The sequence below is a fragment of the Rhodococcus sp. AH-ZY2 genome (assembly GCF_030916465.1).
In the GTDB taxonomy this organism is placed as follows: domain Bacteria; phylum Actinomycetota; class Actinomycetes; order Mycobacteriales; family Mycobacteriaceae; genus Rhodococcus; species Rhodococcus ruber.
Map to the genome: position 1 here is coordinate 846,871 of NZ_CP126458.1, position 114,805 is coordinate 961,675.

The 114,805-nt window shown below is 69.7% G+C and carries 102 protein-coding genes, 2 tRNA genes and 1 pseudogene (2 of these 105 running past the window's edge); 58 read left to right on the top strand and 47 right to left on the bottom strand.

The genetic code is table 11. The features are described 5' to 3' along the window. From egtC to QNA09_RS04980, 3 genes are all read left to right on the top strand, one after another. Nucleotides 1–165, top strand: partial view of an ergothioneine biosynthesis protein EgtC gene (egtC, locus tag QNA09_RS04970; protein ID WP_026137478.1) — the 3' end only. The gene continues 582 nt to the left of window position 1, outside the view; only the last 165 of its 747 coding nucleotides appear in the window; its start codon lies beyond the left edge, outside the window; its stop codon occupies nt 163–165. Continuing rightward, complete coding sequence (gene egtD, locus QNA09_RS04975) at nt 162–1,118, top strand: L-histidine N(alpha)-methyltransferase (RefSeq protein ID WP_017679505.1); 957 nt, start codon at nt 162–164, stop codon at nt 1,116–1,118. Before egtC ends, egtD begins: the two co-directional genes overlap by 4 nt. Before the next feature lie 71 nt (nt 1,119–1,189). Next, complete coding sequence (locus QNA09_RS04980) at nt 1,190–2,386, top strand: MFS transporter (RefSeq protein WP_026137479.1); 1,197 nt, start codon at nt 1,190–1,192, stop codon at nt 2,384–2,386. A 4-nt stretch (nt 2,387–2,390) separates the two neighbouring features. On the opposite strand, the gene QNA09_RS04985 is transcribed toward QNA09_RS04980, so the two are convergent. Next, nucleotides 2,391–3,620, bottom strand: a complete 1,230-nt coding sequence (locus QNA09_RS04985; RefSeq protein ID WP_119699513.1) for an MFS transporter — start codon at nt 3,618–3,620, stop codon at nt 2,391–2,393. Nucleotides 3,621–3,674: 54 nt separating this feature from the next. On the opposite strand from QNA09_RS04985, the gene QNA09_RS04990 reads away from it, so the two are divergent. Next, on the top strand, nt 3,675–4,316 hold the full coding sequence (locus QNA09_RS04990) for a class I SAM-dependent methyltransferase (RefSeq protein ID WP_010592950.1): 642 nt from the start codon (nt 3,675–3,677) through the stop codon (nt 4,314–4,316). 110 nt (nt 4,317–4,426) lie between these two features. Here the strand turns inward: QNA09_RS04990 and QNA09_RS04995 are convergent, their stop codons facing one another. The 6 genes from QNA09_RS04995 to QNA09_RS05020 form a co-directional block, all read right to left on the bottom strand. Next, on the bottom strand, nt 4,427–6,988 hold the full coding sequence (locus tag QNA09_RS04995) for a LuxR C-terminal-related transcriptional regulator (protein WP_119699514.1): 2,562 nt from the start codon (nt 6,986–6,988) through the stop codon (nt 4,427–4,429). A gap of 232 nt (nt 6,989–7,220) precedes the next feature. Continuing rightward, nucleotides 7,221–7,874, bottom strand: a complete 654-nt coding sequence (locus tag QNA09_RS05000; RefSeq protein ID WP_010592947.1) for a hypothetical protein — start codon at nt 7,872–7,874, stop codon at nt 7,221–7,223. Nucleotides 7,875–8,067: 193 nt separating this feature from the next. Next, the gene (locus tag QNA09_RS05005) at nt 8,068–8,697 is read right to left on the bottom strand and encodes a DUF2461 domain-containing protein (RefSeq protein WP_010592946.1); all 630 of its coding nucleotides are present in this window, start codon (nt 8,695–8,697) and stop codon (nt 8,068–8,070) included. Nucleotides 8,698–8,750: 53 nt separating this feature from the next. After that, a complete protein-coding gene (locus tag QNA09_RS05010) occupies nt 8,751–9,731 on the bottom strand; it encodes a ribose-phosphate diphosphokinase (RefSeq protein WP_003937863.1) in 981 nt (326 codons plus the stop codon). Next, complete coding sequence (glmU, locus tag QNA09_RS05015) at nt 9,728–11,206, bottom strand: bifunctional UDP-N-acetylglucosamine diphosphorylase/glucosamine-1-phosphate N-acetyltransferase GlmU (RefSeq protein WP_119699515.1); 1,479 nt, start codon at nt 11,204–11,206, stop codon at nt 9,728–9,730. Before glmU ends, QNA09_RS05010 begins: the two co-directional genes overlap by 4 nt. Before the next feature lie 71 nt (nt 11,207–11,277). After that, nucleotides 11,278–11,349 (bottom strand) — tRNA-Gln (locus QNA09_RS05020). A 236-nt stretch (nt 11,350–11,585) separates the two neighbouring features. Between QNA09_RS05020 and QNA09_RS05025 the strand changes: the two genes are divergently transcribed. The 6 genes from QNA09_RS05025 to QNA09_RS05050 all read left to right on the top strand — a co-directional run bounded on the left by QNA09_RS05025 (nt 11,586) and on the right by QNA09_RS05050 (nt 18,775). Next, nucleotides 11,586–12,179, top strand: a complete 594-nt coding sequence (locus QNA09_RS05025; RefSeq protein WP_010592944.1) for a TetR/AcrR family transcriptional regulator — start codon at nt 11,586–11,588, stop codon at nt 12,177–12,179. Nucleotides 12,180–12,338: 159 nt separating this feature from the next. After that, complete coding sequence (locus QNA09_RS05030) at nt 12,339–12,974, top strand: ScbR family autoregulator-binding transcription factor (protein WP_010592943.1); 636 nt, start codon at nt 12,339–12,341, stop codon at nt 12,972–12,974. 51 nt (nt 12,975–13,025) lie between these two features. Next, nucleotides 13,026–13,358 carry a helix-turn-helix domain-containing protein gene (locus QNA09_RS05035; protein WP_102030890.1) on the top strand — a complete coding sequence of 111 codons (333 nt, stop codon included), beginning with the start codon at nt 13,026–13,028 and terminating at the stop codon, nt 13,356–13,358. Nucleotides 13,359–13,369: 11 nt separating this feature from the next. After that, nucleotides 13,370–13,939: a PIN domain-containing protein gene (locus tag QNA09_RS05040; protein ID WP_010592941.1), complete on the top strand. Its 570-nt coding sequence runs from the start codon at nt 13,370–13,372 to the stop codon at nt 13,937–13,939. A 186-nt stretch (nt 13,940–14,125) separates the two neighbouring features. Beyond that, nucleotides 14,126–17,758 carry a transcription-repair coupling factor gene (gene mfd, locus QNA09_RS05045; protein WP_119699516.1) on the top strand — a complete coding sequence of 1,211 codons (3,633 nt, stop codon included), beginning with the start codon at nt 14,126–14,128 and terminating at the stop codon, nt 17,756–17,758. 129 nt (nt 17,759–17,887) lie between these two features. Beyond that, a complete protein-coding gene (locus tag QNA09_RS05050) occupies nt 17,888–18,775 on the top strand; it encodes a MazG family protein (protein WP_040274483.1) in 888 nt (295 codons plus the stop codon). Here QNA09_RS05050 and QNA09_RS05055 read toward each other — a convergent pair. After that, nucleotides 18,760–20,130 (bottom strand): glutamate-1-semialdehyde 2,1-aminomutase, encoded by a 1,371-nt coding sequence (locus tag QNA09_RS05055; protein ID WP_040274485.1) that lies wholly within the window; start codon nt 20,128–20,130, stop codon nt 18,760–18,762. The two genes, QNA09_RS05050 and QNA09_RS05055, sit on opposite strands and share 16 nt — an antisense overlap. 292 nt (nt 20,131–20,422) lie before the next feature. Between QNA09_RS05055 and QNA09_RS05060 the strand changes: the two genes are divergently transcribed. Beyond that, nucleotides 20,423–21,817, top strand: coding sequence for a polysaccharide pyruvyl transferase family protein (locus tag QNA09_RS05060; RefSeq protein WP_119699517.1), 1,395 nt, complete (start codon nt 20,423–20,425; stop codon nt 21,815–21,817). A 288-nt stretch (nt 21,818–22,105) separates the two neighbouring features. Here the strand turns inward: QNA09_RS05060 and QNA09_RS05065 are convergent, their stop codons facing one another. Beyond that, on the bottom strand, nt 22,106–22,750 hold the full coding sequence (locus tag QNA09_RS05065; protein WP_308072289.1) for a GNAT family protein: 645 nt from the start codon (nt 22,748–22,750) through the stop codon (nt 22,106–22,108). A gap of 305 nt (nt 22,751–23,055) precedes the next feature. On the opposite strand from QNA09_RS05065, the gene QNA09_RS05070 reads away from it, so the two are divergent. From QNA09_RS05070 to QNA09_RS05090, 5 genes are read left to right on the top strand one after another with little or no spacing between them, the layout of a single operon-like run. After that, on the top strand, nt 23,056–24,444 hold the full coding sequence (locus QNA09_RS05070) for a hypothetical protein (protein ID WP_048771915.1): 1,389 nt from the start codon (nt 23,056–23,058) through the stop codon (nt 24,442–24,444). Continuing rightward, nucleotides 24,441–25,937, top strand: coding sequence for an O-antigen ligase (locus QNA09_RS05075; RefSeq protein ID WP_040274490.1), 1,497 nt, complete (start codon nt 24,441–24,443; stop codon nt 25,935–25,937). Before QNA09_RS05070 ends, QNA09_RS05075 begins: the two co-directional genes overlap by 4 nt. Continuing rightward, the gene (locus QNA09_RS05080; RefSeq protein ID WP_230831637.1) at nt 25,934–27,001 is read left to right on the top strand and encodes a glycosyltransferase family 4 protein; all 1,068 of its coding nucleotides are present in this window, start codon (nt 25,934–25,936) and stop codon (nt 26,999–27,001) included. Before QNA09_RS05075 ends, QNA09_RS05080 begins: the two co-directional genes overlap by 4 nt. Then, nucleotides 26,998–29,271, top strand: a complete 2,274-nt coding sequence (locus QNA09_RS05085) for a glycosyltransferase (protein WP_202637509.1) — start codon at nt 26,998–27,000, stop codon at nt 29,269–29,271. Before QNA09_RS05080 ends, QNA09_RS05085 begins: the two co-directional genes overlap by 4 nt. Continuing rightward, nucleotides 29,268–30,485: a glycosyltransferase family 4 protein gene (locus QNA09_RS05090; protein WP_040274496.1), complete on the top strand. Its 1,218-nt coding sequence runs from the start codon at nt 29,268–29,270 to the stop codon at nt 30,483–30,485. The genes QNA09_RS05085 and QNA09_RS05090 overlap by 4 nt, the downstream gene beginning before the upstream one ends. Before the next feature lies 1 nt (nt 30,486). Here QNA09_RS05090 and QNA09_RS05095 read toward each other — a convergent pair whose 3' ends face one another. Then, nucleotides 30,487–31,809, bottom strand: coding sequence for a putative glycoside hydrolase (locus QNA09_RS05095; RefSeq protein ID WP_268965347.1), 1,323 nt, complete (start codon nt 31,807–31,809; stop codon nt 30,487–30,489). Between the two features lie 151 nt (nt 31,810–31,960). Here QNA09_RS05095 and QNA09_RS05100 point away from each other — a divergent pair, with 151 nt between their 5' ends. The 5 genes from QNA09_RS05100 (at nt 31,961) to QNA09_RS05120 (ending at nt 38,636) form a co-directional block, all read left to right on the top strand. Continuing rightward, entirely contained in the window at nt 31,961–34,078 is a 2,118-nt protein-coding gene (locus QNA09_RS05100; RefSeq protein WP_230831639.1) for an alginate lyase family protein, read from the top strand. A gap of 64 nt (nt 34,079–34,142) precedes the next feature. Beyond that, nucleotides 34,143–35,507 (top strand): nucleotide sugar dehydrogenase, encoded by a 1,365-nt coding sequence (locus QNA09_RS05105; protein ID WP_230831641.1) that lies wholly within the window; start codon nt 34,143–34,145, stop codon nt 35,505–35,507. 2 nt (nt 35,508–35,509) lie between these two features. Further along, complete coding sequence (locus tag QNA09_RS05110) at nt 35,510–36,541, top strand: glycosyltransferase family 2 protein (RefSeq protein WP_040274503.1); 1,032 nt, start codon at nt 35,510–35,512, stop codon at nt 36,539–36,541. Nucleotides 36,542–36,543: 2 nt separating this feature from the next. Then, complete coding sequence (locus QNA09_RS05115) at nt 36,544–38,082, top strand: oligosaccharide flippase family protein (RefSeq protein WP_279635742.1); 1,539 nt, start codon at nt 36,544–36,546, stop codon at nt 38,080–38,082. Continuing rightward, a complete protein-coding gene (locus tag QNA09_RS05120) occupies nt 38,067–38,636 on the top strand; it encodes a YdcF family protein (protein WP_082061347.1) in 570 nt (189 codons plus the stop codon). Before QNA09_RS05115 ends, QNA09_RS05120 begins: the two co-directional genes overlap by 16 nt. Here the strand turns inward: QNA09_RS05120 and QNA09_RS05125 are convergent. Beyond that, entirely contained in the window at nt 38,603–39,733 is a 1,131-nt protein-coding gene (locus QNA09_RS05125) for a class I SAM-dependent methyltransferase (RefSeq protein ID WP_040274509.1), read from the bottom strand. The genes QNA09_RS05120 and QNA09_RS05125 overlap by 34 nt on opposite strands. Before the next feature lie 71 nt (nt 39,734–39,804). Here QNA09_RS05125 and rfbC point away from each other — a divergent pair, with 71 nt between their 5' ends. Beyond that, the gene (rfbC, locus tag QNA09_RS05130) at nt 39,805–40,359 is read left to right on the top strand and encodes a dTDP-4-dehydrorhamnose 3,5-epimerase (protein WP_119699519.1); all 555 of its coding nucleotides are present in this window, start codon (nt 39,805–39,807) and stop codon (nt 40,357–40,359) included. A 20-nt stretch (nt 40,360–40,379) separates the two neighbouring features. On the opposite strand, the gene QNA09_RS05135 is transcribed toward rfbC, so the two are convergent. Genes QNA09_RS05135 through QNA09_RS05150 form a run of 4 tightly spaced genes read right to left on the bottom strand, consistent with a single transcriptional unit; the run spans nt 40,380 to nt 44,119 of the window. Further along, nucleotides 40,380–41,420 (bottom strand): NAD(P)-dependent oxidoreductase, encoded by a 1,041-nt coding sequence (locus QNA09_RS05135; protein ID WP_040274511.1) that lies wholly within the window; start codon nt 41,418–41,420, stop codon nt 40,380–40,382. A gap of 10 nt (nt 41,421–41,430) precedes the next feature. Further along, the gene (locus QNA09_RS05140; protein ID WP_003935119.1) at nt 41,431–42,075 is read right to left on the bottom strand and encodes a PIG-L deacetylase family protein; all 645 of its coding nucleotides are present in this window, start codon (nt 42,073–42,075) and stop codon (nt 41,431–41,433) included. Continuing rightward, on the bottom strand, nt 42,072–42,866 hold the full coding sequence (locus tag QNA09_RS05145; RefSeq protein WP_003935118.1) for a hypothetical protein: 795 nt from the start codon (nt 42,864–42,866) through the stop codon (nt 42,072–42,074). The genes QNA09_RS05140 and QNA09_RS05145 overlap by 4 nt, the downstream gene beginning before the upstream one ends. Then, nucleotides 42,863–44,119 (bottom strand): class I SAM-dependent methyltransferase, encoded by a 1,257-nt coding sequence (locus QNA09_RS05150; protein ID WP_119699520.1) that lies wholly within the window; start codon nt 44,117–44,119, stop codon nt 42,863–42,865. The genes QNA09_RS05145 and QNA09_RS05150 overlap by 4 nt, the downstream gene beginning before the upstream one ends. 246 nt (nt 44,120–44,365) lie before the next feature. Here QNA09_RS05150 and QNA09_RS05155 point away from each other — a divergent pair, with 246 nt between their 5' ends. From QNA09_RS05155 to QNA09_RS05180, 6 genes are all read left to right on the top strand, one after another. Beyond that, nucleotides 44,366–44,827 (top strand): effector binding domain-containing protein, encoded by a 462-nt coding sequence (locus QNA09_RS05155; protein ID WP_119699521.1) that lies wholly within the window; start codon nt 44,366–44,368, stop codon nt 44,825–44,827. Beyond that, nucleotides 44,824–45,249: a hypothetical protein gene (locus QNA09_RS05160; protein WP_119699522.1), complete on the top strand. Its 426-nt coding sequence runs from the start codon at nt 44,824–44,826 to the stop codon at nt 45,247–45,249. Before QNA09_RS05155 ends, QNA09_RS05160 begins: the two co-directional genes overlap by 4 nt. Nucleotides 45,250–45,756: 507 nt before the next feature. Continuing rightward, complete coding sequence (locus QNA09_RS05165; protein WP_308072290.1) at nt 45,757–46,146, top strand: hypothetical protein; 390 nt, start codon at nt 45,757–45,759, stop codon at nt 46,144–46,146. Then, on the top strand, nt 46,143–48,275 hold the full coding sequence (locus QNA09_RS05170; protein ID WP_119699524.1) for an Rv1355c family protein: 2,133 nt from the start codon (nt 46,143–46,145) through the stop codon (nt 48,273–48,275). The genes QNA09_RS05165 and QNA09_RS05170 overlap by 4 nt, the downstream gene beginning before the upstream one ends. Before the next feature lie 44 nt (nt 48,276–48,319). Continuing rightward, nucleotides 48,320–50,176 carry a bifunctional diguanylate cyclase/phosphodiesterase gene (locus QNA09_RS05175; RefSeq protein WP_119699525.1) on the top strand — a complete coding sequence of 619 codons (1,857 nt, stop codon included), beginning with the start codon at nt 48,320–48,322 and terminating at the stop codon, nt 50,174–50,176. A 260-nt stretch (nt 50,177–50,436) separates the two neighbouring features. Next, nucleotides 50,437–51,810: a sugar transferase gene (locus tag QNA09_RS05180; protein WP_119699526.1), complete on the top strand. Its 1,374-nt coding sequence runs from the start codon at nt 50,437–50,439 to the stop codon at nt 51,808–51,810. Between the two features lie 33 nt (nt 51,811–51,843). On the opposite strand, the gene efeB is transcribed toward QNA09_RS05180, so the two are convergent. The 3 genes from efeB to efeU are packed head-to-tail and all read right to left on the bottom strand — an operon-like array spanning nt 51,844 to nt 55,153. After that, nucleotides 51,844–53,109 carry an iron uptake transporter deferrochelatase/peroxidase subunit gene (gene efeB, locus QNA09_RS05185; protein ID WP_119699527.1) on the bottom strand — a complete coding sequence of 422 codons (1,266 nt, stop codon included), beginning with the start codon at nt 53,107–53,109 and terminating at the stop codon, nt 51,844–51,846. Beyond that, nucleotides 53,106–54,245: an iron uptake system protein EfeO gene (gene efeO / locus QNA09_RS05190; protein ID WP_119699528.1), complete on the bottom strand. Its 1,140-nt coding sequence runs from the start codon at nt 54,243–54,245 to the stop codon at nt 53,106–53,108. Before efeO ends, efeB begins: the two co-directional genes overlap by 4 nt. A 29-nt stretch (nt 54,246–54,274) precedes the next feature. Continuing rightward, on the bottom strand, nt 54,275–55,153 hold the full coding sequence (gene efeU / locus QNA09_RS05195) for an iron uptake transporter permease EfeU (protein ID WP_119699529.1): 879 nt from the start codon (nt 55,151–55,153) through the stop codon (nt 54,275–54,277). Nucleotides 55,154–55,292: 139 nt separating this feature from the next. On the opposite strand from efeU, the gene QNA09_RS05200 reads away from it, so the two are divergent. The 8 genes from QNA09_RS05200 to QNA09_RS05235 all read left to right on the top strand — a co-directional run bounded on the left by QNA09_RS05200 (nt 55,293) and on the right by QNA09_RS05235 (nt 61,172). Continuing rightward, nucleotides 55,293–56,054 carry a lytic transglycosylase domain-containing protein gene (locus QNA09_RS05200; protein ID WP_119700280.1) on the top strand — a complete coding sequence of 254 codons (762 nt, stop codon included), beginning with the start codon at nt 55,293–55,295 and terminating at the stop codon, nt 56,052–56,054. 152 nt (nt 56,055–56,206) lie between these two features. Then, a complete protein-coding gene (gene eno / locus QNA09_RS05205; protein ID WP_017679539.1) occupies nt 56,207–57,493 on the top strand; it encodes a phosphopyruvate hydratase in 1,287 nt (428 codons plus the stop codon). Between the two features lie 10 nt (nt 57,494–57,503). Continuing rightward, nucleotides 57,504–58,166 (top strand): septum formation initiator family protein, encoded by a 663-nt coding sequence (locus QNA09_RS05210; protein ID WP_010592909.1) that lies wholly within the window; start codon nt 57,504–57,506, stop codon nt 58,164–58,166. Beyond that, nucleotides 58,163–58,690, top strand: coding sequence for a DUF501 domain-containing protein (locus tag QNA09_RS05215; protein WP_010592908.1), 528 nt, complete (start codon nt 58,163–58,165; stop codon nt 58,688–58,690). Before QNA09_RS05210 ends, QNA09_RS05215 begins: the two co-directional genes overlap by 4 nt. After that, entirely contained in the window at nt 58,687–59,643 is a 957-nt protein-coding gene (locus QNA09_RS05220; protein ID WP_010592907.1) for a Ppx/GppA phosphatase family protein, read from the top strand. Before QNA09_RS05215 ends, QNA09_RS05220 begins: the two co-directional genes overlap by 4 nt. Before the next feature lie 126 nt (nt 59,644–59,769). Continuing rightward, a tRNA-Leu gene (locus QNA09_RS05225) sits at nt 59,770–59,846 on the top strand. 130 nt (nt 59,847–59,976) lie between these two features. Continuing rightward, nucleotides 59,977–60,819, top strand: coding sequence for a hypothetical protein (locus QNA09_RS05230; protein WP_248957469.1), 843 nt, complete (start codon nt 59,977–59,979; stop codon nt 60,817–60,819). A gap of 182 nt (nt 60,820–61,001) precedes the next feature. Continuing rightward, complete coding sequence (locus tag QNA09_RS05235; protein WP_162919285.1) at nt 61,002–61,172, top strand: hypothetical protein; 171 nt, start codon at nt 61,002–61,004, stop codon at nt 61,170–61,172. A gap of 31 nt (nt 61,173–61,203) precedes the next feature. On the opposite strand, the gene QNA09_RS05240 is transcribed toward QNA09_RS05235, so the two are convergent. The 5 genes and pseudogenes from QNA09_RS05240 to QNA09_RS05260 all read right to left on the bottom strand — a co-directional run bounded on the left by QNA09_RS05240 (nt 61,204) and on the right by QNA09_RS05260 (nt 63,315). Beyond that, the gene (locus tag QNA09_RS05240; RefSeq protein WP_234420170.1) at nt 61,204–61,365 is read right to left on the bottom strand and encodes a hypothetical protein; all 162 of its coding nucleotides are present in this window, start codon (nt 61,363–61,365) and stop codon (nt 61,204–61,206) included. A 132-nt stretch (nt 61,366–61,497) separates the two neighbouring features. Beyond that, nucleotides 61,498–61,650, bottom strand: coding sequence for a hypothetical protein (locus tag QNA09_RS05245; protein WP_156525151.1), 153 nt, complete (start codon nt 61,648–61,650; stop codon nt 61,498–61,500). A gap of 54 nt (nt 61,651–61,704) precedes the next feature. Then, nucleotides 61,705–62,134, bottom strand: a pseudogene (locus tag QNA09_RS05250) (glutathione-dependent formaldehyde dehydrogenase); the annotation flags it as partial. 4 nt (nt 62,135–62,138) lie between these two features. Then, entirely contained in the window at nt 62,139–62,840 is a 702-nt protein-coding gene (locus QNA09_RS05255) for a type 1 glutamine amidotransferase domain-containing protein (protein ID WP_119699531.1), read from the bottom strand. Between the two features lie 331 nt (nt 62,841–63,171). After that, a complete protein-coding gene (locus tag QNA09_RS05260; RefSeq protein ID WP_017680289.1) occupies nt 63,172–63,315 on the bottom strand; it encodes a hypothetical protein in 144 nt (47 codons plus the stop codon). Between the two features lie 359 nt (nt 63,316–63,674). On the opposite strand from QNA09_RS05260, the gene QNA09_RS05265 reads away from it, so the two are divergent. Then, on the top strand, nt 63,675–65,171 hold the full coding sequence (locus tag QNA09_RS05265) for a DUF4389 domain-containing protein (RefSeq protein ID WP_119699532.1): 1,497 nt from the start codon (nt 63,675–63,677) through the stop codon (nt 65,169–65,171). A gap of 72 nt (nt 65,172–65,243) precedes the next feature. Here QNA09_RS05265 and QNA09_RS05270 read toward each other — a convergent pair whose 3' ends face one another. Next, entirely contained in the window at nt 65,244–65,441 is a 198-nt protein-coding gene (locus QNA09_RS05270) for a CsbD family protein (RefSeq protein ID WP_003935098.1), read from the bottom strand. 110 nt (nt 65,442–65,551) lie between these two features. Between QNA09_RS05270 and QNA09_RS05275 the strand changes: the two genes are divergently transcribed. Further along, nucleotides 65,552–65,743: a hypothetical protein gene (locus tag QNA09_RS05275; RefSeq protein ID WP_010592900.1), complete on the top strand. Its 192-nt coding sequence runs from the start codon at nt 65,552–65,554 to the stop codon at nt 65,741–65,743. Between the two features lie 31 nt (nt 65,744–65,774). Here QNA09_RS05275 and QNA09_RS05280 read toward each other — a convergent pair whose 3' ends face one another. Both QNA09_RS05280 and QNA09_RS05285 read right to left on the bottom strand, forming a co-directional pair. Continuing rightward, nucleotides 65,775–66,791, bottom strand: coding sequence for a magnesium transporter CorA family protein (locus tag QNA09_RS05280; RefSeq protein ID WP_048771887.1), 1,017 nt, complete (start codon nt 66,789–66,791; stop codon nt 65,775–65,777). A 44-nt stretch (nt 66,792–66,835) separates the two neighbouring features. Further along, nucleotides 66,836–70,330: a serine/threonine-protein kinase gene (locus QNA09_RS05285; RefSeq protein ID WP_119699533.1), complete on the bottom strand. Its 3,495-nt coding sequence runs from the start codon at nt 70,328–70,330 to the stop codon at nt 66,836–66,838. Between the two features lie 161 nt (nt 70,331–70,491). On the opposite strand from QNA09_RS05285, the gene QNA09_RS05290 reads away from it, so the two are divergent. The 3 genes from QNA09_RS05290 (at nt 70,492) to QNA09_RS05300 (ending at nt 72,937) form a co-directional block, all read left to right on the top strand. After that, a complete protein-coding gene (locus tag QNA09_RS05290) occupies nt 70,492–70,851 on the top strand; it encodes a hypothetical protein (protein ID WP_119699534.1) in 360 nt (119 codons plus the stop codon). Beyond that, nucleotides 70,845–71,990, top strand: a complete 1,146-nt coding sequence (locus tag QNA09_RS05295) for a class I SAM-dependent methyltransferase (protein WP_059174839.1) — start codon at nt 70,845–70,847, stop codon at nt 71,988–71,990. The genes QNA09_RS05290 and QNA09_RS05295 overlap by 7 nt, the downstream gene beginning before the upstream one ends. 95 nt (nt 71,991–72,085) lie before the next feature. Further along, nucleotides 72,086–72,937 carry a Bax inhibitor-1/YccA family protein gene (locus QNA09_RS05300; RefSeq protein WP_202637511.1) on the top strand — a complete coding sequence of 284 codons (852 nt, stop codon included), beginning with the start codon at nt 72,086–72,088 and terminating at the stop codon, nt 72,935–72,937. Here QNA09_RS05300 and QNA09_RS05305 read toward each other — a convergent pair. Next, on the bottom strand, nt 72,934–73,896 hold the full coding sequence (locus QNA09_RS05305; protein ID WP_040274553.1) for an SGNH/GDSL hydrolase family protein: 963 nt from the start codon (nt 73,894–73,896) through the stop codon (nt 72,934–72,936). The two genes, QNA09_RS05300 and QNA09_RS05305, sit on opposite strands and share 4 nt — an antisense overlap. Nucleotides 73,897–74,029: 133 nt before the next feature. Here QNA09_RS05305 and QNA09_RS05310 point away from each other — a divergent pair, with 133 nt between their 5' ends. The 3 genes from QNA09_RS05310 to QNA09_RS05320 all read left to right on the top strand — a co-directional run bounded on the left by QNA09_RS05310 (nt 74,030) and on the right by QNA09_RS05320 (nt 78,237). Continuing rightward, entirely contained in the window at nt 74,030–75,415 is a 1,386-nt protein-coding gene (locus tag QNA09_RS05310; protein WP_040274555.1) for a cystathionine beta-synthase, read from the top strand. 71 nt (nt 75,416–75,486) lie between these two features. After that, nucleotides 75,487–76,641, top strand: a complete 1,155-nt coding sequence (locus QNA09_RS05315) for a cystathionine gamma-synthase (RefSeq protein WP_040274557.1) — start codon at nt 75,487–75,489, stop codon at nt 76,639–76,641. A gap of 198 nt (nt 76,642–76,839) precedes the next feature. After that, nucleotides 76,840–78,237 carry a bifunctional lytic transglycosylase/C40 family peptidase gene (locus tag QNA09_RS05320; RefSeq protein ID WP_026137643.1) on the top strand — a complete coding sequence of 466 codons (1,398 nt, stop codon included), beginning with the start codon at nt 76,840–76,842 and terminating at the stop codon, nt 78,235–78,237. A gap of 87 nt (nt 78,238–78,324) precedes the next feature. On the opposite strand, the gene greA is transcribed toward QNA09_RS05320, so the two are convergent. Then, nucleotides 78,325–78,819 carry a transcription elongation factor GreA gene (gene greA / locus QNA09_RS05325; protein ID WP_003935085.1) on the bottom strand — a complete coding sequence of 165 codons (495 nt, stop codon included), beginning with the start codon at nt 78,817–78,819 and terminating at the stop codon, nt 78,325–78,327. Between the two features lie 223 nt (nt 78,820–79,042). Further along, nucleotides 79,043–79,474 (bottom strand): DUF4307 domain-containing protein, encoded by a 432-nt coding sequence (locus QNA09_RS05330; RefSeq protein WP_017680284.1) that lies wholly within the window; start codon nt 79,472–79,474, stop codon nt 79,043–79,045. A gap of 154 nt (nt 79,475–79,628) precedes the next feature. On the opposite strand from QNA09_RS05330, the gene mca reads away from it, so the two are divergent. Genes mca through QNA09_RS05345 form a run of 3 tightly spaced genes read left to right on the top strand, consistent with a single transcriptional unit; the run spans nt 79,629 to nt 82,817 of the window. Next, nucleotides 79,629–80,507 carry a mycothiol conjugate amidase Mca gene (gene mca, locus QNA09_RS05335; RefSeq protein WP_026137642.1) on the top strand — a complete coding sequence of 293 codons (879 nt, stop codon included), beginning with the start codon at nt 79,629–79,631 and terminating at the stop codon, nt 80,505–80,507. Then, the gene (locus tag QNA09_RS05340) at nt 80,504–80,779 is read left to right on the top strand and encodes a hypothetical protein (protein ID WP_006940388.1); all 276 of its coding nucleotides are present in this window, start codon (nt 80,504–80,506) and stop codon (nt 80,777–80,779) included. The genes mca and QNA09_RS05340 overlap by 4 nt, the downstream gene beginning before the upstream one ends. Before the next feature lie 10 nt (nt 80,780–80,789). Then, complete coding sequence (locus QNA09_RS05345; RefSeq protein ID WP_048771873.1) at nt 80,790–82,817, top strand: thioredoxin domain-containing protein; 2,028 nt, start codon at nt 80,790–80,792, stop codon at nt 82,815–82,817. Between the two features lie 12 nt (nt 82,818–82,829). Here QNA09_RS05345 and QNA09_RS05350 read toward each other — a convergent pair whose 3' ends face one another. Together QNA09_RS05350 and QNA09_RS05355 are read right to left on the bottom strand one after the other, a co-directional pair. After that, nucleotides 82,830–83,744 (bottom strand): mechanosensitive ion channel family protein, encoded by a 915-nt coding sequence (locus tag QNA09_RS05350; protein WP_119699536.1) that lies wholly within the window; start codon nt 83,742–83,744, stop codon nt 82,830–82,832. Between the two features lie 62 nt (nt 83,745–83,806). Continuing rightward, nucleotides 83,807–84,475 (bottom strand): hemolysin III family protein, encoded by a 669-nt coding sequence (locus QNA09_RS05355; protein WP_119699537.1) that lies wholly within the window; start codon nt 84,473–84,475, stop codon nt 83,807–83,809. 159 nt (nt 84,476–84,634) lie between these two features. Here QNA09_RS05355 and QNA09_RS05360 point away from each other — a divergent pair, with 159 nt between their 5' ends. Continuing rightward, the gene (locus QNA09_RS05360; RefSeq protein WP_010592881.1) at nt 84,635–85,402 is read left to right on the top strand and encodes an isoprenyl transferase; all 768 of its coding nucleotides are present in this window, start codon (nt 84,635–84,637) and stop codon (nt 85,400–85,402) included. A 61-nt stretch (nt 85,403–85,463) separates the two neighbouring features. On the opposite strand, the gene coaA is transcribed toward QNA09_RS05360, so the two are convergent. Continuing rightward, nucleotides 85,464–86,396, bottom strand: a complete 933-nt coding sequence (gene coaA / locus QNA09_RS05365; RefSeq protein ID WP_003935077.1) for a type I pantothenate kinase — start codon at nt 86,394–86,396, stop codon at nt 85,464–85,466. Between the two features lie 172 nt (nt 86,397–86,568). Between coaA and QNA09_RS05370 the strand changes: the two genes are divergently transcribed. The 3 genes from QNA09_RS05370 to QNA09_RS05380 all read left to right on the top strand — a co-directional run bounded on the left by QNA09_RS05370 (nt 86,569) and on the right by QNA09_RS05380 (nt 90,787). Continuing rightward, nucleotides 86,569–87,771 carry a hypothetical protein gene (locus QNA09_RS05370; protein WP_010592880.1) on the top strand — a complete coding sequence of 401 codons (1,203 nt, stop codon included), beginning with the start codon at nt 86,569–86,571 and terminating at the stop codon, nt 87,769–87,771. A gap of 98 nt (nt 87,772–87,869) precedes the next feature. Further along, the gene (gene glyA, locus QNA09_RS05375) at nt 87,870–89,165 is read left to right on the top strand and encodes a serine hydroxymethyltransferase (protein ID WP_010592879.1); all 1,296 of its coding nucleotides are present in this window, start codon (nt 87,870–87,872) and stop codon (nt 89,163–89,165) included. A gap of 266 nt (nt 89,166–89,431) precedes the next feature. Beyond that, on the top strand, nt 89,432–90,787 hold the full coding sequence (locus QNA09_RS05380; RefSeq protein WP_172603586.1) for a PhoH family protein: 1,356 nt from the start codon (nt 89,432–89,434) through the stop codon (nt 90,785–90,787). A gap of 102 nt (nt 90,788–90,889) precedes the next feature. Here QNA09_RS05380 and QNA09_RS05385 read toward each other — a convergent pair whose 3' ends face one another. From QNA09_RS05385 to QNA09_RS05395, 3 genes are read right to left on the bottom strand one after another with little or no spacing between them, the layout of a single operon-like run. After that, nucleotides 90,890–91,300, bottom strand: a complete 411-nt coding sequence (locus tag QNA09_RS05385) for a carboxymuconolactone decarboxylase family protein (RefSeq protein ID WP_010592877.1) — start codon at nt 91,298–91,300, stop codon at nt 90,890–90,892. Nucleotides 91,301–91,352: 52 nt separating this feature from the next. Then, a complete protein-coding gene (locus QNA09_RS05390) occupies nt 91,353–91,778 on the bottom strand; it encodes a limonene-1,2-epoxide hydrolase family protein (RefSeq protein WP_010592876.1) in 426 nt (141 codons plus the stop codon). Continuing rightward, nucleotides 91,775–93,388, bottom strand: a complete 1,614-nt coding sequence (locus QNA09_RS05395) for a serine hydrolase (protein WP_064066188.1) — start codon at nt 93,386–93,388, stop codon at nt 91,775–91,777. The genes QNA09_RS05390 and QNA09_RS05395 overlap by 4 nt, the downstream gene beginning before the upstream one ends. 254 nt (nt 93,389–93,642) lie before the next feature. On the opposite strand from QNA09_RS05395, the gene QNA09_RS05400 reads away from it, so the two are divergent. Continuing rightward, a complete protein-coding gene (locus QNA09_RS05400; RefSeq protein WP_010592874.1) occupies nt 93,643–94,230 on the top strand; it encodes an LGFP repeat-containing protein in 588 nt (195 codons plus the stop codon). A gap of 19 nt (nt 94,231–94,249) precedes the next feature. On the opposite strand, the gene QNA09_RS05405 is transcribed toward QNA09_RS05400, so the two are convergent. From QNA09_RS05405 to QNA09_RS05415, 3 genes are read right to left on the bottom strand one after another with little or no spacing between them, the layout of a single operon-like run. Next, on the bottom strand, nt 94,250–95,233 hold the full coding sequence (locus QNA09_RS05405; protein ID WP_010592873.1) for an NADPH:quinone oxidoreductase family protein: 984 nt from the start codon (nt 95,231–95,233) through the stop codon (nt 94,250–94,252). Between the two features lie 39 nt (nt 95,234–95,272). Continuing rightward, entirely contained in the window at nt 95,273–96,070 is a 798-nt protein-coding gene (locus tag QNA09_RS05410) for an SDR family oxidoreductase (protein ID WP_308072291.1), read from the bottom strand. Between the two features lie 2 nt (nt 96,071–96,072). After that, nucleotides 96,073–97,323: an acyl-CoA dehydrogenase family protein gene (locus tag QNA09_RS05415; RefSeq protein ID WP_010592870.1), complete on the bottom strand. Its 1,251-nt coding sequence runs from the start codon at nt 97,321–97,323 to the stop codon at nt 96,073–96,075. A 169-nt stretch (nt 97,324–97,492) separates the two neighbouring features. Here QNA09_RS05415 and QNA09_RS05420 point away from each other — a divergent pair, with 169 nt between their 5' ends. Further along, entirely contained in the window at nt 97,493–97,969 is a 477-nt protein-coding gene (locus QNA09_RS05420) for a MaoC family dehydratase (RefSeq protein WP_010592869.1), read from the top strand. 66 nt (nt 97,970–98,035) lie between these two features. On the opposite strand, the gene QNA09_RS05425 is transcribed toward QNA09_RS05420, so the two are convergent. Next, nucleotides 98,036–99,403, bottom strand: coding sequence for an MFS transporter (locus QNA09_RS05425; protein WP_010592868.1), 1,368 nt, complete (start codon nt 99,401–99,403; stop codon nt 98,036–98,038). Between the two features lie 165 nt (nt 99,404–99,568). On the opposite strand from QNA09_RS05425, the gene QNA09_RS05430 reads away from it, so the two are divergent. After that, nucleotides 99,569–101,086 carry an AMP-binding protein gene (locus QNA09_RS05430; RefSeq protein ID WP_017680273.1) on the top strand — a complete coding sequence of 506 codons (1,518 nt, stop codon included), beginning with the start codon at nt 99,569–99,571 and terminating at the stop codon, nt 101,084–101,086. A gap of 53 nt (nt 101,087–101,139) precedes the next feature. Here the strand turns inward: QNA09_RS05430 and QNA09_RS05435 are convergent, their stop codons facing one another. The 3 genes from QNA09_RS05435 to glpX all read right to left on the bottom strand — a co-directional run bounded on the left by QNA09_RS05435 (nt 101,140) and on the right by glpX (nt 104,731). Beyond that, nucleotides 101,140–102,114, bottom strand: a complete 975-nt coding sequence (locus tag QNA09_RS05435) for a phosphotriesterase (RefSeq protein ID WP_048771863.1) — start codon at nt 102,112–102,114, stop codon at nt 101,140–101,142. A gap of 85 nt (nt 102,115–102,199) precedes the next feature. After that, nucleotides 102,200–103,609 (bottom strand): class II fumarate hydratase, encoded by a 1,410-nt coding sequence (locus QNA09_RS05440; protein WP_017680271.1) that lies wholly within the window; start codon nt 103,607–103,609, stop codon nt 102,200–102,202. A gap of 84 nt (nt 103,610–103,693) precedes the next feature. Next, the gene (gene glpX / locus QNA09_RS05445; RefSeq protein ID WP_010592864.1) at nt 103,694–104,731 is read right to left on the bottom strand and encodes a class II fructose-bisphosphatase; all 1,038 of its coding nucleotides are present in this window, start codon (nt 104,729–104,731) and stop codon (nt 103,694–103,696) included. Nucleotides 104,732–104,909: 178 nt separating this feature from the next. On the opposite strand from glpX, the gene QNA09_RS05450 reads away from it, so the two are divergent. Beyond that, nucleotides 104,910–105,479, top strand: a complete 570-nt coding sequence (locus QNA09_RS05450) for a DUF4245 domain-containing protein (RefSeq protein WP_082170354.1) — start codon at nt 104,910–104,912, stop codon at nt 105,477–105,479. 58 nt (nt 105,480–105,537) lie between these two features. On the opposite strand, the gene QNA09_RS05455 is transcribed toward QNA09_RS05450, so the two are convergent. From QNA09_RS05455 to QNA09_RS05465, 3 genes are read right to left on the bottom strand one after another with little or no spacing between them, the layout of a single operon-like run. After that, the gene (locus tag QNA09_RS05455) at nt 105,538–105,798 is read right to left on the bottom strand and encodes an exodeoxyribonuclease VII small subunit (protein WP_010592861.1); all 261 of its coding nucleotides are present in this window, start codon (nt 105,796–105,798) and stop codon (nt 105,538–105,540) included. A gap of 10 nt (nt 105,799–105,808) precedes the next feature. Next, on the bottom strand, nt 105,809–107,056 hold the full coding sequence (gene xseA / locus QNA09_RS05460; RefSeq protein WP_040275280.1) for an exodeoxyribonuclease VII large subunit: 1,248 nt from the start codon (nt 107,054–107,056) through the stop codon (nt 105,809–105,811). Continuing rightward, complete coding sequence (locus QNA09_RS05465; protein WP_010592859.1) at nt 107,053–107,808, bottom strand: lipid droplet-associated protein; 756 nt, start codon at nt 107,806–107,808, stop codon at nt 107,053–107,055. Before QNA09_RS05465 ends, xseA begins: the two co-directional genes overlap by 4 nt. A gap of 79 nt (nt 107,809–107,887) precedes the next feature. Here QNA09_RS05465 and QNA09_RS05470 point away from each other — a divergent pair, with 79 nt between their 5' ends. Continuing rightward, nucleotides 107,888–108,889, top strand: a complete 1,002-nt coding sequence (locus QNA09_RS05470) for a 4-hydroxy-3-methylbut-2-enyl diphosphate reductase (RefSeq protein WP_010592858.1) — start codon at nt 107,888–107,890, stop codon at nt 108,887–108,889. A gap of 30 nt (nt 108,890–108,919) precedes the next feature. On the opposite strand, the gene QNA09_RS05475 is transcribed toward QNA09_RS05470, so the two are convergent. Then, the gene (locus tag QNA09_RS05475) at nt 108,920–109,870 is read right to left on the bottom strand and encodes a DUF6542 domain-containing protein (protein WP_017680267.1); all 951 of its coding nucleotides are present in this window, start codon (nt 109,868–109,870) and stop codon (nt 108,920–108,922) included. A 53-nt stretch (nt 109,871–109,923) separates the two neighbouring features. Then, complete coding sequence (locus QNA09_RS05480) at nt 109,924–111,087, bottom strand: DNA recombination protein RmuC (protein WP_026137639.1); 1,164 nt, start codon at nt 111,085–111,087, stop codon at nt 109,924–109,926. Nucleotides 111,088–111,171: 84 nt separating this feature from the next. Here QNA09_RS05480 and QNA09_RS05485 point away from each other — a divergent pair, with 84 nt between their 5' ends. Together QNA09_RS05485 and QNA09_RS05490 are read left to right on the top strand one after the other, a co-directional pair. Beyond that, a complete protein-coding gene (locus QNA09_RS05485) occupies nt 111,172–112,347 on the top strand; it encodes an exonuclease SbcCD subunit D C-terminal domain-containing protein (RefSeq protein ID WP_010592855.1) in 1,176 nt (391 codons plus the stop codon). Continuing rightward, nucleotides 112,344–114,805: the 5' portion of an SMC family ATPase gene (locus tag QNA09_RS05490; protein ID WP_308072293.1), read on the top strand. Its footprint extends 514 nt past the window's final position; the window shows 2,462 of its 2,976 coding nt (coding positions 1–2,462); it begins with the start codon at nt 112,344–112,346; the stop codon falls past the right edge of the window. Before QNA09_RS05485 ends, QNA09_RS05490 begins: the two co-directional genes overlap by 4 nt.

Consider the following 114,805-nt stretch of genomic DNA (forward strand, 5'->3'; position numbering starts at 1 on the left):
GCCTGGTACCACTCGCTGTGGACCCTCGTCGACGAGGACGTCGCCGTGGTGTCCTCGGAACCGTACGACGACGATCCGCGCTGGCGCCAGGTGCCGGACCGGCACCTGGTCAGCGCCCGACCGGGGCACCTCATCGTGTCCCCCATGGAGGTGGCCGTCTCATGACGGTGGACGTGTACCTGACGCCGGAGCAACTCGACGAGTCGCTGCGGGCCGACGCGCGCCGCGGGCTGACGTCGTCGCCGAAGTGGCTCTCGCCGACGTGGCTCTACGACGAGCGCGGCGGCGAGCTGTTCGATCAGATCACCCGGCTGCCGGAGTACTATCCCACCCGCACCGAACGGTCTCTGCTGCAACAACATTCGTCGGAGCTCGCCGACGAGGCGCGGCCCGAGATGCTCGTCGAGCTCGGATCGGGATCCTCGGAGAAGACGGAGATCCTGCTCGACGCGCTGCGACCGTACATCCATACGTACGTACCGCAGGACGTCTCCGAGGTCGCCCTGCAGTCCGCGGTGACCCGGCTCTCCGTCGAATACCCGGACCTGACCGTGCGGGGCGTCGTCGGCGACTTCACCGGATCGCTCACGCATCTGCCCGGCGGCGGACGCCGCCTGATCGCATTCCTCGGCGGCACCATCGGCAACCTGGCGCCCACCGAGCGCGCCGCGTTCCTCACCGACCTCGCCGCGGTGCTCGAGCCGGGGGAGTGGCTACTGCTCGGAATCGGCCTCGTCACCGATCCCGACGTGCTCGTGCCGGCCTACGACGACGCCGCCGGGGTCACCGCGGAGTTCGACCGCAACGTGCTGAACGTGCTCAATGCCCGGCTCGGCGCGGACTTCGAACCCGGGAAGTTCCGGCACGTCGCGGTGTGGGACCCGATCAACGAGTGGATCGAGATGCGACTCGAGGCCACCGAGCCCATGACGGTCCGGATTCCCGGCCTCGACCTCGAGATCGCGTTCGAGGAGGGCGAGCATCTGCGCACCGAGATCTCCGCCAAGTTCCGGCTCGACGGCATGGGCCGCGAACTGACCGAGGCCGGGTTCGTCGTACGGCGCGAGTGGATCGATCCCGACGGCCGGTTCGCGCTGATCGGCGCGAGCCGCAGCTGACCCGCGCGGTCCCGGCCGCCGACGCGACGCCGGTTGGACAGCGCGGTCCCGGCCGCGCGAGGCTGGCAGACGTGACGTCCCCGCGACCCGTGCTGACCACCCCCGTCCTGCTGTTGATGGCGGCGGCCACCGGCCTGTGCGTGGGCGGCAACTACTTCAACCAGCCGCTGCTCGACTCGATCGCCGTCGCCCTGGGCACCTCCCACTCCGCCGCCGCGGCCACCGTCACCGTCGCCCAGGTCTCCTACGGCCTCGGGCTGCTGTTCCTGGTGCCGCTCGGCGACATGTTCGACAAGCGCCGCCTCACGGTGGGGCTCATGCTCGCCGCCGCGGCCGGCCAGGCGCTGAGCGGTTTCGCTCCGACCATCGCGGTGCTGGCCGTCGGCACGGCGATCGCGGGATTGTTCTCGGTGGCCGCGCAGGTGCTGGTGCCGTTCGCCGCCACCCTGGCCGAACCGGAGCGCAGTGGGCAGGCCGTCGGGACGGTGATGAGCGGCCTGGTGCTCGGCATCCTGCTCGCCCGCAGCGTCGCCGGGCTGCTCGCCGGCCTCGGCGGGTGGGCCACCGTCTACCGGGTGAGCGCCGCCGTGATGGTCCTCGTCGCGCTCGCCCTGTGGCGAGCGCTGCCGACGTCGCGCCCTGCCGAGCGCATCGGCTACGGGACCACCCTGCGTTCGCTCGGCACCCTCGTGCGCACCCAGCCGCGGCTGCGGACCCGGTCGGTGCTCGGCGTCCTGTCCTTCGCATCCGTGAGCGCCCTGTTCTCCACGATGGCGTTCCTGCTGTCCGGCGAACCCTACGGATTCGACGAGGTGCAGATCGGGCTGGTGGGCCTGGCCGGGGTCGCCGGCGCGGTGATGGCCAACCTCACCGGCCGCCTCGCCGACCGTGGCCTCGCGCAGCTCGCCTCCGGCGCCGGCGCGGCGGTGCTCGTCGTGTCCTGGGCCGCGCTGGCGGCCGGAGCGCACTCGCTGGCGTGGTTCCTGATCGGGATGGTCGCGGTCGACCTGGCACTGCAGGCCGTCCACATCAGCAACCAGAGCATCGTCTACGCGCTGGCGCCCGCGGCCCGCTCCCGCATCAACGCGGTGTACATGACGACGTACTTCATCGGTGCCGCGGCCGGTTCGGCGCTCGGCGCGCTCGCGTGGACGAGCGCCGGCTGGACCGGGGTGTGCCTGTTCGGTGTCGCGGCGGCCGCCGCGACCGCCCTGGTGTGGCTGGTGGATCTGCGGGTGGCGCGACGAGCGGTCGCGGTGCCGGCCTGACCCGCTAGCGGAGGGCGGGCTGCGCGGCGGACCGTCGCGCGAGGACCGGAAGGATCACCAGCGACACCGCCGCACCGGTCAGCGCCAGCGCCGGGAACCCCGCCGCCGCGACGACCAGACCCGAACCCAGACCGCCGCCCGCCCCCGCCAGCGCGACGAACAGGTCCGCGGTGCCTTGCGTGGCCGCGCGGGACTCGAGCGGCACCGCATCGGTGACGAGCGCGGTGCCGCTCACCAGGCCCAGGCTCCACCCGAAACCGAGCAGGCCCAGCGCGAACGCGAGGGCGGGCACCGAATGCGGCGGGGCCAGCGCCGCCGACACCCCGGAGGCCAGCAGGACGAGTCCCGCGGCGGCCGCGACCCGGTAGGGCCCGACCCGGTCCACGAGCATCCCCGCGATCGGGGACGGCAGGAACATCGCCGCGACGTGGATCGCGATGACCACGCCCGTCGCCCCGACGTCGTGCCCGTGGTCGCGCATGTGGATCGGCGTCATCGTCATCACCGCCACCATCACGAGCTGTGTCACGATCATCACCACCACCCCGGCGGTCACCGCGGGCGACCACTGCCGGGCCACGGCCGGCCGCTCGCCGTCCGGCGCCGGCTCCGCGGCCGCCGCGCGGCTGCGGGCGAGCAGGAGCGGATCCGGACGCAGCAGGACCCACAGGACGACCGCGGCGAGCCCGTAGGCGACGCCGGAGAGCACGAACGGCCCGGACAGCCGGGGAATGCCCCAGGATTCGGCGGCGTCGCCCATGACGGCGGTCAGGTTCGGGCCGACCACCGCCCCGAGCGTCGTCGCCAGCAGCACCGTGCTCACCGCGCGCCCCCGGCGCTCCGGAGCGGCCAGGTCGGCGCCGGCGTAGCGCGCCTGCAGGCTCGTCGCGGTGCCCGCTCCGTAGACGAACAGGGCCGCGAACAGCAGCACCGCGGTGTCGAGCGCCGCGGCGGCCACCACACCCGCGCTGCCGAGCGCGCCGGTGGCGTACCCGAACGTCAGCCCGCCACGGCGCCCGGCGCGCTGCGAGATCCGCCCCACGGCGACGGCCGCCGCCGCCGACCCGATCGTGAACAGGGCGCTGGGCACCCCGGCGAGACTCGTGCTGCCCAGCATGTCCTGCGCGAGGAGCGCGCCGACGGTCACGCCGGCCGCCAGGCCCGCGCCGCTGAGAATCTGCGCGGCCACCAGTACGGTCAGGACGCGGCGCTGTTCCGGGATCGGTTCGGTCACAGCCGGGACGGTACGCCGGTACCGTCGGCGGTGACACTTCGGTGAGGAGACACAGTGACCGATTCGGAGCAGGTCGAGAACGAGAACGCCCGCGTCTCGCGGATCTTCGACGAGATGTCGAAGAACTACGACCGCGGCATGAGCCTGGTCGAGCGGTTGATACTCGGCCCCGCCCGGCACTGGGCGGCCGCGCAGGCGCGCGGCCGCGTCGTCGAACTCGCCGTCGGCACGGGCCTCAACCTGCCGCTCTACGGACCCGAGGTCGAACACGTCGTCGGCGTCGACATCTCGCCGAGGATGCTCGACCTCGCCCGGACGAAGGCCGCCGCCGACCCGCGCGTCGAACTGCGCGAGGGCGACGTGCAGGCCCTCGACCTGCCCGACGCGAGCGCGGACACCGTGCTCTCGACCTTCACGTTCTGCACCGTGCCCGACCCGGCCCGCGCCGCGGCCCAGGCGTACCGCGTGCTCGTCCCCGGGGGCCGGATCGTGCTCGCCGAGCACGGGCCGTCGACGAACCGGGTGCTGCGTGCCCTGCAGCGGGGCATCGAGCCGCTCAGCATCCGCTTCGGCGCCGACCACCTGCTCCGCGACCCGGCGCCCTATCTCACCGAGGCCGGGTTCGTCGTCGACGACGTGCACCGCACCGGGCGGATGGGCATCGTGTTCCGGGTGCTCGCCCACAAGCCGGCCTGACCTTCCCCGGAGCCGAGCGCCTGTGCCGTTGCGTCGGTCCGAGCGGGTGAGCGATACCTCCGCTCGGGTCGGGCGGGCGGCGGCGAGACCTACCGCCCGTGGGGGCGGGGCTAGAGATCGCTGGTGACGGGCAGCAGCCGCAGCTCGCGCGCGCGGGTGATCGCCTCGACCCGTGTGTGAACCCCGAGCTTGCGATAGATGCTGCGCAGCTGCGTCTTGACCGTGTTCGGAGAGACGAACAGGAGGCGGGCGATCTCGCTCTGCGGGCATCCCTCGGCCAGTAGCGCGAGCACCTCCCTCTCCCGCGGGGACAGCTCGACCCGTGCGACCTCGTCCGGGAACACCGCCCCGACGGGACCGCCGGGCACCGCAATCCCGCTGCGCTCTTCGAGTTCGCGCCGGTGCCGGTCCGGCACGGTGGTGAACGCGCGCCGATTGCCCAGCGCCTGCCCCAGGGCGCAGGCGCGCTCCCAGCACACGGCCGCGGCCCCCGGATTGCCCAGGTCGAGCTGGGCGGCGGCCTCGAGCAGCAGCGCCTCGAGGTGGGCCCGCGGGAAGCCGCAGTCCGGCCAGGACACCCGCGCGAGCTTCTTGACGGCCCGGCCGGGATTCCCGCCGAGCAGATCCACCCGAGCGTCCGGCACGACGAGGATCGGGTGGTGCCGGGGCTCGAGATCTGCCACGGCGCGCGCCAGGTTGCCGTTGCCGAGAGCCAGGTGCAGGTCGATCTCCGTCGCGGTGAGCAGCGTTCGGGAGAACGCGCCGTCGCCGTGCCGATGGGCGTGGCCGGCGACGGTGTGGTGCAACCACGTCAGACCCGCGTACGCCTCGACGGTGAGCAGCGCGTGCTGGGCGTGGGCGTAGGCGACGAATCCCCACAGCTCCTCCCGGTCGCTGGGCGCGCCGAGCAGGTCGATCATCGCCTCGGCCGCGTCGACGTCGAGGGCGTCGAGATGGGTCAGGGCAGTGGCGACCCGGCCGCCGACCTTGACGAGTTCGCCGAAGAGCCCGTCGGACGGTTCCGCCGTCGCCTCCCGGGCGAGCCACCGGCGGGCACGCGGCACGTCGCCGACCAGTGCCCAGTTCAGCGCCGAACTGCCGGCGGCGTTCTGGACGATGTACGGGGTGCCCGCGGCGACGCCGCCCCGGTAGGCCGATTCGAACTGCCGGTTGGATTCGGCGAGATCCGCGGCGAGCTGGAAGGTGATCGCCCACTGGACGCGCAGCAGCGGCAACTGCGGGGTGATGTTGTCCGGCTGGTGCGCGAGCATGCTCTGCACCAGGGGTTCGAGCCGCCGCGTGCACGCGGCACCCTGGACGTAGTCGCCGGCGACCCGCAGCGCGAGCGACTGCACGGTCGCCAGGTGCAGGACGTTCGCGGCGTCCGGCCCGGCGCCGAGTGCGTGCAGTTCGTCGGGCTCGCCGGGGAGCGAGGCCCGCAGGATGGGATGGTCGGCGAGCATCTGCACGAACAGTGCCCGCCCGGCGAGCACGGCCGGGTAGTCCTGCAGAAAGTCCTCGGGAATCGTCCGCAGCACGAGAATGAGTTCCTCGAGATGCTCGGCGACCATCTGGCCCCAGCTGCGTTCGACGATGCCCGCGGCCATCGCCCAGTTGCGGGCCTCGGCCGCATACGTCGCGGCCGGCGCCGGCCGGCCCGCGTCCCGATGGCGGCGCGCGAGCACGGTCATCAGCTCGTCGACCCGCCCGGGTTCCTCCTGCCGGGCCTGGTCGAGCACCGCGAGCCGCAGGGCCGACGGCCACGCCCACGTCCGGGTCTCGGCTGCCTCGTCGACGACGAGCAGGCCCCGCGCTTCGAGCCGGTCGAGAAGTCCGGCCGCGTCCGACCGGCCGGTGAGCTCGGCGGCGAGTTCCGCGTCGAGAGCACGGGCGGCGACCACGCGCAGCGCGAACGCGCGCTCCTCGGCGGTCAGCGTGTCGAGCAGAACCGATGCGGACCCGGCGATGGCGACGGCCAGTTCGGGCGACGGCCGGCCCTCCTGGTCGACCGGTGCGCCCCGGTGCAGCCGCGCGACGTTCAGCGCACCCGAGATCAACTGCGGCAACCCGCCCAGCGCGCGGCAGAGGTCGCCGTACTCGTCGGCCGCGAGCTCCACCCCGGCGGCGCGGAAGAACTCCGCGGTCTCGCGCGGCGTGAACCGCAGATCGTGGGCGGAGACGAACGTGCAGTCCACGCCGGCCGTGGCTACGGCCGCCGATGCGGCGCTGCCCCGTACGCAGACGGCGACGTCGACGGACGGGCAGCGGTCGAGCAGGTGCCGGATCGCCGGCAGCAGGTCGTCGAGCGCGGTGGCGGGGAGCCCGTCCAGGACGAGCAGGGACGGCGCCGGGCGGGATCGGAGGACCTCGGCGAGCTGTTCGGCCGGGTCACCGGGCGCGACGTGTTCGCCCAGCACCGTGCAGACGTCGGACCAGATGCGGTCCGGTGCCGCGTCGTCCGCCACCGGCACCCACGCGATGTCGCGTTCGGGTGCGCCGCCCCGGTGCAGCCACGTGGCCAGGAGCGTGCTCTTGCCGAATCCGCCCGGTGCGTGGACCACCGTGAGCGCGGACCCGCGGTCGAGCATGTCGAACAGGCGGGCGCGGGGCACGGCGGTGGCCAGCGTCCGCCACGTCGGTACCCCGGTACGGACGGCGCCGGGGACACTCACGGCAACTCCTCTCGCTCGGTCTGTCGACGCACGCCGGCATGTGCGGTCTCCACCGTTGTCCCCGGTGTCCCCGACAGACCCCTCGGCACGGGCAGACTACCCGGTCTCTTCCGGACCGAGGAGAGGGATGTCCGGTTTGCGTAGTCCGACCAGGCGTTACAGACGACGAGGGGAGGTTGTCGACTGCGGCACCGGACGGTGCCGCGACAACCTCCCCTGGGGGCGAGAGCTCCTACCTCGTCGCGCTGAGCCGCGCCTTCTCCAGGGCGGCCAGGGTGCGCAGGATGGTGGCCTTCTGCTTCTCGAGGTCGCCGCGGCGGGCGCGGGCGGCGAGGCCGGACTGCTCGGCGACGAGCGCGAGCTGCGCATCGATCGCGGAGAGCTGATCGAGCAGCGCGAGGGCGCGGTTCTGGATCTCGTCGACGTCGACGCCGCCGGTGCGTACCGGCGCCGGTTCGGCGGCGCGCTGCGACGGGCGCACCGAGGGCGTGCGCGGGGTGGCGGGCCGGCGCACGGTCTCGGCGACGACGGCGGCGGCGCGGGGACGCAGAGCCTTGCGCACGAGGGCGGGATCGGGTTGTTCGGCGAGCCGGATGTCGTTGAGGACGCGGCGCGAGTCGCGGGCGGCCTTGCGGTGCTCGTACTCCTCCTCGTCGTCCGACTGCAGTGTGCCGCCGATGGGGCGCAGACCGTACATGCCGACGAACTTGCGGGCCTCGTCGATGATGGATTCGTGCGTGCGGCAAGTGCCGCAACGGGGTTCGTTACGGAACGGCTCGACGGACTCGGTGTCGCCGCACCAGACGCAGGCTCCGGGTTTCCACCGTCGGACGGTCTCGAGTTTCGCGTTTTCGGTGGGGGCCTCGAGGGTTCGCGCGTCGATCACGAGGAGCCACCTTAAGTGAAGACCGGTGGGGTCCGCTCGGGTGGGTCCGGCGCGACCTGCGACTGAAGGTGTCGGCGTGACGAAGATCATGCCGACGGCAGGTGTACGGGCGGCAAACTCTTGTGCCACAGCACTTTCCGTACCGATCGGTACGGCACCGAAACCCCCGGATCGTCCGCGATGCGAACGCTTTTCAGGTGGCGGTGGCGGCGGTCAGCCACTCCACGAGGGGCCGGACGTCGCGCCAGGCGGAGCGCACCTCGTCGAGGGTGCGCGGGGTGTCGATCCACTCGGGCGAGGGGTGTGCCCGCGCGGCGGTGAGGGACTTGTGCCGCAGCAGGTCGAGTCGGGGGTGGTCCTCGGCGACACCGCGCGGACGGGTCTTCAGCCGTTCGCCACCGATCTCGTACCCGGCCCGGTGCAGCCGCCGGACGAGCGGTTCGAGTCGCGGTCCGCGGCGCGAATCGTCCACGGCGGCACGGTATGCGGCGACCTGGTCGGACGAGCCCCGGTAGAAGCCGCCGGCGACCCGCAGCCCGGCCGCGTCGATCTGCACGTAGAAGCCGACGCCGGGCCCGGTCTGCACGAAGCCGCCCTGATGGGTCTTGTACGGCGACTTGTCCGTGCTGAAGCGCACGTCGCGGTGCGGGCGGAACGCCTTGCCCGCTCCGAACTCCGGTTCGAGCTCCGCGAGCAGCGCAAGCATCGGGCCGCGCACGCAGTCGTCGTAGACGGCCTTGTGCGCGGCCCAGAACGGCTTGCTGTTGTCCGCCTCGAGATCCTCGTAGAAGTCGAGGGCGGCAACGGGGAAGCCGGTGAACATGCCGGGTGTCCTTTCGGTCCGGTGACGGTCCGAAAGTACACCGCCTCCCGCGGCTACGCGGAACCGTTGAACAGCGACGTCACCGAGCCGTTCTCGAACACCTCCTGGATGGTGCGCGCGAGCAGCGGTGCGATCGACAGGACGGTGAGCGTCGGGAAACGCTTCTCGTCGTCGATCGGCAGCGTGTTGGTGACGATGACCTCCTTGGCGCCGCACGACGCCAGGCGCTCGGAGGCCGGATGCGAGAGCACACCGTGGGTGGCGGCGATGACGACGTCGCCCGCGCCGGCCTCCTTCAGGATCTTCACGGCGCCGGCGATCGTGCCGCCGGTGTCGATCATGTCGTCGATGAGGATGCAGGTGCGGCCCTCGACCTCGCCGACGACACGGTTGGACTTGACCTGGTTCGGCACGAGCGGGTCGCGGGTCTTGTGGATGAACGCCAGCGGGGCACCGCCGAGGGTGTCGGCCCACTTCTCGGCGACGCGGACGCGACCGGAGTCGGGGGAGACCACGGCGATGTTCTCGACGCCGTACTTGTCGCGGATGTACTCGGCGAGCTGGCCCTGGGCGTGCATGTGGTCGACGGGGCCGTCGAAGAAGCCCTGGATCTGGTCGGTGTGCAGGTCGACGGTGATGATGCGGTCCGCGCCGGCGGTCTTGAGCAGATCGGCGATCAGGCGAGCGGAGATGGGCTCACGGCCGCGGTGCTTCTTGTCCTGGCGGGCATAGGGGTAGAACGGCAGAACGGCGGTGATGCGCTTGGCCGATCCTCGCTTGAGCGCGTCGATCATGATGAGCTGTTCCATCACCCACTGGTTGAGCGGGAACGGGTGACTCTGCAGCACGAACGCGTCGGAGCCGCGGACGGACTCCTCGAACCGCACGAAGATCTCGCCGTTGGCGAAGTCCCGCGCGGTCTGCGGGGTGACCTGGACGTCGAGCTCCTTCGCCACCTGCTCCGCCAGCTCGGGGTGGGCCCGGCCGGAGAAGAGCATCAAGTTCTTCTGGTTGTCGATCCAATTGGAGGTCACTGGTCCTGGCCGTCCTTTTGCCGTTCGATCTCTTGCTGCTGCCGTGCTGCAGTCGCTGCCTCGGCCGCGGGGGTCCCGGGGCGGTTCCGCTGGACCCAGCCTTCAATATTGCGCTGTGGCGCACCCGACACCGCAAGCGCCCCCGGTGGAACGTTGCGGCGCAGGACCGTGCCGGCGCCGGTGTAGGCGCCGTCGCCGACCGTCACGGGCGCCACGAACATGGTGTCCGATCCGGTCCGGACGTGGGATCCGACGACCGTGTGCGACTTGTGCACGCCGTCGTAGTTGACGAACACGCTCGAAGCCCCGATGTTCGAGTGCTCGCCGATGGTGGCGTCGCCGACGTAGGTCAGGTGCGGCACCTTCGAATGCGGCCCGATCTCGGCGTTCTTCGTCTCCACGAAGGTGCCGATCTTGCCGGATTCGCCGAGGTCGGTGCCCGGACGCAGGTAGGCGAACGGACCGACGGTCGCCCCCTCGCCGATCACGGAGTCCGAACCGTGGGTGCGCACCACCGACGCTCCGGCACCGACCCGCACGTTCGTCAGCGTGGTGTCCGGGCCGATCACCGCGTCCTCGCCGACCACGGTCCGGCCGTGCAGCTGCACCCCGGGGAGCAGGGTCACGTCCCGGGCGAGGACGACGTCCACGTCCACCCAGGTGCTGGCCGGGTCGACGACGGTCACGCCCGCGCGCATCCAGTGCTCGAGGGTGCGCCGGTTCAGCTGCGCCGCGAGCGCGGCGAGCTGCACCCGGTCGTTCGCGCCCGCGACCTTCGTCGCGTCGGCGAGCTGGGCGGCGAACACCGCCCGGCCGTCCTGCCGCGCGATCGTGACCACGTCCGTCAGGTACAGCTCGCCCTGGGCGTTGTGGGCCCGCAGCCGGGTCAGTGCGCCGCGGAGGAACTCGGCGTCGAAGGCGTAGATGCCGGCGTTGACCTCGTCGATGGCGGCCTGTTCGGCGTCGGCGTCGGCCTCCTCGACGATCTCGCGGATCTCGCCGTGGCCGTTCCGGACGATGCGGCCGTACCCGGTGGGATCGTCGGCGAGGAACGTCAGGACGGTCACCGCGGACTGCATCGGCTCGGCGAGGTGCTCGGCTTCGAGCGCCTCGAGGGTGTGGCCGTCGAGCAGCGGGACGTCGGCGTTGGTGACGACGACCACGCCGGAGAAGTCGCCGGGCAGGGCGTCGAGCCCGCACTGCACCGCATGCCCGGTGCCGAGCTGCCGGTCCTGGACCGCGATCGACACCTTGCGGTCGAGCGTCTCGGCGATGTCGGCGGTCGCGGCGGACACCCGCTCGCGCTCGTGCCCGACGACCACCACGAGGTGGTCCGGGTCCAGCTCCGCGGCCGCGTGCAGCGAATGGGCGAGCATCGTGCGGCCCCCGAGGGTGTGCAGCACCTTCGGGGTCTTGGACCGCATTCGCGTACCCGCTCCGGCCGCCAGGACGACAACTGCGGTCTGCACTTGCATGAAGCTCCCTCGACGTTCGACATGCGCAGGTTCGGCACCGGCAGGGGAGCTCACGGGCCCCGACTGCCCTGCTCCGCCGCCAGGACTCGAACCTGAACTATCTGAACCAAAATCAGAGGTGCTGCCGATTACACCACGGCGGACTGCCGCATTCCCGGCGCCGACGCCCCGGTCATGCGTCTGTGATCCTCGCATGCCGCCACGCCCGGAGTCGAACGCGGGGCCGGGCGCGTCGTCGTCCCGGATAGGCTGAGCGCAACCCGCCGCGCGTCGTCCCCGGGGTTTTCCGGTGGCCCCGGGGTCCGGCCGGGTGCCGGAAAGGATGTACTACGTGTCGAAACCGTCGCAGAACCACGCCGACCGCAGCCCGCGGGTCCGGATGACGGGCACCCAGCGCCGGGAACAGCTCATCGAGATCGGCCGGGCGATCTTCGCCGAGCGCGGCTACGAGGCGGCGTCGATCGAGGAGATCGCCCATCGGGCCCAGGTCTCCAAGCCGGTGGTCTACGAGCACTTCGGTGGCAAGGAGGGGCTGTACGCCGTCGTCGTGGACCGGGAGATGTCGACCCTGATGTCGATGATCAGCGCGAGCCTGACGCAGAACCGCTCGCGCGTCCGGGTCGAGCGGGTGGCGCTGGCCCTGCTCACCTACGTCGAGGAACGCACCGACGGCTTCCGCATCCTCGTGCGGGACTCCCCGGTCACCGCGGAGGAGGGCACGTACTCGTCCCTGCTGAACGAGGCGGTGCGGCAGGTGGCGCACATCCTCGCCGGCGACTTCTCCCGCCGCGGCTTCGACCCGGACCTGGCTCCGCTCTACGCGCAGGCACTGGTGGGCATGGTCGCGACGGCCGCGACCTGGTGGCTGGACGAGCGCAGCCCGTCGAAGGAGGTCGTGGCCGCCCACCTGGTGAACCTGTGCTGGAACGGACTTACGCACCTCGAGGCGGACCCGCAGCTCGGGACCTCCTGAGCCGGTGGCGCAGTCCCCCGATCGTCCCTCTACCAGGTGGTATCGTTGCCCAGCCGACTCGAGAAGGGATGCCAGGTGATCGCGGTGATCAACCGAGCGGCGATCGGCGCCGATCGCCCGGATCGTCTCCTGCGTACGAGCCCGTCCGGGAGGCCGTGAATGGCTCGGCAGGTCCGCGCGGAAGTCACCCGCGAATCCGTGGTCCGCGGTGCCGCGGAGATCTTCATGAACCTCGGCTACGCGAACGCCAGCCTCAACGAGATCATCCAGGAGTCCGGCGTCACCAAAGGTGCGTTGTACTTCCACTTCGCGTCCAAGGAAGAGCTCGCCCGCGGCGTCGTCGACGCGGGCTTCGCGCGTCTCGCCGAGGCCGCGGTGACGACCATCAACGACCGCACCCCGGCCCTCGAGACACTGATCGAGCTGTCCGTCCTCACCGTCGACCTGTCCCGGAACGATCCGGTCGTCCGGGCGATGTTCCGCCTGGCCGTGGAGATCGGGGACTACCGGGGGACCGGCGACCGCCTGTTCGACACCTGGCTGGCGACGATGCGCGACCTCGCGAAGCGCGCCCTGGCCGAAGGTGACCTGAACGAGGACGTGGACCCCGACATGGTCGGTCTGTTCCTCCTGCAGGTGCTCACCGGGGTACGCATGGTCGCGGCGGCGCTCGACTGTCGTGAGGCCCTCGTCGAATACCTCGAGAACGCGTGGGGACTGATGCTGCCGGCCCTGGTCCCGCCCGCCAAGGCCGAGTACTTCAAGCAGTTCGCCTCGCGCCGGCTCCGGGTCTGATCCCGGAGGCAATCGTTGCGCCGGCCGCCCTCGCCTGACACGATCGCCGCCGTGACCCTGGGACCCTTCGACGCGGCTGCGGCCTGCGTGGCACTCGCCCGCACCCTCGACGAGTCCGGAGCCGACGCCGCGGTGACCATCGTCCCGGTGCCCGCGCTGCTGACCACCGCACAGGCGGCGGACGTGCTCGGTGTCGGCCGGGCGTACGTGGCCCGTCTCGTCGACGACGGCACCCTGCCCTCCCGGTTCCACGGCCTGCACCGTCGCATCCGCCGCGCCGACGTCCTCGCCTGTGCCGCCCGGAGGGCCGAAGCCCGGAGCCGGGCCCTGGACGCCGTCGCCGACCTGAGCCGACGCGACGGCCTGTACGACGACGACTTCTAGGGGGAACGATCGTGCCGATCCGGGCGGTACTCGACGCGCCGGCACTGACGCCGCCGCGCGTGCGCGACGTGCTGCTCGCCCTCGCCGAGGACGCGCTGTACCGGCCCTACTGGAGCGACGGCATCGTCGCCGAGGTGGAGCGGAGGCTGCCGGCGCACATGTCGCGCCCGGCGCGGGACTTCCTGTTCTCCGAACTCGACACGGCCTTCCCCGAGGCACGGGTGAGCTGGCCCGCCACGGTGCTGCGCGAGGTGCCGTACGTCAGCGATCCCCGCGACGCGCACCTGACGGCGGTGGCGCTGTTCGCACAGGCCGACGTCGTCGTCACCACGGACGCCGGTCTCGCGCGCTCGCTCGAGCGGTCCGGGGTCGAGCCACAGACACCCGACGCCTTCGTCGCGTACGTCCTCGACGCCGATCCCCGGCGGGCCGTGCGTGTGCTGCACCAGATGGCGCGACGGCGATGGCTCGGGCCCGGCGAGGAGCTCGCCGACGCCGCTCTGCGGTCGCGGCTGGCCGCGTGGGCGCGCGCAGCGCTCGGCGACAACAGCGCCGACCTACTGGCAGCGGACCCGCCCTGAACCGTCCCGCCCGCGGCTGTGTTGCCGTGCCGCCCGCGGCTGTGTTGCCGTGCCGCCCGCGGCTGTGTTGCCGTGCCGCCCGCGGCTGTGTTGCCGTGCCGCCCGCGGCAGTGGTCCTGGCCGCTCGAACCGGACACCGCATAGACTCGGACGGTCCTCTTCTCGAACCCCAGGAGCGCCCTTCCCGTGTCCGACGTGTCCGTCACCCCCCTGTCCGGATTGGCGCGGATCGCGCTGGCCGACGCGCAGCTCGAGCGTGTGGCCGCCCTCGCCGGGACCGCCGCACAGGCCCTGGTGGCCCCGCCCGCGGCCCGGCCGTTCGTCGCTGCCGCGCTCGCCGCGAAGACGCCGCTGCTCGTGGTGACCGCGACCGGCCGTGAGGCGGACGATCTCACGGCGGAGCTGCGCGAAATGCTCGGCGACGTCGTCGCGCAGTTCCCCTCGTGGGAGACGCTGCCGCACGAGCGGCTCTCGCCCAGCGCCGACACCGTCGGCCGCCGGTTACAGGTGCTGCGCCGGCTCGCGCACCCCGAGGACCGCGACTACGGACCCGAGTTGCGGGTGATCGTCGCGACCGTGCGCTCGCTGGTGCAGCCGATGGCCCCCGGTCTGGGCGACATCGAGCCCGTCACCCTGCGTGTCGGCGCGGAGCACGACTTCGACGAGCTGATCGAGCGGCTCGTCGAGCTGGCCTACACCCGTGCCGACATGGTCGGCAAGCGCGGCGAGTTCGCGGTGCGCGGCGGCATCCTCGACGTCTTCCCGCCGACCGCGGACCACCCGGTGCGAGTCGAGTTCTGGGGTGACGAGGTCACCGAGCTGCGCCCGTTCTCCGTCGCCGACCAGCGGTCCATCCCCGAACTCGAGGTGAGCACCCTCATCGCCCCGCCCTGCCGGGAACTGCTGCTGACCGAGCAGGTCAAGGAACGCGCGGCGCGCCTCGCCCAGGACAACCCTGCCGACGCGGCCCTGGTGGAGATGCTCGACAAGATGGCCTCCGGCATTCCGGTCGAGGGCATGGAGGCGCTGCTGCCGGTGCTGCAGACCGGCGAACTGCAGTTGCTGACCGACGTCGTGCCGGACGGTACGCACGTGCTGCTGTGCGATCCGGAGAAGGTCCGCACCCGCGCGGCGGACCTGATGCGCACCGGCCAGGAGTTCCTCGAGGCGTCGTGGACCGCGGCCTCGCTCGGCGGGGCCGCGCCGCTGGACACCGCGAACATGAAGGGCGTGGACCTGGCCGCCTCCGCATACCGCCCGCTGACCGGGGTGCGGGAGACGGCGGAAGCGGCCGGCCGACCGTGGTGGACGCTGAGCCCGCTGGCGTCGGGCGCCGACACCGAGGTCGTGCTCGACGTGCAGTCGGCGCCGGAGGTGCGCGGGTCCGAGGAACTGCTGACGATGCTCTTCGCGAACCTGCGCGCGCACGTCACCACCGGCGGGCGGGCGGCGATCGTCGTCGCAGGTGCCGGCACCGGGCAGCGGGTGCTCGAGCGGCTTCAGGAGAACGACGTACCCGCAGCGCGGCTCGATCCGGGGGCCGAACCGGTTCGCGGCACGGTCGGGGTGCTGTGCGGCGCGCTGCACGACGGCCTGGTGCTGCCGGGCGACGGCGCGGACGTGCCCGGACTGGTGCTCGTCACCGAGTCCGATCTCACGGGCAACCGGGTGACCGCCGCCGAGGGCCGGCGCACGCCGGTCAAGCGCCGCAACCAGGTGGATCCGCTGGCACTCACCGCCGGAGACATGGTGGTCCACGATCAGCACGGCATCGGCCGGTTCGTGGAGATGGTGGAGCGGACCGTGGGCGGCGCCCGCCGCGAGTACCTGGTCATCGAGTACGCGCCGGGCAAACGCGGGCAGCCGGGTGACCGGCTGTTCGTGCCGATGGAGTCCCTCGACCAGCTCTCCCGCTACGTCGGCGGCGAGATGCCCGCCTTGAGCAAGCTCGGCGGCTCCGACTGGGCCAACACGAAACGCAAGGCGCGCAAGGCCGTCCGCGAGATCGCGGGGGAGCTGGTGCAGCTGTACGCGGCCCGCCAGGCCGCCCCGGGGCACGCGTTCGCGCCGGACACCCCGTGGCAGAAGGAGATGGAGGACGCGTTCGCGTTCACCGAGACCCAGGATCAGCTCACCGTCATCTCCGAGGTCAAGGCCGACATGGAGAAGGCGGTCCCGATGGATCGCGTCGTCATCGGCGACGTCGGTTACGGCAAGACCGAGATCGCGGTGCGTGCCGCATTCAAGGCCGTGCAGGACGGCAAGCAGGTCGCGGTGCTGGTGCCCACCACGCTGCTGGCGCAGCAGCATCTGCAGACCTTCACGGAGCGGATGGCGTCGTTCCCGGTCACCGTCAAGGGCTTGAGCCGCTTCACCGATTCCGCCGAGGCGAAGGAGACGATCGCCGCCCTCGCCGACGGTGAGGTCGACATCGTCGTCGGCACCCACCGGCTGCTGCAGACCGGCGTGCGCTGGAAGGACCTCGGTCTCGTGATCGTCGACGAGGAGCAGCGATTCGGCGTCGAGCACAAGGAGCACATCAAGGCCCTGCGCACGCACGTCGACGTGCTGACCATGTCCGCGACGCCGATTCCGCGCACCCTGGAGATGAGCATGGCCGGCATCCGGGAGATGTCGACGATCCTCACCCCACCCGAGGAGCGGCACCCGGTGCTCACCTACGTGGGCGGCTACGCGGACAAGCAGGTCGCCGCCGCCATCCGCCGCGAGCTGCTGCGCGACGGACAGGTGTTCTACGTGCACAACCGGGTGAGCTCGATCGACAAGGCCGCCAAGCGGATTCGCGACCTCGTCCCCGAGGCGCGGGTCGCGGTGGCGCACGGGCAGATGAACGAGGACACCCTCGAGAAGACCGTGCAGGGCTTCTGGGAGCGTCAGTACGACGTCCTGGTGTGCACCACCATCGTCGAGACGGGCCTCGACATCTCCAACGCCAACACCCTCATCGTCGAGCGCGCCGACTCGCTGGGGTTGTCGCAGTTGCACCAGCTGCGCGGACGCGTCGGTCGTTCCCGCGAGCGGGGTTACGCGTACTTCCTGTACCCGCCGGAGAAGCCGCTGACCGAGACGGCATACGACCGGCTCGCCACGATCTCCCAGAACTCCGATCTCGGCGCGGGCATGGCCGTGGCCATGAAGGACCTCGAGATCCGCGGCGCGGGAAACGTTCTGGGCGCGGAGCAGTCCGGTCACGTCGCCGGCGTCGGATTCGATCTGTACGTGCGGCTCGTCGGCGAGGCGGTGGAGGCGTTCCGGGCCGCCGCGGACGGCCGTCCCGTCGCCACGGACGAGGCCGCCAAGGAGGTGCGGGTGGATCTTCCGGTCGACGCCCACATCCCGCCGGACTACGTGACATCCGACCGGCTGCGGCTCGAGGCCTACCGCAAGCTCGCCGCGGCGCACGACGACGACGCGATCGCCGCGGTGGTCGAGGAACTCGTCGACCGCTACGGTCCGCTGCCCGAGGAGGTCGGCCGGCTCGTGTCGGTGGCCAAGCTGCGCCTGCTGTGCCGCGAGTACGACCTCGAGGAGGTCGCGGTCTCCGGCACCCAGTTGAAGATCTCGCCGATGCACCTGCCGGATTCGAAGCAGATGCGGCTCAAGCGCCTCTATCCGGCGGCGCAGTACCGCGCCACGAGCGGCATCGTGCAGCTGCCGTTGCCGCGAACCGGTGGCGTGGGTTCCGAGCGGGTGCGCGACGTCGAGCTGCTGCAGTACATCGCGGACTTCCTGCTCGCCCTGGACGGCAAGGCGCAGGGATCGGTTGACGTGCGTGTGCCGACCGCCGCGAGCGTGTGACCGGGCGAGCGCAGCGACGGGGATTGCGACCGGGGCGAGCGCAGCGACGGGGATTGCGACCGGGGCGAGCGCAGCGACGGGGATTGCGACCGGGGCGAGCGCAGCGACGGGGAAAGTGAGGCGACGGCGGTGACGGTGATTCTGCTCGACCTGTACCGGCCCGGATCGGTGCCGCTCGAGGCGGTGCCGCTGCTGACCGGGCCGCTCGACTGCACCGACGACGTTCCGGCAGAGATGTGCGAAATCCTCGGTGCCACCGTGGGATCCGGGGCCGAGACACTGATCGCCGTCGACCCGGAGCACGAGGCGGTGCGTGAACGCGTACGGCGGGGAGAGCGGGTGATCGCCGCCCCGCCCGCTCCGGGGGAGCGCCTGCTGCGTGCCGTGGACGTGATGGACCGGCTGTGGGGATTCGGCGGCTGGGAGGTCACCCAGACGCACGACTCTTTGCGCCGCTACCTGCTCGAGGAGACGTACGAGCTGCTGGACGCGATCGAGGAGGGCGACCCGCACGGTCTGCGCGAGGAACTCGGAGACCTGCTGCTCCAGGTGCTGTTCCACTCGCGGATCGCCGAGGAGTCCGACACCGATCCGTTCACCGTCGACGACGTCGCCGACACGCTCGTCGCCAAGCTCGCGTCGCGCAGCCCGCACCTGACCAACGGTCACACCGGCCCGATCGACGTGGCCGAGCAGGAGGCAGCGTGGGAGGTGGCCAAAGCGGCGGAGAAGGCGCGGCCCTCCTGCCTGGACGGCATCGCGACGGCACAGCCGGCGCTGGCCCTGACCGACAAGGTGATCGCCCGGGCCACCCGGGCCGGACTCCCCGCGCATCTCGTCCCGCCCGAACTCCGGACGGTGCACGTCACCGGCGACGGTGGCGCGGAGGACGCGCTGCGCAGCGCGACGCTGCAGTTCGTCGCGACGGTGCGCGCGACGGAGAAGGCCGCCCACGCCGACGGCGTGCCGTACGGCGGTCTCGACGCGGACGCATGGGTGCGTTACTGGGAGAAGTGAGTCCCGACCGGCGCTTCTCCGAGCCGACGCGGCTCCGCACGGGCACGCAGTGCCGGGGCGACGGGGCGGCCGTGCAGGAAGCCGGTGACCCCGCCCGCGTCGAGGGCCCGCCGGTACACCGCGAGAGCGCCGCGCGCTGCCTCCACGGTCTCCTCGAGGTCGGCGTCGGTATGGGCCGCCGAGATCACGAACGACTGTCCGAGCACACCCCGGACGAGCATCTCCTGCAGGAACAGCGTGCGGAATTCCTGCGAGGGCAGCAGATTCGGGTCACGGGTGACGAAGATCAGGCAGGACGGGCGTCCGACCACCTGGACGTAGCGCTCCACGCCGAGATCCGCGGCCGCGGCGTTGACGGCGTCGGCAAGCCTGCGACCGGATGCTTCCATCCGGCCGATGGGGTCTTCGGTCGCGTAGGCACGCACCACCGCACGGAAGGCTGCCAGTCCGCCGGACTCCGGTCCGTGCGTGGTCGACAGGAGGAACACCCGGTCACCGTCGGTGCGCAGGCCGCCGAGTTCCATGAACTCGCGCCGACCTGCGAGCGCGGCGACGGGGAAGCCGTTTCCCATCGCCTTGCCCCAGCACGACAGGTCCGGCCGGACGCCGTACACGCCCTGCGCCCCGTGCTCGGACCAGCGGAATCCGGTGATCATCTCGTCGAAGATCAACAGGGCACCGTGCCGGTCGCACAGGCGGCGCACGCCGGGCAGGAAGCCGGGATCGGGCTCGGCGAGGGCGGTGGCGGCCTCGAGGATCACGCATGCGGTCGGCCTGGCCGACAAAGCATGTTCGAGCGAGTCGAGGTCGTTGTACCGGAACCGGTGGGTGTGCTCGGTGACCTCCTCGGGGATTCCCGCCTTCATCGGGGTGGTGCCGATGAACCAGTCGTCGACGGAAAAGAACGGCTGGTCGCATGCCACGACGTGCCGGCGGCCGGTGACAGCCCGCGCCAGGCGCACGGCCGCGGTTGTGGCGTCGGAGCCGTTCTTGGCGAACTTCACCATGTCGGCGCCGGGCACCAGAGCGAGGAAGTCCTCGGCTGCGGCGAGTTCGAGGGTCGTTGGCCGGCTGAAGTTGGTGCCGTCGGCGATCGCGGCGGCGACGGCGTCGACGACGGGACGGTAGCCGTGCCCGAGCGTCACCGAGCGCAGGCCCATCCCGTACTCGACGTAGCTGTTCCCGTCGGCGTCCCACACGCGGGCACCCGCTCCGCGCTCGAGGACGGGTGCCATGAATTCCGGATACTGGTCGGAGCCCCGGGCATACGTGTGCGCACCGCCGGGCACGATCTCGTGGAGCCGGGCCTGGAGTTTCGTGGATCGGACGAACGAGGGTGGAGAAGAGTGCGGCACTGTCGGCTCCCTTCGACGACGACGCCTGGAGCGAGGGGCGGACACGAGAGGAAGTGGGAGGCTCCGAGGGTACACAGGTATGAGACAGCGTCATCATTCTCGGTAGGAGTACGCGCGATCGCAACCTTCTCCGGTGTTCCCCAACAACTTCGGGGTTCAATCGGTAGGCCTTGTGCGGTATCGTAAACGGTAACGACCCTCCGCCCTGAACATTTCTACCCGATGGAACGAACAGCCGTCGAGTAGGACGACGCCGCGATCGAACTGTGCTCGATCCGATGGGAGTTTGCGGATGGTGAAGATTCCGCTCGGTCTGTCTGCCGGTGGGGAGCCTCCCATCCGGGTCCTGATCGACAACGGCGAATACTGGCTCAACAACAAAGGTGACCTGGCGTTACTCGATGTCACCGTGCGCCGGATCCGGGCGCGCTGGCCCGACGCCCGCATCGGCGTCCTGACCTACGCACCCGGTCTGCTACGAGCATTCGAGCCCGCTGCCGAGCCGGTCGGGTACCGGCGTGGAGCCCACTGGTCGAGGCTGGGACGGTCTTCTCAGCTGCCGGCACGGTTGGGACCTGCGGTTGTCGGACGAGTCTCGGAAGTGTGGTGGTCCCTGACCAATCCCCCGAGGCGGCAATTGCGCAAACTGCCCGACTCGGTGCGTCATCCGCTGACACGGATGAAAGAGTGGCGCAGCCACGACCGTGACAGGAACACGGTGAATCGCGGTGCTCGTATTCCGGAGGCGGCGAAGACAGCGTCGCTGATCGTTGCGATGGGCGGAGGCTACCTCGCTGACGTCGACACATACCAGGCGACGCGCACCCTGGATCTGCTCGAATATGCCTGTGAAAAGGGGATTCCCACCGCCGCGCTAGGTCAGGGGATCGGCCCGATCGACGATCCGGTTCTCTTCGCTCGGGCCGCGAAGGTGCTGCCGCGGGTCGATGTCATCGCGTTGCGGGAGGATGTGTGCGGTCCGGACCTGCTGGCGAGGATGGGAGTACCGAACGAGCGGATATACATTACCGGAGACGACGCCGTGGAGCTCGGATATGACGCCGGCCGGCCTGAGATGGGCTCCGATCTCGGCGTTTGTCTGCGTATTGCAGACTATTCGCCCGTGGGGGCTCAGGCTCGGACGAGTGTGCGCCGGTCCGTGCAGGAGTTCGCTCTCGGGGTCGGTGCCACACTCGTGCCACTGATCGTTTCGGAGTGCGAGTCGGAGGACCGCCGATCGACGCTGCCGCTGCTCGAGGGTTATCCGTCGGTGGCCGCGCCCCTGGATCGCTACGCACGTGCCCGAGATCTCGCTGCTGCAGTCGGACGGTGCCGGGTTCTGGTCACCGGCGCGTACCATGTGGCTGTTTTTGCTCTGTCTCAAGGTATTCCGGTTGTCGGCCTGTCGTCGTCGAAGTACTACGACGGTAAGCTAGGTGGGTTGAGGGCGATGTTCGGCGGCGGTCTCGAGTTGATTCACCTCGATGCCCACGACCTCGACGACCGGCTTTCCAAGTCGATCCGGGAACTGTGGGACGCGGCTCCGCAACTACGTCCGGTACTACGGGAGCGGGCGCGGGCTCAGGTCGCGGCAAGTCGTGAAGCCTACGAGCGGATGTTCGGTCTGGTCGAACGGACTTCCGGTGCATCCGCACAGTCCATGCTCGATCGGCAGTCGAGCGTTTGATTCGCGGCCGAGTGCACGAGTACAGGTGTACCGAGAGCGCAGGGAATATCGCGAGCGCAGGTAATCCCGCAAGGGCCCATCCGAACCTGAAGGCTCCGAACCTGAATGCGCGAGGCCGCTCCCGGCCCATCGGCATGGGTGCAGTTTCCCTGCACTACAGGCGATTCCCGCCCTACAGGAGCCTGGCCTAGAGCAGTACCCGACCTGCAGCAGTACCTGACCTACAGCCTGACCTAGGGACCCGGTCGGTAAACGGGCCTGGTCCGGCGCGAGCCGTTCGGTGTCTTCTCATCCGGGACGGCGCATACGTGCGGTTTCGGCCTCATGTGTGCCGGCCTCGTGTGTGTCCGCCACCACGGGTGTGTCCGACGCTGCGACCTGCTCGAGTTGCGCGCGGAGCAGTTGCTGTTGCTGCCACATCTCCGACGTGATCGCCCAGAGGTCGTGATCTCGGCGCAGTCCGCCGACGTCGAGATAGCTGGACATGGTGCCCTCGCGTCGGCACCCGAGAAGCTGCACCGTACGTGCTGCCGCCACATTCTCCGTGCAGATGGCAGCCGAGATCCGGCGCAGCCCGAGAGTGCCGAAGAGGTAACTCATCGCCAAGCCGCCGACTGCGAGGCCGATACCCGCGCGGGCGAATCGAGAGTCGATCCAGACGCTCGTCTGAGCGGTCAGGGCCGCGGGATCGATACATTCGAAATTGCACTGCCCCGCGAATCTTCCGTCGATCTCGACCACCAGGGGTAGAGCAGTGCCGGACCGTTCGGCCCGGCGGCGTGCGAGACACTCGCCCACCCACACGGTGACGGTATGGCGGCGGTCCCAGTCGTCCGTGGCGGTCAGCCAGTAGGGCTCGATGAGCCGCTGGTCCCGAAGGCGGATCTCTCTCCAAGCCGTTGCGTCGCCCAAGCGTGGACTACGCAACGTCACAGTGTGCCCGGCTACCCGGACCGGCCCGAGGAACAGTCGCTTCTGCCGGATCCGACGAGGGTGGGCAAGGTGCCGCATCGACCTCAGGTGGAATCGGCAGGCGGCGATCACGATCGTGATCGCTGTCCGTGGAGGGTCCACATCTGCTCCTCTCGCCCCGACGTACCGCCCCTGCAAACTTACGACCCGTATTTGACTTATAAAGATACTCCAAGTTGGTTTTATCGGGTAGATTCTTACTCGAGTCGGGAATGGCCTTCATGAACTCGGAGCGTCGAAGCGCTCCCCGGTGCTGCGGAGGGGCTGTGGACAGCACACTCAATGATCGGATTCGCCACCTCGCCCGCTACTGGCCCATCGTGGTGCTGGCGACGCTGCTGGCCGTGGGGGGAGCAGTGTGGACGACAGGGCAGAGTGCTACGGAGTACACGGGCCGTTCGGCCTTGATCGTGTCGTCCCAGAATCGCGCGCCGGAACAGGACGCGGTTCTCGTGCAGGGCTACGTGGATCTGTTCAACGACTCCTCGTATCAGGAGCAATTGCGAGTCGTCGGGAGCCTTCCCGCAGACACGTCCTTCTCCGCTCGCACTGCGGCGGCCGGACCGATCCTGTTCGTCGAGGCTACGGCGGGAGACGCGGAGACCGCTGCAGAGGCGGCCCGCATCATGGCCGGAACGTTTCGTGACGATGTCAACTCCGTGCGCGACCGGGGGCGGGAAGGATCCCTCGAGGAGTTGCGCCAGCGACTCGACGAAGAGCGATCACGGCCGGGAATCGCCGACAACGTGGCGCTCGCTCAGCTGCAGGCGCAGATCAGCGAGCTCGAACTCGACGCGACCAACCAGATCCAGGATCTGCAGCTGAATGCCGGCGTCTCGGAGGACTCGCCATCCCTCTTCCGGAACGTGGCACTCGGTCTACTGGGGGGAATGGTGCTCGGAGTACTCGTGGCGCTCGCACTCGATTCCGTCATGCGGCGGATCAGCACCACCCAGGATGTTCGGGAGCGCCTCGGTATCGAGTCGCTCGGGGTCGTCCCGGCCGGCGGTTCGACCTCGGCGGATCGAGCACGTCAGCTCGCGTTCCACAACCTCGTGAACACCCTCGCCGCCGGCGAGGTTCGCGGGCTCCGCACCGTCGCCCTGACGTCGCCGACCGGAGGCGAGGTGACAGGACAAGTCGCTCGCCAGGTGGCCCGACGCTGGAGTCGATCCGGCGTCCGTGTCGTCGTGATTCCTCAGAACGTGACGTCGTCGACCGTTGCCGGCGCCGGTGCAGAGGCACCCGGCGATGGACTCCGGGTACTGAGCGTGCGGGATACGACCGGTGAGTCCGTGCCGCTGTCCGGCAAACGGCTCGAGGCACTGCTGCAGCAGCTCCGCGGTGAAGCCGACGTCGTACTGTTCGACCTCGCGCCGGTCACCGAGGACGCCGACGCTCAGATCTTCTGCGCGGCGGCACAGAAAACTGTCCTGGTACTCGACCGGCGCCGCGCACGCCAGCCAGACGCGGCAGAGGCCGTCCGATTGCTCACTCAGGTGGACGCCCACCTCCTCGGAGCGGTCGTCGTGGATCCGCGCGGCGATACTTCTGCGCCGTACCCGCCTGCGGAAGAGATCTCCTGGTCCGCTGCTGTGCACAATCACCACGACCTCGGCCGTACCCCTGCGCCGACTCCAGGAATGCGCCCATGACGACGGCAGCGCACCCGGCCACCCGCGGACCGGCGTCGACCGAGCGTCTGCTGCCCCGATCCTTCACAGCCGTCCACCTCGTCCTGATCGCGGCTGCGACGGCGACAGTCCTCGCGATCGCTGCTGTCGCGACCGGGTTTCCAGCGAAGTTCCCAGTGCTGCTGCTCCTCGCGGCAATTGCAGGCGCGATGGTTGCCGCCGGTCTCCGCTCGCCCGTCGTCGCGCTGTTCCTGCTCCTGTTGACGACGTTTCTCCGGGTGGCGCTGCCGCCGATCCTGCCGGTGGATCCGTTCGTACTTGCCTATGCGGGGGTGATTGCCGCACTTGGGATCTGGATGTACACCACATCAGCAGCCGACGCGCGCGTCGGCGCAGTCGAGGCAGCGATGGCGCTGTACGTGGTATGGAACATCGGTTCGATGCTCGCGACGCACCGATACCTTGCGACCGTTCCCGTGACCGGGGCGTCGCTGTCCGTCGTGCGCTTCGTTCTGACCGGTGTCCTGATCCCCTTCACTGCGTATCTCGTGGGCAGATACGTCTTCGTGCGGGTGTCGGCGATTCGAGCACTGCTGTGGATCATCGCAGTGCTGGCAGCGTACTCGGCAGCAGTGAGCATCATGCAGTTCCTCGGCCCCAAGGCTCTCGTATGGCCGCGGTACATAGTGACGGCTCCGATCTGGGAGGGACGCGCTGTCGGGATCTTCAATCAACCGGTCGTCAACGGCATGGTGCTCATTCTCGGTTTCGCTGTCGCGCTCGTGCTGTCGTCGGAACGCACAGAGCCGCGCTTTCGCCGGCTCTGTGCTGCCGTCATCGCGGTCGCGTGCGCCTACGGTGTGTACTTCACGCATACCCGTGCGGTGTGGCTCGGTCTTGCGCTCGTGATCGTCGCCGGAATGCTGTGGGCACGAGGATTCCGAACCGGATTCGTACTTGCGGCAACCACGGCGGTGATCGCCATCGCCACGAACTGGCAACGGTTCACCGGAACCGATCGTTCGGCCGGGGGCGTCGGCTCACCGGCCGAAGTGCAGGACCGGCTCAACACCGCCGGCACCGCCCTGTGGGCGATAGGGCAGAAGCCGCTGACGGGTTGGGGGATAGGCAGATTCACCGCCGTCAACACCTACCACCACAAGCAGTGGTCGCCGGAGGTGCCGTGGATTCGCGGCTTCGCAATCTCCTCCCACTTCAACGAGCTCGGCATCGCGGCCGAACTCGGGCTGATCGGCCTGGGGCTGTGGATTGCCGTCGTCGTCCTGCTCGCGGTGCGGCTGTTCCGGGCGTATCGGATTCTGCCCGAATACGGACTCGACGGCCGCCGGACGGCCCTTCTGGGCCTGCTGGGACTGATGGTAATGGCGATCACCGGATTGACGGTCGATCTGCGATTCTTCGACTTTCCGAACGCTGCCGTGATGGTGCTGGTAGGGGTCGCGATCGGATGCGCCGACCGGTACACAGCCGAGGCCGGGAGCGTGAAGCGATGACGCGGCGCCATGTCGTGTGGGCGTCGACGAGCATGACCACCCGCGGTGGAGTGGGGAGTTTCGTGCGCACCATGCACGACACGCCGCTGTGGGACCGGTGGGACATCGAACACGTGAGTACGCACCGAAACGGATCCAAGCCCGCCCGGATCGGTGCATTCGCGAATGGCCTCGTCGTCTTCCTTCGTGCGCTGGTCAACGATCGTCCCGACGTGGTGCACCTGCACACGTCGATAGCGGGCAGCTTCATCCGGAAGGCGACGTTGGCCTGGGTCGCGTCCGTCTTCCGAGTGCCGGTCGTGCTGCATGTGCACGGTTCCTCGTTCGACAGATTTCACGATCGCGCGCCCTTCCCGATCCGACTGCTCATCCGTTCGACACTCGCCCGCGCTGCGGTCGTGGTCGCCTTGGGGGAGCGCTGGCGACAACGATTGCAGAAGATTGCACCCGATGCCCGGGTCGTAGTTGTCCCGAATGCGGTCCGACCTGCAACCAGAGTCGACCAGTCCAGCCGGAACGGACCCCTGCACGTGCTGTTCCTCGGCGAGATCGGCGACCGCAAGGGCACATTCACGCTGCTGGAGGCCTGGGCTCGGATTGCGGAAGGGACGAACTCCGCGTACGCACGGTTGACCGTCGCCGGTGACGGAGAAGTAGGGCGCGCGCGTGAACGGGTCCGTGCACTGGCGTTGACGGACACGGTCGCGCTGCCCGGCTGGGTTCCGCCGGAGGCGGTGCCCCAGTTGCTCGACAGTGCGCACGTACTGGTACTGCCCTCGCGTGACGAGGGCCAGCCGATGGCAATTCTCGAGGGCATGGCGCGAGGATTGTGTGTCGTAGCCAGCACGGCAGGCGGAATTCCGGACCTCGTCGACGACTCGTGTGGGGTTCTGATCCCCGCCGACGACACGACTGCTCTGGCCGCAGCCCTCGAACGGGTGCTGTGCGACGAGTTGCTGCGCACCAGGCTGGGCCTCGCGGCCTGGGAGAGAATCCGTTCCGACTTCGATGTGGACGTGGTGTGGCGTCGATTCGACGACCTGTACGAGGAGCTCCGACGATGAGCACGCAACAGCCGGTGAGAGTGATGTTCGTGGTCCCCGACCTGCGGATCGGCGGCGCAGAACGGCACGCGGTGACGCTTCTGCCGCGGCTCGACCCCGACCGGTTCACGGCTCGGTTGATCTGCATCGGGAGCGAAGGGGAACTCTTCGGCGAGCTCCAGGCACAAGGAATTTCCGCCCATGCGCTGCACAGGAGCAAGAGGCAGGCTTTACGGGCGCTCGTCGAGCTCCGCCGGGAGATGCGTCTATTCGCGCCGGACGTAGTGGTGACTCGTGGATACAGCGCCGAGAGTCTCGGCAGGATCGCGGCCGTGTGGGCGCGGGTGCCGCACTTGTCGGTGTGGGTGCACAACTGCGGCGACATCGACCCACGCAGTCGATGGCGTCGAATCTGCGACAAGGTGCTGCAACCGTTCACCGACATGTTCCTGGGCGTGGCACGCGCGCAGACGAGGTACCTCACCGAGGATCTCGGAATCCCGCAGCGCAAGATCCGGGTCGTTCACAATGGAGTCGAGCCGCACGAATTCATCCCGTCACCGAATCGGGATGTCGCAGTTGCACTAGGAATCCCATCGCACGAACCGATCGTGGGAATCGTCGCCGCCCTGCGTCCGGAGAAGGATCACCGCACACTCCTGCGCGCGGCCCGCCGCGTTCTCGCAGAGGTACCCGAGACGTGGTTTCTCGTGGTCGGTGACGGCCCCGAGCGTGCTCGTCTCGAACGGTTCGCGCGTGAACTCGGGATCGCGGACCGCGTCGTGTTCACCGGAGCTCGATCGGACGTCAGGGACGTCCTGCGGGCCCTGGACATCTTCGCCCTCACGTCCTCCACCGTCGAGTGCTTCCCGATAGCGCTGCTCGAGGCGATGGCCACCGCACGTCCTGCGGTGTGCACCGACGTCGGCGGCGTCTCCGAATTGCTCGATGAGGGCACCACCGGGATCCTGGTGCCGCCGGCAAATCCGGAAGCGCTGGCCGAGGCGCTGCTCACCCTCTTGCGTTCGCCGGATCTGAGGTGGCGATTCGGGCAGGCAGCCCGTGCGCGGGTGGAGTCTTCCTTCACCCTGACGCAGAGTGTCGCCGAGAGTGAACGTGCGTTGGAGGAGGCCGCCGGTCCACCCCGGAGTCCGGTCCGGCTCACCCTCGTGCTCGACCGCACCTTCGTCGGTGGAATCGAGACCGTGATGCTCGACGTGTTCCGGCGTCTCGACAGACGTCTGGTCCTACCGCGCCTGGTCTGCCTGCACGAGGCCGGGCCGCTTGCCGACGACTACCGGGACGCCGGCATCCAGGTCGAAGTGCTGGACCGGCGAAACCGTTGGGACCTGACGACGCTGCCCAAGTTGATCGACACGCTGCGCCGGGACCGGACCGATGCGGTGCTCGTCACGCATCATCACCGCGCCGCCCTGGCTCTCGGCCGGATCGCCGCACATGCGGCCGGGGTGCGGGCGGATCTCGTTGCCGTTCACGACATGGATCTCGTATCGCAAGGCGGCAGATGCCTTCCGCGATGGACCGTCGCCTCGCTGTGGCTTGCCGACGCCATGATTCTCCTCGGGCACAGCCAGCGGGACTATCTGCACGCGCACGAGGGCGTCGGCAGATCCCGGTGGAGCCGAACCTCGGAGGTCGTCATACCCAACGGCATCGCGGTGGGGGACCCCCCGACCGGAGAAGACAGGGTGCGCGCGCGGCAGGCGCTCGACCTCGGTCCTGAGGACTTCGTCGTCGCCGTCGTGGCCCGGCTCAGCGCGCAGAAGGCGCACCACGTGCTGTTCGAGGCATTTTCTAAGGCACTTCCGCTGCTGCGTCCGGCACGTCTGGTGGTGGTCGGGGACGGCGAGCGAATGGAAGAATTGATCTGCCTGGCAGAGAAACTCGGTATCGCAGATCGTGTGCTCTTCGTAGGGACTCGTCGGGACGTCGCCGTTCTGCTTCCGGGATTCGACGTGACCTGCCTTTCCTCGGTGCACGAGGCGATGCCGCTCGCGGTACTGGAGTCGATGGCTGCCGCAGTTCCTGTGGTCGCGACCGACTGTGGATGCCTGAGTGATCTGATCACCGACGGCGCGGAAGGATATCTGGTGCCGGTCGGTGACGTGGAGGGACTGGCAGATGGTCTACTCGCATTGTCTCGGGACCCCGAACTGCGAGTGCAGATGGGTAAGCGCGCCAGAATGCGTGTGGAGCAGAACTTCCGGATCGAGGACACGGCGCGCGCATATGAGCAGCTTCTCGTCGAGACCCTGGGAGGGCAGCGATGAAGAGACACATTCTGGTGCTGGTGGAGAACCTCTCGGTGCCGTTCGACCGTCGGGTATGGCAAGAGAGCCGGTCGCTGGCCGAGGCGGGATACCAGGTGACGGTGATCTGCCCGATGGGCGGTGGGCAGGATCGGGAGCCGGAGGTCACGATCGAGGGTGTTCGGATCCTCCGCTATCCTCTCCGCGCCGCCACCGGAGGGCCGGCCGGTTATCTCAGGGAGTACACCGCGGCCCTGTGGCACACCACCCGGCTGGCGCTGAAAGTGCGGCGCGAAGGCCGCGTCGACGCGGTGCACGCGTGCAACCCCCCGGACCTGCTGTTCGTCGTGGCACTCGTTCTGCGTCCGGGCGGAGCGCGATTTGTATTCGATCACCACGATCTCGTGCCGGAGTTGTTCCAGTCGCGCTTTCCCGGGGGCGGACGCATGTTGTACCTTGCGACGAGGCTGCTCGAACGGCTGACGTTCGCGGTATCGGATGCAGTCATTGCAACCAACGACAGTTACCGCCGGATCGCGATCGGGCGTGGACATGTGGCGCCGGACCGGGTCACCGTGGTGCGCAGTGCGCCCGATCTCGAACGATTCGTGCGGCGCGCTCCCGATCCGGAGTTGCGCAGGGGAAAGCGTTATCTCCTCGCGTATCTCGGCGTCATGGGACCGCAGGACGGAATCGACTATCTCCTGCGTGCCGTGGCATATCTGCACCGGGACCTCGGCCGGGACGATGTGCACTGCATCTGCATGGGTGCCGGGGACGAATTCGAGGCCATGCAGGCGCTCGCTCGTGACCTCGGCCTCGACGACGTCGTCGAGTTCACAGGCCGGGTGCCGGACGAGTTCGTGCAACGCTGTCTGTCCACCGCGGACGTGTGCCTCGCGCCGGATCCGCGCAATCCGCTCAACGACCTCTCGACGATGAACAAGATCGTCGAGTACATGGCGATCGGCCGGCCGGTGGTGTCGTTCGACCTCGTCGAGGCCCGTGTCTCGGCCGGCGACGCTGCGCTCTACGCGCCGGCGAACGACGAGAAGGCCTTCGCACGAGCGGTCGACATCCTGTTGAGGGACGACGAGTTGCGTGCCCGGATGGGGGCACTCGGCCGATCGCGGGTGGAGCAGGAACTGTCGTGGCGGACGTCGCGAGAAAACCTTCTTCGATGTTACGGGGCGTTGTTCCGCGACGACGTTGCACTTCCGCAGGTCGCGGGGTGAGTCATTGGCTGTTGCGCAACAGGACCACACCGCTGTACGAACGTATCGTCACACGATCCGTAGTGCTTCCGTCGTTGGTTTCCGGGTCGGCGGTGCCGGTCAGGTGCCGGAACGTCCCGCCCAGCGCTACGGTCGCCGGCTCGTCGCTGCTGTTGACGAGCACGATGCCGTGGTCGAAGTCGCGGCGGAAGACATTCGGTGCAACCATCCCGATTCCTGCAGTTCCGGAATACTGCGCCTCGACATGTGCGAGCGTCGGATTCGGGGCTATCGGGTCGCCGAGGTATCCGCTGCCGAGCCCACCGCCGTCCATCTCGTCGATGTATGCGGGTTCGCCGTAGTCGGATCCCATGGGCGCCCAGTAGCCGTCCTGCAGAAGTGTGGCTGTCAGGAAGAACCGTGCACGGGTGAGTTCGCGTTCGGAGCTGGGTTGAGGACCGAGTTTGTTGATGGTCATGGCCAGTCCCGGTTCCCGATGATCGCCCCGCGCGGTGAGACGAATGTACTGCTCGATGTCGAAGCGGGGATCACGCTCGGCACGAGGGTCGGCGAAGTTCTCCCATGCCCGCCCGTCGAGTTGTCGATCGCGCAGGGTTCTGTCTCCGTTGGCGACGAGCAGGGCAGTGGGCATGCGGTCGCGCATGATGCGTTCGGCCTCTTCGATTCCCCTGCCCCACGGCATGTCCTCGCCGTAGATCTGCGCGTCGGCCTCATCCGTGCCGTTCCGGTCGATATCCCATCGGTCGGAATCGGCGCTGTAGATTCGGTCGCCCCACACGTCCAGGAAGATGCCGTCCCAGACCCCCTGCGACCACACCGTGTCGACCACCCAGTCGGCCGCGTATCTGCCGAAGGACAATCCGTCCACTCTCGGTCCCTGGTCGGTGAGGTTCGACATCGACGTGTCGGGCCATTCGCTGACCACCGTGCCGTCCGCGCGCTTCGCCAGCCACTCGTCGGGGAACTGGCTCTCTCCGTGAGAATCGAACTGCCAGAGACGATATCGATTGCGCCAGTACTCCTCGGAACCGAGCCGGTCGGGATGGTCGATCAAGTTGACATAGGCGAGGAGGCGCGTTCGCGGGTTTGCTGCCCGGACGTCGTCGAAGAAGTCCCGCGGCATTCGGTGGCCCCACTCGTTGTCGATGACGACGACGTCGTACTGGGCGAGTTCTTGCGCGGTCGGCAGATCGTGCTGGAACAGGAAGTACGTGGCTGTTCTGGGGAACGTGAGGAGGCCTGCGTCGGACGGCACGGGCGGCGGGACGCCGTCGGATGTACTGCATCCCGCGACCGATGCCAGAAGGGCGACGGCGAGGGTCACACACGAACGCTGTACGCGGCGTTGCCACATGGTCGAACCGATCACATGTTCAGACTTCCACGGGGGATGGCGGTTGTCATCCGTCCGGCGCAGACTGATTTCGAGCGGAGACATGATGAACCTCGGTTGGTATGCACACAGATTGGGTTCGATGAGTGCCCCGGAGGTGGTCTGGCGCCTGCGTGGCGTCGGACGTACTTATCGGTCCGGCGGCAGGTACGGAGTCCCCACGGATTCCGAACTGCTCGGATCCGGTAACCGAACCTGGAGTGATGCCCTGTCGGCATTCCGCGAAGGGGCAGGGGGGGCGTTGCTGTTCGGGAAGACCCGAGCCGAGGAGATCGCGGATCGGCTCCCTCTCCAAGTCGAGGCGCTGATCCGGGCTGCAGAGCGGACATGTGAAAATCGATTCGAGTTCTTCGCCGATCCGGAGGTCCGGCTGGACACCCCGATCGACTGGTGGTCCGATCCGCTTCGAGGTGTGCAGTGGCCGTCGAAACCAGCTCACCGGATCGATCACCGAAGGGGACCGGGTGACCCGAAGTGGATCTGGGAACTGAACCGGCTGCAGCACCTTCCGTGGCTGGCATCGGCTCGGATGTTCACCGGCGAAGAGCGTTTCGCTACTGTTGCGTTGTCCCAGCTCGATTCCTGGATAGCCCGGAATCCACCGGGGTGGGGTATCGCATGGCGCGGTGCGTTCGAGGCGGGTATCCGCTCGATCTCGGTCGCACTGACTCTAGACGGACTGCGTGACGCCCAGGCATTGACGGAGGCGCGATTCGCCCGGGCCGTACGGATGCTTGCGGCCGGTGCGGAACGCTGTCTGCAGGATCGTTCGCGGTTCAGTTCGGCCAACAACCATCTTGTGGGAGAACTGGCAGGGCCGGCGATCGTAGCTCTGCTCCTACCGGAGCTGCGCCATGCCGCGCGGTGGGAGGCGGACGCGGTCGCGGCACTGGCCGTGGAAGCTGACCGGCAGATTCTGCCGGACGGCGCGGGTGCCGAGCAGGCACTGGGTTATCAGGTCTTCGTCGTGGAGTTGCTGACCGTCGTCGCTGCTGTGCTGTTTCGCAGATACGGTCACGCGCCGGACCGCCTGACTGCCGCAATCTTCCGCAGCAGGGAGTATCTCGAGGCAGTGATCGGTGAGTGTGACCCGGAGCCGCACTACGGCGACGACGACCAGGGATTCGCGGTACGGCTCGGTCCGGAACCACGCCGAACGGTCAGAGAACATCTCGGAATCGTGGATGCTTTCTTGGCTGACAGGCCGGCCGGCGCGGTGGAATCTCCGGAGTCGCTGACGGCGGCGTGGTTGTCGTCAGCGCGTCCTGTGAAGGTCCGGGAGCAGATCACCCTGCGAACGACGGCAGCGGGTTCCGCCTTCGCGCCGGACGGGGGTATGGCAGTGCTGCGGTCCGGCCCACGGACGATTCTCATGGATGTGGGGGCACTCGGATACCTCTCGATTGCCGCGCACGGCCACTCGGATGCGTTGGCGATGAGTCTGAACTTCGCCGGGGAGTCGCTGATCGGGGACCCGGGGACGGGGAGCTACTACCGGAATCCGGAATGGCGCGAGGCCCACAGGAGTACGCGCGCTCATGCGACGGCGTGTGTGGACGGGCTCGACCAGTCCGTACGCGGCGGTCCCTTCCTGTGGATGCGGCATGCGCAGGTCCGGGTTCGTGAGATCGATCTTCTCGGTGGCATCGTCGACGCCGAACACGACGGCTACCGAAGACTTCCGGCGCCTGTTGTCCACCGTCGCCGTGTGATGGCACCACCGACGCTGAAGTCGGTGCTCGTGTTGGACCTGTTCACCGGCCGCGGCCGACACGACGTGCATGTGTCCTGGCCGATGGCCCCCGATCTCGAGGTCGAGCCCGCCGGTGCCGGCCACCGGGCTCGGCGGCGCGGCGTACCGGTGCTGGAACTCGCATATGCGGTCAGCGGCGGGGTCGTGACGACGGAGGCCGTTCGCGGGGACGACGACAGCGCGCTCGGTTGGTGGTCGCGTGAGCTCGAGCACCGCGTGCCCGCGTGGGCGCCGAGCGTCCGCTGCCATGCCGATCTGCCCTTTGTGTGCGCCACGGTGCTCCTTCCGTTTCCTGAGTCCCGTGCACCCGGACCGCATGCGGTGGTGCCTGCTCGGTCGATAGCCGATCTTCGCGTCGACGTCGAGGAAGGCCGGGTGCAAGTGGAGTGGATCGACCTGGACGGTCCACATCGGGTTGCCTTCGAGATGGATCGCGTAAGGACTTAAACCAACCTCAAGTCTGTTATATGCTCGATTGCGAGGTTAACGGTCTGATCTGGGCGGTGAAAACGTGGAATCAGTCAAGTTGGATCATCGGATAGACGCGACGCGCTCGAAGCTCAGCGTCTTCGGTCTCGGGTACGTCGGATGTGTCTCCGCAGCATGCCTCGCGAGCCGGGGTCACTCGGTCGTCGGTCTGGACGTCGATCCCAGGAAGCTCCGATGTCTTTCTCGCGGTGAGGCGCCGGTGGTCGAACGACGGATCGCCGACATCACCGCCGAAGCTGTAGCGAGCGGGCGGCTGACCGTGAGCGACGACCCCGTCCGCGCCGTGTGCGAGACCGATATGTCCATAGTCTGCGTCGGTACCCCCTCCGGGGCCGGTGGTGGCCTGTCCACCGAGTACCTCGAACGGGTCACCGACATCATCGGGTCGGGGTTGGCGGCGAAGGACTCCTGGCATGTGGTGGTCTATCGCAGCACGATGGTTCCCGGCACTTGTGAAAGCCTGCTCGTGCCTCGTCTCGAGGCGGCGTCGGGAGGAAAGCGTGCCGGCATCGATTTCGGCGTGTGCGTGAATCCGGAGTTCCTCCGTGAGGGGAGTAGCGTCGAGGACTTCTTCGATCCGCCCAAGACTGTCGTGGGCGAGAGCGATCCCCGGAGTGGGATGCAGGTCATGGCACTCTACGAAGATTTCGGGGGATCCCGATTCAGAGTTCGGCCGGCCGTGGCCGAGATGGTCAAGTACGTGGACAACAGCTTCCACGCGCTGAAGGTGGACTTCGGTAACGAGATCGGTGCGATCTGCGGAGCGCTGGGACTCGACTCGCACGCCGTGATGGAGATCTTCGTGTCGGACACGAAGCTCAACATCAGCCCCGCGTATCTCATGCCCGGTTTCGCGTTCGGTGGTTCCTGCCTGCCCAAGGACGTACGAGCTCTCGTCCATACTGCGCGCCGACACGACGTCGAGGTGCCTGTGCTCTCGAATGTGTTGACCTCGAACGAAGTCCACCTCCGCCGCGTCGTCGACCTGGTGCTGTCGCTCGATCGACACCGGATCGGGCTGTTCGGGCTGTCGTTCAAGCAGGGCACGGACGACCTAAGGGAGAGCCCGATGGTGGAGCTCGCCGAACGGTTGATCGGCAAGGGATTCGATCTCAAGATCTACGACGCCGACGTGGCACTGTCGCGGTTGACGGGATCCAATCAGGCATTCCTCGACCATCGCCTGCCGCACATCGGGTCTGCACTGACCGACGATCCCGACGAGGTCCTGTCGCACGGTGAGGTACTCATCGCGGGTTCTCGTGACGAACGGGCGGTCGCTGCTCTCGACCGAGCCGGCGCCGACCATGTGATCGTGGACCTGGTCCGCCTGCCTCACGCCGAGGACCGGCGGCGACGTGGAGGCTACGTGGGAACGGGCTGGTAGCCGTGGGCGCCGAGTCCCCAGAGCCGTTCTTCAGTATCCTCACGACCGCGTACCGTACCGAGCAGTATCTTCCCGAGGCGATCGAGTCCGTCCTGTCCCAGACCCGTGGCGACTGGGAGTTGATCGTGGTCGACAACGGGTACTCGGACGACATCGCGCGGATTGTCGGCACATACGCCGACGACCACCGGATCGGATTGATCCGACAGGCCAATCGGGGTTACGGCGGCGGAGTCACGGCGGCTGCAGGGACGGCCCGCGGCCGTGTGCTCACAGTGCTCGACAGCGACGACCTGCTGCGGCCCGACTTCTGCGAACGCGTGGGGGCCGTCTTCGAGGCGGAACCACACGTCGCCGCGGTCGGCTGCGACGCGACGCTGTTCGGTTTCGGCGACGGCACCGAACGCGGGTACCTGAGAAGTATCAGTTACCGCAACCGGAAACGTCACGTGGATGTGCCACTGACGTTTTCGGATGTGCTCGGAGGGATCGTGCCCTACTACAGCGGCGCTGTCCGGCGCGACGTGTGGAATGCTGTCGGCGGCTACACGGCCCCCGCCGGTGTCGAGGAGGACGTCCTGCTGTGGTTGCGCATCACGGCCGCAGGCTGGGACGTGCGGTTGCTCGACGACCGATTGGCGCGGTGCCGGGTGCGAGCGGACTCGTCCTCGCGCGATCCGTCCCGGGTGGAAGCCTTCGACGAGCGACTGCAGGCGACGTTCCTGTCTCTAGCCGGGGGGCCGGTCCAACGTCGTGCCGTGGACCCGACGTTGCGGCGCTTGCGGTACCACCAGTCCCTCCGCCGGGCTCGGTGGGCATTGCTCGAGGGAGACGTGCGCTCGGCTCGCCGCGCCGCGCGCACCGCGTTCGGCCAGAAGCCGAGTCTCCGAGCTGCCACTGTGGTCTCGGCACTGGCTGTCGCGCCGGGCGTGCTTCGGCGCGTCCATCCCCTCAAGCAGCACCTCTCGGGCACTGTGCGGCGATACGGCGTCGCGGGTGCCCGGATCGTCCGCCCCGTCCGGGGATCCGGGTGACCATGTCGAAGCCTACGGAACGCCCGGAGTCCGCCGAGGCCCCTCCTGTCGGACCGCTCGCGGGACGCTTGCGGCGTGGAGCGGCAATGGCTGCGGCGGGGCTCGTCCTCGTCCAGGGAATCACCTTCGTGCAGACTCTGGTCCTTGCACGTCTGCTCACCCCGGAAATCGTGGGTGTGTTCGCGGCGGCAACGGTACTGACGACATTCCTCGTGGTATTCACCCATGGGACCTTGGCCCAGGCGCTGATCCAACGCGAGAACGAGGTCGACGACGCCGTCACCACCGTGTTCTGGGTGACCCTCGCGACGGGATCCCTCATGGCAGTCGGGGTCCTGACAGCTGCACCGATGATCGGGTGGTTGTTCCACAGCGACGAAGTGGCGACAGTGGCAGCGGTGATGTCCGGGTCGGTGCTGTTGACGGCTGCGACGAGTGTGCCCGATGCCGTCATGCAGCGACGGTTCCAGTTCAGTCGCCGGGTCGTCGTCGATCCGGCAGTCGGCCTGACCTACGCGGTGGTCTCGATTGCATGCGCAGCCCAGGGGCTGGGGGTGTGGGCGCTTGCGATAGGTTCGTACGCATCGTTGGCCGTATGGATTGCAGCGAGCTGGTCGCTCTCGCACTGTAATCCGTTCCGCGGACACTTCTCGGTACGGCTGTGGCGCGAGCTCGCCGTGTTCTCCTTCCCCCTCCTGCTGGACGGTATGGCTGCACGTGCGCAGGAAGCCGTCGAGCTGACCATCATCGGTCGAGGTCTCGACGAAGCGGCTCTGGGCAACTACCGCTACGGACGTCGAATCGCCTTGATCCCGTCCATGGCGATCGTCCAGGTGTGCTCGTATGTCCTGTTTCCGGCCTTCTCCAGGATCGCCTCGGACGTCGAACGGTTCCGGGCGGCATTCCTGCGGTCTCTCCGATGGATATGGCGGGTGACAGTGCCGGTGGCGGCATTGACAGCTGCGCTGGGCGAGTCAGCTGTCGTGTTGTTGCTCGGTGAACCTTGGCGCGGCGCCGGCGTCGCATTGGCGTCGATGGCCGGTATAGGCATCGGAGTGGCGATGACCTCGGTCAGTGCGGAGTCCCTCAAGGGTGCCGGGCGATCCGTGCGGATGAACTGGATGACGGGGGCGGGGATACTCTCCGGCATCCCGTTGCTCCTCCTGCTTCTTCCGCTCGGGCTGTCCGGAGTAGGGCTGGCTGTCTCCGGAACGGCAGTTGTCGTCGGGGTCACGGGACTCGCCGTGACGCGCTCGGTAGTAGGGGTGACCGGACGCGACATGCTGCGGGTAATGTGGTCGCCTGTCGCGGCGTCCGTCCCGATGTTCTTCGCCGTCATGTACTTCGAACGATCGGGAGGGAGTCCCGACGAACTGTCGCTCGTCGCAGGTATCGGCCGGCTCGTCCTCGAGGTTCTGGTCTTCGGTCTCGGGTATCTCCTCGTCACGAGGTTGGTCGCCCCGGCAGATTTCGCCGAGATCCGGGCGGCGGGGGTGCCGCTGATCGCTCGTCTCCGGGGACGGACATGCACGAGAGCGTGACGAGCGCTCGGGCGAGACGGATCCGGATCGGACGGCGGTTGTCGTTCGTCGTCTTCGTGCTCCTGGTGGTGGTCGCCGGAGGCATCCCCCTGTACGTAGCACCCGCTCAGGATCACCTCCTCCCGGCAGACGCAATCGTTGTGCTGGGTGGCCCGGGAGAGGAGCGCTACGCCTACGGGATCGAGCTCGCGAACAGGGGTCTCGCGGCACACGTCGCGCTGTCGGATCCCAGCGGCGGTGAGGACGATCGGCTCACGGGTCTGTGTGCGGAGCCGTCGATTCCGACGGTGACCTGCTTCGCGCCCCGTCCTCCGACGACATCCGGGGAAGCGCGAGCGATTCGTGACCTGGCCGCTCGGGAGCATTGGCGGAAGATCATCGTGATCACGTTCCTGCCGCATCTTTCACGTGCGGGATTCATCATCCGGCGCTGTTTCGCCGGCGATGTACTGATGATCGCCAGTCCGGACGGGCTCTCCCCTGGGGAATGGGCATGGCAGTATCTGTATCAGACCGCCGGTTACGCGCGTGCGTTGATAAATCCTCCTTGCTGAAACGCCTGTGCGTACCCGTCGAGCGGTACCCAGCGGCCCTCCAGTTCCCGATAACGCTCGCGCACCTCGGGAAGTAGATCCGGCAAGGTGAGCAGAACCCGGTCGGGCTCCGCCATCATCATTTCCTCCGGCGCGACGATCGGCACGTCGGTTCCCGGCATGCGCCGGCCCTGCTTGGCCGGTGAGGCATCTGCCACAGCGGTGACGAGGCGCCGATCAAGCCCGGCGCGTGCGAAGAGCGCTACCGCCCGGGACGCAGCCCCGTAGGCGAAGATCCGTCGCCGTCGGCGTGCCGACGATTCGAGCCAGGCGCGCAGCGCGCGGGACTGCGTGTCCGCTGCCCTCTGCAACCGGCGTACCGACGACACGTCCGTGACACCGATCGCCGTCTCCTTCTCGAGGATGTTCCGGGTCTCCGCCGCCGGCACGGCACGCGGCGTCCGCCGTGCCGCGACCAGCACGGTGCCGCCGTACAGTTCGAACTCGCGGGCATACACAACGTACAGACCCACCTCGGCTAGCAGCGCGCGCAGTGCGGTCAGTGAGTAGTACGCATAGTGCCCGTGCCGGAGTGCCGTCCACTGGCCCCCCGAGACGATCGTGGCCAACGAATGGAACTGCAGCAGCAGCACGCCGCCGGGGGCGACAGCCGATGCGCGCTCGCGAAACGCCGCGCGCTGGTCGGGAGCGTGCATGATGCCGAACGAGTCGAGCACCACCGAGGCCGCGGCGCCCGCCGCAGCTACCCGGAAGCCGTGTTCGGTGAGCAACGGAAGCCAGGTACCGCCGTGCGGGCTGCCGAACTCGGCTACCGTCCGGCCGACGAGGAGACCTTCCGAGGCCGCAGCACGTACGGCGGCGGCGGCCTGGTCGCGCAGCGCCTGCGGTTCGACTCCACGAGGCTCGTCGGGCACCGAGTCGTCCTCGGCGAGCTGTGCGAGCCCACAGTCGCGGCACAGGTTCATCGCGAGCGGGTGCGCTGTCTCGTCGGCCGTGACGGGAGTGTCGACGGCAGGGAAGCAGTCCGCTGCGGGCATCGGGCCGAGGTCGACGACGCGCTCGACGTCCGGGCTCCCGCATCCTCGGCAGGTGCTCACAGCGCTCTCCTTCCGCCGCAACGGTGCACGGTTCGGCCACGCGGTCGGCGTCGATGCGCGACGATGGGCCGATGCGGGTGGAAACGACGGAACTGGCGGATGTGGTCGTCCTGCGCCCGGAGCCGTTCCGGGACGATCGGGGACTGTTCACCCGCACATTCGACGCCCAGGTGTTCGACGACCACCTCGGCGCGAGCGGAGTGCGCGCCGCCGATTTCGTCCAGGACTCGCAGTCGCGTTCGAAACGCGGCGTTGTACGCGGTATGCACGGACGGTCCGGACGGGGCGAGGCCAAGCTCGTGCGGTGCGCGCACGGCGCGATCCACGATGTGCTGGTCGACATCCGGCGAAGTTCGCACACGTTCGGCCGCCACAGCGCCTTCCTCCTGGACGACGTGGAGTTCGCCCATCTCTATGTGCCGCCAGGCTTTCTGCACGGGTTTCAGGCCCTCACCGAGGTGGCGGACGTGTGCTACCGCATCGACCGGCCGCACGACCCGGCGGAGGATCTGGCGGTCCGGTACGACGACGCCGACCTCGCGATCGGATGGCCCCTCCCGGTGACGGTGCTCAGCGCCCGGGATGCGGCAGCGGGGTCGTGGTCCGCCCTGGCGGCCGGCCTCTGACTGCCCGGACGCCGGCATCCTCACCGCCGCCCGGCGCCGGAGTGCTCGAAGCGCATCGTGCTGTCGAGCACCCCGGCCTCCTGGAGACGCTTCAGGTGGGCGAGCCGGACGAACCGGTTCGAGAAGCCCTCGCGCGTCAACCCGTACTGGAGGTAGCGGGCATACAGTTCGGCTGCCCCGTCGGCCACGGTCCACTGCGGCAGATAGTCGTCGAACGCCTTGCGGATCGCGCTGAAATCGACCCGGTACGAGCGCGGGTCGGCACCGGTCTCGCCGGTGATCACGACCTCCGCGCCCTGGACGATGTCGGCGACGGTCTGAGCGATCTGGGCGACGGTCACATTGTTGGCCTCCATGCCCACGTTGAACGCGGCGCAGTGGATCCGGTCGATCGGCGCGACCAGCGCGTGCGCGAACGCCTCGGCGATGTCCTGCGCGTGTACCAGCGGCCGCCACGGCGTGCCGTCGGAGAGCACACGCACCTGGCCGGTCAGCACCGCGGTGCCGACGAGGTTGTTCAGGACGATGTCGGCGCGCAGGCGCGGGGAGAATCCGAACGCGGTGGCGTTGCGGAGGAAGACCGGCGAGAAACCGGAGTCGGCGAGGGCGGTCACGTCGTCCTCGACCCGCACCTTGCTCTCCGCATACGGCGTCAGCGGACGCAGGGGCGCGTTCTCGTCGACTGCGTCCTCGCCGGCCGCGCCGTAGACGGAGCAGGTGGAGGCATAGAGGAACCGCCGCACCCCGGCTGCCTTGGCGCAGCGTGCGAGCCGTACGGACGCCTGATGATTGATCGCATACGTGATGTCCGGCTCGAGCGCTCCGAGGGGATCGTTGGACAAGGCGGCAAGGTGGACCACCGCGTCGAATCCGGTGAGGTGCGAGGCGGTGACGTCACGGAGATCGATCCGGATCGCGGACGGTTCCTCCGGTGCGGGCCCGAGGACGCAGTCCGCGAAGAGGCCGGAATCGAGTCCGGTCACGATGTGACCGTGGGCCCGAAGAACCGGGACCATGACGGAGCCCAGGTATCCCTGATGCCCGGTGACGAGGACGCGCATGGCATGCCTTTCAGAAGTGGACTGTGGCCTTCTCGACTACGAACGCCTCAGCGTGCGGGCGACGGCACTGCACGCCGCGCAGCCGCGACAGACCGAGGAAGGCCTGTTCGTCGAACCAGTCGTGGTCGAGCTGAGAGGGGTAGTGCTTGAGCAGGATCCGGACCTTCTCCTCGGCCACCTTGCGGGTCAGGGGGTGGTAGAGCACCGGGTGGGGGGTGTCGGCCTCCCACTTGAGAATCTCGTATCCGAGCACGAGGTGGTCGCGGAAGACGGTGGGGACGAGTTCGGCGAGCAACCGGTGGTCCTGATGTGCGTCACCGCGCTGCGGTGCGAACACCACGTCGGGTTCGCAGGTGTGCCGGAAGGATTCGAGGGCGGTCTTGATCGCGTCCCAGTACGCGGGGGCGCGGCCGTCCGGAACGTCGAGGACCGTGAGTTCGACGTCCGCCCCGGGGCACAGTGCCGCAAGCGCGTGGCGTTCCTCGATCTCGCGTCGCGAGTCTTCACCCGACAGGACGAAGGCGCGTACCCGCAGGGGTTGTGTCGCCCGGCCGGTCAGGGTGAGCAGTGTGCCGCCGATGCCGATCGCGATGTCGTCGCAGTGGGCTCCGAGCACCGCGACCTCCCCGATGTCGCGGGCGTGCAGTTCGATCACGACGTCACCGTCGCACGGGCGGTCTCCCACACGGTCCACGGATGGATGCCGCGGGCGTAGTTGTCGTCCAGCTCGGCGCGTTCCTTGAACGTGTCGGCCGGTTTCCAGAACCCGTCGTGCCGGTAGCCGTACAGCCGGCCCTGCCCGGCGAGGGTGCCGCAGACGTCGGCGACGAGGTCGCCGCCGGGTGGGAGCAGATCGAAGATCTCCTGACTGAGCACGAAGTACCCGCCGTTCTCCCAGATCGGGAAGCGGCTGACCGGGACGATCTCCTTGATCTCACCGTTCTCGGCGACATCGACGCAGTGGAACGACGACTGTGGGGGGACGACGAGCATCGACGCCGTCGCGCCGGACCGGTGGTAGCGCTCGATCATCACGTCGAGGGGAGCGTCGGTCAGGACGTCCGCATAGTTGGCGAGGAAGTACCGGTCCCCGTCCAGGTGGTCACGCACGCGGCGCAGGCGCTCGCCGATCGCGGATTCGAGGCCGGTGTCGACGAACGTGATCGACCAGTCGCTGATGTCGGTGTTGAGCAACTCGACCCGGTTGTCGTGGAGGACGAAGTCGTTGGACTGTTCTTCGTGGTAGTCGAGGAAGAAGTCCTTGATCTTGGCCGCTCCGTAGCCGAGGCACAGGATGAACTCGGTGTGGCCGTAGTGGGCGTAGTACTTCATGATGTGCCAGAGCAAGGGCCGTGGGCCCACCATCTGCATGGGCTTGGGAATCTCGTCGGTACGGTCGTTGCGCATGCGCATGCCGTAGCCGCCGCAGAACAGGACGACTTTCATACCGTGATCCTCCTGACGAAATCGGCAGGGCCGATGGTGGTGTGCAGTTCGGGCAGCGGGAATACGAGCCGGCCGCCCCAGGCGGAGATGTACTGCAATTGGGTCGTCAGTTCCGCCGCCAGGTTCCACGGCAGGGCGACGACCACGTCGGGCCGGTCCTTCTCGATCTGTTCCGGCGGGAGGATCGGGATCCGGGCGCCGGGTGTGTAACGCCCGTGCTTGTACGGATTGCGGTCGACGGTGTAGGCCATCAGGTCCGGCCGGATTCCGCAGTAGTTGAGCAAGGTGTTTCCCTTGCCCGGGGCGCCGTAGCCGACGACGGACAGGCCCTGGTCGTAGCAGTCGAGGAGGAATCGCAGCAGGATTCGGCGGACCGAACGGGCGCGGGTTTCGAGTTCGCGGTAACCCGTCGTCGTGTGCAGACCTGCCCGGCGTTCCTCCTCGAGCACGGCTTCCACTCGTGTTCCGGGAGAGCCTGCGACCTCGTCCGGCCGGGCCCAGAGCCGGATCGATCCGCCGTGTGTGCCGAGCAGTTCGACGTCGACCACCGACAGACCGCCGCTGGCCAGCGCCCGCATTGCCGACAGCACGGTGTAGTACTGGAAGTGCTCGTGGTAGACAGTGTCGAACTGCGCTTCGCGCACCAGGTTCAGCGCGTGGTGTACTTCGATGGAGATCCAGCCGTCGTCGGCGACGAGGGTGCGCAGTGATCGGGTGAAGCCCAGCAGGTCCGGGATATGGGCGTAGACGTTGTTCGCAACGACCAGGTCGGCCGGTCCGTACTCCTCGCGGATGTCCTCGGCGAGTCCTTCGTCGAGGAACGCGGTGACGGTGGGGACACCGATCGCGCGCGCCGCGGCGCCGACGTTCACCGACGGTTCGATGCCCAGACACGGGATGCCGGCCGCGACCGCGTGCCGCAGTAGGTAACCGTCGTTGCTGGCGACCTCCACGATCGAGGAGTCCGGTCCGAGTTGCAGGTTGCGGACGGCAGCCTCGACGAACTGGCGGGCGTGGTCGACCCACGAGTCGGAGAACGACGAGTAGTAGGCGTACTCGGTGAAGGTGTCTTCGGGGGTGATGAGCGCCGGGATCTGCAGCAGCAGGCAGTCCTCACACAACCGCAGGTGCAGGGGATAGGTGGTTTCGGGCAGGTCGAGCTCGTCCGCGGCCAGGAAGCGTTCGCACGGTGGCGTGGCACCGAGATCGAGCACGCTGAGGAGTCTCTCGGATTCGCACAGACGGCACTTCATTGATCACACCCCTCGGGCAGTCGGCCGGGGACCGCGCCGGCGAGACTTCCGCAACATCGGTCCGACTCGACCAGGTAATCATACTTGGAGAACGAATGGAACCGTGAAACAAACCTCGATATTGTTTTTACGGCTGTTTGGCGCCGGTTGGTAGACACACCTAGACTCGGGACTATTCACACCCCCACTCGTGGGTCGGGCACGCCGGGGGCGAGGCGTACTGTGAGGTCCTGGGGAGGTCTCCCGATGTCGTTTCAGATCGTTCAGCGCGAACGGACTCTCGTCGCCGGCCTGCCCGTGCGCAGCCCGCGCCGGGCTCTCGGCAAGGTTCGCGATCGGGCGCTCGACCGGGCCTGGTCTGCGGTGCTGAAGCAGGAGCTCGGCGGCCCGCTGGCCTCCGCCTACACCGATCACGCGGTCGACATCGACTCCTACTACACCCAGACGGTCGGGTATCAGTGCGAGTCCCTGGATCAGGTGACGGAGGGGCACATAGTGGCCTGCCTGCCGGCTGGAACCTACGCGAAGTTCTCGTCGACCGGTACCTTCCCCGGCGTCTTCATCGATCTGTGGAACCAGATCCGTGCGGCCGAGGAGACGGGGGAGATCGTCCGATCCTTCACCGGTGATTTCGAGTTCTATCCGCACGCGTACCGCATCGACATGTACGTGTCGATCGTGACCTCGGAAAAGGCTGGTGTGCAATGAGTTTCGAACTCACCAAACTGCACGACCACTATGTGGGCGGCCTCGTTCTGCCGGGACTCGAACCGGGATCGACCGGCCAGCAGTCCGAACTGCTGACCTTCACGGAGGATCGCATCCGCGCGCGCGGCGTCGGCGAGGTGCTCGTGGTCTACATCTGCCACCCCGAGGTCGGATGGAATGCGGTTGTCGGCAGTCGTTGCGAGGGCCTGAGCGAGCTGACGATCGGGGACTCGCTGGTACGGGTCCCCGCCGGGTACTTCGCCCGCTTCGTGCCGGACGGAGAGCACTCCGATCCCGTCGACGACGTGTGGCACCAGGTGGAGATCGCCGAGAAGGAGGGGCTGATCGAGCGGGCACACCGGGAGGAGGTGGCAGTCATCGGACCGTCGGGACTGACGGAACTCTACATATCTCTGGCTTGAACGCTGTTGTGTGCTTCGAACACCGTTCTTCGGCGTGAACACTGTGGGGAGCACTCGGATACTGCATACTCGATCAATACAGCCACATATACGATCCGCACCGTCCCGGGTCGGGGATTTCGACCGCGAGGAGCGCGAGGGTCCGATGTGGTCCGCCGGGTGACTCCGATCGGGGTCTCCCGCAAAGTCGGGAGGCCGACCGTGGATCGAGCAGTGCGCGCCGCATCGCACTCGGTGCGGGAGCGTGTCTCGACCTACCGGGATCAGGCCTCCGGATATTCGTTCGTCGCAGCCGCACCGAGTGCGGCGCCGGATCTGTGGAACGAATACATTGCCCGGGCGTTGGGCGCCTATCGCAGATTCGGCGTCGAGTCCGCACTGGAATACGAAAGTGTGCGAAGCGGGGAGAGCACGGCAATATTCTGCGCGGGGCTCGATCGAAGGGGGGTCGTCGTGGGCGGGGTGCGGGCCCAGGGGCCTTACCAGAACGCGGACGAGTCCCACGCCTTGACCGAATGGAGCGCGCCGAAGCACGTCGACCATCTCCGCCGCATGATCGAGAGCCGAATCCCGTTCGGTCTGATCGAAGCCAAGGCGGCGTGGGTGTCCGAGGATGTGCCCAAGCGCCGAGAGCTCACCCTTGCCGTGGCGCGCATGGGCGCGAAGTTCATGGGCCTGCTCGACTCGCGATACATGATGGCTACCGCCGCCGACAACCTGCTGGATCTGTGGAAGACCTGCGGGGGTGTGGTCGACCCGAGCATGCCGGCCACCCCGTACCCGGACGCCCGCTATCGGACCCGGCTCATGTGGTGGGACCGTCTGCGCACCGATCCGTTCGGCGACGAACTCCGACGAGAAGTGGGTGGGATCCGCTTCGACGGGGAGCCGATGTGAACGCCGACGGCGAGACCGGATGGACGCCCTCCGTGTTTGCGGAGGACCGGCCGCAGGACATGGAGGAGCTTCGACGTCTCCGCTCCGAACCCGGGCTCGTCGTCGTCGACCGTCTCGCCGATCAGGTGAGAGGACTGCGCGAGGTGCTCCCGCGGCCGGAGAGCGACCTGCTCGACGAGCCGGCGCGGTGGGTCCATTACCCCTGGCATCGGACCGTCGTCCGCATACTCGGCCCGAACTCGTTCCGGCGGTTACGGCTGGACCGTAACCGGAACAAGGTGACGTCGGCCGAACAGGACCGGCTGCAGGAAGTGACCGTCGGAATCGTCGGTTTGAGCGTCGGCTTCTCGGTCGCGCAGGCGCTGGTGCTCGACGGAGTGTGCGGAGGACTGCGACTCGCAGACTTCGATCCGATCGAGTTGTCGAATCTCAATCGGCTGCCGGCCTCCCTCGTCGATCTGGGCACGAACAAAGCGGTCGTGGCCGCGCGGCGACTCGCGGAACTGGATCCGTACCTGCCCCTGTCGGTGTGGCCCGAGGGAGTGGTGCCGGAAACGATCAGCGAGTTCGTGGACGGACTCGACATCGTGGTGGACGAATGCGACTCGCTGGACGTGAAGGTCGCGCTGCGTGCGGAAGCGGCCCGGCGTGCGGTACCGCTGGTGATGGAGACGAGTGACCGGGGGCTCATCGACGTCGAACGCTTCGATGTGCAACCGGGGCGGCCGTTCCACGGTCTGCTGGGAGAGATCGACCCGGAGCGGCTCGCCGCGCTGTCGGGCCGGGAGAAGATTCCGTACGCGCTGCGCCTGCTCGGACCGGAGCGGATCTCGGCCCGGATGGCCGCTTCCCTCCTGGAGGTGGAGCAGACGCTGGCCACCTGGCCTCAACTGGGCAGCGAGGTGATGCTCGGCGGCGCGACGGTCGCCGCGGTCGTGCGACGGCTGGGGCTCGGGCAACCGCTGAACTCGGGACGCGGCCGTGTGGACGTCGAAGCCTGCCTCGACGCCCTGACCCTCCCGGCGGATCCCGGAAACCGGCCGGGTGCGGATGCACCCCCGCCCCCGGAATCGGACGATCCGATCGACCGGGTACTGCATGCCGCGAGCAGAGCCCCCTCGGGCGGCAACAGCCAGCCGTGGTCCGTCACGGCCGGCGGCGGAACCCTCGAGATCGACATCGCGGACGACTTCGTGCCGACCGCGATCGACATCCACGCCCGAGGCAGCTACGTCGCGCTCGGCGCTGCCCTGCAGAACGCGCGCATCGCCGCCGCGGCACACCGGATACTCGGTCCGGTCCGGGTGCTCGAGCGGGACGCCGGCGAGCCGCCGCGCAAGGTGCTCGCGACGATGCAGTTCTCCGACGGAACGGACTCGGTCCTGGCCGCCCAGTACGAGCCGATGCTCGCCCGCGGAACCAATCGGCAACCCGGTGACGGATCACCACTTTCCGACGCCGAGACGGCTGCCCTATACCGGGCAGCCGAACAGGAGGGGGGCCGGATCAGGATCGTCACCGGCGCCGATCGCCTCGCCGAGGCCGCGGAGCTGCTCGCGGAATCGGACAGGATCCGCTACCTGACTCCCATTCTGCGGCGCGAGATGCTCTCGGAACTGCGGTGGCCGGATTCGGAGGACATCGACAGCGGCATCGACGTCCGGACACTCGGGATGGACGACGCGGAGCGCACGATGCTCGACTTCGCGGTCCGAGACGATGTGCTCGATCAGCTCGGGGAGTGGGACCTGGGGCACGGGCTGGGGCGGCTGACCGGAATGCGGGTGCGGAGCAGTTCGGCACTCGTGGCGGTCTTCGCGGTGGGTCCACGGCCCGCCGACTACGTCCGTGCGGGGATGGCAGCCGAGAGCGTGTGGATTTGCGCCCACGGTCTGGGGCTTGCGGTCCAGCCTGCTTCACCGGTGTTTCTCTACGCCGAGGACGACACCGACCTCGTCCGGCTCTCGGAGGTCCGGTTCGGCGCGCTCGGAAAGCTGCAGTCGACGCTCGACGACGCGTTCGACCGGCCGGCCGACCTGCGCTTCGCCCTCCTGCTCCGGGTGGCGCGGGCGCGACCGGAACTGATTCGCAGTGCGCGTCGCTCGGATAGAGTTCGAAAACATCCCTGATCCGGTCCGCTCGCGTCGAATGTGCTGTTCCCAAGGGGTTTGAGATGGCGGAGAAGAGCTTCGAGAACATCGTCACCCGGGTGGCTTCCCACCTCATGCCGGCGGACGCCGTGTCTCATCACTCGGTGATCGAACGGGTGCTCCAGGAGCTCGTCGAGCACTTCGAGGTCGACACCTGCTTTCTTCGCTACAACGATCACGAGATCCACGCGACGGTCCTCGTCGCCGAGTGGCCGCCGCGGGAATTCGTGCCGGACCCGGACCCTCTGGGAGTTGTGCACTTCCGGGACGCCGACCCGATTTTCGCCATGACGGAGACCATGAAGGAACCGGCCGTCACCCGCCCGGGACAGTCGGGGGACGAATACGCCGACCGGGTGCGCGCGGGTTCGGGAGTACCCGAGGTCTCGGTCGCGGCGGTGCCGCTGATCTCCGGAAGCGTCACCACCGGCACCCTGGGCTTCATCAAGGCCGGTGATCGCGACTGGAGCGAGGACGAGATCAACACCTTGATGATGATCGCGGCTCTGCTGGCGCAGGTGCAGGCCCGTGTCCGCGCCGAACAGGACCTGCGCGACGCGGCCTATCACGACGATCTCACCGGCCTCGCGAGCCGGCGCGCCCTCCTCGAACACCTCGAGGAGCGGCTGAAGCGGGGGCAGCCGGGGCCGGTCGCCGTTCTGTTTCTCGACCTGGACCGGCTCAAGCCGCTCAACGACTTCCTCGGTCACGCCGCCGTCGACGTGTTCCTGTGCCGCACCGCGCAGCGGTTGTCGCGCGTGTGCGACCCGAAGGACATGGTGGCACGTCTCGGCGGTGACGAGTTCGTCGTCGTGCTCGACGGTCCGGTGTCTCTGGAGGCGGCCCGGGAACGCGCCGAGGCGCTGCGGTGGGCGGTCGGGATGTCGGTGCAGCTGGGCAGTCAGGTCGTAGGCCGCGGAGGCAGCCTCGGCGTTGCCGTCGGCGAGCCCGGACGGATCACGCCGGTGGCGCTGCTCGGCCGGGTCGACGAGGCGATGCTGATGGCCAAGAGCAAGGGCGGCAACAGCGTCGTCGCATACACCGAGGACATGCGAGGTGCGAGCGAGCGCCGCAACCTCATCGAGCTGAGCCTGCGGACGTCGATCGACGACGAGCATCTCACCCTGGACTATCAACCCGAGTTCGACCTGCGTGACGGCAGCATTCTCGGTGTCGAGGCCCTGGTGCGGTGGAATCACCCGGTGCTGGGCAAGCTGCAACCGGCCGAGTTCATCGAGGTGGCCGAGTCGACGAACCTGGCGGGCGAGCTCGGGCGCTGGGTGCTGCGAACGGCGTGCGGGCAGCTGGCCGAGTGGCGGCGGCGCATTCCGGGACTGGACATTCGGATGAGTGTGAACGTCTCGCCCGTGCAGCTGGTGAGCCTCGATTTCGTGGAGACGGTGGAGAGCGCACTCGAGGAGTTCGGCCTCGGCAGCTCGTGCCTGTGCCTGGAGATCACCGAGTATGTGGTCGTCAGTGATCTCGAACGTTCGCGCAAGACGCTCCGGCGGCTTGAGCGTCTGGGCGTGTGCTGCGCGATCGACGACTTCGGAACCGGGTACAGCTCACTCGCCCACCTGAAGTCCCTGCCGGTTCACACGCTCAAGATCGACAAGGCGTTCGTGCTCAATCTCCAGCGCAGCGAGAGCGATCGCGTCATCGTCGAGTCGATCATGGGGCTCGCCTCGGCATTCGGCCTGGAGGTGGTGGCCGAAGGTCTCGAGTCGGTTTCGGCGGCGACCAAACTTCTGGACCTGGGATGTCGTCGGGCCCAGGGCTTTCTCCTGAGCCGCCCGAAGTCTCCCGAGCAGATCGACGAGCTGCTTCGCCAAGGAAGAATCGACCTTCCTTGGAAGGTGCCGATCCCACTTCCGGAATGAACAAGCGGTCCGTTATTGTGTCGAAAACAATCTCCAGGTAGGTTTTATGGGGTCCGAGGCTCCTCGACTCCGAAATGGGGATGACTTCGATGCGGAACCGCGAGATGAACCCCGCCGTCGCCGGTGCGGGTGGCGCCACACTCCGGACCACGGTGGACCGCCCAGGTGCCACGCGGTCGGACGCGGGGCGGAGCCTGCCGGGGCTTTGCGCCCCGGACCCTGTTCCGAGGCCCCGGTGGGAGCGCCGGTACACGGTTCTGGTGTTGTGCTGCGACCTGCTCTGCATCCTGGTGGCCGACCTGGCGATCACCTTCGGCTATCACCCGCCGGAGATTCCCACGGGGCAGACGCTCGCCGTCGTCGCCGTGGTCCCGGTCGCCGCGATGTCGAGCCTTGCGATCCAGAGGGCTTGGGATGTAAGGGTTCTGGGTGCCGGCGTCGAGGAGCTGCGCCGAGTCGGCCGGGCGTACGTGCTCGCCATGGCGACGTTGGCCGTGGCCGGCTACGCGTGGGGGACCGCGAGCGGTCAGTCCTGGGTCTTCGGCGCACTACCGCTGGCCGCTGTCGCGACGCTCGGTGCCCGTCTGCTGCTGCGTCGCTTCGTGCGCAGCCGCCGGCGGCGGGGACGCTTCGTGCGATCGGTCCTGATCGCGGGTGACACCCTGGAGGTGCACGAGCTGCTTGCCCGAGCGGAGGAGTTCCGCGATGCGGGATGGCAGATGGACGGAATCTGCCTGCCGGTCACGAAGTCGGACGAGGCGCTCCCGCTCGCCGTCGACGACGTGCCGGTGCTGGGGACCGAGGACGACATCGTCGGAATCGCCCAGTTGCACGAGTTCCAGGCGGTCGCCCTGCTGCCGTCGAGCGGCTGGACTCATTCGAAGACCCGCAGACTCAGCTGGGATCTGGAGCGTACGGGTGCCGATCTGCTGATGGCTCCGGTCCTCATGGACCTGGTGGGGCCGCGTCTGCACATGGCACCGCTCGCCGGGCTGCCGCTGCTCCAGCTCAGCGCTCCTCGCTACGTCGGCCCGGCCTGGGTGGTGAAGAACATCTTCGACCGGGTCGCCGCCCTCGCGATCGTGGTGCTGCTGGCGCCGCTCCTGTTGGCCATTGCCCTGGCCATTCGGGTCACGAGCCCAGGTCCCGTGCTCTTCCGGCAGACCCGCGTCGGCAGGGACGGGCGCACGTTCACGATGTTCAAGTTCCGCAGCATGGTGGTCGATGCGGAGGACCGCCTCGCAGAGCTGGCCGACCGCAGCGACGGCAACGGGATCCTGTTCAAGATGCGGGAGGATCCCCGGATCACGCGGGTGGGCCGCGTCATCCGCCGGTACTCGCTCGACGAGCTGCCGCAGTTGTTCAACGTGGTCACCGGCGACATGTCGCTGGTCGGCCCACGACCTCCGCTCGAGTGCGAAGTGGCGTGCTACGGCGAGGACGGCGCGCGCCGACGGTTGTTCGTGAAGCCGGGGCTGACCGGGTTGTGGCAGGTCAGCGGCCGGAGCAACCTGAGCTGGGAGGAGTCGGTGCGGGCCGACCTGCGGTACGTCGAGAACTGGACCTTCGCGCTCGATCTGTCGATCCTGCGCAGGACCCTGCGTGCCGTGCTGCACAGCGACGGCGCTTACTGAGTTCCCGCGACGCGCCCCTTCTCTCCGTCTCGTTCACGCTTCGAAGAGCGCCTGCCCCCAGTACTCGCCCGGCGCCGGCCCGGCCGGGCACGCGAACACCGCCGACCCCACATGCTGGATGTACTCGTTGAGTGCGTCCCGCCGTGCCAGTTCGCGCTGCATCGGCACGAACTGCTCGAGCGGGTTGCGGCAGAACGCGATGAAGAACAGGCCGGCGTCCAGGTGGCCGAAGCCGTCGGAACCGTCGGTGAAGTTGTATCCCCGGCGCAGGATTTTCAGTCCGCCCAGGTGCTGGGCCGACGCGAGCCGCACGTGCGCGTCGACGGGGACGAACGGCCCGTCCGGCCCCTTGGACTCGAGATCGAGTTCGTCGAACTCGCCGGTCTTCCCGAGCGGAGCGCCCTCGCGCTTGGTGCGGCCGATCACCTGTTCCTGTTCCTGCAGTACTGCCCGGTCCCATTGCTCGATGAGCATGCGGATCCGTCGCGCCACCAGGTAGGTGCCGCCGGCCAGCCAGGGCTGGTCGTCGTCGGTGTCGACCCAGACCGATTCGGCGAGTGCCGCGGGATCCTCGGCCTTGAGGTTGTTGGTTCCGTCCTTGAATCCGAACAGGTTCCGCGGTGTCTGCTGCGACGTGGAGGTCGACGAGGTGCGGCCGAAGCCGAGTTGCGACCAGCGCACCGACGCGGTGCCGAACGCGACGCGTGCCAGATTGCGGACGGCGTGCACCGCGACCTGTGGATCGTTGGCGCACGCCTGGATCGCGATGTCGCCGCCGCTGCGCGCGGGATCGAGATTGTCCGCCGGGAAGTGCGGAAGATCCTGCAGCGCAGCAGGTTTGCGATCGGACAATCCGAACCGCCCGAAGAACGACGGTCCGAACCCGATGGTCAGCGTCAGCTGGGAGGCGTCGAGGTCCAGGGCCTCACCGGTGTCGGTGGGCGGATGGTAGGGGCCCTCGCCGGTGGCGCCGTCCTCGGTGGCCTCGTGACCGGCGGTCATCCGCTCGGCCATCTCCGTCCACGTCCTCAGCAGCGCGATCATCTCGTCCCGGTCGTCGGTGGTGACGTCGAAGGCGACGAAGTGCATGCGGTCCTGGGCGGGGGTGACGATCCCGGCCTGATGTGCACCCCGGAACGGGACGGTGCCGGCGGGGCCGGCGTCCGTGCCGGGAGCGGTGACCCGGCCGACCACCGCGCCCGCCCCGGCGAGCGCGGCGCCGGCGCCGACGGCACCGAACAGGCGCCGGCGGGAGATGCCCGCGCGGGACGCGGGTGCGGAGCTCGGCGTCTCGCTCATGCGCCCGCTGCCCCCGCGACGACGCCTTGCACCTTGCTCACCTCGGCCGAGAGTGCGTCGAGCAGGCGGGAGAGCTCCTGGCGCTGCGACTCCGTGACCGTGTCGTAGGAGACGAAGCCGTCACCCTGCCGGTACTGCGCGAGCGCGGCGTCCAGATCGGCGAAGCGGGCGTCGATGGCCTGCGCCAGCTGCGGGTCGTTCGCGTCGAGGATCGGGCGCAGGGCCGCGACCGCGGCCTGGGAGCCGTCCACGTTGCCCTGGAAGTCCCACAGGTCGGTGTGCGAGAAGATGTCCTCCTCGCCGGTGATCTTCGAGGTCGAGACCTCGTCGAGCAGACCCTGCGCGTTGCCGGCGATCTTGGTCGGATCGACCGTGTAGTCGTCGGCATTCACCAGATCGGCCAGCTCCTGGACGTCGGCGGCGAGTCGATCGGCCATCGCGGCCGTGTCGGGCTGGGCGCCCTGCACCCACAGGTCCTTCTCGAGCCGGTGGAAGCCGGTCCACGCCTGACCGGGCTCGAGATCGGCCTCACGCAGGTCGATCCGGGGATCGAGGTCGCCGAAGCTCTCCGCCTCGGGTTCGATCCGTTCGAAGTAGGTGCGGCTGATCGGGAACAGCCGCTTGGCCTCGTCGACGTCGCCCGCCTTCACGGCGGCGACGAACTCGCCGGTGGCGGAGACGAGCGCCTCGGTCTGGCTACGGATGTACCGGCGGTAACCGTCCCCGGCCTCGGCGAGCTTGCCGTCGGCGTCGGTGGCGGCCTTGGAATCACCCGTGACCACGAATTCGTGCCGGAAGCCGTCCCCGACCATCCCGGGGCGGCAGGACAGTTCGTAGGTGCCGGCCTCGGGCAGGTTCACGATCAGCTGCCGGGTGAGTCCGGGACCGATGTTCTCGATCTCGCCCATCACCCGGTCGCCGGCGGCGAACACGTAGAACTCGGTGACCTTGGTTCCGTTGTTGGTGATGCTGAAGGAGGAGTGCCCGGTCGTGCCCTCCTCTGCCGCGACGTCGCACGCGTTGTCGGTGGCGGTGACGGCGATCGAGTCGTCGGCTGCGGTCGACTTCTCGGTGCAGCCCGCCAGAGCGAGGGGCAGGGCCGCTGCCGCCGCGAGGGCGTACGTGGATCGGCGCATGTGATCGGTGCCTTTCGAACAGGAGGGGGTCAGGCGGCGACGGCCGGTTCGGCCGTGCGCACCGGCGCGACGGGACGCAGGAACAGGGACAGGACGACGGCGAGGTAGCTCACCCACGCGACGGCCTGCACGATCGTGGGATCCGGGCGGAGGTTGAAGATGCCGGCCAGCACGGTTCCGTACCAGCTGCCGGCGTCGTAGTGGGCCGAGATGTCGAAGACGAGAGTGGAGCCGCCGGGCAGGACACCGCCGATCTGGAGGGCGCGCAGGCCGTAGGCCAGGATGCCGGCGGCGACTACGACCAGGAAGACCCCCGTGTACCGGAAGAAGCGGGCCATGTCGATCCGGATCGCCCCGAGGTACATCAGGACCGTGAGGACGGCGGCCACGCCGAGCCCGAGGAGCAGGCCGACGAGCGGCCACGCGCTGCCGGCGGTGTTCTCGGCATACCCGACCATCAGCAGCGCGGTTTCCAGGCCTTCACGGCCGACCGCGAAGAACGACAGGGTCAGTACCGCGGCCGGTCCTGCGAGCAGTGCCTTCTCCATCCCGGCGCGCAGATCGCCCGAGATCGACCGCGATGCGGTGCGCATCCACAGCACCATGGCGGTCACGATCACCACCGCGACGAGCGAGGCGAGGCCCGCGGCGACTTCGGCGGCGAGCCCGGTGAGGGTGGTGGTGCCGAGATGGATGATCGCGAACGTCGCGGCAACCATGGCGACGGCAGTGCCGACGCCGAGCCATACCCACCGCAGCGCGTCGCGGCGCTCGGACTTGACGAGGAAGGCGACGAGGATCATCACGACGATGCCCGCTTCGAGCCCTTCGCGGAGGCCGATGAGCCCCGAACCCGTCAGCTGGGTGGCGATCGACGGGGCCCCGGAACTCGCGGCAAGCACGGACATGGACACGACTCCAATAGTTAGGTGAGGCGACCCTGAATTAGGTGACGCAAGCCGAAAACATACACCCGGTCGGGACATCGGCAACAGAGACCTTGGTCTCTTTACCTGCGCTTTGCCGGCGATATGGATGATGGGAACCATGCCCCCTGCCGCCTCGCCGCGACGCTCCCCGTGGCCGCGCGTCCTGTTGGGCGCCGTTGCCGCGGTGATCCTCGTGGTCGTCGGCGTTGCCGTCTGGAGCCCACGCGAGCCGCGCATCCCGATCCCCGACGGCGTCCCACCCGCACCCGGCACCGCCGTCCCGGCGATCGACGTCGACGCCCCCGGCCGCACCGCCGATCAGTTGCGGGACTGGGCCGCGCCGCAGGCCGAGGCACTCGGCATACCCCGCACCGCGCTCGAGGCCTACGGTCATGCCGCCGCCGTCCTCGCCGCCGCACGCCCCGACTGCGGTCTCGCCTGGACGACCCTCGCCGGCATCGGAAGCGTCGAGAGCCGGCACGGCCGGTACAACGGCGCCGCCATCACCCCCGACGGCCGCGTCGACCCGCCGATCCGCGGCGTGCCCCTCGACGGCGGGCCCGGACTGGCCGAGATCCGCGACACCGACGGGGGCCGCCTCGACGGTGATCCGGTTCTCGACCGGGCCGTCGGGCCCATGCAGTTCATTCCCGAGACCTGGTCCCGTTGGGGCGTGGACGCGAACGGCGACGGCGTCGCCGATCCCGACAACATCGACGACGCGGCCCTGTCCGCCGGGCGCTACCTGTGCGACCGCGGAGGCGACCTCACCACCGCCGAGGGGTGGACGCGCGCCCTCATGGCCTACAACCTTTCCGGTGAGTACCTCGCCCTGGTGCGCGACCGCGCCGCCGCGTACGGGGTGGGCCGTCAGCCCTGACGCGACTGTCCGATCCGTCCGCCTCGCCACCGGCAACCCGCCGGTGGCCGCCACCGCGGGGCGCGCCGTGCTTCGGGCGCAGGTCGGGGCGGTTAGGCTGTCCCCAGCGTGCAGACCCCGCAGCGTGAAGTCCATCGAAGGAGAATCAGCCAGTGGCCATCATTGAGCAGGTAGGAGCCCGCGAGATCCTCGATTCGCGTGGTAACCCCACGGTCGAGGTCGAGGTGCTGCTCGACGACGGAAGTTTCGCCCGCGCTGCGGTGCCCTCCGGTGCTTCCACCGGTGAGCACGAGGCCGTCGAGCTGCGCGACGGCGGCGAGCGCTACCTGGGCAAGGGCGTCGAGCAGGCCGTCGAGGGCGTCCTCGGCGAGATCGCGCCGGCGATCATCGGCCTCGATGCGACCGAACAGCGCACCGTCGACCAGGCCCTCCTCGACACCGACGGCACCCCCGACAAGGGCCGGCTCGGAGCCAACGCGCTCCTCGGTGCCTCCCTCGCCGTCGCCAAGGCCGCGGCCGAGTCCTCCGGCCTCGAGCTGTTCCGCTACCTCGGCGGCCCGAACGCCCACATCCTGCCCGTGCCGATGATGAACATCCTCAACGGCGGCGCCCACGCCGACACCGGTGTCGACGTGCAGGAGTTCATGGTCGCCCCGATCGGCGCCCCCACCTTCAAGGAGTCCCTGCGCTGGGGCGCCGAGGTGTACCACGCCCTCAAGTCCGTGCTCAAGAGCCGCGGCCTGGCCACCGGCCTCGGTGACGAGGGTGGATTCGCGCCCGACGTCGCCGGCACCAAGGAGGCCCTCGACCTCATCAGCGAGGCCGTCGCCAAGACCGGCCTGAAGCTCGGAACGGATGTCGCGCTGGCGCTCGACGTCGCCGCCACCGAGTTCTACACCGCGGGCACCGGCTACAAGTTCGAGGGCAAGGACCGCACCGCGGACGAGCTCGCCGACTTCTACGACGAGCTGCTCTCCGCCTACCCGCTCGTGTCCATCGAGGACCCGCTGAGCGAGGACGACTGGGACGGCTGGGTCGCGCTGACCGACAAGATCGGCAACAAGGTGCAGCTGGTCGGCGACGACCTGTTCGTCACCAACCCCGAGCGCCTCGAGGAAGGCATCGTCAAGGGTGCCGCCAACGCGCTGCTCGTGAAGGTGAACCAGATCGGCACCCTCACCGAGACCCTCGACGCGGTCGATCTCGCGCATCGCAACGGGTACAAGTCGATGATGAGCCACCGCTCCGGCGAGACCGAGGACACCACCATCGCGGACCTCGCCGTCGCCGTGGGCAGCGGCCAGATCAAGACCGGTGCCCCGGCCCGTTCCGAGCGCGTCGCCAAGTACAACCAGCTGCTGCGCATCGAGGAGTCGCTCGGCGACGCCGCCCGGTACGCCGGCGAACTGGCGTTCCCGCGTTTCAGCATCGAGGGCTGAGCGCACCCGCATGAGCCAGCGCGGTAGGTCCCGGCCCGGCGCCCGGCGCACCCGCACCGAGGGTGCGCCAGGCGCTCGGCGGCCCAGCCGGGCCCGCCCGGCCGGACCGACCGCCTCGACGGAACCACCCGCCGACGCCGCAGGCGCCCGCGCCGGAGGCACCGGGGGCCGGGCCCGGCCCACCCGGGTCGGGACGCCGCGCGAATCCCGGGCCGCCCGCCCCGAGCGCACCTTCTTCGGCCTGTCCACCGGCCGTGCCGTCGTCCTCGCCCTCGTGGTGTGCGGGCTCGCCCTGACCCTCGCGGTTCCGCTGCGCACGTACGTCAGCCAGCGCTCCGAGGCCGAGCGGGTCGCCGCGGAACGGGCGCAGCTCGAGCAGGAGATCGCGGCGCTGCGCGAACAGAAGGCGCAGATCGAGGACCCGGCGTGGATCCGCGCCCAGGCCCGCGAACGGCTGCGGTTCGTCATGCCCGGCGAGACTCCCTACCAGGTGCAACTGCCCGGCGACTACCAGGAACCGGTCGCCGAACAGGCCGAGGAGCTGCCCTCCACCGGCGCCTGGTACAGCGACCTGTGGCAGTCGGTGTCCGTACCCGCGCCAGAACCCGAACCCGCCCCGGTGCCGCGGCAGATGCCGGTGGCGCCCCCAGAACCAGGAGAACCGACCGGGTGACCGATCCCGTCGCACAGGAAGACCTCGACGCCGTCGCCGCCCAGCTCGGGCGGGCTCCGCGTGGCGTTCTCGCGATCGCCTACCGCTGCCCGGACGGCGCCCCCGGCGTGGTGAAGACCGCGCCCAAGCTGCCGGACGGCACGCCGTTCCCGACGCTGTTCTACCTCACCGATCCGCGGCTCACCGCCGAGGCCAGCCGGCAGGAATCCGGTGGGGTCATGAAGGAGATGACCGAGCGGATCGCCGCGGACCCGGCGATCGCGGCCGCGTACCGCCGTGCCCACGAGTCCTACCTCGCCGAACGCGACGCGATCGAATCGCTCGGCACCGACTTCAGCGGCGGCGGCATGCCCGACCGCGTCAAATGCCTGCACGTACTCATCGCGCACTCCCTCGCCAAGGGACCGGGCGTGAACCCGTTCGGTGACGAGGCCGTCGCCCTTGCCGCCGACGCCGGCCTACGCGGCACCGCGATCCCCGTCGACTGGCCCACCTACGCCGAACTGCGAGGGCAGAGCGAGTGACCGCGGGTACCCGCCGCGTCGCGGCGATCGACTGCGGCACCAACTCCATCCGCCTGCTCATCGCCGATCTCGACGACGACGGCCGGCTCACGGACGTCACCCGGTTGATGCGGGTCGTGCGGCTCGGGCAGGGCGTCGATGCGACCGGCCGCCTCGCTCCCGAGGCGATCGAACGCACCCGCGTCGCCCTCGTCGAATACGCCGGGCTCGTCCGCGAGACCGGGGCGCAGGCGGTGCGGATGGTGGCCACGTCCGCCACCCGCGACGCCGCCAACCGGGACGACTTCTTCGCCATGACCCGCGAGGTCCTCGGCGCGGTGATCGCCGGTGCCGAGGCCGAAGTCATCTCCGGCGACGAGGAAGCGCGGCTGTCCTTCACCGGTGCCGTCGGCGAACTCGATCCGTCACGAGGGCCGTTCGTCGTCGTCGACCTCGGCGGCGGATCCACCGAGGTGGTGCTCGGCGACGCGGACGGCGTGCATGCCGCCTACTCCACGGACATCGGATGCGTGCGCCTGACCGAGCGGTGCCTGCACGACGATCCGCCCACGGCCGAGCAGGTCGCGGCGGCCCGCACGTTCGCGGGGGAGAAGATCACCGAGGCGCTCGCCCACGTGCCGGTGGAGCAGGCCCGCACCTGGGTCGGCGTCGCCGGCACCATGACCACGATCGCGGCGCTCGCGAACGAGCTCGAGGAGTACGACCCCGAGCGGGTGCACCTGTCCACCGTCGGCTTCGACCGGTTGCGCCAGGTGTGCGACGGCCTGCTCGCCGCCACGCACGACGAACGCGCTGCGCTCGGCCCGATGCACCCCGGACGGGTCGACGTCATCGGCGGCGGAGCCGTCGTCACGACGGTGCTGGCCGACGAACTCGCTCGTCGCGCGGGCATCGGCGAGCTGGTCGTGAGCGAGCACGACATCCTCGACGGAATCGCTCTGTCGATCGCGTAGGCAGCCGCGGCACCTCAGCCGACAGCCGCTCCGCGCCCAGCCGTCCGCGGCGACGATCGTCGCCGCGGATGCCTGGGCGCGACGCGGCTGCGGGCGCCGAGGTACCACGCTCTACTCTCTTTCTGCGCCCCCATAGCCCAATTGGCAGAGGCAGCGGACTTAAAATCCGCCGAGTGTCGGTTCGAGTCCGACTGGGGGCACCACAGAACGGCTGTCCGGGAGCGACGCGACCAGCGCGTCCGCCGCGGCTCCCGCCCGCCGTTCCGGGACCGAGGGCGGGGGCCGTGACGGGCATCACTGGCAGCCGCGACTTCCGTCCCTACAATGCCCTGTGTGCTTACCGAACCAAACGATCGCCTGGGCGCGTCCGTCCGGAGGGGTGCAGTGCGGCTCGGCATCGTGTGGGGGTCGCTGGCCCTCGCAACCGGAGTCTCACCCCTCGCCGCCGCGGATCCGGGTACCGCCGACGAACAGGTCCGCGCCTCCGCGCCGGAGTTCGCTCCGATTCCAGGGATGGCAGCCTCCCCGCTCGTGGCCACCGCCGACGAGGGGGTCGAGGGCATCCGCCGCGCACCGGCTCCGCTGGTCCTGCGTGCGGCCGACGACTTCGATCGTCCGGACGGTCCGCTCGGCCCGAACTGGATCACCCACGGGGGCGGCACCCTGAAGATCGTGAACGGTCATCTCGACGGCCGGGGGACTCCGTCGACCCCGCTGAGTCTCGCGTTCTGGAGTGAGCCGATGCCGAGCGAGACGCAGGTGATGCGGTGTGTGGTCCGCTGGAACGGACGCGACCCGGAGCACTCGTCGATCGGTCCGGTGGTGCGTGCCAATCCCGGTGTCGACACCGGTGTGCAGTTCGCGTTCACCGAGAGCATGATGGCGTTGTACTACGAGGATCCTTCCAGCCCGAACGGATTCGCTCCCGCCGCGGGGACGCCGCAGTACGCGTCCACGTCGAAGTTCCCCGAAGGCGCGGTCGTCGAGCTGCGTGCCGACGGGAACCGGTACACGGCCAGGGTCAATGGCAGGATCGTGCTGCAGGGGACCGTGGAGGCCGACCAGATCCCGTTCACCAATCGGTACGTCGGCACGGTCGTCCAGGACGACAGCCGGGAACGGGGCGGTGGACAGCCCCCCGCTCAGCTCGACGATTGCCGGGCGTTGACTCCCTGACGGGGCCCGTCGAGCAGAGACCCGGCGGAAGCGGCGAACCGCTCACGGCATCCGGGAGGGTTCGGCAGGACACGTCGTCAGGCGGGGAGAACCGACGACACGCCACCGATCCAGTTGCCGTCGGGTAGTTCGATCGCTCTTCCCACCCGGCACGGGGTCCGCGATGACGATACGTTCGGAACATGTCGAACGAATCCGAAAGTGCCGTTCTGTCCCTCACGACGCCGGTCACGATGAGTATCGTCCGGGCCTTCCTCGCGGGCGCTCCCGAAGACGCCACGCTGGAACTCGATTCTTCCGATCCCGGAGAGCCGAAGCTTCTGCTGACCTGGGCGAAGCGTCAGAAGGGGTGATCCACGGCCGGGACGGTCCCGACCGGTCGGGTCAGGACCGCTCCCGGTTCTCCCGTTTCTCCCAGTCGTGCCCGACCTGTTCCTCCAGCGTCCATTCCGGGGCTCCCGACCGCGGGTGGGTGTGCGCCCATGCGAGGGCTTCGTCCTGGGTCTCGAACGACTGCTGGTCGATGACGGCACCGTCTCGGTCCACAATCCGAAAGTGCTTCACACCCGGAATCGTTCCAGGCGAACATTCCCTTCGGGCCGCATTCGGCCGAATACGACGCCCGGAACGCAGGGGAGGGGTGGCACGACGGCCGCCGGCGAGTCTTCCGCCGCAGTCTCAGCGCAGCGTCCCGCCCGAGGCCAGCAGCAACAGCACTGTCGCCGAGACGACGACCGCGACGACGACGGCGACGATCGCCACCATGCCGCGCGGGGCCTCGGGGTCACCGAAGAGCGGTTCGTCCTTGTTCCACTTCCACGGGCAGCGCACAGCTACAGGAAACCGGATGTCCGGTATGTCTGCAAGGCGTAGTCCCGCCGGCGGTTACGAGCAGAGACGATTCCTGATGCAGTCGTCCAGCTCGGCCGGCATGATGTGATAGGCCTCCGCGATGTGTTCGCGTGGGATTCTTTGCGTGACAACCTCTTTCGGGTTGAGGTAACCGTTACGGATGTGCTCGGACAAGCGTGGCGATCGACGCTCGACCGGGCACTGGTTCATCCGCAGCGTCAGTCCCTTGTCCATGGAGTCCCCGAACTTCACGGCGCTGAACGTCGAGCCGTACGCGCCCATCACCGGGATCGTCCCGGCCTTGCGGACCGAGTCGATCGCCCAGTTCAGGGTTGTACATCTCGGCGTGCGCGAACGTGCGCGTCTTCGCGAGTCGGTAGTCGAGGGGATCGATCACGATCACGCGTCCGGCTGTGAACCACAGGGTGTCCGATCCGCCCTCCGAGAGTCCTCGGGCGCCGAAGGGGCTAACTCTTCGTCGCCTCGACCACTCGCTCGGCCACCGCCCGCGACGACGCCGGGTTCTGCCCGGTGTAGAGGCTGCGGTCGACGACCACGTGTGATTCCCATGCCGGTCCCGCGTCGAATCGGGCGCCGCTCTCGCGGAGGCGGTCCTCGAGCAGCCACGGCGCCTTCTCGGCGAGCCCGGCCTGCGTCTCCTCCTCGTTGGTGAAGCCGGTCATCCGGTACCCGTCGAAGAGCCAGCCGCCGTCGGCACCTCGTGCGGGCAACAACGCTGCGGGAGCATGGCATACGACGGAGACGAGCTTGCCGGCGGCCATGAACTCCGCGAGCAGCCTGCCGAACGGTTCGGACACGGCGAGGTCCTCCATCGGGCCGTGCCCGCCCGGGACGAACACGAGGTCGTAGTCCTCGGCGCGCACGTCCTCGAGCACGGCGGGCGAATCGAGGACCGGCTTCAGCTCCGTGAGGGCCCGCCGCAGCTCGTCGCTGCGGTCCTCGCCGCCGGTGGCGTCGGGCGCGAGGCTGGCCTCGTCCACGGCCGGGCTGCGGCCGCCCGGCGTGGCGAACGTGAGACGGAAGCCGGCATCGGTGAACACCCGGTACGGCTCGATCAGTTCCTCGGCCCAGAATCCCGTCGGGTGTTGCGTCCCGTCGGCGAGCGTCCAGTGATCGGCTCCGGTCACGACGAACAGCACCTCGGTCATGTGATCAATCCTTCCGGTCGGGAGCGGGCCGTGGGGCGACCCGCAGGGTGCGTTCCCGTTCCCGGCCGGTTCCAATCACTGCGGGCGGCGCCCGTCCTGTTCGTCACTGCGGGCGGCGCCCGTCCTGTTCGTCACCGCGGGCGGCGCCCGGAATGACGAACGCCCCGGCACGGAGCCGGGGCGTTCGCGTGGCCGGGTCTTCCCCTCCGGCCGAGGTCCACTCTACGCCACCGGGTGGCGGTCCGGCCGCACGGGTCGTCCGGTGCGGGCGCGGTGCCGGGATCGTCTGGCGGGCATGCCATCCCGCAGTCCGGAACGATACGGCTGGCGTTCAGGCGCGCGCGGAGAAGATGGTGGTGTAGTCGTACGGACCGCTCGGCGGCTGCGAGGTCGCGACGGGCTCGGTGCTGCCCTCGTCGCCGGGAGTGGTGGGCTCGACGAAGAGCGGCGTCTGGAACTCGGTTTCGTTGTGCATGATGTCCTTTCGGGCCGGCGAACCGTGTCGGGCAGCGTAGCTGTGGTATCCCGACGCTGCCGCCGCTACACCCGCACCCGGTATGCGGGTACGGCAGTTCCGGGGCAGGGCTCGGTGGGTGGTGCTCGACCGAAATCACGCTGTACTCGCCCGATCGGAAGCGATCGACCGAGACGTGTCGTCGATGCCCTCACCCTACACGCCGTCGGATGGCCGATGCGTTACGCGCACGGAACCTGTGCGTGACGTGTCGCGGGGGTGCGGTGCGGGCGAGGTGGGGCAAAGCCTTGTTCGTCCGGTTCGGTCGCGTCTACGGTGAGTGCAGACCGCGTGTACGACACTCCGAATCGGAGGCCGCTATGAAGGCCGGCAAGATCGTCATGTTCGTGGTTGGTGTCCTGCTGTCGATGCTCGGACTGGCGTTGCTCGCCGCCGCGGGGGTGCTCGGCTGGGGGTACTTCGTCCAGCGTGACGACGGCTGGTTCACCGCTCCCACCGAGCGCTACCGCACCGACTCGAGCGCGCTCGTCTCCGAACGCATCGACCTGGTCTTCGACGACACGCCCACCGGTTTCGGCGCCGAGGACTTCGGCCGGCTCAGGTTGCGTGCGGCATCGGAGGATCCCGGACGCCCGGTGTTCGTCGGTATCGGCCCGCAGCGGGAGGTCGACGCCTTCCTGTCCGGAGTCGCACACGCCGAACTCACCGACGTCCGGTTCGAGCCGTTCCGCGCCGAGTACCGCGAGATCCCCGGCGACGATCCCGCCCGGGTGCCCGGTGACGAGGACTTCTGGGCCGCGTCGGCTGCCGGACCCGGGACACAGGAATTGCGCTGGGACTTCCAGGAAGGGGTGTGGTCGATCGTCGTGATGAACGCCGACGCCACCCCGGGCGTCGTCGTGGACCTGCAGGCGGGCGCCCAGTTCCCGTTCCTGGGACCCCTCGCGCTGTGGCTGCTCGTCAGTGCTCTCGTCCTGCTCGTGATCGGGGTTCCGCTGCTCGTCCTCGGCGCGGTGGGGCTCGGCCGGCACGGTCCGCCCTCGGCGCACGCTCCGCCGCCGGCCGCCGTCGCCCCGGGCACCTACCCGGTGATGTTGCGCGGCGACCCGGACTCGCCGTCGCGCTGGCTGTGGCTCGTGAAGTGGCTCTTGGCGATCCCGCACTACATCGTGCTCTTCTTCCTCGCGATCGCGCACTTCGTCACGACCGTCGTCGCGGGCTTCGCGATCCTGTTCACCGGCCGCTACCCGCGGGCGCTGTTCGACTTCAACGTCGGCGTGATGCGGTGGTGGTGGCGGGTGGGGTTCTACACCTACTCGGCGCTGGGCACCGACCGGTATCCGCCCTTCAGCCTGCATCGCACGGACTACCCCGCCGACTTCGACGTCCCCTATCCGGAACGTCTCTCCCGGGGACTGGTGCTGGTCAAGTGGTGGCTGCTCGCCGTCCCGCACTACCTGATCCTCGCCGTGCTCGTCGGAGGCGGGGCCACCGCGACCTCAGGCGACTGGGACGACGCGGCGTGGACCTACTCGTGGTCCCTGCTCGGCATTCTCGTGCTCGTCGCGGCGATCGCCCTGCTGTTCACCGCCCGCTACCCGAGCGGGGTGTTCGATCTCGTCGTGGGCATCAACCGCTGGCGTTTCCGGGTGTGGGCCTACGCGGCGCTGCTGCGCGACGAGTACCCGCCGTTCCGGCTCGACCAGGGCCCCCGGGAACTGCACGAGTACGCGCCGCTGGCCGGGCCGCGCGACGACCTCTCACCGGAACCCGGTCGAACGCAGATTCCGCTGTCGAAGGAGCAGTACGGCAACGCGACCTCCGGGGAGCAGGCACGGCCGGGGGAGGGACGCTGACGGCCCCGGAAACGAGCCGTGGCCCCGTCGACGGGGTCGACGGGGCCACGCGCGTGCTTGCGCGCCGCGGCGCTACTTCTTGAACGAGTCCTTGACCTTGCCGGCGGCATCGGAGATCTTGTCGCCCGCCTGCTTCAGACCGCTCGACGCCTGGTCGCCCCGGCCCTCGGCCTCGAGGTCGCGGTCGCCGGTCGCGCGGCCGGCGCCTTCCTTGGCCTGACCGGTGACGTCCTCGGCCTTGTGCTTGGCCTTGTCGATGAAATCAGCCACTTCATCCTCCTTCGTCCGTGGTCACTTCCATCCCCGGATACCCCGGCCCCGGCCATGCCAATCCTGGGGGCTCGGGTTTGAGTGCCGGATCGCCGGGGAAAGCCCCCGGCATGGCTACATACCGAGTGATCGACCCCAAGGGCGAAGTGGTGGCGACCAAGGACATCGAGAGCGCGGACGACGCGCACGCCTGGTTCGTGGACTCCAAGGCCGACAACAGCGAACTGGGCTGGCGTATGGAGGTCAGGGTCGAGGGCGACGACGACTGGCGGTTCTTCGACGACTCCGAAGGAACCACGTAGCCGAGCAGACACGTGCCGTACCCGGCGTCCGTCACAACCAGTTGCGTTGCTTGAACACGATGTAGAGGGTTCCCGCGGACGCGGCGATGACCGCGGTGCTCGACAGCACCCCGCTCCACTGCCCGAAGCCGGGGTACGGCACGTTCTGTCCGTACCACCCTGTCACCGCGGTGGGCACGGCGATGATCGCGGCCCACCCCGTGAGCTTCTTCATCACCGTGTTCAGCTGCGCGTCCTGCAGCGACAGGTTCGTTTCGAAGACCGTGGTGACCATGTCACGCAGGGATTCGGTCCATTCCGTCGCGCGGATGACGTGGTCGTACAGGTCGCTGTACCAGCCGTCGAGTTCGACGGAGTTGCCCCGCTCGGCCCGGTGCCGCATCACCGCGGCGACCACCTCGCGCATCGGCAGGACGACACGGCGCAACTGGACGAGTTCCTTGCGTACCCGGTAGGTGCGACGCTGGAGCGAGCGTATGTGCGCACGCTCGTCGAACAGCCCGTCCTCGAGTTCCTCGATCGCGTCGTCGAGGCCCTGGATGGCCTCGAACTGGCCGTCGACGACGACGTCGAGCAGCCCGTGCAGCAGCGCGGCGGTGCCGTGCCGCAGCAGGTCGGCGTTGTCGTCCCAGCGCCGCACCATCTCCTCGACGTCGAATCCGGTACCCCGGTGCACCGTGACCAGGCCGCGTGGGACCACGAACACCGAGACCCGCGTGGTCTCGAGCCGGGACCCGAGCGTGTCGGCCGGCTCGCTCCCGTACGCCAGCGACGTGGCGTAGACGGTCAGGAAGGTGTGCGTGGAGTAGCGGGTGACTTTCGTGCGTTCCCCGTGCGCCACCACGTCCTCGACGGCGTGCGGATCGAATGCCAGCTCCTCCGCGATGTCGGTCAGCTCGCGGTGCGTCGGATCGTGCAGATCCACCCACACCAGGGCGGTCTCGTCCCGGAGGTAGTCGGAGACGTCCGCAAGCGGGTAGTTCTCGGCGACGAGCCGTCCGTCGCGCCAGAGCCTGGTGCGGATGTGGTCGGGGACGGCAGCGGTCACGCTCGCAGTCTGCCCTACCCCGGGGTGTTCGGGGCGGCCCGGGTTCACAGCGCGATGCTCGCGCCGCCGGCCTCCGCCAGCCGCACCATCTCGTCGAGGAAGGCCTCGTCCACGGCCGGCCAGTCCGGGGGCCACAACAGGGTGCGCAGCCGATCGCGTAGCAGGGGCAGGAGCGGCACCACGTGGGCCCCGCCGTCGACGAGGTAGCGGAGCATGCCCAGGCGCCCGCACGTCGCCACGGCGGGGGCCAGCACGTGCTGGGCCTCCTCGATCCGTCCGGCGGCGTGCAGGCACGCCACCAGCAGCCGCAGCGCCTGCAGTTCGGCGCGACGGCGGCCGCGTCCGGAGACGCGGCGGTGCCACAGCCGGGCCCACTCGCATGCCACGGCGGCGTCCTCGGGCCTGCCGCTGCCGTAGAGCAGCCGGATGGCGGTGGCGTCCTCCACCTGCGCGGTGATCTCGGCGACGCCGTCGGGGTCGGGGGCATCGGAATCGGGCATCTGTCGCGGGGCGGGCTGCGGCCCCGGCAGGCCGAGCCGCACGCGTTCGTTGACCACCCGGGCACGCAGTCGCGGCAGCCGATAGTCGTCGGCGGCCCGCGCTCCCTCGTCGAGCAGGGCCGCCGCGGCGACGCGGTCACCGCGCAGGGACTTGAGCCGCGCGGCCGTGACGAACCGGGCGATCATGAAGTCCGGTACGCCGCCCTCGGTTCCGAGCTCGTGACTTTCGTCGAGCAAGGCCTCGGCCTCGGTGATCCGGCCCTGTTCGTAGAGCAGCTCCCCGAGCATGGCGGCGGCCAGCCGCGCGGCGTGGGTGTGGATGCCGCCCACTTTGCGCGCGGCCCGCAGTCCCGCACGGAAATGTCCCTCGGCCGCGGCGACGTCGAGCTGCTCGTTGGCCGCGATGCCGAGCAGGCACTGCCCGTACACGCGGCTGAAGGGGCCGTTGGAGGCGCGGTGGTAGGGCTCGGCCCACCGCTGCCGCCGCCGGGCGGCTTCGAAGTCGAACCGGTAGATGTCCACGAAGGTCGCCACGTTCGCCGCGACGGACACCACCCACGGCCGGAAGGCGTCCGGATCGTCCAGGCACGGCGCGACCTTGTCCGCCACGTCGGCGATGCGGTCGGTGGAGACTGCGACGACACCCTCGACGACGTCGGCCTCGACCTGCAGGACCGCGATGTCCTCCGCCGCCGCATTGCAGCAGCTGAAACATCCCCGCGCCGCCGCGAGTGCGGTGCGGGTCTGGTTGGCCCGCTGCAGCAACGCGTTCGCCCACGCCACCGTCATCTGCAGCCGCGGGTGCGTGGCCACCACGCGGGGCGGTAGCTTCGCGACCAGCGCCAGCAGGGTCGTCATGTGGGAGTGCTCGATCAGGAACATCCCGTCGGCGGCGATGATGTCGACGGCGAGTTCCTGGTCGTCGGCGCTGAGCGCGTGGTCCACGGCCTCGCGCAGCATGTGCTGGTGTGCGAACCATTGCGCAGCGGCACGATGGAGCGGCTCCACGCGTTCGGGATGATCACGCTCGAGCCGACGGCGCAGGAAATCCGCGAACAGCCGGTGGTAGCGGAACCAGCTGCCCTCGTCGTCGACCCGGCGCAGGAACAGATCCCGGGCCTCGATCTGCTCGAGCATCGCCTGTCCGTGCAGGTCGCCGGTGAGCGCGGTGGCGAGGCTGCCGGTGATCTCGTCGGTGACGGACGTCGCGAGCAGGAACTCGTACACCTCCGGCTCGAGGGTGTCGAGCACGTTGTCTGCGAGGAACTCGCCGATGGCGTGGTGGCGGCCCGAGAGGTTCTCGATCAGATCGGTCGGGTCCTCGCTGTCGCGCAGGGACAGGGACACCAGTTGCAGCGCGGCGACCCAGCCGTCGGTGACTTCGGTCAGGCCCCGGATGTCCTCGAGTCCGAGGTCGAGGCCGCTCACGTCGCGTAGGAAGCCCTCGGCTTCCTCGGCGTCGAACCGCAAAGCCTCGGAGTCGATCTCGACGAGCTCGTCGAGGACCCGCATCCGGCTGAGCGGCAGCCCGGCCCGGCTTCGGCTGGTCACCACGAGCTGCAGGTGATGACATCCTCGGTCGAGGAGGAAGTCCAGTGCCGCGACGGTTCCCGGTGCGGTGACGAGGTGCCAGTCCTCGATCACCAAGGCCATCGGGGTCTCCTCGTGATGGATCTCGTCGATGAGGGTGGACAGGACGTACCGTTCGGCGTCGTCGCCGTGGGCCTCGAGCACCTGCCGCAGCTGGCGGGCGAACTGCGGACGCACCTGCCGGAACGCCTCGATCAGATGGGTGAGGAACCACACGACGTCGTTGTCGTCCCGGTCGACCGCGAGCCAGGCCACCGCGACGCCCTCGGCGGTGAGGACCTCCCGCCACTGTGCGGCCAGCGTCGACTTCCCGAATCCGGTCGGGGCATGGATCGCGACGAGGCGGCGGCGGCGGGCGAGGCGCAGCCGGTCGATGAGGTGGGTGCGCGGGACCAGCGGTCGGCTGGCGGCGTGCGGCCGGAACCGGGTCACCGGCACCGGCGGCGTGGTGATCGAGGTGGGCGTGAGGTGGGGTCCGGTGGTGTGCGGGGTTCCCGGGACGGGCAGCGGCCCGGGTCCGTCCGGATCCGCGGGCAGCGCCATCTCGTCCACGTCGCAGCCGCCCCGCTCCTGGGCCCGCTGCAGCAACTCCCCGAACTCCGCGGCGGACTGCGGACGGGCATCCGGATCGGTGGCCATGCCGCGTTCCAGGGCAGAGCACACCTCCTCGGGGACACCGGTGCCCCGCAGGTCCGGGACCGGTTCGGTGGTGATCCGCAGGAACTGCGTGACCACCTGTTCCCCGCGTCGCCGCTCGAAGGCCGCATGCCCGGTCAGTGCGCAGAACAGGGTGGCGGCCAGACCGTAGACGTCGGCGGCCGGGGTCGGCGGCGCGCCGGCCAGGATCTCGGGCGCGGTGAAGGCGGGGGAGCCCGTGATCGCGCCCGACGAGGTGCGGAAGCCGTCCGCGATTCGGGCGATGCCGAAGTCGGTGAGCTGCGGTTCGCCGTACTGGGTGAGCAGGATGTTCGCGGGTTTGACGTCGCGGTGCAGCACGTCGGTCCGGTGCGCCGTCTCGAGCGCGCCGGCGAGTTTGACGCCGATGCGCAGCACGTCCGGCCACGGCAGCGGCCCGTAGCGGCGGATGCGCGCCTCGAGCGAGTCGTGGGGGTGGTAGTGCATGACCAGGTAGGGCCGGCCGCTGCCGGTGGTGCCGACCTGCAGGACGGTGACGATGTGCGGATGCCCGGAGAGCCGGCCCATCGCGCGTTGCTCGCGGAGGAACCGGTCGAGGTTGTCGGCGTCGAGCGGGGCGGTGAGCACCTTCACCGCGACGGTGCGCTCGAGCGCCGTCTCCCGGCACCGGTACACCACCCCGAAACCACCACGGCCGATCTCGGTTGCGTCGGCGAACCCCGCGAGGCGCAGATCCTCGACGGTCTCGTCCTCCGCCGCGGCGGCGTGGGAGACCGTGGCTCGCTGGGTGGCGAGGGGATCGTTCTCGGCCATCGGGGCACTCACCTCACGTGGATTCCTCCAGGATAGTCCCGGGTGTGGCGGGCACGACACGGATGGATCGCCGGTTCTCCATTACCGTTGTCCGGCCGGGGCTCCCGGCAACGACGGCCGGATCTTCCGGGAAACGACACTGCGATCGGAATTGGGAAACGATGAAGAAGACTCTCGCGGCGCTGTTCGGTACGGGTGCGGTGCTGCTCGCGGCGGCCTGCGGATCGTCCGGTGACTCCGGCTCCGCAGCCGAGGGGACCACCGAGTCCACCACCGCCGCGCCGAGCACGAGCCAGGTCACCGGAAGCACGGGCATCGAGCTGGGCCAGAGCTACGACGAGATCTGCGGCGCCCTCGTGCCGTACTTCGACCAGCTCGAATCCTGGGGGCAGGACCGTACCCAGGCCGCCGCCTCCGTCGCCGACGCGCAGAAGTCGCTGCCGGGGTGGGCGGAGCTGAGCGAGGAGCAGCAGGCCGACACCCTGCGCGCCATCGAGAATGCCGGCAAGGGGCAGTGCTGACCGGCGACCCCGCTGCCGGCGACGAGCTGTTCGCCCGGTTGCGGCGCCTCCCCGATGTGGAGGCGCCCAATCTGGTGGCCGTCGACGCCGCCGACAGGTTGATTCTCGACGAGGCCGGCGCCGCGCTCGCCGCGGCGCCGGCCGGGACCGTCGCGGTGATCGACGACCACTACGGAGCCCTCACCCTCGGCGTCGCCGTGCGGCACTCCGCGTCAGGGATCCGGGTTCACCAGGACTCGGTGGTGGGGGAGCGGGCCCTGGCCGCGAACGCCGCCCGCGAAGGACTGACCGATCGTTACACCACGCACGACCTCGGTAGCGATCTGCTCACCGGGGCCCGGGTGGTGCTGCTGCAGTTGCCGCGGTCGCTCGCCGCGCTCACCGAGATCGCCGAGACCGTCGCCCGGTACGCCGACCCCGGCGTCACGGTGTTCGCCGGTGGCCGCGACAAACACATCACGCCCGCGATGAACGAGGTATTGGCCCGCTGCTTCACGGAGGTACGCGCCTCCCGCGGCCGGCAGAAGTCGCGGGTGCTCACCGCCCGCGGCCCGATCGCGACCGAGCCGACCTACCCGGTGACCGGCACGGTGCCCGAGGCCGGGCTGACCGTCGTCGCGCACGGAGCGGCGTTCGCCGGCCCTCGCCTGGACATCGGCACCCGCTTCCTGCTGGACTTCGTGCCCCGGCTGCCGCGTGACGCGAGGACCGCCGTCGACCTCGGCTGCGGCACGGGCATCCTGGCCGTCGCCGCGGCCCGGCAGTTCCCCGGCCTGCGGGTGACCGCCACCGACCAGTCCGCTGCGGCGGTCGCCTCGGCCGCCGCCACCGCCGCCGCGAACGACGTCGCCGACCGGGTCGAGGTACTGCGCGACGACGTCGCCGGGACGCTGCCGGATGCCTCCGTGGACGTGGTGCTGTGCAATCCGCCGTTCCACGTCGGCGCCGCGGTGCACACCGGTGCCGCCGTGAAAATGTTCGACGCGGCGGCCCGGCTGCTGCGTCCGGGCGGTGAACTGTGGGCCGTCTACAACACCCACCTGAACTACCGTGGGATCCTGCAGCGGACGATCGGCCGCACGGAAGTTGCAGGACGCAACCGTAAGTTCACCGTGACCAGGTCCGTGCGCACCCGGTAGAGTCCGGTTTGTCCGTGCTCGGCTCGGGTCCGGGAACCCCCGGCGTCCGCGGATCGTTGAACGGACAGAACCGACCACCAGAAGGGATGTGCACGGTGCGCACCACCAGTAACCCGGTGTTCCGCAACCTGCCCAAGCAAGAGGGCGGCGGATACGCCACGTTCGGCTCTGCGACGGCGGGCGCCGCGCAGGTCACCCAGCAATTCGGCCAGCCGCAGTACGCGCCGACGGATCCGTGGGCCCGGCCCACCACCGAGCGGTCGATGACGATCGACGACGTCGTCACCAAGACCGGCATCACACTCGGTGTGCTGGCGGTCTCCGCGCTGATCTCCTACGTCCTCGTCAACGGCAACGTGAACCTCGCCGCGCCGTTCGTCATCGGCGGCGGTCTCATCGGCCTGGTCCTGGTCCTCGTGGCCACCTTCGGCCGCAAGATGGACAACCCGGCCATCGTCTTGGCCTATGCCGTGGCCGAGGGCTTCTTCCTCGGCGCGCTCTCGTTCATGTTCACCGACATCACCTTCGGTGGCGCCGGTGGCGGAACCCTGATCGTCCAGGCGGTGCTCGGCACGTTCGGCGTGTTCTTCGGCATGCTCGTCGTCTACCGCACCGGGGCGATCCGCGTGACCCCGCGCCTGACCCGCATGATCATCGGCGCCCTGATCGGCGTCCTCGTCCTGGCGCTGGGCAACCTCGTTGCGAGCTTCTTCATCGACGGCGGCCTCGGCCTGCGCGACGGCGGCACCCTGGCGATCGTCTTCAGCCTCGTCTGCATCGGCATCGCCGCGTTCAGCTTCCTGCTGGACTTCGACGCCGCCGATCAGCTCATCCGCGCCCAGGCGCCGGAGAAGGCCGCATGGGGCGTCGCCTTCGGTCTGACCGTCACCCTGGTCTGGCTGTACGTCGAGATCCTGCGCCTGCTGTCGTACTTCCAGAACGACTAGCCCAGCTCTCCGGCCACCGTGCCGACCGCGGGCCCCGGGAACACCCGTTCCCGGGGCCCGCGGCGTGTCCGGGGCAGCCACAGCCGCGCGGCCGCCGACGTCTGCGGCGGCACCGGCACCGGGCCGCCGGACCAGAGACCGAGCCCGGCGGCCAGCACCGGCAGCAGGTGACCGGCTGCAAGCTCGTATCCCGCGGCCGAGGGATGAAATCCGTCCGCGGAGAACAGGTGGTCGGGCGCGGACAGGAACTCGGGCGTCAGCAGGTCGGCCAGCGGCACCGGCTGCCCGCCGGCCGCGCGCGTCGCCGCGGCCTGCGCGCGGGCCAGTTGCCGCCCCCACGTCCGTACCACGGTTCGCAGCGGCTGGGGAATCGCACCGACCACCCCCAGATCGGGACACGTACCGACGACGACGACGGCGCCGCTCGTGCGCAGACGCCGCACCGCCGAGCCCAGTCGCTGTGCCGAGCGGTGCAGCGACAGTTTCGCGGTCACGTCGTTGGCCCCGACCAGGATCACGGCCGCGTCGGGCGGCGGACCCGCCACGTACATCGCGTCGACCTGCCCGGCCAGTCCCCGCGACGTGGCGCCGGCGATGGCCTTCGTACCGAGCCGGACGCTGCGGCCCGACTCGTCGGCCAGCGCCCTGGCCAGCAGCACTCCCGGCACCTCCGCCGCGCTCGCGCAGCCCAGGCCGGCCGCCGTCGAATCCCCGAAGATCATCAGGTGCAGGTCGAACGGCACGCCGCGGCGCCACGGCACCGGGGACTGCGCTCCGGGCAGGTACACCCCGTCCGCCTCGGGCGGCTTCGCCCAGGTACGGCCGATGACACCTCTCGCTACCGTCGCCTGGCGCATCAGGTACGTGTACGTGAGCCAGGAGGCGCCGCCGGCGCCGGAGCCGGCGGCGACGGCCGTCGCGCCGGCCAACGCCGCGGTGCGCCACGAGGTTCGGGGCACGGGAGATCACCTTTCCGAGCAGACGGCCCTGGAGTTGCAGACGGCCCTGAGGTTGCCGTGTCCAGTGTGCGTCGAATCCGCCGCTCGAGCAGCCGGAACGCCGTCGGGTACCGGCATCTGAGACCATGGAGGAATGCGCATCGCGGATTCCGTCGTCGACCTCATCGGAAACACCCCGCTGGTCAAGCTCAACTCGGTGACGACACCGGGTTCGGGCGTGGTCGCGGCAAAGATCGAGTACCTCAACCCGGGCGGCAGCTCGAAGGACCGCATCGCCGTCAAGATGGTCGATGCCGCCGAGAAGTCCGGTGCACTGAAGCCGGGCGGCACCATCGTCGAACCGACCTCCGGCAACACGGGGATCGGTCTCGCGCTCGTCGCCCAGCAGCGCGGCTACAAGTGCGTGTTCGTGTGCCCCGACAAGGTCAGCGAGGACAAGCGCAACGTGCTGCGCGCGTACGGGGCCGAGGTCGTGGTGTGCCCGACCGCGGTCCCCCCGGAGCACCCCGACAGCTACTACACCGTCTCCGATCGTCTCGCCCGTGAACTGCCGGGTGGATGGAAGCCGGACCAGTACTCCAACCCGGCCGGTCCGGAGAGCCACTACGAGACCACCGGTCCCGAGATCTGGCGCGACACCGACGGCAAGGTGACCCACTTCGTCGCCGGCGTCGGCACCGGTGGCACCATCACCGGCACCGGCCGCTACCTCAAGGAGGTCTCGGGCGGCAAGGTCAAGGTGATCGGCGCCGACCCGGAGGGCTCCGTGTACTCCGGCGGCACCGGCCGTCCGTACCTCGTCGAGGGCGTCGGCGAGGACTTCTGGCCCAGCGCCTACGACCCGTCGATCCCCGACGAGATCATCGCCGTCTCCGACGCCGACTCGTTCGACATGACCCGCCGGCTCGCCCGCGAGGAGGGCCTGCTCGTCGGCGGGTCGTGCGGCATGGCCGTCGTCGCCGCCCTGCGGGTCGCCGAGCGTGAGGGGCCGGACGCCCTCGTCGTGGTGCTGCTGCCCGACGGTGGCCGCGGCTACATGTCGAAGATCTTCAACGACAAGTGGATGGCCTCGTACGGCTTCCTGCGGGCCCCGCTCGACGGCAAGCCCGACGATTCGACCGTCGGCGACGTCCTGCGCAGCAAGTCCGGCGAGCTGCCCGCGCTGGTGCACACGCATCCGTCCGAGACGGTCCGCGACGCCATCGAGATCCTGCGCGAATACGGTGTCTCGCAGATGCCGGTCGTGGGCGCCGAGCCGCCCGTCACCGCCGGTGAGGTCGCGGGCAGCGTCAGCGAGCGGGAACTGCTCAGCGCCGTCTTCGAGGGCCGCGCGCGGCTGGCCGACCCCGTCGCGAAGCACATGAGCCCGACCCTGCCGCTGATCGGGGTCGGCGAGTCGATCGCCGCCGCCACGAAGGCGTTCGGCGATACCGACGCGCTGCTGGTCATCGACGACGGCAAGCCCGTGGGCGTGATCACCCGCCACGACCTGCTCGGGTTCATCAGCGCCGGTTCGTAACGGCTGCGGCGGCGGGCCGGGGAGCCTTCCCCGGCCCGCCGTCCTTCCGTCCCGCGGCTAGGCTGAGCCGCATGAGTGAGCAGCGCAGCCACGGATTCTCCACCCGAGCGATCCACGCCGGATACGATCCCGACCCGGCCACCGGTGCCGTCAACGTCCCCATCTATGCGAGTTCGACGTTCGCGCAGGACGGCGTCGGTGGGATGCGCGGCGGCTTCGAGTACGCCCGCACCGGCAACCCCACCCGCAAGCCGCTCGAGGCGAATCTCGCGGCCATCGAGGCGGGAACGTTCGGCCGGGCCTTCAGTTCCGGCATGGCCGCCACCGACTGCCTGCTGCGTTCGGTGCTGCGCCCCGGCGATCATCTCGTCATCCCCAACGACGCCTACGGCGGCACCTTCCGGCTGATCGACAAGGTGTTCACGCAGTGGGGCATCGAGTACACGCCGGCGCCGATCTCCGACGTCGACGCCGTGCGAGAGGCGATGCGGCCCACCACCAAACTGGTGTGGGTCGAGACCCCGACGAACCCCCTGCTCAACATCGGCGACATCGCGGCACTCGCCGACGTCGCGCACACCGGTGGGGCGAAGATCGTCGTCGACAACACGTTCGCGTCGCCGTACCTGCAGCAGCCGCTGACCCTGGGTGCCGACGTCGCGCTGCACTCGACCACCAAGTACCTCGGCGGCCACTCCGACGTCGTCGGTGGTGCGCTGGTGACGAACGACGAGGAGCTGGACGCGAAGTTCGCGTTCCTGCAGAACGGCGCGGGCGCCGTCCCGGGCCCGTTCGACGCGTACCTGACGATGCGCGGTATCAAGACGCTGGCCCTGCGCATGGAACGGCACAGCGACAACGCCGAGAAGATCGTCGAGTTGCTCGACGGGCATCCCGCCGTCACCCGGGTGATCTACCCCGGCCACGAGTCGCATCCGGATCACGCCGTCGCCTCGAAGCAGATGCGCCGGTTCGGCGGCATGATCTCGCTGCGTCTGGCCGGGGGCAAGCAGGCCGCCCTCGACTTCTGCGCACGCACCGAGATCTTCACGCTCGCGGAGTCCCTCGGGGGTGTGGAGTCGCTGATCGAGCACCCGGGCGCGATGACGCACGCCTCGACGGCCGGGTCGCTGCTCGAGGTTCCGGACGATCTGGTGCGCCTGTCGGTGGGTATCGAGGATGCCGCCGACCTCCTCGCGGACGTCGAGCAGGCGCTCACGGCCTGACGGGGCGTCGGCCGGCCGGGTGTGCGAGCGGCGACGACCATGTTGCTGTAACTTCAAGTCCCGTGTGTGTGGCGCGTCACAAGTCCGGAACTAGAACGCGTTCTCGCATATATATGATATGGATGTAACGAACCGCATCGGTGATCGAGATCACACAGTACGGTGAAGTCGTTCGTCAGAGGGATGGGGAGTTCGCGAATGTCAGTTGACCCGTCGGCGGTGATTGTGGCGGTAGCCACGGCGGCGAGCGCCCTGGTACAGGGAGTGGACATCCCGGAGCATCTGGAGGAACAGGTCACGCAGGTGATCGAGTCGTTCCAGGCGTCCGCCGAATCGTCGGCCGCGGCCACCGATCAGCAGGTCACCGACCTCGTCGCGGCGCTGCCCGAGCCGATGCGCCCGGCCGCCGAGCAGGCCGTGGCGGATGCGACGTCGGCCGCGAAGGACGCGCTGATGCCGCATCTGCCGCCGGAGGCGGTCGCGGTGCTCGAACCACCGGCCGAGAATCCGGTACAGGCCGCGCCCCCGCAGGCGCCGTCGGTGCTGGCCCCGGCCGCGCCGGCGGGGCGGCCGTCCGTGTTCGGCGCCCCCGCCCCCGGCGCTGCGACGGGCAGCGGTGCGTGGGGGTCGGCACCGGGCGGGGTGGGGACCGGCGGCGCGGCGGTGACGTTGCCGTCGATCCCGGCGATCCTGCCCGGCACGAACCTGGCGCCGATCGGGGCGATCGCGGTGTTCGCGCCGTGGCTGCGCAAGGCCGGGAAGTTGTGCGAGGGGGTCGGGGCGCCGGTGCTGGCGGCGTTGTATTCGGCGGAGAACGGTTTCCGGTACGGACCGAGCGCCCCCGTCTCGCCGGTGGGTGCGAAGGGGCCGGGGCAGTTCATGCCCGGTACGTGGGATGCCTACGGCAAGGACGCCGACGGGGACGGGCGGGCCGACGTGCTCGGCATCGCCGACCCGGTGATGGCGTCCGGGAATCTGCTGTGCGACAACTACCGGCAGATCGAGCAGTGGAAGGCACAGGGGGTGGTGCGCGGCGACACTCTCGACCTCACGCTCGCGGCGTACAACGCCGGTCTCGGGGCCGTGCGCCGATCCGGGGGCATGCCGTCCGGCCTACCGGACTACGAGAACCAGACCAAGCCGTACGTGGCGAAGATCCGGGCGACCGAGATGGTGTTCGCGCGGCTGCTCTCCCCGTTCTTCGGGCTCGGGTTGCCGGGGATGACCGAGACCGGCAACCGGGTGGTGGATCTGGCGTTCCGGTATCTGGGGCTGCCGTATGTGTGGGGCGGCGGCAACATCAACGGTCCGTCCGGCGGCGGGTTCGACTGTTCGGGCCTGACGTCGTACGCGGTGTACGCGGCGACGGGGGTGACGTTGCCGCGTACGTCGCAGACGCAGTGGCGGGTCGGCACCGAGATTCCGATCGAACTGGCCCGGCCGGGAGATCTGGTGTTCGGAAACTGGCAGTCCGACGGACCCGGGCACGTGGGCATCTACATCGGCGGCGGCCAGATGGTGCATGCCCCGACGTTCGGAGACGTGGTGCGCGTCGGCGCGGTCTTCCCCGGCATGAAGGCCCGCCGTCTGATCTGAGGTGACGTACGCGAGAAGGGTCCGACCGGAGGCGCCGGTCGGACCCTTCTCGCATGTCGGTCGAGCCGCACGACGGCTCGCCGTCGGTCAGCTGTGGTACGGCTCCGCGCTGACGAGCGTCACCTTCATGGTGCTGCCGTTGGGGAGCGTGTACTCGCGGGTCTCGCCGACCTTCGCGTCGATCAGGGCACCGCCCAGCGGGGAGCTGGGGGAGTAGATCTCGATCTCGTTGCCCCGGGCGCCCTCCTCGCGGGTGGCGATGAGGAACGTCTCCTTGTCGCTTTCGTCGCCGTCGTAGTAGACCGTGACGACCGAGCCGGGCAGCGCGACGCCGGACTGCGTGGGCGCGACACCGACCTTCGCGTTGTTCAGCAGTTCCTGCAGCTGACGAATCCGGGCCTCTTGCTGACCCTGCTCCTCGCGAGCGGCGTGGTATCCACCGTTCTCCTTGAGGTCGCCCTCCTCGCGGCGCTCGTTGATCTCGGCCGCGATGACGGGACGATTCGCGATGAGCTGGTCGAGTTCTGCCTTGAGTCGGTCGTACGACTCCTGTGTCAGCCAGGTCACCTGGGTCTCGGTCATCCTCGATCACTTCCTTCGGGTTGGAGCTCCCGGCTCCGTCGACTGGTCGCCGCAACTCGCAGCGACGACGGCAACGCGGATCCCTCGAACGTTCCCCCCAAGCCAGTGGCGAACAGGACCGCACTGCTTCCTATGCAGCAATACACGGCCCCAAAGGGTGGAACCGTGTATCAGGCAATTCTAGCACCAACGTGGTCGCGACCACGGAATCCGCAGCGTGCGGTCAGTGCGCGCGCAGGTATTCGGGCACCTCGAAGCTGCAGCCGTACATGTCCGCCATGCCCGGCCGCTGCGACGTGACCACCGGCGCGTCCATCAGCAGGGTGCCGGACTCGGACGACGGGATCAGCACCTCGCGCCGGCCCGTCTCGGATCCGTCCTTCGACCGCGAGCGGATGATGCACACCGCCTCCTGCGACGGGTCCTTCCGCGTCACGGTGAACTGCACCTGCACGGTCGAGTCGTCGACGACGGTGTAGGTGACGACCTCGCTCTCGATGTCCGGGGTGCCGAACTTCTGGTAGAGCAGGAACGCCGCGAGCACCCCGGCGACGAGCCCGACGGCGACCAGTGCCCACAGCCAGGTGCGGCGGGATCCGCCCGTCGCCGGGTAGCGGTCGGTCGGGTAGCGGTCGGTCGGGGTGGTGTCGGTCATCACACTTACTTTCGTGCACCCGCGGGCGCAGCGGGGGCGTGGCTGACGAGGGACGTGTCAGGTGGAACTATAGGGGAGGAACCCAGGACACCGGCCCGCAGTGCCGGTGGTCCGGGTAGCGACGATGCAGCCGACGGCGAGGTGGAGGAAAGACGTGAGCGGACTACGGCTCATGGCCGTGCATGCCCATCCCGATGACGAGTCGAGCAAGGGTGCCGCCACGACGGCCCGCTATGCCGCGGAAGGGCACGAGGTGCTGGTGGTCACCCTGACCGGGGGTGAACGCGGCGACATTCTCAACCCCGCGATGGACATCCCCGGGATCCGGGACCGCATGCCCGAGGTCCGGCGCGAGGAGATGGCCGCGGCCGCCCGCATCCTGGGGGTGCAGCAGCGGTGGCTCGGGTTCGTCGACTCGGGGCTGCCGGAGGGCGACCCGAAGCCGCCGCTGCCCGAGGGGTGCTTCGCGCTGGTGCCGCTCGAGGAACCGACCCGCAAGCTCGTCGAGGTGATCCGGGAGTTCCGGCCGCACGTGATGACCACGTACGACGAGAACGGCGGCTACCCGCACCCCGACCACATCCGGTGCCACGAGGTGTCCGTCGCGGCGTACGAGGCGGCCGGTGACCCGGACCGCTTCCCCGAGGCCGGACCGGCGTGGAAGGTGCAGAAGCTGTACTACTCGCACGGGTTCATCCGCAAGCGCCTGGAGCTGTTCCGCGAGGAGTACGAGCGGCGGGGCGAGCCGTTCCCGATGGAGGAATGGCTCAAGCGGTGGCGCACCGAGCAGGGCGACATCATGGCGCGGGTGACCACGCAGATCACCTGCAGCGACTACTTCCCGAAGCGGGACGACGCGCTCCGCGCCCACGCGACGCAGATCGATCCCAACGGCTCCTTCTTCGCCGTGCCGCTGGACATCCAGCAGAAGGTGTGGCCGACGGAAGAATTCGAATTGGCCAAGACCCGCGTGCACACGGCGATCCCCGAAACGGATCTGTTCGCGGGCATCGAGGACGGACAGGTGAGATGACGGTAGGCATGCTGGCGGCCGAGGTCCTGGCCCAGGACCCCACCGGCCCCGAATTCGGCAAGGCGTCGCCGCTCGGTCTCGCGCTCATCGTGATCCTGCTCGTGGCCACCGCCCTGCTGATCCGCTCGATGAACAAGCGGCTCGGCAAGCTGCCGGAGACGTTCGAGCCCGAGCACCCCGAGCCGGACCAGGCCGCGGACGAGGGGACCGATCGCGGGGCCGCGGAGAGCCGCAAACCCGACCACCCCCAGCCCCCGATGGCCACGAACTGACGGACGCGTCGTGACACCCCCGGAGGCCTCGGCGCCCGACACCCGCCACCGGAACACCCTCGGCGAGGCGACCAGCCCCTACCTGCGGCAGCACGCCGACAATCCGGTGCACTGGCACCAGTGGGGCGAGGAGGCGCTGAGCTGGGCCCGCGAGCGGGACGTGCCGGTTCTGCTCTCCGTGGGGTACGCGGCGTGCCACTGGTGCCACGTGATGGCGCACGAGTCGTTCGAGGACGAGGCCACCGCCGCGTCGATGAACGAGCACTTCGTGTGCATCAAGGTCGACCGGGAGGAACGCCCGGACATCGACGCGATCTACATGAACGCCACCGTCGCGATGACCGGGCAGGGCGGCTGGCCGATGACGTGCTTCCTCACCCCGGACGGTGCTCCGTTCTACTGCGGCACCTACTACCCGAAGATGCCGCGCGGCGGCATGCCGTCGTTCGCCCAGCTGCTCGAGGCGATCTCCGACACCTGGCGCAACCGTCGCGCAGACGTGCACCGCTCCGCCGTGGCGATCGTCTCGGAACTGCGCCGCGGCAGCGGCGGGCTCGCGCCCGGCGAGCGGCCGGTGGACGCCGCCCTGCTCGATGCCGCCGACGCCTCCGTCGCCGCCGACGAGGACGCGGTGCACGGCGGGTTCGGGGGCGCCCCGAAGTTTCCGCCGTCCGCGCTGCTCGAGGGCCTGCTGCGCGGATACGAGCGCAGCGGGAACCCGGCCGTGCTCTCCCTCGTCGAACGGACGGCCGAGGCGATGGCGCGCGGCGGCATCTACGACCAGCTGGCCGGCGGTTTCGCCCGCTACAGCGTCGACGCCGGGTGGGTGGTTCCGCACTTCGAGAAGATGCTCTACGACAACGCGCTGCTGCTGCGGATGTACGCGCACCTCGCGCGACGGACGTCGGCGCCCTGGGTGCGACGGGTCACCGAGGAGACCGTCGAGTTCCTGCTGCGGGACCTGCGCACCGCCGGACGATGCTTCGCTTCGGCGCTCGACGCCGACACCGACGGGGTCGAGGGCCTGACCTACGTGTGGACACCCGCGCAGCTGGCCGAGGTCCTCGGTGACGACGACGCGCAGTGGGCGGCCGAGCTGTTCACCGTGACCGGCGCCGGCACCTTCGAACACGGCTCGTCGGTGCTGCAGCTGCTCGCCGAGCCGGACGATGCCGAACGCTACGAGCGGGTGCGGGCCGAGCTGTTCGCCGCCCGGCTGCAGCGTCCGCAACCCGGCCGCGACGACAAGGTCGTCACGGCGTGGAACGGTTTCGCGATCACCGCGCTGGCCGAGGCCGGCGCCGCGTCCGGTCGGGCCGACTGGGTCGAGGCGGCCGTCGACTGCGCGCGGGCACTGCTCGACCTGCACGTGGTGGACGGACGGCTGCGACGGGCCTCCCTCGGCGGCACGGTCGGTGCCCCGGCGGGTGTGCTCGAGGACTACGGCGCCCTCGTCACCGCCCTGCTCGCGGTGTACCAGGCGACGGGTGACGCCGCGTGGCTGAGCCCGGCCCGGGAGCTCGCCGACGTGGCGCTGACCCATTTCCAGGATCCGGCACGGCCCGGTAGTTGGTTCGACACCGCCGACGATGCCGAAACCCTGGTGGCGCGGCCGCGGGATCCGATCGACAGCGCCACCCCGTCGGGGGCGGCGCTGATCTGCGAAGCCCTGCTCACCCTCGCCGCGGTCGTGCCCGAGGACCCGCGGTACACGGATGCGGCGGACGCGTCGCTGCGGTCCGCGGTGGTGCTTCTCGAACGGGCGCCGCGTTCGGCCGGGCACTGGCTGGCCGTCGCCGAGGCGGCGGTGCGCGGACCCGTCCAGGTGGCGGCGGTCGGCGGCGGCGAACTGCTCGCCGTCGCGCGGCAGGCAGCTCCCGGCGGCGCCGTCGTGGTCGGCGGGGATCCGGACTCGTCACCGTTGCTGGCCGACCGACCGCTGGTCGACGGACGTCCGGCGGCGTACGTGTGCCGCGGATACGTGTGCGACCGGCCCGTCACGACGGCGGCCGAACTGCGCGCGGCGCTCTCGGCCTGAGCGATCCGGGTCTCAGCCGGCGCGGGACGAGGTCAGCAGTGCCGGCAGCGGGGCATCGATGCTGTTGTCGTCGAACGCCTCGAGCACGGCGCGGGCGATCGCGCGCTGCACGGCCCACTGCTTGCCGGCACGGGTGCGCACGGTGATCCGCAGCGTCACCGATTCGGGGGTGACGGAGTTGACGCCGAGCATCTCGGGCGGCTCGAGGATGTCGCGGGCCAGGTCGTCGCGTTCGACGGTCTCGAGCGCGGCGCGCAGCGCCACCTCGCACGCCCGGTGCACGTTGGCGGCGTGCGCGATGGGGGCGTCGACGACGGCGACGGCGTAACCCTGGCTCATGTTCCCCACGCGCAGGATCTCGCCGTTGCGGCAGTACCAGAGGGTGCCGCTGATGTCGCGGACGGTGGTGACCCGCAGGCCGACCGATTCCACGGTGCCGACCGCGTCGCCCAGGTCGACGACGTCGCCGACGCCGTACTGGTCCTCGAGCAGCATGAACATCCCGGAGATGAAGTCACGCACCAGGTTCTGCGCACCGAAACCGAGCGCGACGCCGACGATGCCGGCGGAGGCGATGAACGGTGCGACGTTGAGTCCGAGGGTGCCGAGTATCTGCAGGACGCACCAGACGAGCAGCACGACGGAGACGCCGGACTCGAGCACCGAGCCGATCGTCTCGGCGCGCTGCGTGCGCCGCTCGTTGACCAGCACACCCGGCAGGCCCTTCGGGGCGCGTTCCTGGAAGGGGCGGAGCAGGCCGGGCTTGCTGCTCTGGTGCCGCGGCTTCGTCATCCGGTCGATGAACCGGTGCAGCACGAACCTCAGGATGAGCGCCACCAGGACGTATCCCGCGATCGCCAGCGGCCGCTCGACGAGCCACTCACGGTTGGTGTCGGTCAATTCGAATGCCAGTCGCTGAACAATCATCCCGGCCGAGTCTACGGATCCGTGACGTGGCTGCCACCGATGTGATCTTCGTCCGATCGGGTTTACCCGAACACCACCAGCCACACGGCGACGGCATGGCAGAGGGCGGCGAGCACCGTCGCCGCATGGAAGAACTCGTGGTAGCCGAAGACGTGCGGCCACGGGTCGGGCCACTTCGTGGCGTAGAGGATCGCGCCGATGCTGTAGAGGATTCCCCCGACCAGCAGCAGCACCATGGGGACGATGCCCGCCTCGTCGGTCAGCTGGCCGGCGACGGGGACGATCGCCCAGCCGAGCAGCAGGTACAGCGGGACGCCCACCCAGCGTGGCGCGGTGGGCCAGAGCATCTTCAGGGCCACGCCGGCGAGGGCCCCGGTCCACACCACCGTCAGCAGCATGCGACCGGTTTCCGGGGGCAGTGCCAGCGTGGCGAACGGGGTGTAGCTACCGGCGATGAACAGGAAGATCATCGAATGGTCCGCGCGTTTCATCCACGTGCGCGCTCGCGGGTCGTGCCAGTGGACCCGGTGGTAGAGGGCGCTCACGCCGAACACGCCGCAGACGGTGAGGCTGTAGATCACCGTCGACCAGCCCGCGGGTGGATCGGCCACGGTCTGCGACAGGACCACCAGCACGGCGCCGGCCACCACGGCCACGCCGAACGCCCACAGATGGATCCAGCCGCGCATCCGCGGCTTCACGGGCAGTTCGTCGATCCCGAATACCGTCATGGCCGGGCCTCCCTTCGGTACCGAAGAGTAACCTACGCTTCCGTAACTTTCTCGGCGTGTCGGGGCGGGGGCGGGGAGCCGCGTTCGAGGGACGCACCCGACCGCCGTCGCGCCCGGAGGACATCGTGAGCGTAATGTGACCCGCGTGGTGATCTCGGGGTGAACGCGCGCGGCCTGCTGTACCAGCTCTACGAACGACGGCTGCTGAGCAAGCTGGACGGCGCCCAGCACCCCCGGCACGTCGCCGTGATGTGCGACGGCAACCGTCGCTGGGCCCGCGAGAACGGGTTCACCGACGTCAGTCACGGGCACCGCATGGGCGCACTCAAGATCGCCGAACTGCTGAGCTGGTGCGATGCCGCCGGCATCGAGCGGGCCACCATCTACCTGCTCTCCACGGAGAATCTGCAGCGTGAACCCGAGGAGCTCGAGGCGCTGCTCGAGATCATCACCGACGTCGTCGAGGAGATCTCGGGCCCGGAACAGAACTGGAGCGTGAAGATCGTCGGCACGCTCGACCTGCTGCCGGACGAACTGAGCCGGCGCCTGAGCGAGGCCGCCGAGCGGACACAGGGCCGGACCGGCACCCACGTCAACGTCGCGGTCGGCTACGGCGGCCGGCAGGAGATCGCCGACGCCGTGCAGGCTCTGCTGCGGGCCAAGCAGCGCGAGGGGCTCGACGGCGAGGGCCTGGTCGAGGCCGTCACGGTCGAGGCCATCAGCGATCATCTCTACACCTCGGGGCAGCCCGACCCCGACCTGGTCATCCGGACCTCCGGCGAGCAACGGCTCTCGGGCTTCCTGCTGTGGCAGAGCGCGTACTCCGAGATCTGGTTCACCGAGGCCTACTGGCCGGAGTTCCGGCGCGTCGACTTCCTGCGCGCGCTGCGCGACTTCGCGGCGCGGCACCGCCGCTTCGGCGCCTAACCGCCGGTGCGTCCTTTGGGCTGTCCCCGCAGCCCAAAGGACGCACCGGCGGCGAAGCCGCCTACAGCTTGCGCAGGCGCAGACGGTTGATCGAATGGTCGGAGTCCTTGCGCAGGACCAGCGTTGCGCGCGGCCGCGTCGGCAGGATGTTCTCCACCAGGTTCGGCCGGTTGATCGAGTGCCAGATCTCCTTCGCGGCGCCCACGGCGTCGCGGTCCGACAGGTTCGCGTAGTGGTGGAAATGCGCCTCGGGATCGGAGAACGCCGTCTTGCGGAGCGCGAGAAACCGCTCCACATACCATTTCTCGATGTCCTCGAGGCGGGCGTCGACGTAGATCGAGAAGTCGAACAGGTCCGACACCATCAGCCGCGGACCGGTCTGCAGGACGTTCAGGCCCTCGATGATGAGGATGTCCGGTTGCCGCACCACGTGATACTGGCCCGGGATGATGTCGTAGGAGATGTGCGAGTACACCGGGGCCGCCACCTCCGCGGCGCCGGACTTGACCTCGGTGACGAACCGGAGCAGTTTGCGCCGATCGTAACTCTCCGGAAACCCCTTGCGATGCATGATGTTCCGTCGCATCAGCTCCCGGGACGAGTACAGGAAGCCGTCGGTGGTCACCAGGTCCACCCGAGGGTGGTGTTCCCAGCGCGCCAGCAGTGCCTGCAGCACGCGCGCCGTGGTCGACTTGCCGACCGCGACCGAGCCGGCCACTCCGATCACGAACGGCACCTGCTGGTCCGGATGCTTCTCGCCGAGGAACGTGGCGGTCGCGGCGAACAGTCGCTGTCGTGCGGCGACCTGCAGATGGATCAGACGGGCCAGCGGGAGGTACACCTCCGCCACCTCCGCCAGATCGATCTGCTCGCCGAGGCCCCGCAGGCCGCGCAGCTCCTCCTCGGTCAGCACCAGCGGCGTCGACTTGCGCAGCGTCCGCCACTGCTTGCGGTCGAACTCGACGTACGGACTCGGCTCGCTCAAACGCGCCACCGGCACACTCCCGACTCGACGGGCCCGGCGGCACACCCCGGGTATGGCTCGCAGCGAAGGATGTCCATATCGGCCGATTGTGCTCGCTGACACATCCGCTCGCTGCGCGGGGTCCGGTTTCCGGGGTCGCCGACGGGCCGGGGGCCGGTTCGGGGGACTAGGGTGCGAGGGCATGGACCCGGACTCGCTGGTGCGTGAATACCTCCTGCTCGGCTTGGCGTTCGACCGGCTCGAGGAGGGTTTCGTCGACGCCTTCACCGGCGACCCGGAGCTGCGTCGCCGGGTGGAGAACGCGCCGGCCCCGGACCCTCGTGACTTGTCCCACACCGCACGGCGGCTGCGTGCCGAGCTGCCCGCGACGGGGCTCTCCGGTGAGCGCACCCGCTTCCTCGACGTGCACCTGCGCGCCCTCGACTGCTCGGCCCGCAAGTTCGCCGGCGAGGACATCGCCTTCGTCGAGGAGGTCGAGGCCTACTTCGACGTGCGTATCGGCCTGGGCGACGAGGACGCGTACCGCGACGCCCACCGGCGGATCGACGCGCTGCTGCCCGGCACTGGCCCGCTGGCCGAGCGGCTGCAGGCCCACCGCAAGTCCGAGGTCGTCCCTGCCGACCGCCTCGCCGAGTGCGTGGACGCATTCTCGAGCGCCCTGCGCGACAAGGTCCGCGCGGTGTTCCCGCTACCCGAGACCGAAACCGTCGAGTACGAGGTGGTCGGCGACAAGCCGTGGTCCGGGTTCAACTACTACCTGGGCCGCTACCGCTCCCGCGTCGCGATCAACTCCGATCTCGACCAGCACATGTCGCACCTGCCGCGGCTGATCGCGCACGAGTCCTATCCCGGCCACCACACCGAACATTGCCGCAAGGAGGCCGGACTGGTCGCCGGGGGGCACGACGAGCAGACCCTCTTCGTCGTGAACACCCCGCAGTGCCTCATGGCCGAGGGACTGGCAGACCTCGCGCTGGAGACGATCGTCGGACCGGGCTGGGGGCGGTGGGCGCAGGACATCTACGCCGACCTGGGCCTGCGGTTCGACGGTGAGCTCGCCGAGAAGCTGCACGAGGCGTCGGCCGGGTTGCTGAGCGTCCGCCAGGACGCCGCTCTGCTCCTGCACGACCGGGGACGCACCGGCGACGAGGTCGTCGCCTTCCTGCAGCGGTGGTCGTTGTCGAGTCCGGAACGGGCCCGGCAGTCGCTCCGCTTCCTGTCGTCGCCGTTGTGGCGCGCCTACATCAGCACCTACGTCGAGGGGTACCGCCTGCTCGGCGGCTGGCTGGCGCAGGCCCCGGCGGGCCCGGAACGCGTCGAACGGTTCCGTCGCCTGCTCGACGAACCCCTGGTGCCCGGCGTCCTGCGGTGCGAGCAGTCGTGACCTGCGCCGTCGCCCGAGGGGACCGGGTTCCTGGACCGGGGGTCGGGTTCGTAGACTGGTAGGTGAATTCCCGCCGTCCCCAGCTTGGAGAAACCTCGATGACCGTTGTGCCCGGCACCGACGTCAACACCGCCTCGCTCGCAGATCTCGACCCCGAGCTGGCGCAGGCCATGGCCGGCGAGCTGTCGCGCCAGCGTGACACGCTCGAGATGATCGCGTCGGAGAACTTCGTGCCGCGCGCGGTGCTCCAGGCGCAGGGCAGCGTGCTCACCAACAAGTACGCCGAGGGATACCCGGGACGCCGCTACTACGGCGGCTGCGAGAACGTCGACATCGTCGAGGACCTCGCCCGCACCCGCGCCAAGGAACTGTTCGGCGCCGAGTTCGCGAACGTCCAGCCCCACTCGGGGGCGCAGGCCAATGCGGCCGTGCTGATGGCGCTGATGAACCCGGGCGAGAAGCTGCTGGGGCTCGACCTCGCCCACGGCGGGCACCTGACCCACGGCATGAAGCTGAACTTCTCCGGCAAGCTGTACGACGTCGCGTCCTACGGGGTCAGCAAGGAGGACCACCGCGTCGACATGGACGAGGTCCGCTCGATCGCGCTGGCCGAGAAGCCGAAGGTCATCGTCGCCGGATGGTCCGCGTACCCGCGGCACGAGGACTTCGCGGCGTTCCGCTCCATCGCCGACGAGGTCGGTGCCTACCTGTGGGTCGACATGGCGCACTTCGCCGGTCTCGTCGCCGCCGGGCTGCACCCGTCGCCGGTGCCGTACGCGGACGTCGTGTCCACCACCGTCCACAAGACCCTCGGCGGTCCGCGCTCGGGTCTGATCCTCGCAAAGCAGGAGTGGGCCAAGAAGATCAACTCCGCGGTGTTCCCGGGCCAGCAGGGCGGCCCGCTCATGCACGTCATCGCCGCGAAGGCCGCCGCGCTGAAGATCGCCGCGAGCGAGGAGTTCAAGGACCGGCAGCGCCGGACCGTCTCCGGCGCGCAGATCCTCGCCGAGCGGCTGATGCAGTCCGACGTCACCGACAAGGGCATCACCGTGCTGACCGGCGGCACCGATGTGCACCTCGTCCTCGTCGACCTGCGTAATTCGCAGCTCGACGGCCAGCAGGGCGAGGACCTGCTGCACGAGATCGGCATCACGGTCAACCGCAACGCGGTGCCGTTCGACCCGCGTCCCCCGATGGTCACCTCCGGCCTGCGCATCGGCACCCCGGCGCTGGCCACCCGCGGCTTCGGGGACGAGCAGTTCACCGAGGTCGCCGACATCATCGCGGCCGCACTGACGGGTGCATCCGACGCCGCGGCGCTGCGCGGCCGGGTGAGCGCGCTCGCCGCCGCCGCGCCGCTGTACCAGGGTCTCGAGGACTGGAAACTGATCTAGGCGCGGCTCCCGGCACGTGCCGGGATTGCCACGTTTACCCAATCTTCACCGACACGCCTCTTCGCTCGTCGAGCGAACGGGGCGTGTCGGCGTTAGCGTCGGGGGTGTAGACGGCGCAGTTGCCGGCTACGCGGGAGGTCCTGATCGTGACTGTGACAGACAGAGCGAGGGGCCGGCACCCGGCCCTCGTGTCCCTCGTGGACACCAGGTTCGACCGGCCCATCGAACGAAGTCTGTGTGGTGCTACACAGGCCTAGGAGCCTCACGTGACTGCAACACGCTCCGTCCCCGCCCGCCGCTCCGGCCGGACCCCGGCGAAGAAACCCGATGTGCGCACCTACGTGCTGGACACCTCCGTGTTGCTCTCCGATCCGTGGGCGGTGACCCGCTTCGCCGAGCACGAAGTGGTGCTACCCCTCGTCGTGATCGGCGAACTCGAAGGCAAGCGGCACCATCACGAACTGGGTTGGTTCGCGAGGGAATCGTTGCGGCTGCTCGACGACCTGCGCCTGCAGCACGGGCGGCTCGATCAGCCCATTCCCATCGGGGACGCGGGAGGCACCCTGCACGTCGAGCTCAACCACACCGACCCGCAGGTGCTGCCGGCCGGATTCCGCACCGAGACCAACGATTCCCGGATCCTGGCGTGCGCGCTGAACCTCGCCGGCGACGGGCACGACGTGGTGCTGGTCAGCAAGGACATCCCGCTCCGGGTCAAGGCCGGCGCCGTCGGGCTCAGCGCCGACGAGTACCACGCCCAGGACGTGGTGACGTCGGGCTGGACCGGCATGACCGAACTCGAGGTGGACCGGACGCTGATCGACGACCTGTTCGCCGAGGGCATCGTCGACCTCGACACCGCGAGGGATCTGCCGTGCCACACCGGGATCCGTCTGCTGGGCGGCTCGTCCAGCGCGCTGGGCCGGGTCACGCCGGACAAGCGGGTGCAGCTGGTGCGCGGAGACCGGGAGGCGTTCGGGTTGCACGGGCGTTCCGCGGAGCAACGGGTGGCGCTGGACCTGCTGCTCGACGAGTCCGTCGGCATCGTCTCGCTCGGCGGTAAGGCGGGCACGGGTAAGTCGGCACTGGCCCTGACCGCGGGTCTCGAGGCCGTGCTGGAGCGGCGCACCCAGCGCAAGGTCGTGGTGTTCCGGCCGCTGTACGCCGTCGGAGGACAGGAACTCGGCTATCTCCCCGGCAGCGAGAGCGAGAAGATGGGGCCGTGGGCGCAGGCCGTGTTCGACACCCTCGACGGCCTTGCGAGCCCGGAGGTGATGGACGAGGTCATCAGCCGGGGCATGCTCGAAGTGCTTCCGCTGACCCATATCCGGGGCCGGTCGCTGCACGACTCGTTCGTGATCGTCGACGAGGCGCAGTCCCTCGAGCGCAACGTGCTGCTCACCGTGCTCTCCCGCCTCGGCGCCGGGTCACGGGTGGTGCTCACCCACGACGTCGCCCAGCGCGACAACCTCAGGGTGGGCCGCTACGACGGCGTCGCTGCGGTGATCGAGAAGCTCAAGGGGCACCCGCTTTTCGCGCATGTCACCTTGACCCGCAGTGAGCGTTCGCCGATCGCGGCGCTCGTGACGGAGATGCTCGAGGAGTTCGCACCCGGCGCCTGAGGCCGGCTGCCCGGTGGTGACCGAATGTCACATTGCGTCGATGTCATCGACGCAATGTGACATTCGGCCCACCACCAACGCCGTTCACACCGCGGCGGCGGGTCAGTCCTGCTCGGGGCGCGGACCGAGTTCGGCCTCGAGGACTTCCTGGACGACGCGCATCGCGGCCAGGCCGGCCGGGGCGCCGCAGTAGGCGCCCGCGTGGATGACCGCCTCGACGATCTCGGTGCGGGTCAATCCGTTCCGCAGGGCGCCGCGCACGTGCCCGCGCAGCTCGTTCTCCGCGCGCAGCGCGATCAGCATGCCGAGGTTGAGCAGGCTGCGGCTGCGACGGTCGAGTCCCGGCCGGGTCCACACCGAGCCCCATACGTGCTCGGTGACGAACTCCTGCATCTCCTCGGCGTCGGTGCCGCGGGCGCGGTCGAAGGCTCGCTCGACGAAGTCGGCGCCCATCACCTCGCTGCGGACCCGGACTCCGGCCTCGAACGCGGGCGTCCGGTCGGCGTCGGTCATCGTCGTGCTCCCTGCGTCGTCGCCGTCGAACGGTTCGACGGCCGAGGAGATTCTACGACCGGCGCAGCACCGCCCGGAGGACGCCGGCACCCGTGGCGCCGACGAGTGTGCCGACGTTGTAGTGGTCGTCCCACACCGTGATCTTCCCGTCGCGCAGCTCGAAGGTGCCGCACACCCAGAACCGGACGGACACCGGGCCGACGCGCATGACGTCGGTGCGCTCGGTGAGCACCACGTTTCCGGTCGCGGCGATGTGGTGGACGACGACGTCGAAGCCCAGCGACGGCCGGCGCAGGCCCTCGAGGATGCGCCGCACCCGGGGCAGGCCCCGCACGGTCGGCAGCGACGTGTTGTGCCAGGCGATGTCCGGGTCGAGGAGGGCGGTGGCTCGTTCCATGTCCTCGGCGACCATCGCGTCGAGGAATTCGCGGACGACGGCGACGGACTTCTCGTCCGCGACGGTTTCGGGTGCGGTCATGACGCTCCTGTTCGGGTGAAGGTTCCCAGGCCGTTCTCGTTCCAGTATTCGAACGTGACGCCGTCCGGGGTGAAGGTGGCGGTGGAGACCGTCCCGTCCGGGGCGTTCTCACCGCCCTCGATCGGGAAGGTGAACACGTCGCCGTCCCAGTGGTCGAGCCGGTAGGTCTGTTCGGCGGGACCGATGGTGAGCACCAGGGCGCCCTCGCGTTCGTCGATCCGCGCGGGACCGTAGTACTCGCTGGTGTAGGCGCCGGTGTACTGCCCGAGCGGACGGGCGGGGGTGGGGTTCGTCGGGGCGGTGCGCCCGACGAGCGAGCCCTTCGGGTCGTCGAACGTGGCGAAGCGCTGCTCGTACAGGTCGGTCCAGTCCTCCCGGATCTCCCCGAACTGCACGAGATCGGTGAACTCGGCGGCGAGGGTTTCCGGCACCCCGATCGGGGCGGCGTTGGTGAGCGCGACGATCGCGACGTCCGCCGACGGGATCGCGGTGAACGCGGTCGCGGCGCCCAGCGCGAACGCCCCGGAGTGGCTCAGCGTCACGCGCCCGGCGGGGCTCGTGCCCACGTTGAACCCGTACCCGTAGAACCCCGCCCGGCTGTCGACGGTGCCCGGCGGGCTCGCCACGGCCTGCGGGGACACCGCCGGGAGCAGGGCGTCCGCGTCGACGATGCGGCGGCCCTGGTACTCGCCGTCGCCGAGCAGCATCGTCAGCCACCGCGCGACATCGGTGACCGAGGCGCTCACCCCGCCGGCCGGGGACTGCGCGTCGGGATCGCGGACGGCGCGCGCGACGTAGTCGCCGTCGACGAGCTGATGGCCGACGGCCCGATTGGGCCGGGCCTCGTAGTCCTCGAATCGGGAACTGGTGGAAGTCATTCCGAGAGGCTCGTACAACGCCCGCTGCGACAGGTCCGCCCACTCGGCGCCGGACGCGTCGGCGACCGCCTGTGCCGCGGCGGTGAGCCCGAAGTTGGTGTACTCGTACGAATCACGGAACGGCCCGAGCGGCAGCAGGCGGAACCGGTCGAACACCTGCTCGCGGTCGAAACCGAGGTCCTCGAGTTCGTCGCCGGCGTGGTCGGGAAGTCCGGAACGATGGGCGTAGAGATCGCCGACGGTCACCCGGCTGGTCACGTACGGGTCCGCGAGCGCGAACCCCGGCAGGCGTTCGACCACCGGAGTGTCCCAGCCGATCACGCCCTCGCCGACCTGGCGGGCGACGACGGTGGCGCCGAGCGGCTTGGACATCGAGGCCAGTTGGAAGACGGTGTCGGCGTCCACCGCACCGTCGCGGCCGGCCTCGCGCACCCCGAACCCCTCCGCGTACACGATCTCACCGCGGTGCACGACCGCCACCGCCATTCCGGGAATGCCGGTCCGATCCATCAGCTCCCGGGCGAGGTCGTCGAGGCGAGCGACAGCGTCGTCGACCTGTCCGTCCGGGATGTCGATGCCTGCGACCTGCGGGGGAGAGAGGGACTGGGCTTCCGGCGAGGCCGGCGCCGAGGACGCCGGAGAGTCGGCGGTGTCGACCGAGACGCAGGCAGCCGACAGGATCGCCACGAGGGCGAGGGCGGCGCCGATCCGGCGACGACGGGGTGCGCGCATGTCACGGCCTTTCTCGTCCGTCGCATGGTATGCCCCCGGCTCGGTGCGCGGAAGACTCTCGAAGCCTCGGGCCCCGCAACGACGATCGTTGTGCAACCGTGACGTCCGGGCGCGGGGCCGGGGTCACCGCGACGACCAGCGCCGACGCCGGCGTGCGGCGCAGGGCCGCGGGCAGGTCCGGACGGAAACCGCCCGGGGCCCGGGGCCACTCGCTAGCGTCGAGACACCGGTGCCCGATCTCCGAGGAGGATGCCATGAACAGACGAGCCCGTCGCACCGCCACCGTGGCCGCGGCCGCCGCTGCCGCGGGACTGGTCCTGGCCGGCTGCAGCAGCGACGACGGCACCAGCGCCGAGGACGCCGTGGCCGGCGTGACCAGCGCGGCGGAATCGGCAGTCGAGCGCGCGACGTCCGCCGCGGAGTCCGCGGTCGAGGGCGCCACCGGGGCCGAGAACACGGAGCCGGGCGCCTCCGTCGAGGAGACGACGACCCTGCCGGGTGCGGGCGGCGGCGAGTACACCATCAGCGGGCCGATTCTGGCGAAGTACAACGAGATCGGCGGTGCCGACAGCCCGCTGGGCGCACCGACCGCGGATCAGCAGGATGTCGGCGACGGCTACGTCGCGGAGTTCGAGGGCGGCATCGTCGCCTGGAGCCCCGACACCGACGCGCACGTGGTGTGGGGCGAGATCCGCACCGCCTGGGAGGCCCAGGGCGGTGCGGGTGGCGAACTCGGATTCCCCATCAGCGACGAGCGGCCCATCCCGAACGGGCTCGAGAGCGAGTTCGAGATGGGCACCATCACCTATGTCGACGGTGCGACGCAGGTGATCCCGAAGTAGCCCGTCCGGATGCGGCCGGTCACGGCTGGAAGACGAGCCGGCCCACGGTGTGCCCGTCGCCGAGGCGGGCCACGCCGTCGGCGACGTCGTCGAGGGAGAGTCGCTCGCTGATCAGCGGTCGGATGGCGCCGTCGTCGGCGAGGCGGCACAGTTCCTCGTGGCAGGCCTCGATCGCGGCACGGTTGTACTGCCGGTACAGGCCCCAGTGCAGGCCGATGATCGAGTAGTTCTTGATGAGCGCGTGGTTCAACGCCGGTTGCGGGATGGTGCCACCGGCGAACCCGATCACCAGGATGCGGCCCTCGAACGCGATGCACTTGGTGGAGCGGCTGTACGAGTCGCCGCCGACCGGGTCGTAGACCACGTCCGCACCGCGACCCGCGGTGACGTCCTTGACGACGTCGACGAAGTCTTCGCGGTGCCGGTCGACGACGACGTCGGCGCCGAGGGCCCGGCAGTAGTCGGCCTTCTCGGCGCCGCCGACGACACCGATGACGGTGGCGCCGGCGGCCTTGCCGAGTTGCACTGCGGCACTGCCGACGCCGCCGGCCGCGGCGTGCACGAGCAGGGTCTCCCCGGCCCGCAGCTGGGTGCGCCGGTGCAGGGCGAACCACGACGTCTGGTATCCGATCGACAACGCCGACGCTTCGGCGTCGTCGAGGGACGCCGGGGCGCGGTAGGCGTCCTCCTCCGGAACCACGGCGAGCTCGGCGAAACCGCCGAAGGGGAACTCGGGATTGCCGATGATCCGGTCGCCGACGGCGAAGCGGGTGACGCCCTCGCCGACCGCGACGACCGTCCCGGCCAGTTCGACGCCGGGGGTGAAGGGCAGTTCCGGCTTCATCTGGTACTGCCCGCGGCACAGCAGCACGTCGGGGAAGTTGGCCGGCGTCGCGGCGACGCGCACCACGAGCCGTCCGGGGCCTGCCTCCGGATCGGGGACGTCGACGAGTTGCAGCGCTTCCTTGGGCTCGCCCACTTCGTGAATTCGCCAGGCCTTCATGGGATTACCTTTCCATCGAGTTCGGTGTGCGGGGTGCGCTCACGGGGCGACGGCGACGCCAGCCTCCGCTGCGGCGGCGGTGCCGAGCATCGCGCCGCCGTCGACGACGAGGGTCTCGCCGGTGATCCAGCTCGCGGCGTCGGAGGCGAGAAAGGCCACCGCCGAGGCGATGTCGGCCGGCTCGCCGATCCTGCCGAGCGGCAGGACCGCCTCGAGCCGGTCCTCGTGGTCCTTCCAGAGGGCTTCGGCGAGACGGGTGCGCACGACACCCGGGGCGACGGCGTTGACCCGCACCCGCGGCGCCAGTTCCAGGGCGAGCTGGCGGGTGAGGTGGATCAGTGCCGCCTTCGAGGCGTTGTACAGGCCGATGTTCGCCTCGGGTGCCATCCCTCCGATGGAGGCGGTGTTGACCACTGCTCCGCCGTGCTCGCCCATCCACGCCTGCACGGCCAGTGAGGTCCACAGCACCGGACCCCAGAGGTTGACGTCGAAGGTCTTGGCGAAACGTGCGTGGTCCTGGGCGAGCACCGGACCGAACGCGGGGTTGGTGCCGGCATTGTTGACCAGGATGTCCAGGCGCCCGAACCGCTCGACGGTGAGGTCGACGCACCTCCGGGCCGCGTCCTCGTCGACCGCATGCGCGCCGACGCCGAGTGCCGTGCCGCGCACCCCGGCCGCGGTGACCTGGGCGGCCGCGGCGTCGGCCGCGTCCTGCTTGCGGGAGGTGAGCACCACGTTCGCGCCGGCCGCTGCGAGGTCCCGGGCGACGGCCAGCCCGATACCGCGGGAGGCGCCGGTGACGATCGCGGTGCGGCCGGTCAGATCGAGTCCGGTCATCGTCAGCCCACCGTCACCTTGTGGCCGTTGACCGAGGCGGCGGGAGCGGTGCGGTACTTGCGCAGTTCGGCGACGGCGATGGACCGCTTGTGCACCTCGTCGGGGCCGTCGGCCAGGCGCAGGGTGCGCATGTGCGCGTACATCATGGCGAGCGGGAAGTCGTCGGTGACGCCTCCGCCGCCGTGCACCTGGATGGCGCGGTCGATGATCTTCAGCGCCATCGCCGGGGCGGCGACCTTGATCGCGGCGATCTCCATCCGGGCCTGCTTGTTGCCGACGGTGTCCATCAGGTGGGCAGCCTTGAGCGTGAGCAGCCGTGTCATCTCGATCTCGATCCGGGCCTCGGCGATCCAGTCCTGGATGTTGGCGCGCTCGCTCACGGGCTGACCGAACGTGACCCGGCTCGACGCGCGCCGGCACAGCAGTTCGAGGGCTCGCTCGGCCATGCCGATGGCGCGCATGCAGTGGTGGATGCGGCCGGGGCCGAGGCGGGCCTGGCTGATCGCGAAGCCCTCGCCCTCGCCGGCGAGCACGTCCTTGCTCGGCACCCGCACGTTCTCGAAGGTGATCTCGGCGTGGCCCTCGCGGTCGGCGTAACCGAAGACCGGGAGGTTGCGCACGACGGTCACGCCGGGAGCGTCGATGGGCACCACCATCATCGACTGCTGGCGGTGCGGGGCCGCCGTGGGGTCGGTCTTGCCCATGACGATGAGGACCTTGCAGTTCTTGTGCATCGCGTTGGAGGCGAACCACTTGCGCCCGTTGAGGACGTACTCGTCGCCGTCCCGGACCATGGACAGCTCGATGTTGGTGGCGTCGGAGCTGGCGACGGCGGGTTCGGTCATCGCGAACGCCGAGGCCATCGTGCCGTCGAGCAGCGGGCGCAGGTACTTCTCCTTGTGCTCGTCGGTCCCGAAGAGGGTGAGCACCTCCATGTTGCCGGTGTCGGGTGCGTTGCAGTTGCACGCCTCGGAGGCGATGTGGCTGCGGCCCATGATCTCGGCGAGGGGGGCGTACTCGAGGTTGGTCAGGCCCGGGCCCCAGTCGGGGTGGGGGTGGAACAGGTTCCACAGGCCGCGCCGGCGGGCCTCGGCCTTGAGTTCCTCGAGGATCGGGGGCTGGAAGTGCGGGTCCCCGGAGGCGCGCATCTGTTCCTCGTACACCGACTCGGCGGGGTAGACGTGCTCGTCCATGAAGGCGAGGAGGGCGTCGCGGTACTGCACGGTGCGTTCGGACATTTCGTAGACCGACATGGTCACTCCTGGCGGAAGGGGAGGGGCAGGGCTGGGGATCGCCCGTCGTCGAGGTACGTCGCGAACAGGATGGTGACGGACGTCTCCCTCCCTGTATAGTTGAACGCGGTTTCAACTTCAAGTTTTGATTCGGCGCGAGTCGCTCCGGCCGCGCGGAGAGGAAGCATCCATGACCGACGACATCAGCACCCTGCCCGTGCGACCCACGGGCCTCGACGACCTCCGGGACCTGGTGGGACGGGACATCGGACCGACGGACTGGGTGACCGTGACCCAGGAACTCGTGAACGCCTTCGCCGAGGTCACCGACGACCACCAGTGGATCCATGTCGACCCCGAGCGCGCCGCGACGAGTCCGCTGGGGACGACGATCGCGCACGGTCTGCTCGTGCTCTCGCTGGGGCCGGGCCTGTCCTACAAGCTCATGAGCTTCGACGGGTTCGCCCACGGCCTCAACTACGGCTACGACAAGGTGCGCTTCGTCTCGCCGCTGCCGGTCGGTTCCCGCATCCGGATGCGCATGCAGGTGCTCGGGGCCGAGGCCGCCGGTGGCGGCATCCAGATCCGGACGCTGCAGACGTTCGAGCGCGAGGGGCAGGAGAAGCCGGTCGCGGTGGCCGAGTCGCTCGCCCGCGTCGTCGCCTGAGCTGCGTACGGCACAGATGCTGCCGGCCTCCACGAGCGATCGTGGAGGCCGGCAGCACCCGTTCGGTTACCGTGCGTGGGCGATGCCCGGGACGGCCTTCGGGTCGCGGCGCACCTCCGCGGGGTTGGTCTCCTTGAGCACCCACGCCGAGAACAGCGTGAGGGCGCCCATGAGGGCCACGAACACCGAGACCAGGGTGGTCGTGCCGGTGTTGGCGATCAGGGCGGTCATGATGAACGGCGTGCCGCCGCTGACGGTGACGGCGGCGAGCTGGTAGGCGAGCGACGCGCCGGAGAGCCGGACGTTGGGCTCGAAGAGCTCGCCCAGGTACGCCGCCAGCGGGCCGTAGGTCATGGACTGGAAGATCGACCCGACCGTGACGGCCACCGCGAACAACGCGAGGTTCGCGGTATTGACGAGCCAGAAGTAGGGGAATGCCCACAGCACGAGTGCCGCGGCCCCGATCATGATCATCGGCCGGCGGCCGATGCGGTCGGAGATCCACCCCGACCACAGGATGAACCCGAGGCCCACCAGCGAGCTCGCCAGCGAGATGGCCAGGATCGAATTGCGGTCCATGCCGAGTTCGGTTGTGCCGTAGCTCAGGACGCCGGCGATGCTGATGTAGAACAGCGAGTTGGTTGCGGCGAGCAGACCGCAGCCCAGCAGGATCTTGCGCCAGTGGGTGCGGATCGCCTCGGCGAGCGGGGCCTGGACGACCTGCTGCTCGGGCCGCTTGGCCGCGACTTCGGCCTGCAGTTCCCGGAATTCGGGGGTGTCCTCCACCTTGGTCTGGATGTAGAGGACGACGGGGAACAGCGCGGCACTGGCGAGGAACGGAATCCGCCAGCCCCAGTCGAGGAACACCTCGTTCGACATCGCGGCCGTCGCCGTGAGGAACGCGACGTTGCCCAGGATGACGCCGCACGGCACGCCCATCTGCCCGAACGTGCCGGCGAAGCCTCGACGTTTGGGATCGGCGGACTCGGTGAGCAGCAGGACGATTCCACCCCACTGCCCGCCGCAGGCGAGGCCCTGCAGGAAGCGGAGCGTCACCAGCAGGATGGGGGCGAGGACCCCGATGGCGGCGGCGGAGGGCAGGCAGCCGATCAGGAACGTCGCCAGACCCATGAGCAGCAGGCAGACCACGACGACGGGTTTGCGGCCGTAGCGGTCACCGAAGTGGCCGGCCACGAGCCCGCCGAGGGGCCGGGCGACGAACCCGGCCCAGAAGGTGCTGAAGGACAACAGCGTTCCCATCAGGGGGGAGCTGTCGGGGAAGAACACGTGCGGGAACACCAGCGCCGCGGCGGTGCCGTACAGAAAGAAGTCGTACCACTCGATCGAGCTGCCGATGAGCCCGGCGGCGAGCAGTTTACGATGAGCGCGCGTGTGGTGCGACGTGCCGGCGGTCGTGATGCCGGTCGGACTCACGGATGGCGATGTCACAGATCAATTCCTCCGGTCGGACGGGCCGAGAAACAGCACTCAAACATGAATTCGGGTTCAGGCTGTGGTGCTAGTCTGGGGCATCGGTCATGTGATGTCAATCACGAGCCGCTCTCCCCCACTATGTCTCTCGACGAAGGGAAACCACTCATGGCCAGTGTTCTCGACCCCGTCCTCGCCCACGCGGACGCGGCGCCGGAACGCATCGCCCTGCGCACGCGGGACGGGCAGCGGAGCTACCGCGAGCTGCGCGACGACGCGCTGCGCTACGGCGCGCTGCTCCGCAGCCGCGGCGTCGCCGCCGGCGACCGGGTGCTCCTGCTCGCTCCCTCCGTGCCCGAGTTCGTGGTGGCCTACCTCGGCATCCAGGCGCTCGGTGCCGTGGTGGTGCCGGTGAACACCATGTCCACCGCGGCCGAACTGCGCTACACCCTCGGGGATTCGCGGGCCGTGCTCGCGATCGCCTGGCATGCCGCCTCCGGCTCGGTGGCCGAGGCCGCGGAGGGGCTCGGTGTGCCGTGGCTGTCGCTGGAGCCCGGCGCCGCGGTCGAACAGGAGCCCGTCGATCCCGTCGACCGTGCCGACGGTGACACCGCGGCGGTGCTGTACACCTCGGGCACCACCGGCCGCCCGAAGGGGGCTCAGCTCACCGTCTCGAATCTGCTGTCTGCAGGACGCATTTCGTGCCGATTGTCCGAATCGGGACCCGAGGATCGAGTCGGGACCGGGCTGCCGCTGTTCCACATCTTCGGCCAGGCGTCGGTGATGATGTCGGCCTTCACCGCGGGGGCCTCCCTGTCCCTGCTGTCCCCGTTCGATCCGGCGGCGATGCTCGACCTCGTCGTCCGGGACCGGCTGACGGTGGTGTGCGGGGTGCCGACCATGTGGAACGCGATGCTGCATGCCGAATCTCCCTACGGACCAGCGGACTTCGCGGGACTCCGGCTGGCGGTATCGGGGGGTGCGTCGCTGCCGGGGGAGGTGGCTCGTGACTTCGAGCACCGCTTCGGCTGCACCATCCGGGAGGGATACGGCCTGACCGAGACCACGGCCATGGCGACCTTCTCGTGGGGGGACGTCCCGGCGCGCATCGGGTACAGCGGCACCGCGGCCCCGGACATCGAGGTCGAGGTCTACGGGCCGGACGGCGTCGCGTGCGGCCCGGGGGAGGTGGGCGAGGTGTTCGTCCGCGGACCCGTCGTCATGGCCGGATACTGGCAGCGACCGGCCGACACCGCGGCCGTGCTCGACGACGAGGGCTGGTTCCGCACCGGCGATCTCGGGGAATTCGACGAGCAGGGCCGGTTGCGCATCGTCGACCGGGTCAAGGACCTCGTCATCCGGGGCGGCTACAACGTGTATCCCAGCGAGGTGGAGGAGGTGCTCTACGAGCATCCCGACGTGGTCGAGGCCGCCGTGGTGGGCGTGCCGGACCGCCACTACGGCGAGGAGATCGCCGCGGTGGTCGTGCTGCGCGACGACGCCGGCGCCGGTGCCGAGGACGTCGTGCGCTGGTGCCGGGAACGGTTGTCCGCCTACAAGGCGCCCCGCATCGTCCGCTTCGTGGACGCCCTGCCGAAGGGGGCGTCCGGGAAGATCCTCAAGCGGGCAATCGACCGGGACGAGTTGTCCCGGTTCGTCGTTCGCCGTTCCGAGTCGGCGGTGTGACCGGTGCCGTCCGCGGCCGGGTGGCGGGCCCGGCCGCGGACGGCCCGCCGGGCTCAGTACGTGTAGCGACGTTCGAAGATCTCGCGCGGGTTGTCGATCAGCATCCGGTCGATGTCCGTGTCGCCGACCCCGGCCTCCCGCAACGCGGGCAGCACGTCGTTGTGCAGGTGCATATAGCTCCATCGCGGCGTCGCGACGGCGAGCATCTGCGGGTCGAGCCAGTCGTTGAGGGTGGCGTAGTCCTGCGAGAGCAGCATCCGGCCGGCATAGCCGCGCTCGACGAGGGCGGCGATGGTCTTCACCCGCTGCTCGAAGCCGAGATAGACGTCCACGCCGCAGCGATCCATACCGATGTACGAGCCGGCGTCCATCAGCGCCGTGAGATAGCCGATGTCGTCGGAATCGCCGCTGTGGCCGACGATCACGCGCGAGAGGTCGACGCCCTCCTCGGTGAACAGGCGCTGCATCACCCGTCCCGACTCGGAGTGGGCGTGGGTGTGCACCGTGATCGGTACGCCGGTGCGTCGGTGGGCGACCGCCACGGCCCGGGCCGTCCGCTCGACTCCCGCGGTCAGGCCCGGGGCGTCGATGGCGCACTTGAGCATTCCCGCCCGCACTCCGGAGTCGAGGATGCCTTCCTCGATGTCGCGGACGAAGAAGTCCACCATCGGTTCCGGGCCGCCGAACAGGGTGTCGGGGCCGCGGTAGTGGAAGTAGTGCGGCAGGTCCATGTAGGTGTAGAGACCGGTCGCCACGACGATGTTCATGTCGGTGGCCTCGGCGACCCGTCGGATGAGGTCGATGTTGCGGCCGGTGCCGACCACGGTGAGGTCGACGAACGTGTCGAAACCGGCCGCGTGCACCTCCCGGACGCGCGTGATCGCCTCGGCGACCGCCGCGTCCAGGTCGACGCCGATGTCCCAGTTGCCGTGCAGTTCGGGGGAGAGGACGAACAGGTGCTCGTGCATCAGTGTCCGGCCGAGGCTGCCGCTGTCGACGGTGCCGGTGACGGTGGGGACGGTGGTCATGACGTCTCGCTTCCTACGACCTGAATTAGAATTCAGCTTCGTATCAGATCATGATGAGACGCTCATCACAAGACCCAGGGTGTCGTCAGTCTCGCGGCTCCACCCGTGTCATCGCGAGCACGTCGAGCCGCCGATCCAGCTCCTCCTCGCTCAGGCCGTCACCGATCAGCCCCCGGTCGACGACCGTCTGCCGGATGGTCTTCTTCTCCCGCAGCGCCTCTTTCGCGACCGCAGCGGCCTCCTCGTACCCGATCGCCGAGTTCAGCGGCGTCACGATCGAGGGAGACGATTCGGCGAGGGTACGCAGATGTTCGGTGTTCGCCACGAGCCCGTCGACGCACCGCTCGGCGAACAGGCGCGAGACGTTGGCCAGCAGGCGCAGCGACTCGAGCAGGTTGCGGGCCATCATCGGGATGTAGACGTTGAGCTCGAACGCGCCCGCGGCACCACCCCACGCCACGGCCGCGTCGTTGCCCACGACCTGCGCCGCCACCTGGGTCACCGCCTCCGGCAGCACGGGATTCACCTTCCCCGGCATGATCGAGCTGCCGGGCTGCAGATCCGGCAGCTGGATCTCGGCGAGACCCGTCAGCGGGCCGGACCCCATCCACCGGATGTCGTTGGCGATCTTCGTCAACGACACCGCGACGGTCCGCAGCGCCCCGGACGCCTCGACGAGACCGTCCCGCGCGGCTTGCGCCTCGAAGCTGTTCTTCGCCGGCGTCAGCGCCTCCACCCCGGTCACCCGCACCAGTTCGGCGACGACGCGGGGACCGAATCCCTCGGGGGCGTTCAGGCCCGTGCCGACCGCCGTGCCCCCGATGGCCAGCTCACCCAGCCGTGGCAGGGTCGCCTGCACCCGCTCGATGCCGGCCTCGATCTGCCGGGCGTAGCCCCCGAACTCCTGGCCGAGGGTGACCGGCACGGCATCCATCAAGTGCGTCCGCCCGGACTTGACGACGCGTCTCCACTCCTCCGCCTTCGCCGCGAGCGAGGCCCGCAGCTGGTCGAGGGCAGGGACGAGATCCTTCACCGCCGCCTCGGTGGCGGCGACATGCGTCGCGGTCGGGAAGGTGTCGTTCGACGACTGCGACATGTTGACGTGATCGTTGGGATGTACGGTCACCCCGCGCTGCGCGGCGATGCTCGCGATGACCTCGTTGGCATTCATGTTCGAGCTCGTGCCCGAACCGGTCTGGAACACGTCGATGGGGAACTGGTCGTCGTGCAGACCCTCGGCGATCTCGGTAGCGGCGGCGACGATCGCGTCGGCCTTCTCCGCGTCGAGCAGATCCAGATCCTTGTTCACCTGGGCGCACGCCGCCTTGAGCAGGCCCATCGCGCGGATCTGGGTGCGCTCGAGACCGCGGCCGGAGATCGGGAAGTTCTCCACGGCCCGCTGGGTCTGAGCGCGCCACAGGGCGTCGGCCGGGACCCGGACCTCGCCCATGGTGTCGTGTTCGATTCGGAACTGCTGCTCGGAATTGTCGGCCATGGCTTCACAGTAGGCCGCTCGAGCCGCAGCGGCGCCCCTTCGGACCGGCGGAGATCCGAAAGGGCGCCACGACCGCGAACCGGGTCACGGCATGGGAGGAACGGCCCCCGCGACGCCGTGGAAATCGATCGAGGTGAACTCGCTGAGCTTCTTCAGCCGGTGGTACGCCTCGACCATCCGGACGGTGCCGGACTTGCTGCGCATCACGATCGACTGCGTCGTCGCGCCGCCGCCGTAGTAGCGGACACCCTTCACCAGCTCACCGTCGGTGACGCCGGTCGCGCAGAAGAAGATGTTCTCACCCTTGACCAGGTCGGTGGTGGTCAGCACGCGGCCCGGCTCGTGACCCGCGTCGATCGCCTTCTGCCGCTCCTCGTCGTCCTTCGGCGCCAGGCGACCCTGCAGCGCGCCGCCCATGCACCGCATCGCGGCCGCGGCGATGATGCCCTCCGGGGTGCCGCCGATGCCCAGCAGCATGTCGACACCCGAACCCGGGCGCGCCGCGGCGATCGCACCGGCGACGTCACCGTCGGAGATCAGCCGGATACGGGCGCCGGTCGCGCGCACATCGCTGATGAGCTGCGCGTGCCGGGGGCGGTCCAGGATCGTGACGGTGATGTCGGAGATCTCCGAGTGCTTCGCCTTCGCCACGCGGCTGATGTTCTCGGCGACCGGCGCGGTGATGTCGATGACGTCCGCGGCCTCCGGGCCGACAGCGATCTTGTCCATGTAGAACACGGCGGACGGGTCGAACATGGCGCCGCGCTCGGCGACGGCGAGCACCGCGATGGAGCCGGGTGCGCCCTTCGCCATCAAAGTGGTGCCGTCGATCGGGTCGACCGCCACGTCGCACAGCGGTCCGTCGCCGTTGCCGACCTCCTCGCCGTTGTAGAGCATGGGCGCCTCGTCCTTCTCGCCCTCGCCGATCACGACGACGCCGCGCATGGACACCGAACTGACCATGTGACGCATGGCGTCGACGGCGGCGCCGTCGCCACCTTCCTTGTCGCCACGGCCGACCCAGCGGCCCGCAGCCATCGCCGCGGCCTCGGTGACACGCACCAGCTCGAGGGCGAGATTGCGGTCCGGGGCCTGGCGGCGGGTCGGGGTGCTGGCCGTCATGGGCTACTGCCTCCTGGTGCGGTCGGTCGACGTGGTTGCCGACGCGGGACGGACGTCGAAGGGACGACCGTCGGGTTCCGATGGTTTCGAGTGGTAATTCTCTCATCACCGTCCCGTGAGCGGGGCTCGGACCCGGCCACGTGCGGGTATCGGTGCCGACGGCTGTCAGACTGGAGGCGTGGCCCCCCAGAAACCCCGCATTCTCCACGACACGCGCGACATGGCGTGGTCGCTGATTCCGCTGCTGCTGATCATGGTCGTAGTGGCCGCCATCGCCAGCCAGTGCTCCTTCAGCCCCGGCGGCCCCACCGCGGGACCCGTGCCCAGCTTCGACGTCGACGCGGGCCTGAAGTACGACGCGCGTGAGCTGGACTTCCCGATCCGGCAGCCGAAGGTGCCCGAGGACTGGCAGGCGAACTCCGGCAGCCGCAGCATCATCACCGGCGAACAGGGCGGCGACTCGAGCACCGTCGGGTACATCACCCCCGCCGGCCGGTACGTGCGGTTCACCCAGTCGAATGCGGGGGAGGACGAGCTGGTGCGGTTCGTCGCCGGGGAGCCGCGCACCGCGACGGGGGCGCAGGACATCGCCGGCCGCGACTGGGTGGTCTACGGCGGGCAGGGTGTCGAACCGCTGTGGGTGTCCGACTTCGGCGACGTCCGGATCCTCGTCGGTGGTTCCGGCGACGAGGCCGAGTTCCGCGAACTCGCGGCCGCAGCGGGGGCGGCTGAGCCGCTACAGCCCTGACGGGCGCGCCGCTACAGCCCTGACGGGCGCGCCGCTACAGCCCTGACGGGCGCGCCGCTCACTCGTCGTCTTCGTCCACCTCGTCGTCGCTGTGCGCCAGCGCGGCCTCCACGCGCTGCCGGGCGCCGGCGAGATGCTCCTCGCAGCGGCGCGCGAGCGCCTCGCCCCGCTCCCACAGCGTCAGCGACTCGTCCAGGTCCAGGCCACCCTGTTCGAGCATCTTGACCACGTTGACCAGCTCGTCGCGCGCCCGCTCGTAGCCGAACTCCGCAACGTCGTCGTTCGGGCCGCTCACGGGCGTGTCCTTCGTCTCGCTCATCCGTTCCTCGTCACTTCTCTCGTCCGATGACGGCCGCGCGCACCGCACCGTCGGCGACCCGCACCCGCAGCTGGGTGCCGGGCGGTGCGTCGTCGACGGACCGCAGCACCTCCGCGTCCCCGTCCGGGATCATCCGCTGCACCACCGCGTAGCCGCGGGCCAGGGTGGCGGCGGGACCGAGCGTCCCGAGTCGCGCCCCGAGATGTTCGATCCGGGTGGCCTCGGCGGCGATCGCCCGGGCCACGTCGCGTCGGGCGCACTGCCGCAGCCGCTCGATCTCCTCGCGCCGCTGGTCGACGGTGCGCAGCGGGTCTGCGAGCACCGGCCGGCTGCGCAGCTGTTCGATCACGTGCTCCTCCCTGCGCACCCAGTTGCGCAGCGCCGCCGCCGCTCGCTCTCGCAGCTCGTCCACCAGGTCCTGCTCGGCCACCGCGTCCGGCACGATCCGTTTCGCCGCGTCCGTGGGGGTGGCCGCCCGCAGATCGGCGACGTAGTCGGACAGCGGGCTGTCCGGTTCGTGCCCGATCGCGCTGACCACGGGCGTCGTGCACCGGACGATCGCGCGGCACAGCGCCTCGTCGGAGAACGGCAGCAGGTCCTCCACGCTGCCGCCGCCGCGCGCGAGCACGATCACGTCGACGGACGGGTCCGCGTCGAGTTCCTCGAGCGCCTCGAGGATCTGCGGGACCGCGGTGGGCCCCTGGACGGCGGTGTTGCGGATCTCGAAACGGACCGCCGGCCACCGGCGCTGCGCGACGCTGAGCACGTCCCGTTCGGCGGCGCTCGCCCGGCCGGTGATCAGACCGATCCGGTGCGGCAGGAACGGCAGGGGCCGTTTGAGCCGCGGGTCGAACAGCCCCTCGGCCGCGAGCAGCGCCCGTAGCCGCTCGATCCGAGCGAGGAGTTCGCCGATTCCGACGGCCCGGATCTCGGTGACCCGCAGGGCCAGGGTGCCGCGGCCGGTCCAGAACGACAGCTTCCCGAACATCACCACCCGGCTGCCCTCGGTGAGCGGCACAGGGGAGTTCTGCACCAGCTGCGGCGAGCACGTCACCGACAGCGACATGTCCGCCGACGGGTCCCGCAGCGTGAGGAAGGCGGTGCGGGTGCCGGGACGCACGTTGAGCTGGGTGATCTGTCCCTCCACCCAGACCGAGCCGAGCCGGTCGATCCAGCTCGCGACCTTCTGCGAGACGGTCCGGACGGGCCACGGATGTTCCGCGGAGTTGGACGGGGTGGCCGTGGGCGCGGAGGTCACTTGGTGCTTGCGTTCGCGATCCGGTTGGACAGCATGGTCTCGAACGGGTCCCGCGCGCGGGTGGCGCTTTCGTACTCGAGCAGCGCCCGCAGGTCCTCGACCGACAGGGTGCGCATCCGCGCCCGCAGTTGCGCCAGGGTCAGCGACGGGTAGTCGAGCAGTTCGACGATCTCGGGAAGCTCGGCCCCGGCCGCGCTCCCGGCGGCAGCCTTCTTCGCGGTCTTCTTCGCCGGTGCCTTCGCTGCCTTCTTCGCCGGCTTCGTCGCGGTCGTGTCGGCGTCGCCGCCGGCTGCGGTCGTGCCGGCACTGATCTTGGCGGCGGTGGACTCGGCGGTCGACTCGGCTCCGGCGCGGGGCCCGGACCCCTCCGTCCCGGCGCCGGCGGACTTCCCGGCCCTCGAATCGGTGGGGACCGGCACCGCCGCCTCCGTCGCGGGCGGCATCGAGTAGAGGGCGAAGCGTCCCGGTGCCCCCGCGGTCGACGGCTCGGCAATGCCCACCGGTTCGGCGTCGTCGTCGAAGGTGGCCCACGACGGCGCCTCGGCGGGGGCAGCGCCGAGCAGCTCGAACAACTGGTCGCCCTTGATCGCGAGCGACGTCATCGTCTGCTGGATCCGCATCGTCGTCTGAAGGATCTGGCTGACCGTGGTCATCGGCAGGGCGACCGCGGTGGACGGCAGCTTGAGGGTCTCTTCGTACGCGGTGACGGCCAGCCCGGCCGCCACCCGCGCCATGAACGGTGGACGGATCATGGGAAACAGACTGCCTCACGTGCCGCCCGATTGGTAGCCGAGGACGGCCGGCCCCGCGGACGGCCCGTACCCTGGAGGCATGTCTGCGCCTGTTCCCCTCGAAGTCGGAATCACTCGGTCGGCCGGTTCACCGGCTGCCGGCAAGCGCGTCCTGCTCGCCGAGCCGCGCGGGTACTGCGCCGGTGTCGACCGGGCCGTCGAAACGGTGGAGAAGGCACTCGAGAAGCATGGTGCCCCGATCTACGTCCGCAAGGAGATCGTCCACAACCGGCACGTGGTCGAGACCCTCGCCGAGCGAGGTGTCGTCTTCGTCGAGGAGACCGACGAGGTACCCGAGGGCGCGGTGCTCGTGTTCTCGGCGCACGGTGTCTCCCCTGCGGTGCACGCCTCCGCCGCCGAACGCAGCCTGCGCACCATCGATGCCACGTGCCCCCTGGTGACGAAGGTGCATCAGGAGGCGAAGCGCTTCGCCCGCGACGACTACGACATCCTGCTCATCGGTCACGAAGGCCACGAGGAGGTGGAGGGCACTGCCGGCGAGGCCCCCGACCACGTCCAGCTCGTCGACGGTCCGGACGCGGTCGACCAGGTCACCGTGCGCGACGAGGCGAAGGTCATCTGGCTCTCGCAGACCACCCTCAGCGTCGACGAGACCATGGAGACGGTCCAGCGGCTGCGCGCGAAGTTCCCGCTGCTGCAGGATCCCCCGAGCGACGACATCTGCTACGCCACCCAGAATCGGCAGGTGGCGGTCAAGGCGATGGCGCCCGAATGCGACCTGGTCATCGTCGTGGGGTCCCGCAATTCGTCGAACTCGGTCCGGCTCGTGGAGGTGGCTCTGGGGGCCGGTGCCCGGGCCGCGCATCTCGTCGACTACGCCCGCGAGGTCGACCCGGCATGGCTCGACGGCGTCCGGACCGTGGGCATCACCTCCGGCGCCTCGGTGCCGGAGGTCCTCGTACGCGGCGTGATCGACCTGCTCGCCGAGCACGGTTTCGCCGACGTGCAGTCGGTCACCACAGCCAACGAGACCTTGGTGTTCGCGCTGCCGCGCGAACTGCGCTCCGCGCGTCGCGCGTAATCCGGCGCGCGTGATCCGGCGCGGACTCGGTCAGTCCTCGTACCGGTCCCGATAGCGCACCCGGGGCTGCCGGTAGTCCGGGGTCTCCGGTCCCGGCGCCCGCCGACGGGACGGCGGGGGCACCTCTCCCCGCTCGTAGGGACGGTCGGGGCGGGAGCGGTGATCGCCGCGCCGGTCGTAGTCCCGGCGGGTCTCGGCGGCCCGCCGTGGGGCCGGTTCGGCTCGCCGTGGGGCGGGTTCGGCCCGTCGTGGGGCGGGTTCGGCTCGCCGTGGGGCCGGCTCGGCTCGCCGGGTCCGGTAGGCGACATCGGGTGCCGCGGGCGGCTCGCCGGCGCCGCGGCGCGCCGCGTCCGGAGCCGGGGCGGTGGTGCGGCGCCGCACCACCGGGTTGTCGCGCGTGTCTGCAACCTGTCGCACGCTTGCCTTTGTGGAGGCCGGGGGTCGGGCGGCCGCACGGGCGCGACGTCCCCGCGCCGGCTTCGCAGCCCCACCACCGTCGCGGTCCAGCTGCGAGTCGCGTGACGGGGCCCCGGCGGCGCGTGCGCCCCGCCGGCGCGGACGGGCCGGGGCCGGTACCTGCGACCGGCTCAGGAAGATCCGCAGCCCGCCGACGACCAGGACCGCCACCGTGGCGGTGAGCATCACCGGGAACCGGTTCACCAGCGGATACGCCACGTTGAGCGCTAGGTCCTTCAGGCCCCCACCACCGGATTCGACGAGGAACTCCTGCGCGATCGGAACGGCGACGAGCAGCAGCAGCGGCGGCTGGGCCATCGCGGTGAACAGCGCCCGATGCTGCACGGCCGCTACCGCCGCGACGCAACCGAGCACGTAGAACGCGGAGAACGCCGAACCCAGTTCGTTACCGCGTGCCGCATCGATGAGGAAGCCGAGCAGGGTCGAGCCCGCCGCGACGAGGACCGCGCCCCACCACGGGACGCCAGGCACAGTGGGCGCCACCGACCGCATGTCGAGCGGCACCGCCGAGCGAGCACGTTGCGTTGCAGACACATGTCGACACTAGACCCCTCGGGTCAACTTGCTTCGTCGACAGGACCGTCGGACTCGGAAGTATCCGTCGGCGTCACGCGGCGCGGCCACGCATCGACCGGTCGCACCTCCGGGTGTTCGCCGTCGAAGATCTCCAGTTCGCTCAGCTTCCGGGCCGTCACCCCGACCCGGGACTCCATCGACGCGACGGTCAGGTTGAACGAGTCGACGGCCTTGCCCAGCTGGGACCCGAGCCGATCGAGGTGTCCGCCGACGACCCCGATCCGCTGATACAGCTCCCGGCCGAGCTGGTGGATCGTCGCGGCCTCCTTCGACAGGGCCTCCTGGCGCCAGGTGTGCGCGATGGTGCGCAGCAGCGCCACGAGGGTGGTGGGGGTGGCCAGGATCACGTTCCGCGCGAACGCGTACTCGAGCAGGTCCGAATCCGCGGCCAGCGCCGCATCGAGGAACGGGTCGCCGGGAACGAACAGCACCACGAACTCGGGCGTCGGATCGAACGATTCCCAGTAGGCCTTCGCCGAGAGCTGGTCGACATGCGTGCGTACCTGACGGGCGTGCCGCACCAGGTGCTGGTCACGCCGAGCGACGTCCTCCTCCTGGGCGGCGTCGAGATAGGCGGCGAACGGCACCTTCGCATCCACGACGATCTGCTTGCCACCGGCGAGATACACCAGCAGATCCGGGCGGACCCCGTCCCGGGTGACCTGGGTGTCGAAGTCGCAGTGCCGCACCATGCCGGCGAGCTCGACGACGCGTTCGAGCTGGATCTCGCCCCACCGTCCGCGCACCTGCGGGGCGCGCAGGGCCGTCACCAGCTGCTGCGTCTGCGTCGAGAGCAGCTGCGAGGCGCGGTGCATGCCTTCGACCTGCTCGGTGAGACCGGCGTACGCGTGCACCCGGTTGCGCTCGACGTGCTCCACCTGCCGGGCGAGCGCCCCCACTGCCTCCTGCAAGGGTCCGACGAGACGTGAGACCTGTTCACCGATCGCGCCCGAATGGCGGCGGGCGGAGTCCTCGCTCACGGCGCCGAGCGCTTGCCGCAGCTGCCCCTCGTTCTCGCGCAGGGCCGCGAGCTGGGCCTCCGCCCGCGCGGCGCGGTCGCCGCTGCGGGCGGCGTGCAGCAACCAGCCGACAACCACGCCGAGCGCGAGGGCCGCGAGCAACGCCAGTGCCGTGAGTGCCGTCATGGTGCGCATGATGCCCGAGTGGACCGACAGGCTCACCCGGACCGGGCGACGGCGTGTCGGTGCGCTGCTCTACGGTCTGACGGCATGCGGATCCTGCACACCTCGGACTGGCACATCGGCCGCACCTTCCACGGTGTGGATCTGCTGTCCGACCAGGCCCAGGCCCTCGCCGCCCTCGCCGACCTCGTCGCCGAGCGGCACGTCGACGTGGTCGTGGTGGCCGGGGACGTCTACGACCGCTCCATCCCGAGTGCCGATGCCGTCGCGGTGTGCAACGCGGGGCTCGAAGCGATCCGCGCGGCCGGTGCCGTCATCGTCGCGACGTCCGGCAACCACGACTCGCCCGTCCGCCTGGGCGCGGGCGCGGCGTTCGCCGCCGAGGGCGGGCTGCATCTGATCACCCGGGTCTCCCAGATCGACCGGCCCGTCCTGCTCGACGATGCCCACGGCACCGTCGCCTTCTACGGCATCCCCTACCTGGAGCCGGAGATCACCCGCGCCGACCTGGGCGTGCCCGAGGCGCGCTCACACGCGGAGATCCTCGGCGCGGCGATGAACCGGGTCCGCGCCGACGCCCGCGCCCGCGGCGTCCGCGCCGTGGTTCTCGCGCACGCCTTCGTCGTCGGCGCCGAAGCCTCCGGTTCCGAGCGGTCCATCTCGGTCGGCGGCGTCGAAACCGTCCCGGCGTCGGCGTTCGACGGCGTCGACTACGTCGCGCTCGGTCATCTGCACTCCCCGCAGACCGTCGCCGAGCACGTCCGTTACTCGGGTTCGCCGCTGCCGTACTCGTTCGGGGAGCGCACCCATCGCAAAGCCGTGTGGCTCGTCGAGCTGGATGCGGCCGGGCGGGCGGGCGTCGAGCGTGTCGACCTGCCAGTCGTGCGGGGCCTGAGCCGTCTCACCGGCGTCCTCGACGAGCTGCTCACCGACGACGCGCACGCCGCGGCGGAGGAGCACTACGTCTCGGCCGTTCTCACGGACGCCGTGCGCCCCCTCGACGCGATGCGTCGGCTGCAGGCCCGTTTCCCCCGGGCCGTCCACGTCGAGTGGGACCCGCCCGTCGCGACCTCGACCGGCACCTATCGGCAGAAGGTGCGTGGCCGGACCGACCTCGACATCGCCCGGGAGTTCCTCACCGACGTGCGCTCCGAGCCGTCCGCGCGGGAGCTGCGCTGGGTACAGCAGGCGCTGCGCGACGTCGACCGCGCCGCGGGTGTCGGAACCGAGCAGACCGTCGCACCGGGGGAGGCGTCCGCGTGAGGCTGCACCAGCTGGAGGTCACCGCGTTCGGCCCGTTCGCCGACACCGTGCGGGTGGACTTCGACGAACTCGGCGCCGACGGACTGTTCCTGCTGCACGGCCGCACCGGCGCCGGCAAGACCTCCATCCTCGATGCGGTGGCGTTCGCCCTGTACGGCACGGTGCCCGGGGCCCGCGCCGACGGGCGCCGGCTGCTGTCCGATCACGCCCCCGCCGGCACCGCACCCCAGGTGAGCCTCGAGGCGACCGTCGCCGGCCGGCGGTTGCGGATCGTGCGCAGCCCCGACTACGAGCGTCCGAAGCTGCGCGGGACCGGGACCGTCAAGCAGAACGCCAAAGCGAGCCTGACCTGGCTCGACGGCTCGGGTGAGCACCTCTCCCGGCTGCCCGACATCGGGGAGGCCGTCCGGCGGCTGCTCGGGATGAGCGCCGAGCAGTTCTTCCAGGTCGTGCTGCTGCCGCAGGGCGAGTTCGCGAAGTTCCTGCGCGCCGACAGCGAGGACCGCGGCAAGCTGCTCGAGCGGCTGTTCGACACCACCCGATTCGGCTCCGTCGAACGCTGGTTCAAGGACCGGCGCAGTGCCGCAGCCACCCGCCTCGAGGAACAGCAGCGTGCCGTCGACCTGCTCCTCGCCAAGGTCAGCGCGGCCGCCGGCCTCGAGGCGGGCGCCGACTCCGAACCGGTCGTGTGGGCGCATCGACTGCGCGACGACGCCGCCGAGAACCGGGACCTCGCGCTGGCGGCACTCGACCGTGCGCGCGCCGACGACATCCGCGATCGGGCGGCCCTCGCGGAGGCGACCGAGCTGCGACGGTGCCAGGAACGCCGCGCCCGCGCGGTCGCCGAGCTCGCCGAGCTGGATGCCGCGGCCGCCGAGCTGCAGACTTTGACCGCCGAACTCGACACGGCCCGGCGGGCGGCGCCGGTCGTCGAGATCGCCCGGGACGCGCACCGCGCCGCCGAAGCCGCCGCCACCGCCCATGCCGCCGCGGTGGACGCGGCCGCGCCCCTCGCCGCCGACCGGGAGGGTCGGGCCCTCGTCGCGCAGCTCGACGGTTCCCCCGCCGACGCCGACCGCGGACTGATCCGGCCCCACGAACAGCGTTGGTCGGCGGAGGTGGTCCGCCTCGACGGCCTGCTCGAGCAGGAGCAGCGGCTGATCCTGCTCGAGACCGACCGCGCCGCCCTGCAGCAGCAGCGCCGCGATCTGGCGGTGCGCGCCGAACGGATCGCCGAGGAACTGGACGAACTCCCCGGTCGCCGCGACGCTGCGGAGAAGGCCGCGCGCGAGTCCGAGCAGGCCGCCGCCACCCTTCCCCGGCTCGAGGCCGACCTCACGCGAACCAGCGACGCCCTCGCCGCCGCCACCGAACTGCAGAACCTGGCCCCGCAGCTGCACCGGCTCGAGGACGAGGTCGTCGCCCGTCGCGACGCACACCTCGACGCGCGCACCGCCCTGCTCGACGTGCGTGAGCGCCGCATCGCCGGGATGGCCGCGGAACTGGCCACCGAGCTGGTCGACGGGCATCCGTGCGTGGTGTGCGGAGCCACCGCTCATCCGTCCCCGGCCCGGCCGGCGCCGGACACCGCCACCAAGGCGGACGAGGACGCGGCCCGGGACGCCGAGCAGCGAGCCGGCGCGGAACTGACGCGGGCGCAGGCGGCCGTCGCGGACCTCGCCAACACCGTCGCGGTGCTGCGGCAGCGCTGCGGCGACGCCGGTCTCGAAGAACTCACCGAGGCGCGGGCCGGGGCCGCCGCCGCGCACGCCGCGGCGGCGGCCACCGCGGCCGAATGCGAGCGCCACCGCGGTGAGATCGCGCGGCTGCGCCAGCTCGACGCCGACCTGCGCGAGCAGGCGCACGCGGTGGATGTCGAGGCCGCCCAGGCTGCGCACCGCGAGGAGAGCGCCGCCGCGGAGGCCGACGAGATCCGTGCCCGCATCACCGCGGCAGCCGGGGACGCAGACTCCCTCGCCACCCGCCGGCGTCGGATCGCGACGCTCGCCGCCGCCGCGGCGAACCTGCTCGACGCCCGGGTTCGGGCCGCGAACGAGGCGACGAGCGCGCGCGAACGTGCCCGGGAGGCGGCCGCAGCCGCAGAACGGGCGGGATTCGCGAGCGTCGAGCAGGCCCTGGCGGCCGTCCGTCCCGAGGCGCGTCTGCGCGAGATCGACCAGGTGCTGCGCGCGGCGGCCGACCGGCGCGCGGCGGCGCAGGGCGTGCTCGACGACCCGGATACGGCACGGGTCGGCGACGACCCGGTGGACCTGGCCGAACCGGAGGGCGCGGTCGCGCGCAGTGCGGCCGCACTGGCCGCGGCCGTCTCCGCAGCCTCCGAGGCCGAGCGACGCCACGCCGACATCGAGAAGTTCGCGACGCGCCTCGAAGACGAGTACGCGAAGCTGGTGCCGCTGCGGGACGAGCAGGCCGAACTCGCAGCCCTCGCCGAAGTCGT

Bases quoted from the DNA above. Each gene is read 5' to 3' on its own strand.
- egtD (WP_017679505.1), top strand. From the start codon at position 162: ATGACGGTGGACGTGTACCTGACGCCGGAGCAACTCGACGAGTCGCTG.
- QNA09_RS05005 (WP_010592946.1), bottom strand. From the start codon at position 8,697: ATGTTCACCGGCTTCCCCGTTGCCGCCCTCGACTTCTACGAGGATCTC.
- glmU (WP_119699515.1), bottom strand. From the start codon at position 11,206: ATGCAAGTGCAGACCGCAGTTGTCGTCCTGGCGGCCGGAGCGGGTACG.
- QNA09_RS05025 (WP_010592944.1), top strand. From the start codon at position 11,586: ATGACGGGCACCCAGCGCCGGGAACAGCTCATCGAGATCGGCCGGGCG.
- QNA09_RS05030 (WP_010592943.1), top strand. From the start codon at position 12,339: ATGGCTCGGCAGGTCCGCGCGGAAGTCACCCGCGAATCCGTGGTCCGC.
- QNA09_RS05060 (WP_119699517.1), top strand. From the start codon at position 20,423: ATGGTGAAGATTCCGCTCGGTCTGTCTGCCGGTGGGGAGCCTCCCATC.
- QNA09_RS05075 (WP_040274490.1), top strand. From the start codon at position 24,441: ATGACGACGGCAGCGCACCCGGCCACCCGCGGACCGGCGTCGACCGAG.
- QNA09_RS05080 (WP_230831637.1), top strand. From the start codon at position 25,934: ATGACGCGGCGCCATGTCGTGTGGGCGTCGACGAGCATGACCACCCGC.
- QNA09_RS05085 (WP_202637509.1), top strand. From the start codon at position 26,998: ATGAGCACGCAACAGCCGGTGAGAGTGATGTTCGTGGTCCCCGACCTG.
- QNA09_RS05090 (WP_040274496.1), top strand. From the start codon at position 29,268: ATGAAGAGACACATTCTGGTGCTGGTGGAGAACCTCTCGGTGCCGTTC.
- QNA09_RS05100 (WP_230831639.1), top strand. From the start codon at position 31,961: ATGAGTGCCCCGGAGGTGGTCTGGCGCCTGCGTGGCGTCGGACGTACT.
- QNA09_RS05115 (WP_279635742.1), top strand. From the start codon at position 36,544: ATGTCGAAGCCTACGGAACGCCCGGAGTCCGCCGAGGCCCCTCCTGTC.
- QNA09_RS05120 (WP_082061347.1), top strand. From the start codon at position 38,067: ATGCACGAGAGCGTGACGAGCGCTCGGGCGAGACGGATCCGGATCGGA.
- rfbC (WP_119699519.1), top strand. From the start codon at position 39,805: ATGCGGGTGGAAACGACGGAACTGGCGGATGTGGTCGTCCTGCGCCCG.
- QNA09_RS05135 (WP_040274511.1), bottom strand. From the start codon at position 41,420: ATGCGCGTCCTCGTCACCGGGCATCAGGGATACCTGGGCTCCGTCATG.
- QNA09_RS05145 (WP_003935118.1), bottom strand. From the start codon at position 42,866: ATGAAAGTCGTCCTGTTCTGCGGCGGCTACGGCATGCGCATGCGCAAC.
- QNA09_RS05150 (WP_119699520.1), bottom strand. From the start codon at position 44,119: ATGAAGTGCCGTCTGTGCGAATCCGAGAGACTCCTCAGCGTGCTCGAT.
- QNA09_RS05155 (WP_119699521.1), top strand. From the start codon at position 44,366: ATGTCGTTTCAGATCGTTCAGCGCGAACGGACTCTCGTCGCCGGCCTG.
- QNA09_RS05160 (WP_119699522.1), top strand. From the start codon at position 44,824: ATGAGTTTCGAACTCACCAAACTGCACGACCACTATGTGGGCGGCCTC.
- QNA09_RS05175 (WP_119699525.1), top strand. From the start codon at position 48,320: ATGGCGGAGAAGAGCTTCGAGAACATCGTCACCCGGGTGGCTTCCCAC.
- efeB (WP_119699527.1), bottom strand. From the start codon at position 53,109: ATGAGCGAGACGCCGAGCTCCGCACCCGCGTCCCGCGCGGGCATCTCC.
- efeO (WP_119699528.1), bottom strand. From the start codon at position 54,245: ATGCGCCGATCCACGTACGCCCTCGCGGCGGCAGCGGCCCTGCCCCTC.
- efeU (WP_119699529.1), bottom strand. From the start codon at position 55,153: ATGTCCGTGCTTGCCGCGAGTTCCGGGGCCCCGTCGATCGCCACCCAG.
- QNA09_RS05200 (WP_119700280.1), top strand. From the start codon at position 55,293: ATGCCCCCTGCCGCCTCGCCGCGACGCTCCCCGTGGCCGCGCGTCCTG.
- QNA09_RS05210 (WP_010592909.1), top strand. From the start codon at position 57,504: ATGAGCCAGCGCGGTAGGTCCCGGCCCGGCGCCCGGCGCACCCGCACC.
- QNA09_RS05235 (WP_162919285.1), top strand. From the start codon at position 61,002: ATGTCGAACGAATCCGAAAGTGCCGTTCTGTCCCTCACGACGCCGGTC.
- QNA09_RS05255 (WP_119699531.1), bottom strand. From the start codon at position 62,840: ATGACCGAGGTGCTGTTCGTCGTGACCGGAGCCGATCACTGGACGCTC.
- QNA09_RS05260 (WP_017680289.1), bottom strand. From the start codon at position 63,315: ATGCACAACGAAACCGAGTTCCAGACGCCGCTCTTCGTCGAGCCCACC.
- QNA09_RS05265 (WP_119699532.1), top strand. From the start codon at position 63,675: ATGAAGGCCGGCAAGATCGTCATGTTCGTGGTTGGTGTCCTGCTGTCG.
- QNA09_RS05275 (WP_010592900.1), top strand. From the start codon at position 65,552: ATGGCTACATACCGAGTGATCGACCCCAAGGGCGAAGTGGTGGCGACC.
- QNA09_RS05285 (WP_119699533.1), bottom strand. From the start codon at position 70,330: ATGGCCGAGAACGATCCCCTCGCCACCCAGCGAGCCACGGTCTCCCAC.
- QNA09_RS05290 (WP_119699534.1), top strand. From the start codon at position 70,492: ATGAAGAAGACTCTCGCGGCGCTGTTCGGTACGGGTGCGGTGCTGCTC.
- QNA09_RS05310 (WP_040274555.1), top strand. From the start codon at position 74,030: ATGCGCATCGCGGATTCCGTCGTCGACCTCATCGGAAACACCCCGCTG.
- QNA09_RS05315 (WP_040274557.1), top strand. From the start codon at position 75,487: ATGAGTGAGCAGCGCAGCCACGGATTCTCCACCCGAGCGATCCACGCC.
- QNA09_RS05320 (WP_026137643.1), top strand. From the start codon at position 76,840: ATGTCAGTTGACCCGTCGGCGGTGATTGTGGCGGTAGCCACGGCGGCG.
- greA (WP_003935085.1), bottom strand. From the start codon at position 78,819: ATGACCGAGACCCAGGTGACCTGGCTGACACAGGAGTCGTACGACCGA.
- QNA09_RS05330 (WP_017680284.1), bottom strand. From the start codon at position 79,474: ATGACCGACACCACCCCGACCGACCGCTACCCGACCGACCGCTACCCG.
- QNA09_RS05340 (WP_006940388.1), top strand. From the start codon at position 80,504: ATGACGGTAGGCATGCTGGCGGCCGAGGTCCTGGCCCAGGACCCCACC.
- QNA09_RS05350 (WP_119699536.1), bottom strand. From the start codon at position 83,744: ATGATTGTTCAGCGACTGGCATTCGAATTGACCGACACCAACCGTGAG.
- QNA09_RS05355 (WP_119699537.1), bottom strand. From the start codon at position 84,475: ATGACGGTATTCGGGATCGACGAACTGCCCGTGAAGCCGCGGATGCGC.
- QNA09_RS05370 (WP_010592880.1), top strand. From the start codon at position 86,569: ATGGACCCGGACTCGCTGGTGCGTGAATACCTCCTGCTCGGCTTGGCG.
- glyA (WP_010592879.1), top strand. From the start codon at position 87,870: ATGACCGTTGTGCCCGGCACCGACGTCAACACCGCCTCGCTCGCAGAT.
- QNA09_RS05385 (WP_010592877.1), bottom strand. From the start codon at position 91,300: ATGACCGACGCCGACCGGACGCCCGCGTTCGAGGCCGGAGTCCGGGTC.
- QNA09_RS05390 (WP_010592876.1), bottom strand. From the start codon at position 91,778: ATGACCGCACCCGAAACCGTCGCGGACGAGAAGTCCGTCGCCGTCGTC.
- QNA09_RS05395 (WP_064066188.1), bottom strand. From the start codon at position 93,388: ATGCGCGCACCCCGTCGTCGCCGGATCGGCGCCGCCCTCGCCCTCGTG.
- QNA09_RS05400 (WP_010592874.1), top strand. From the start codon at position 93,643: ATGAACAGACGAGCCCGTCGCACCGCCACCGTGGCCGCGGCCGCCGCT.
- QNA09_RS05405 (WP_010592873.1), bottom strand. From the start codon at position 95,233: ATGAAGGCCTGGCGAATTCACGAAGTGGGCGAGCCCAAGGAAGCGCTG.
- QNA09_RS05410 (WP_308072291.1), bottom strand. From the start codon at position 96,070: ATGACCGGACTCGATCTGACCGGCCGCACCGCGATCGTCACCGGCGCC.
- QNA09_RS05415 (WP_010592870.1), bottom strand. From the start codon at position 97,323: ATGTCGGTCTACGAAATGTCCGAACGCACCGTGCAGTACCGCGACGCC.
- QNA09_RS05420 (WP_010592869.1), top strand. From the start codon at position 97,493: ATGACCGACGACATCAGCACCCTGCCCGTGCGACCCACGGGCCTCGAC.
- QNA09_RS05430 (WP_017680273.1), top strand. From the start codon at position 99,569: ATGGCCAGTGTTCTCGACCCCGTCCTCGCCCACGCGGACGCGGCGCCG.
- QNA09_RS05435 (WP_048771863.1), bottom strand. From the start codon at position 102,114: ATGACCACCGTCCCCACCGTCACCGGCACCGTCGACAGCGGCAGCCTC.
- QNA09_RS05440 (WP_017680271.1), bottom strand. From the start codon at position 103,609: ATGGCCGACAATTCCGAGCAGCAGTTCCGAATCGAACACGACACCATG.
- glpX (WP_010592864.1), bottom strand. From the start codon at position 104,731: ATGACGGCCAGCACCCCGACCCGCCGCCAGGCCCCGGACCGCAATCTC.
- QNA09_RS05455 (WP_010592861.1), bottom strand. From the start codon at position 105,798: ATGAGCGAGACGAAGGACACGCCCGTGAGCGGCCCGAACGACGACGTT.
- QNA09_RS05465 (WP_010592859.1), bottom strand. From the start codon at position 107,808: ATGATCCGTCCACCGTTCATGGCGCGGGTGGCGGCCGGGCTGGCCGTC.
- QNA09_RS05470 (WP_010592858.1), top strand. From the start codon at position 107,888: ATGTCTGCGCCTGTTCCCCTCGAAGTCGGAATCACTCGGTCGGCCGGT.
- QNA09_RS05480 (WP_026137639.1), bottom strand. From the start codon at position 111,087: ATGACGGCACTCACGGCACTGGCGTTGCTCGCGGCCCTCGCGCTCGGC.
- QNA09_RS05485 (WP_010592855.1), top strand. From the start codon at position 111,172: ATGCGGATCCTGCACACCTCGGACTGGCACATCGGCCGCACCTTCCAC.